The sequence below is a fragment of the Propioniciclava sp. LT294 genome, from assembly GCF_059516005.1.
In genome coordinates this window covers 1-104,847 of record NZ_JCAKNG010000009.1, presented here as the reverse complement: position 1 = coordinate 104,847, position 104,847 = coordinate 1, and the positions used below count along the sequence as shown (strand labels likewise).

Sequence of the window (104,847 nt, the reverse complement as noted above, 5' to 3'; positions counted from 1 at the left end):
GTGGGAACGGCTCGGGTTCGACACCATCGACGATGAGGCGTTCTTCCAACTCGTGCTCGCCCGCTTGGTGGAACCCACCTCGAAGCTGGACAGCGTCCGGGTGATCGAGGAGCTCGGGCTGGTTGCCGCGCACCGCAACACGTTCACCAAGGCGCTGCGACGATGCGCTGACAAGGACTACCGCGACCAGATCGCGCAGGCGTGCTTCCAACACGTGTGGGCCGAGCGGGGTGGTGACGTGTCGCTGCTGTTGTACGACGTGACGACGTTGTACTTCGAGACCGACACCGAGGACGACCTCCGCAAGGTCGGATTCAGCAAGGAACGTCGGGTCGACCCCCAGATTGTGGTCGGCCTGCTCGTGGACCGGTCGGGCCACCCGTTGGAGATCGCCTGCTTCGAAGGGAACAAGCCCGAGACCCACACGCTCATCCCGGTCATCAAAGCCTTCCAACAGCGCCACCAGGTGGCGGACATGGTGGTGGTCGCTGATGCGGGCATGTTGTCGGCGAGCAACCTGAAGACGATCGACGAGGCTGGCCTGCGGTTCATCGTCGGCTCCAGGATGACCAAGGCTCCCCATGATCTGGCCAAGCACTTCCGCTGGCACGGCACCGCGTTCACCGATGGCCAGGTCATCGACACGATCACGATGCGGTCCACCGCCCCCGACCCCGACCGGGTGAAGACGCGCGCCGAACCCGTGTGGGATCCCGTGGCGCATCCCACGGCGTGGCGGGCCGTGTGGCAGTACTCAGCCAAGCGGGCAGCCCGGGACACCCGCACCCTGACCCTGCAACGCGACCGTGCCCAAGCGGTCGTCGACGGTGACAAGCCGGCCAAGAAGGTCCGGTTCGTGAAAACCACCGGCCAGCAGGCGAGCCTCGATGAGTCGTCCCTCGCCCGCGCCCAAGCGCTGGTCGGCTTGAAGGGCTACGTCACCAACATCACCAGCAGCGTCATGCCCGCCACCGAAATCATTGCCAGCTACCACGACCTGTGGCACGTCGAGCAGTCGTTCCGGATGTCCAAGAGCGACCTGGCCGCGCGTCCCATCTACCACTACTTGAAGGATTCGATCGAGGCCCACCTCACCATCGTGTTCACCGCACTCGCGATCGCCCGCGACCTGCAAGCCCGCAGCGGCTGGTCGCTGAAGAAGATCGTCCGCGGACTACGCCCGTTGCAGCAGGTCACCATCCAACTCGGAGGTCAACAACTCCAAGCCGAACCCCGAATCCCCGACGACATCGCCCAAGTGCTCGCCCGTTTGGGTCACTAAACGTGTGCAAGTCAGGCGATTTGGGCGTTACCGCCACCGTGACGTAGAGTAGGTCAACGAAGCCGAAGACCGCTGGTTTCTGCCCTCGGGCAGTGCAAATCCCGCGCAGGTGACACGATCGAATCGCTGGTCTCCAGCGTGCCCCGTGCGCTTGCGCCCGGGGTTTTTCCATGTCTTGGGCCTGACTACAAGAAGTGGGAAGGAGACCCATGGCGAGGCCGGACAAGGCAGCCGCGGTCGCTGAGCTGAAGGATGCCTTCAGCAGCGCGAACGCCGCTGTGCTGACCGAGTACCGCGGGCTCACCGTGAAGAGCATCAAGGCCCTGCGCCGCGCTCTCGGTGGGAACGCCACGTACGCCGTCGCGAAGAACACTCTGACCCAGATCGCCGCCAAGGAAGCCGGAATCGAGGGGCTCGACGAGCAGCTCTCCGGTCCGACGGCGATCGCTTTCATCAACGGTGACGTTGCCACCGTTGCGAAGGGTCTGCGCGACTTCGCGAAGGAAAACCCGCTTCTGGTCATCAAGGGTGGCGTCATGGACGGTCGTGTCCTCGACGCCGATGCGGTGAAGAAGCTCGCCGACCTCGAGTCGCGTGAGGTTCTGCTCGCCAAGCTGGCTGGTGCCATGCAGGCGAACCTCAGCAAGGCTGTCTACCTCATCGCCGCTCCGCTGTCGCAGGCCGCTCGTGCCTTCGGCGCGCTGGAGGCTGCGGCGGGGGAGAACCCGTCCCTCATCGGTGGCGCCGGCCAGGCTGCCCCCGAGACCGACCAGAAGCCCGACACCGCCGAGGCTGCCTCGGCACCCGAGGCAGCGCCCGCTGCCGAGGCAGACGACACCGCGGCCGAGTCCGCGGAGTAATTGAAAGGAAGCCACATCATGGCGAAGCTCACCAACGACGAGCTCCTTGACGCCTTCAAGGAGATGACCCTGATCGAGCTCTCCGAGTTCGTCAAGCTCTTCGAGGACGCCTTCGGCGTCACCGCGGCCGCCCCGGTCGCCGTGGCCGCCGCCGGCGCTGCCCCCGCCGCCGAGGTCGAGGAGGAGGAGGTCTCCAACGAGGTCGACGTCATCCTCGAGTCCGCCGGCGACAAGAAGATCCAGGTCATCAAGGAGGTGCGCGCCCTCACGTCCCTCGGCCTCAAGGAGGCCAAGGACCTCGTCGAGGCCGCCCCGAAGGCCATCCTGGAGAAGGTTGCCCGCGACGCGGCTGCCAAGGCCAAGGAGCAGCTCGAGGCCGCCGGCGCCACCGTCACCGTCAAGTGACCCTGTCGCCTGCGCTCTGACGCAGCACTGCAAGGGCCCGTGGGATTCGTCCCGCGGGCCCTTCGCGGTTCCGGCCCCCGGCCACGCTGGGGCGGATTGGTGCTTTCTGCGCCCACCGCCTGTAAGCTGCTCGCGTCCGAATCCGGAGCAGCGTGGCTCAGGGACCCGGAGCCCGGGGCGCAGCACGACTTGCGCGCTCCCCCTTGGCGAGCTAGTATCAGGCTTTGCCCCAATTGACGACCCGTGACGATTTGACGCGGGGCGTTTCGCATGCAAAGAACCTCCCAGCCCGGGTTCTATTGGAAGGACCATAGTCTTGGCCGTCTCGCGCACTGCGTCGAAGAACACCAACGTCGTTTCCAGTGTTGGCCGGATCTCGTTCGCGAAGATCCATGAGCCCATGGAAGTTCCGAACCTCCTTGATCTGCAGGTCGACTCGTTCGACTGGCTCGTCGGCAACGACGTGTGGCGCCGGCGCGTCGCGGATGCCCTGGAGGCCGGACGTACCGACATCAACACCAAGTCCGGTCTCGAGGAGATCTTCGAGGAGATCTCCCCGATCGAGGACCTCTCGGAGACCATGTCGCTGAGTTTCCGCGACCATCGGTTTGAAGACCCGAAGTACACGGTCGAGGAGTGCAAGGATCGCGACGTCACCTACGCCGCGCCCCTCTTCGTCACCGCCGAGTTCGTGAACAACGAGACCGGTGAGATCAAGTCCCAGACCGTCTTCATGGGCGACTTCCCGCTCATGACCGACAAGGGCACCTTCGTCATCAACGGCACTGAGCGCGTCGTCGTGTCGCAGTTGGTCCGCAGCCCCGGTGTCTACTTCGAGCAGACCCCGGACAAGACGTCGGACAAGGACATCTTCAGCTGCAAGATCATCCCCTCCCGCGGTGCATGGCTCGAGTTCGAGGTCGACAAGCGCGACATGGTCGGCGTCCGCCTCGACCGCAAGCGCAAGCAGAACGTCACCGTCCTGCTGAAGGCCCTGGGCTGGACGAACGAGCAGATCCTCGAGGAGTTCGGCGAGTACGAGTCCATCCGGCTCACCCTGGAGAAGGACAACACGGCCAACACGGACGAGGCGCTCCTGGACCTCTACCGCAAGCTGCGCCCGGGCGAGCCGCCGACGCGCGAGGCCGCGCAGGCGATGCTCGACAACTACTACTTCAACCCGAAGCGGTACGACACCGCCAAGGTCGGTCGCTACAAGATCAACAAGAAGCTCGGCCTCTCGCAGCCGTTCGACCAGCAGGTGTTGACGATGGAGGACATCGTCGCGTCCATCCGCTACGTCGTCGCCCTGCACGAGGGCAAGGAGATGCTGGACGACGTCCCCGTCGAGACGGACGACATCGACCACTTCGGCAACCGTCGGCTGCGCACGGTCGGTGAGCTGATCCAGAACCAGCTCCGCATCGGCCTGGGTCGTCTCGAGCGCACCGTCCGCGACCGCATGACGACGCAGGACATCGAGGCGATCACGCCGCAGACGCTGATCAACATCCGTCCCGTCGTGGCGGCGCTGAAGGAGTTCTTCGGCACCTCGCAGCTGTCGCAGTTCATGGACCAGAACAACCCCCTGGCCGGCCTCACGCACAAGCGCCGCCTCTCGGCGCTGGGCCCGGGTGGTCTGTCCCGTGACCGTGCCGGCATGGAGGTCCGTGACGTCCACCCGTCGCACTACGGCCGCATGTGCCCGATCGAGACCCCTGAAGGCCCGAACATCGGTCTGATCGGCTCGCTGGCGTCCTTCGCCCGGGTGAACGCGTTCGGCTTCATCGAGACGCCCTACCGCAAGGTCGTCGACGGCCACGTCACCGACCAGATCGACTACCTGACCGCCGACGAGGAGGACCGCTACATCGTCGCGCAGGCCAACGCGCAGCTCGACGACCAGGGTCGGTTCACCGAGGAGCGGGTGCTCGTCCGTGTCAAGGACGGCGACGCCGCTGAGGTCCCGGCCGATGAGGTCCACTACATGGACGTCTCGCCGCGCCAGATGGTGTCCGTCGCGACGGCGCTGATCCCGTTCCTCGAGCACGACGACGCGTCGCGTGCCCTGATGGGCGCCAACATGCAGCGTCAGGCCGTCCCGCTGCTCCGCAACGAGGCCCCCTACGTGGGCACCGGCATGGAGTACCGCGGCGCGGTCGACGCCGGCGAGGTCACCGTGGCGAACAAGGCGGGCGTGGTCACCTCCGTGTCCGGCGACATCATCGACGTGATGAACGACGACGGTACGCAGACGAGCTACCGGATGGCGAAGTTCGTCCGGTCCAACCAGACCACCTGCATCAACCAGCGCCCGCTCGTCTCCGACGGTGACCGCGTCGAGGTGGGCACCCCGCTCGCCGACGGCGCCTGCACCGACAACGGCGAGATGGCCCTGGGCCGGAACCTCCTCGTGGCGTTCATGCCGTGGGAGGGCCACAACTACGAGGACGCCATCATCCTCAGCCAGCGCCTGGTCCAGGACGACATCCTCACCTCGATCCACATCGAGGAGCACGAGATCGACGCCCGCGACACCAAGCTGGGCCCCGAGGAGATCACCCGCGACATCCCGAACGTCGGCGACGACATGCTCGCCGACCTCGACGAGCGCGGCATCGTCCGCATCGGCGCCGAGGTGGGTACGGGCGACATCCTGGTCGGCAAGGTCACCCCGAAGGGCGAGACCGAGCTGACCCCCGAGGAGCGCCTCCTGCGCGCCATCTTCGGTGAGAAGGCGCGCGAGGTCCGCGACACCTCGATGAAGGTGCCGCACGGCGAGACCGGTACGGTCATCGGCGTCCGTGTCTTCGACCGCGACGAGGGCGACGAGCTCCCCCCGGGTGTCAACCAACTGGTCCGCGTCTACGTGGCCCAGAAGCGCAAGATCTCCGACGGTGACAAGCTCGCCGGCCGCCACGGCAACAAGGGCGTCATCTCCAAGATCCTCCCGGTCGAGGACATGCCGTTCCTCGAGGACGGCACCCCGGTCGACATCGTCCTCAACCCGCTCGGCGTGCCGAGCCGCATGAACGTCGGCCAGGTGCTGGAGACGCATCTCGGCTGGATCGCGCACAGCGGATGGGACATCGAGGGTGTCGACGAGCCGTGGGCCAACCGCCTCAAGGACGTCGGCCTCGGCCGCGTCGAGCCCAAGTCCAACCTCGCCACGCCCGTCTTCGACGGCGCGAACGAGCGGGAGATCGCGGGCCTGCTCGAGAACGGGCTGCCGCAGCGCGACGGCCTCAAGATGGTGGACGCCGGTGGCAAGGCGCAGCTCTTCGACGGCCGCTCCGGCGAGCCGTACCCGGAGCGTGTGGGCGTCGGCTACATCTACATGCTGAAGCTGCACCACCTGGTGGACGACAAGATCCACGCGCGTTCCACCGGCCCGTACTCGATGATCACGCAGCAGCCGCTGGGTGGTAAGGCGCAGTTCGGCGGCCAGCGCTTCGGTGAGATGGAGGTGTGGGCGATGGAGGCCTACGGTGCCGCTTGGGCGCTGCAGGAACTCCTCACGATCAAGTCCGACGACGTCCCCGGTCGCGTCAAGGTGTACGAGGCCATCGTCAAGGGCGAGAACATCCCCGAGCCCGGCATCCCCGAGTCGTTCAAGGTTCTCGTCAAGGAGATGAAGTCGCTCTGCCTGAACGTCGAGGTCCTGTCCTCCGACGGCACGGTGGTCGAACTGAAGGACTCCGAGGACGACTTCCACCGCGCTGACGAGTTCGGGATCGACCTGAGCCGTCGTCCCGGTGCCGACTCGTTCGCAGGTATCGACGAGGTCTGAGCAAGCCAAGCGGACGCCGAGGCGCACCCTCGGCGTCCGCCCACCCCGCAGGAACCTGAACCCTGCAACCCCCGCGCGAGGCGCCTCGCACGGGCCGTCCGGACCAGCGGCCACTGGTCTGAACAAAAATCCCCCGGCAGGGGAGAGAAGGAAGAAACGTGCTGGACGTCAACTTCTACGACGAGCTGCGCATCGGGCTGGCCACGGCGGACCAGATCCGCGAGTGGAGCCACGGCGAGGTCAAGAAGCCTGAGACGATCAACTACCGCACGCTCAAGCCCGAGCGTGACGGTCTGTTCTGCGAGAAGATCTTCGGCCCCACGCGGGACTGGGAGTGCTACTGCGGCAAGTACAAGCGTGTCCGCTTCAAGGGCATCATCTGCGAGCGCTGTGGCGTCGAGGTCACCCGTTCCAACGTGCGCCGTGAGCGCATGGGCCACATCGAGCTGGCCGCGCCGGTCACCCACATCTGGTACTTCAAGGGTGTCCCGAGCCGCCTGGGCTACCTGCTCGACATCGCGCCGAAGGACCTGGAGAAGGTCATCTACTTCGCGGCGTACATGATCACCTCTGTCGACGAGGATGCACGCCACCGCGACCTGAGCTCCCTGGAGGGCAAGGTCGAGGTCGAGCGCAAGCAGATCACGAACCGCATGAACGCGGACATCGAGACCCGCATGCAGAAGATCGAGGAGGACCTGGCAGAGCTCGAGGCCGAGGGGGCCAAGGCCGACCAGAAGAAGCGCGTCCGTGACCTGGGGGAGCGCGAGGTCAAGCTGACCCGCGATCGCGCCCAGCGTGAGCTGGACCGCCTCGACGCCGTCTGGGCCCGCTTCAAGAGCCTGAAGGTCCAGGACCTCGAGGGCGACGAGATCCTCTACCGCGAGATGAAGAGCCGCTTCGGCAAGTACTTCGAGGGCTTCATGGGCGCCGAGGCGATCAAGCGCCGCCTCACGGACTTCGACCTCGCGGCCGAGTCCGAGCGCCTCCGCGAGACCATCGCGACCGGCAAGGGCCAGCGCAAGACCCGTGCGCTCAAGCGTCTCAAGGTCGTGTCGGCGTTCCTCACGACGACCAACAGCCCCGTGGGCATGGTGCTGGATGCCGTCCCGGTCATCCCGCCGGACCTGCGCCCGATGGTGCAGCTGGACGGTGGCCGCTTCGCGACCTCCGACCTCAACGACCTGTACCGCCGTGTCATCAACCGCAACAACCGCCTCAAGCGCCTCCTCGACCTCGGTGCGCCCGAGATCATCGTGAACAACGAGAAGCGCATGCTGCAGGAGGCCGTCGACTCGCTGTTCGACAACGGACGCCGTGGGCGTCCGGTCACCGGTCCCGGCAACCGTCCCCTCAAGTCCATCTCGGACATGCTCAAGGGCAAGCAGGGCCGGTTCCGCCAGAACCTGCTGGGCAAGCGCGTGGACTACTCGGGCCGTTCGGTCATCGTCGTCGGCCCGCAGCTCAAGCTGCACCAGTGCGGCCTGCCGAAGAACATGGCGCTGGAGTTGTTCAAGCCGTTCGTCATGAAGCGGCTGGACGACCTCAACCTGGCCCAGAACATCAAGTCGGCCAAGCGCATGGTCGAGCGCCAGCGCCCCGTGGTGTGGGACGTCCTCGAAGAGGTCATCCAGGAGCACCCGGTGCTGCTGAACCGTGCACCCACGCTGCACCGCCTCGGCATCCAGGCGTTCGAGCCGCAGCTGATCGAGGGCAAGGCCATCCAGCTGCACCCGCTCGTCTGCACCGCCTTCAACGCCGACTTCGACGGCGACCAGATGGCCGTGCACCTCCCGCTGTCGGCGGAGGCCCAGGCGGAGGCGCGCATCCTGATGCTGTCGACGAACAACATCCTGAAGCCTGCTGACGGACGTCCGGTCACCCTGCCGACGCAGGACATGATCATCGGCCACTACTTCCTCACCACCGCCCGCGACGGGCAGCCCGGTGAGGGGCGCGTGTTCGCCAGCAAGGACGAGGCCTACATGGCCTTCGACCGCAACGAGATCAAGGTGAACTCCAAGATCAAGATCCGCATCTCCGGGCTCGAGCCGCCGGTCGGCGTCCAGGCCCGCGAGGACGGCTCCTTCATGCTGGAGACGACCCTGGGTCGCGCCCTGTTCAACGAGGCGCTCCCGGCCGACTACCCCTACGTGAACGACAGCGTGGGCAAGAAGCAGCTGGGCCAGATCGTCAACGACCTCGCCGAGCGCTACCACAAGGTCGACGTCGCCCGGACGCTGGACCGCCTCAAGGACATCGGCTTCCGCTGGGCGACCCGGTCCGGCGTCACCGTGTCGATCTCGGACATCCAGACCCCGGCCTCCAAGCCGGAGATCCTGGCGTCCTACGACGCGCGCGCCACGAAGATCACCCGCCAGTTCGAGCGCGGCAAGGTCACCGAGGAGGAGCGCCAGCAGGAGCTCGTCCAGTTGTGGACCGACGCCACCGCCGAGCTGACCGCGGCCATGGAGGCGAACTTCACCACCGAGAACCCGATCTTCATGATGGTGAACTCGGGTGCGCGTGGAAACATGACGCAGATGCGCCAGATCGCCGCCATGCGAGGCCTCGTGGCCAACCCGAAGGGCGAGATCATCGCCCGGCCGATCAAGTCGAACTTCCGCGAGGGCCTGTCCGTCCTGGAGTACTTCATCTCCACCCACGGTGGCCGCAAGGGCCAGGCCGACACCGCTCTGCGCACCGCCGACTCGGGTTACCTGACCCGTCGTCTGGTGGACGTGTCGCAGGACGTCATCATCCGCGAGGAGGACTGTGGCACGGAGCGGGGCCTGACCAAGGTGATCGTGGCCACCGGCCGCGACGGCAAGGTCGGCCCGGCGTTCAACGTCGAGACCTCGGTCTACGCCCGTACGCTGGCGTCCGACGTCACCGATGCCAAGGGCGACGTGCTGGTCGCCGCCGGCACCGACCTGGGTGACCTGGAGATCGGCGCGCTGATCGCCGCCGGCATCACCGAGGTCAAGGTCCGCTCGGTCCTGACCTGCGAGTCGAAGGTGGGCACCTGCGCCGCCTGCTACGGCCGCTCGCTGGCCTCCGGCAAGCTCGTCGACGTCGGCGAGGCGGTCGGTATCGTCGCCGCGCAGTCGATCGGCGAGCCGGGTACCCAGCTGACCATGCGTACCTTCCACACCGGTGGTGTGGCCGGTGATGACATCACGCAGGGTCTGCCGCGTGTCGGTGAGCTTTTCGAGGCCCGGACGCCCAAGGGCAAGGCCCCGATCGCCGAGGCCGCCGGCCGCCTCCGCATGGAGGAGGGGGAGCGCACCCGCAAGCTCGTCCTCGTCCGGGACGACGGCGAGGAGGACCTGGAGTACCCGCTGCCGCGGCGCGTGCGCCTGGAGTGGGAGGACGCCAACATGGTCCGCCACTCGATCGGCGACGGCGACCGTGTCGAGGCCGGCCAGCAGCTGTGGGCGGGCACGCTCGACCCGCAGGACATCCTGCGCGTCAACGGTCTCCGCAAGGTCCAGGAGCACCTGGTCGACGAGGTGCAGGCCGTGTACCGGACGCAGGGCGCCCCGATCCACGACAAGCACATCGAGATCATCATCCGCCAGATGCTGCGTCGCGTGACCGTCATCGAGTCGGGCGACACCACCATCCTCCCGGGCGACCTGGTCGATCGTGCGCACTTCGAGGCGCAGAACCGCAAGGCCATCACCGAGGGCCGGACGCCCGCGCAGGGTCGCCCCGTCCTCATGGGCATCACCAAGGCGTCGCTGGCCACCGAGAGCTGGCTGTCGGCGGCGTCCTTCCAGGAGACCACCAAGGTGCTCACCGACGCGGCCATCCAGGCCAAGTCGGACTCCCTGGTCGGCCTCAAGGAGAACGTGATCCTGGGCAAGCTCATCCCGGCTGGTACCGGTCTCGACCGCTACCGCAACATCCGGGTGGAGCCGACCGCCGAGGCCCGTGCCGCGGCGTACGACCTCAGCTACGACCCGTACGACTACGACATCGCCGGCACCGCGCCGGTCATGCCGAGCGACGAGTTCGACCTGGGCGACTTCAGCTGACCCGTCGGCTGAGCCCAAGGGCCCCGGAACCCCCGTGGTTCCGGGGCCCTTCCCGTCCCGGGCGAGGGAACCTCGGCAACCCGAGTTGGGGACGGGGCGTCGCGGGAGGTAGACTGAGCGCAACGTTCTTCGGCTAGTCATGGCCCGGGGCATCCACGGTCTTCCTTTTGACCGCCTCAGGGTCTAACCACTAGTCTTTGTCGTTGTGTTCGGGTAACCGAACGCCTCCGTGCCAGCCGCGGCTCCCCCGGGTGGGTGTGACCGGCCGGTTCGACCCCCACGACGGTTGAGGTCCGTTGAGCCCTGCGAGCTCTCGACACCGGCCGGCGTGCACCAGTGCTTGGCGCCCGGGAGGGAGCCAACAAACTCGAACGAAGGATTACCAGCCGGTGCCCACAATCCAGCAGTTGGTCCGCAAGGGCCGCAGTGACAAGAAGACGTCCAGCAACACCCCCGCGCTGAAGGGTTCGCCCCAGCGTCGCGGCGTGTGCACGCGCGTTTACACCACGACCCCCAAGAAGCCGAACTCGGCTCTGCGCAAGGTCGCTCGTGTTCGCCTGTCCTCGGGTATCGAGGTGACTGCGTACATCCCCGGCGTCGGCCACAACCTGCAGGAGCACTCCATGGTGCTCGTGCGCGGCGGCCGCGTGAAGGACCTCCCGGGTGTCCGGTACAAGATCATCCGCGGCTCGCTCGACACCCAGGGTGTCAAGAACCGCAAGCAGGCCCGCAGCCGCTACGGCGCGAAGAAGGAGAAGTAATGCCTCGCAAGGGACCGGCCCCGAAGCGGCCGATCGTCGTCGACCCCGTCTACGGCTCGCCGCTGGTCTCCCAGCTCGTGAGCAAGATCCTGCTCGACGGCAAGAAGACCACCGCGCAGAACATCGTCTACGGCGCGCTCGAGGGCACCCGGGCCAAGTCCGGCATCGACCCGGTGCAGACGCTGAAGAAGGCGCTCGACAACATCCGTCCGGCGGTCGAGGTCAAGTCCCGCCGCGTCGGTGGTGCCACCTACCAGGTCCCCGTCGAGGTGAAGCCCGCCCGCTCGACGACCCTCGCGATGCGCTGGCTGGTGAGCTACTCCCGCCAGCGTCGCGAGAAGACGATGACCGAGCGCCTCATGAACGAGCTCCTGGATGCCTCGAACGGTCTGGGCGCCAGCGTCAAGAAGCGTGAGGACACGCACAAGATGGCCGAGGCGAACCGCGCCTTCGCGCACTACCGCTGGTGAACTCCTTGAAGCTCTCCCCCGCCGCGAGGCGGGGGGGAGCTTCACGGCTGTCCCGAGTCGAAACGAACAACACGTAACTAGAGGGGAAACAACCCGTGGCCATTGACATCAAGACCGACCTGGCCAAGGTCCGCAACATCGGCATCATGGCCCACATCGACGCGGGCAAGACCACGACCACCGAGCGCATCCTGTTCTACACCGGCATCAACTACAAGATCGGTGAGACCCACGAGGGTTCGGCCACGATGGACTGGATGGAGCAGGAGCAGGAGCGCGGCATCACGATCACGTCCGCCGCGACGACCTGTTTCTGGCGCGAGAACCAGATCAACATCATCGACACCCCCGGTCACGTGGACTTCACGGTCGAGGTGGAGCGCTCGCTCCGCGTCCTGGACGGTGCCGTCACCGTGTTCGACGGAGTCGCCGGCGTCGAGCCCCAGTCGATGACCGTGTGGCGTCAGGCCAACAAGTACGGCGTCCCGCGCATCTGCTACGTCAACAAGCTCGACCGCACCGGTGCGTCTTTCGACTTCGTCGTGAAGACCATCCGTGAGCGCCTCAACGCGGTCGCCGCCGTCCTCCAGCTGCCGATCGGCGCCGAGGCTGACTTCATCGGCGTGGTCGACCTCGTCCAGATGCGTGCGCTCACGTGGCGCGGCGAGACCAAGATCGGCGAGGACTACACGATCGAGGAGATCCCGGCCGACATGGTCGATCGCGCCGCCGAGGCCCGCGAGGAGCTCATCCAGACCCTCGCCGACCACGACGACGAGTTCGCCGAGGCGTGGCTGCTGGCCGAGGACTCGGGCGACGAGATCGACGTGCCGACCATCAAGGCTGCCATCCGCCGCGGCGTCCTGGCCTCGAAGTTCACCGCCGTCGTCTGTGGCACCTCGTTCAAGAACAAGGGTGTCCAGCCGATGCTGGACGCGGTCATCGACTACCTGCCCTCCCCGCTGGACATCCCCGCCATCGACGGCTTCAAGCCCGGCGACGAGTCGGTGAAGCTCGAGCGTCACCCCTCGAACGACGAGCCGCTCTCGGTCCTGGCGTTCAAGATCGCCGCGGACCCGCACCTGGGTCGCCTCACCTACGTCCGCGTCTACTCCGGCGTGCTGAAGTCGGGCATGCAGGTGCTGAACGCGACCAAGGGCAAGAAGGAGCGGGTCGGCAAGATCTACCAGATGCACGCCAACAAGCGTGAGGAGATCGAAGAGATCGGCGCCGGCATGATCTGCGCGGTCATGGGCCTGAAGGACACCACCACCGGTGAGACCCTCTGCGACCCGGCCAACGCGATCATCCTCGAGTCGATGGAGTTCCCGAACCCCGTCATCGAGCAGGCCATCGAGCCGAAGACCAAGTCCGACCAGGAGAAGCTCGGCACGGCCATCCAGCGCCTCGCCGAGGAGGATCCGACCTTCCGCGTCCACACCGACGAGGAGACCGGCCAGACCATCATCGCCGGCATGGGCGAGCTGCACCTCGAGGTGCTGATCGACCGCATGCGCCGCGAGTTCAAGGTCGAGGCCAACATCGGCAAGCCGCAGGTCGCCTACCGTGAGACGCTCCGCCGCGCGGTGGAGAAGATCGAGTACACCCACAAGAAGCAGTCGGGTGGTTCCGGCCAGTACGGCAAGGTGCTCATCGCCCTGGAGCCGCAGGAGGCGGGCGCGGGCTACGAGTTCGTGAACGGCGTCACCGGTGGCCGCATCCCCAAGGAGTACATCCCCGCGGTCGACCAGGGCATCCAGGAGGCCATGGCCTTCGGTCCGCTGGCCGGCTACCCGGTGGAGGACATCAAGGTGACGCTGCTCGATGGCGCCTACCACGACGTCGACTCCTCCGAGCTCGCGTTCAAGATCGCCGGTTCGATGGTCTTCAAGGAGGCCGCACGCAAGGCCGACCCGGCCCTGCTCGAGCCGCTGATGGCCGTCGAGGTCACCACGCCCGACGACTACCTCGGCACCGTGATCGGTGACATCAACTCCCGCCGTGGCTCCGTCCAGGGCATGGAGGAGGCCCACGGCAACCAGGTCGTCCGCGCCCTGGTCCCGCTGTCGGAGATGTTCGGTTACGTCGGTGACCTGCGCTCGAAGACCTCCGGCCAGGCTTCCTACTCCATGGAGTTCCACTCCTATGGCGAGGTGCCGAAGTCGGTGGCCGACGAGATCATCGCGAAGGGCCGTGGCGGCAGCAACGAGTGACGCCCGTCCGCTGTGACCTCCGCGGGCCCCGCAACCGTTCCGGTTGCGGGGCCCGCGGCGTCCGGGGGAGTGGGCATCGACGCCGTGGGCCGCGGCGGGCGGCAAGTCGGATCGGGTTTTGACTGCGCGCCGTCGAGCGATAGGATTGGCGAGGTTGTCGCGTGGGCGTTTGCCCGGGCGGCGCACCCTAGAACTTGCTTCGCAACCTGCGGGGCGAAAAGCACGCCCCGCGAACGCGTGGCGGAAGATCCCAGGAGGAGCCACAAGTGGCAAAGGCCAAGTTTGAGCGGACCAAGCCGCACTGCAACATCGGCACCATCGGGCACGTCGACCACGGCAAGACCACGCTCACGGCGGCGATCACGAAGGTGCTCCACGACAAGTACCCCGACCTGAACGCCGTGTCGGCCTTCGACCAGATCGACAAGGCCCCGGAGGAGCGCCAGCGCGGTATCACCATCTCCATCGCGCACGTCGAGTACCAGACGGAGAAGCGCCACTACGCGCACGTCGACTGCCCGGGTCACGCCGACTACGTCAAGAACATGATCACCGGTGCTGCCCAGATGGACGGCGCGATCCTCGTGGTCGCCGCCACCGACGGCCCCATGGCGCAGACCCGCGAGCACATCCTGCTCGCCCGCCAGGTCGGCGTGCCGGCGATCGTCGTCGCGCTGAACAAGTGCGACATGGTCGACGACGAGGAGCTCATCGAGCTCGTCGAGATGGAGCTGCGCGAGCTGCTCTCGGCTCAGGAGTTCGACGGCGACAACCTTCCGATCGTGCAGGTCGCTGCCTTCCCGGCGCTGAACGGCGACGAGAAGTGGGGCAAGTCGATCCTCGAGCTCATGGACGCCGTGGACGAGTACATCCCGCAGCCCGAGCGTGACACCGAGAAGCCCTTCCTGATGCCCGTTGAGGACGTCTTCACGATCACCGGTCGTGGCACCGTCATCACCGGCCGCATCGAGCGCGGCATCGTCCGCACCGGCGAGACCGTCGACATCATCGGCATCCGCGAGCAGAAGCAGACCTCGACCGTCACCGGCGTCGAGATGTTCCGCAAGATCCTCGACGAGGGTCGCGCGGGCGAGAACGTCGGCCTGCTGCTCCGCGGCACCAAGAAGGACGATGTCGAGCGCGGCATGGTCGTCTGCAAGCCGGGTTCGGTCACCCCGCACACCGACTTCGAGGCTCAGGTCTACATCCTGAACAAGGAGGAGGGTGGCCGTCACAAGCCGTTCTTCTCCAACTACAGCCCCCAGTTCTACTTCCGTACCACGGACGTGACGGGCGTCGTCCAGCTGCCCGAGGGCACCGAGATGGTCATGCCCGGTGACAACACCGGTATGACCGTTCACCTCAACAAGCCGATTGCCATGGAGGAGGCGCTGAAGTTCGCCATCCGCGAGGGTGGCCGCACCGTCGGCGCCGGCAACGTGACCAAGATCCTCAAGTGATCTAGGCTCACGCCAGGCTCAACGGGCCCGTATCCCCTGGGGATGCGGGCCCGTTACCGTTTCGACACAGAACCCTGGGGGGGTATGGATTGGCGTGCTACGCGATGTAGTAGTAAAGTTTTCAGTGGTCCGAGGCTCAAGGATGAGCCACCAAAGTAAGTGCTCGAAGGGAGCAACCTCTCATGAACCTGAAGCCCCTGAAGACCGCCGGTCTCGTCTCGCTCGTCATGGGCATCCTGTTCGCCCTCACCGGCGCCATCACCTGGGGTGTCATCACCGCGCAGCTCTCTGACGAGCGCATCACGACGCCTGGTGACTCCTTCATGCCAGGCGTTGCGGTCAACAACCCGATCGCCGCTCTCGCGCAGGCCGACATCATCAACAAGCACGCCCTCAAGGCCAGCAACGGCATGACCTACGCCCAGCTCGGTGCGGAGGCCAACAAGGCCAAGGCCGCCGGCGACACCGCCAAGGCCGAGGAGCTCACCAAGCAGCGCACCACCGTCATGAACGGTTCCTTCCTCCGCGCGTCGCTGTTCACCTCCGTCCTGGCCTACGGCGTCTCGCTGTTCGCTCTCGGCGTCGGCGCCGTCCTGATCGTCCTGGGTTGGGCCCTGACCAAGGTCGGTGGCCAGACCGTCGCCGCCCGCGCCGGCGAAGGCGCAGCCCGCGTCTGACCCACGTCTGATTCCCTCGATACGCACAGGGGGGGGCACCGGTTCGCCGGTGCCCCCCTTTTGCTGTGCTCGCAGGCGTGCCGCCAGCCGGCGGTGGGCGGCTAGGGTGAGGCGGGTGACCATCCACTCCGAGCACCCGTTCGTGACGCCCCCGGAACAGCGGGATGCCGTGCGACGCTTCCGTGGACGTTTCCCCGCCGCGGTCACGCTCTGGCTCACCGGGTCGGGACGCCGGCGCGCCGGCCTCACCATCTCCTCGATGCTCGTCGCCCTGGGTGAGCCCGCCCGCGTGATCGGGCTCGTCGATCCCGACTCCGACCTCGCCCACGCGTTGGAGGAGTGCTTCACCGTCGTCCTCCTGGAGCCCGGGGAGCACGGTCTCGCCGACGCGTTCGCCGGGCTCGCCCCTGCCCCCGGGGGGCTCTTCCGGGAGGGCTTCGACGACTCCGGGTGGGGGCCGTTCAAGCCCGGCCACTCGTGGGCCGGTGTCCGCCTCGAATCGACCCGCGAACTCGGCTGGTCACGCGAGGTCGTCGGCGTGATCGAACACGTGCACCTGGGGACAGGCGCACCGCTGGTCCACGAGCGGGGCCGTTACCGCCAGCCCTGAGGCACGCCCGCGAGCTCGCAGAGCCCGGCCCACCACGCGGCCCGGACAGCGGCGTCCCGGGCCGCGCGGGGGAGTGGAGCGGGGGCGGGGACGCCGGCGAGGCCACGGCGGGGCCCCGTGTAGCCGGTACCGCGGTCGAACGTCGTGCCGAGGGCCGCGGCCACCAGGGGCTGCGAACCGTCGGCCGCATCCTGTCCGATGCGCAGTGCGCGGCCGAGGGGGGCGAGCACAGGCAGGGGGCCGGCCGGGTCGAAGAACGGGGTCGTCGCCCATCCGGGGTGGGCGGGGGTGGCGGCGATGCCGGCGCGTGCGGGCAGTTCCAGCGCGAGGATGATGCAGGCCAGCTTGCTGCGGGCATAAGCCTGCCCACGGCTCCAGCGCCGCTCGAGCTGCAGGTCGTGGGACGAGGCGTCGGCAGCGAGGGCCGCGACCGACCCCACCGTCACCACCCGTCCGGACGCCGCACGCAGGGCCGCCCGCAGCCCGTGCGCCAGGCGTACGTGGCCCACGGTGTTGGTGGCCAGCGTCAGTTCGTGGCCGTCGGCGCTGTCGAGCCGGCGCGGCGGCGCGGCGATGCCCGCGTTGAGGATCAGGAAGTCGAGCGGACGGGTGCCCCAGCGCTCGACGAGTCCGTCCACCGACACGAAGGACGACGTGTCCAGGACCTCCGGCCGGCCGCCGGTGTCGGAGGCGGCGTCCCTCGCGCGCTCACGGGTGCGGGAGGTGAGGACGACCGTGGCCCCGGCTGCGGCCAGCGAACGGGCCGCCGCCCGGCCGATGCCGCTCGAGCCGCCGGTGACGAGCGCGGTGCGCCCCGTGAGGTCGGGCACGGGGTATGGCGCGAGTCGGGAGGTCACGGCCGAAACGATAGTCTGGTCGGCACCATGACTGATGCCGCTCTCCAGCCCGCGCGCCTGCGCGTGGCACCGTCCCCGACCGGTGACCCGCACGTCGGGACGGCCTACATGTCCCTGTTCAACCTTGCCTGGGCACGGAGGACCGGCGGGCAGTTCGTCCTCCGCATCGAGGACACCGACCGTGCCCGCTACGTCGCCGAATCCGAGCAGCAGATCTTCGACACGCTGCGCTGGCTCGACCTGGTCTGGGACGAGGGCCCCGACGTCGGTGGCCCGTACGCGCCGTACCGGCAGTCCGAGCGGCTGGACACCTACCGTCCCTACGTCGACCAGCTCCTCGAGTCGGGCCACGCGTACCACTGCTGGTGCAGCGCCGAGCGCCTGGCCGAGATGCGTGCGCAGCAGCAGGCCTCCAAGCAGTCCGTCACCGGCTACGACCGCCTCTGCCACGGGAAGACCCGTGAGGAGCGGGCCGCGCTGCCCGGCTTCACCGAGACCCCGGTCGTCCGCATGCGCATCCCCGACGATGTCGAGACCACCTTCTCCGACCTCATCCGCGGACCGGTGGCGGCGCCGGTGCCCGACGACCAGGTGATCCTGAAGACCGACGGCTTCCCGACCTACCACCTCGCCGTCGTGGTCGACGACCACCTCATGGGCATCACGCACGTCGTCCGTGGCGAGGAGTGGATCAGCTCCACGCCCAAGCACGTGCTGCTGTACCAGTGGCTCGGGTGGGACGTCCCCGAGTTCGCGCACATGCCGCTGCTGCGCAACACCGACAAGAGCAAGATCTCCAAGCGCAAGAACCCGGCGGCGCGGCTGATGTGGTTCCGCGAGCAGGGGTACCTGCCCGAGGCGCTGGTGAACTTCCTGCAGCTGCTCGGGTACGCCGGCGACGAGGAGGGCGAGGTCCAGTCGTTCGAGGACTTCGTGGCCGCCTTCGACTGGGCCAAGGTCAACACCGTGGGCCCGGTCTTCGACCTCGACAAGCTCAACTGGCTGAACGGGCACTACATCCGCTCCCTGTCCTCGGACGACCTGGCCGATCGCATCGTCGAGCACCTGCGCTTCACCGGCGCCGAGGTCTCGGACACCGACGCCGCGACACTGCGCGCGGCCACGCCGCTGATCCAGGAGCGCCTCGTGCTGCTGGGCGAGGCCCGGGAGAAGGTCCAGTTCCTGCTGACCCCGGACGCCGAACTCGAGCTCGACGCCGACTCCGTGGACAAGCTGCCCGACAACGCCGCCCACATCCTCGACGCCTCCCTGGCCGTCCTGGAGGGCCTCCCTACGTGGGACGCGGAGTCCATCCAGGCCGCCCTCCGGGCCCGCCTGGTCGACGACTTGGGCATCAAGGCGAAGTTCGCGTTCGGGCCGGCGCGCGTCGGCGTGACCGGCTCGCGGGTGTCGCCCCCGCTGTTCGAATCCATGGAGATCCTGGGCCGCGAGTCCTCGTTGACCCGTCTCCGGGCCCTGCGCGCCGTCCTGTGACCGAGGTCGTCGCCATCTTCGGTGGCCGCTCCGAGATCGGGGAGGCCATCGCGGAGCGGCTCGCGCCCAGCGCGTCCGTCGTCGTGCTGGCCGTCCGCCCGGGCTCGGACGCCGCGGGTGCGGCGGAGCAGGTGCGCGGCGCAGGGGCCCCACGGGTCGAGGTCGTGGACTTCGACGCGGACGACACCAGCCGGCACCGCGCGGTCGTCGCCGACATCGAGGAGCGGTTCGGCGCGATCGGCACGGCGGTGCTGGCCTTCGGGATCCTGGGTGACCAGGACAGAGCAGAGCGCGACGAGGCCGAGGTGGCCCGCGTCCTGCACACCGACTTCGTCGCGCAGGCGACGCTGCTGACCGTGCTCGCGGACGTGATGGGCCGGCGACGTCGCGGGCGCATCGTCGCGTTCAGCTCCGTCGCCGGGGTGCGCGTCCGCCGGGCCAACTACGTCTACGGCTCGGCGAAGGCCGGTCTGGACGGCTTCGCGTCCGGGCTGGCGGATTCGTTGCACGGCAGTGGCGTCGACCTCGTGGTCGCACGTCCCGGCTTCGTCATCGGACGGATGACCACCGGCATGGACCCGGCTCCCTTCAGCAGCACCCCGGGCCAGGTCGCGGATGCCGTGGTCGAGCGCTTGGCCAAGGGCGGGGCGCCGGTGTTGTGGATACCTTGGCAGCTGCGCGCGATGTTCGCGGTCGCGCCGTTCGTCCCGCGCCCGGTGTGGCGGCGGATGCCGCGCTGAGTGCCGCGCGCGGGCCCTGGTGGTTCCGCCGCAGCACCACGGAGCGGGCCACCGAGTAGGTTGGGGCCATGGACCAGCCGACGAGGGACCCCAAGTCCGCCTGCTCCACGCTCTGGGGCGCGCTGCCCGCGTGGGGCAGCGCCACCCGGGCGAACTTCTGGGTGGCCGTCGAGCAAGCGGGTCCGTGGGGCCGGGACGCGCTGACGCAGTCCCACCTCGACCCGCAGGTGGGGGCCCGCCTGGCCGCGGCCGCGGCCGGCGCCGGTGGCCGGGTCCTCCTCATCCGGGCCCCGGGCGCCCACAGCGATCGCAGCCGCAGCGCGTCCCGGCAGGTGTTCGTCGCCGGGGCCCTGAGCGGACGCCCATGGCTCCTCTCCGGAAGGATCGACGACCCGGCCGAACTCGAGGCGCTGCCCTGGCACGAGCTGTCCGCCGGAGGCGTGGACGTCGCGCGCGAGGCCTGCTCGTGGCTCCGGCGCGCCGAGGCCCCCGTGCTGCTGGTCTGTGCGAACTCCAAGCGCGACGTCTGCTGCGCGCTCAAGGGGCGTCCGGTGGCCCATGGGGTGGCCGACCAGCGCCCCGGCCAGGTGTGGGAGTGTTCCCACACCGGTGGTCATCGCTTCGCGCCGACGGGCATCGTCCTGCCGTTGGGTCAGATGCTGGCCCGGCTGACCCCCGAGCTGGGCGTGCAGGTGCTGGACGCCGCGGCGTCCGGTCGGCTGGCCGTCGGCACCCTGGACGAGCACCACGATCGCGGCGTCAGCCACCTGGCGCCGCGGGCCCAGGCCGCCGTGTCCTGGGTGCGCGCGACCGAGGGGGAGACCGACCCCGCCGCCCTCACGGTCCTGGACGGGGCGGACAGTGTCACCGTCCACCACATCGACGGCCGGACGTGGGAACTCGTCCCCGAGCAGTCGCTGGGGGAAGACCTCCCCGAGTCCTGCGGCAAGGCGCCCAAGCCGGCGGTGACGTGGACCGTCGGGCCTCTCGCGCCGAGGGCCTAGAGCTGCCAGCCGGATTCGGCGAGGTCGTGGGTGAAGGCGGACAGGATCTCCTGGCTGGCCTCCAGCGCCGAGAGTTCACCGGCACCCACGCGCTGTTCCAGGGCCTTCCGGACCTTCTTGACCGACGAACTGCGCAACAGGGCGGTGGAGAGTTCGTCGCGGACCAGCGACCACATCCAGTCCTGCTGCTGTGCGGCACGCCGTTCGTCGAGGTGTCCCCCCGACGCCAGGCGCGCCCGGTGGTCGAGCACCGCCTGCCAGACCTCGTCCAAGCCGTCACCGGTGTAGGAGGAGGAGGTGAGGACGGGTGTCCGGCGCTCGCCCTCGGGCTTGATGAGGCGCATCGCGATCGTCAGCTCGCGCGCCGCCACGCGGGCCTCCATCAGGCCGTCGCCATCGGCCTTGTTGACGGCGATGACATCGGCCATCTCGAGGATGCCGCGCTTGATGCCCTGCAGTTGGTCCCCCGTGCGGGCGATCATCAACAGCAGGAACGTATCCACCATGCCGGCCACCGCCACCTCGGACTGCCCGACGCCCACGGTCTCCACGATGATCGTGTCGTAGCCGGCGGCCTCCATGACGAGCATGCCCTCGCGCGTCGCCCGCGCGACGCCGCCGAGGTGGTTGCCGCTGGGGGAGGGCCGGATGAAGGCGTTGTCGGTCATGGCCAGGTCGGCCATGCGCGTCCGGTCTCCGAGCACCGAGCCGCCTGAACGGGACGACGACGGGTCGACGGCCAACACGGCCACCCGGTGCCCCCGCTCGATGAGGCGGGTTCCCATGGCGTTGATGAAGGTCGACTTGCCGGCCCCGGGCACGCCCGAGATGCCGACGCGGACGGCCTCGCCCGTGTGGGGCCGCAACAGGCTCAGGAGCTCACGGGCTCGGGTGCGGTGGTCGGGCTTGTTCGACTCGACCAGCGTCAGCGCACGGGCCACATGGGCACGAGACCCGGCGACAACCTGGTCAGCCAGGGTCGCCGGGTCCAGTGCTTGCCGCATTACTGGGTCTCTCCCAGGCGCTCGATGAGGATCTCGAGCAGCTCCTGCGCCGATTCCGGGATCTTCGTGCCGGGCGGGTAGATCGCGTCCGCGCCGTGGTCACGGAGCTCGTCGAAGTCCTGGCTCGGGATCACGCCGCCGACGACGATCATCAGGTCGTCACGGCCGAGCTTGTCCAGCTCTTCGCGCAGCGCCGGGACGAGGGTGAGGTGGCCGGCCGCCAGCGAGCTCACGCCCACCACGTGCACGTCCGCCTCGACCGCCTGGCGGGCGACCTCGGCCGGCGTCTGGAACAGCGGGCCCACGTCCACGTCGAAGCCGAGGTCGGCGTAGGCGGTCGAGATCACCTTCTGTCCCCGGTCGTGCCCGTCCTGACCCATCTTGGCGACCAGGATGCGGGGACGGCGTCCCTCGAGCTCCTCGAACTTCTCCACGAGGGCCTTGGTGGCCTCGGTGGCCTCGGTCGTGCCCGACTCCTTGTTGTACACGCCGCTGATCGTACGGATCTGCGCGGTGTAGCGTCCGAACTCCGACTCCAGGGCGTCCGAGATCTCGCCCAGCGAGGCCATCGCGCGCGCGGCGTCGATGGCGAGCCTGAGCAGGTTGCGGTCCGGGTCCGTCGAGTCGGGATTGGCCGCGGCCCAGGTCAGCTTCCGCAGCGCCTCCTGCGTGGCCTCCTCGTCGCGGATCTCGCGGAGCTTCGCGAGCTTGGCGACCTGCTCGGCACGCACCTGGGCGTTGTCGACCTTGAGGACCTCGATGCCCTCCTCCTCATCGAGCGTGTACTTGTTCACGCCGATGACGGGCTGGCGGCCGGAGTCGATCCGGGCCTGGGTGCGGGCGGCCGCCTCCTCGATGCGCATCTTCGGGATGCCGGCCTCGATGGCCTTGGCCATGCCGCCGGCCTGCTCGACCTCCTGGATCAGCGCCCACGCCTTGGCGGCCAGGTCGGCCGTCAGCCGCTCGACGTAGGCCGAGCCGCCCCACGGGTCGATCGGACGGACCGTGCCCGACTCCTGCTGGATGAACAGCTGGGTGTTGCGGGCGATGCGGGCGGAGAAGTCGGTCGGCAGGGCGATGGCCTCGTCCAACGCGTTCGTGTGCAGCGACTGCGTGTGGCCCTGCGTGGCGGCCATGGCCTCCAGCGCGGTGCGGGTCACGTTGTTGAACACGTCCTGCGCGGTGAGCGACCAGCCCGACGTCTGGCTGTGCGTGCGCAGGGACATCGACTTGGGGTTCGTGGCCCCGGCGTCCTTCACCAGGCGCGCCCAGAGCATGCGCGCGGCGCGCATCTTGGCGACCTCGGTGAAGAAGTTCATCCCGATGGCCCAGAAGAAGGACAGGCGCGGGGCGAACTTGTCGACCTCCAGGCCCACCTTCTGGCCCGCACGGATGTACTCGATGCCATCGGCCAGCGTGTACGCCATCTCGATGTCGGCCGTCGCGCCCGCCTCCTGCATGTGGTAGCCGGAGATCGAGATCGAGTTGAACTTCGGCATGTGCGTGCTGGTGAACGCGAAGATGTCGGAGATGATCCGCATCGAGGGCTCGGGCGGGTAGATGTAGGTGTTGCGGACCATGAACTCCTTGAGGATGTCGTTCTGGATGGTCCCGGCCAGCTGCTCAGCGCTGACGCCCTGCTCCTCGGCCGCGACCACGTAGAACGCCAGGATCGGCAGCACCGCGCCGTTCATGGTCATGGACACCGACATCTGGTCCAGCGGGATGCCCTCGAACAGCTGGCGCATGTCGAGGATCGAGTCCACGGCCACGCCCGCCATGCCCACGTCGCCGGCCACCCGCGGGTGGTCGGAGTCGTACCCGCGGTGGGTCGCCAGGTCGAACGCGATCGAGAGGCCCTTCTGGCCGGCCGCCAGGTTGCGGCGGTAGAAGGCGTTGGACTCGGCGGCGGTGGAGAAGCCCGCGTACTGGCGGATCGTCCACGGCCGGTTCACGTACATCGTCGAGTACGGGCCGCGCAGGAACGGCGGGATGCCGGGGCGCGTGTCGAGGAAGTCCAGGCCCTCGAGGTCGGCCTCGCCCAGCAGCGGCTTGATGCCGATCTGTTCGGGGGTCTCCCAGAGTGCGTCGGACGCACCGGCCGCGGCCAGCGCGTCGGCGTACGCCTGCGCGGCGGCGGCGGACGGAAGCCCGTCACCGAGGTCGACGGAATCGAAGCGGGGGATCATCGGGCCACTCCCAGGGTCTCGAAGACGGATTCAAGGAACTTCACGACGTCCATGCCCAGGGCGAGGGTGCCGTCGAGGAGGCCCTCGGGGACCTCCCCGGCCTCCTTCAGCTGCCCGGCGAGGTAGACCTTCTCCACGCCGGCCGCCTTGAGGGCCTGCGCGACGGGAACGGCCTGCTCGGCGTAGACCTTCGCGGAGCTGGCGAGCACGGCCACCTTCTGGCCCTGCTCGGACGCCTTGGCGGCGATCTCCTCGGGCGTGCCGCCGTGGCTCTGGGTGGCGTTGATGCCGCCCACCAGCAGGACGTTGGAGGAGAACCCCTGGCGTCCGCCGAAGTCGCGCTGGGCACCCAGGCAGGCGAGCAGCACGTCCGGCGGCGAACCCGTGGATGCCTCGTGCGCCCACGCACGGTCGCGCAGGCCCTCGAAGATCTCCGCGTCGCGGATCTGCTTCAGCCCCCCGTACACAGGGGCCGCGGGACGCGCCTTGGCCTCGTACGGCTTCTCCCCGGCCAGCGGGAACATGCTCACGCCGGTCAACTCGATCGTGCGGTGGGCCAACTGGGTGGCGCGCTCGGCGTTGACGGCGTCGATGCGCCGGGCGACCTCACCGGACGCCAGCGCCGCGGCCATGCCACCGGCGGCCTCGATCTCCTGGACCTGCGCCCAGGCGGCCTTGGCGAGGTCATCGGTCAGTGCCTCGACGTACCACGAGCCACCGGCCGGATCCTGCACGCGGCCCAGGTGGCTCTCCTCGGCCGCGATCACCTGGATGTTGCGGGCGATCCGGCGCGAGAACGGCGTGGGGAGCCCGGCGGCGTGGTCGAAGGGGTACACGGTGATGGCGTCCGCCCCGCCCGCGGCGGCGCCGAACGTGGCGATCGTCGTGCGGAGCAGGTTCACGTGGGGGTCGACCTTCGCCATCATCCGCGGGCTGGTGACCGCGTGGATGTGGGCGCCGCGCCGGGATTCGGGGACGCCGCACTCCTCGGTGACGCGCGCCCACAGGCGACGCATCGCGCGCAGCTTGGCGATCGTCGCGAACTGGTCGGCGGTGGCCGCCATGCGGAACTCCAGCTGGGCCACGGCCTGGGTCGCGGGAACGCCCGCGGCGTCCAGGGCCCGGAGGTACTCGATGCCGGTCGCGACGGCGAAGGCCAGCTCCTGGACGTCGGTGGCGCCGGCGTTGTGGTGGACCATGACCGACACGTTGAGCGCCTGCACCAGCGGCAGCTTGTGCTGTGTCTCGGCCACCCACCGGGCGAGCTCGGACAGGTCCGGCTCCTCCCCGGTCAGCGCGGTGTGCGCGAGCGGGTCGATGCCGAGGTTGCCCTTGACGCGGGTGAGGTCCTTGCCGGAGCCCCGGATGACGTCGAGGAGGGCCTGGGCCGCACGGGCCTGGTCGGTGCGGCTGAACACGCGGACGGCGGCGAGGTCGACCTCGACGTCGGCGAGCACGGTGGCCAGGGAGTTGAAGCCCACGGCGTCCGGGTCGACGCGGATCCACACGGAGGTGGCGCCGCGCTCGAGGTCGTCCAGGATCGCGTGACGGGTGACGGCGACGTCGGGATCCTCGTGGTACTGGCGGACGCCCCACGCGACGGCCTCTCCGGTGCGGACCACCGAGCCGCGGGTGAACGGCATCGCGCCCGGGTAGCCGAGCGGCTCGTCCTGCCCGGACGCGGTGTAGAGCGGCCCGACGTCGATGCCGTCCAGTGTCGTCGAGGTCAGGCGCTTCAGCCCCTGCCCGACGGTGAGCAGCTTGTCCTCGGGACGTCCCCGGTTGAGGACCTTCAGCACTTCTCGCTCCCACTGTTCATCGGTGGCGGGATCGAAGCCACCGGCCAGCGTGAGCTGTTCGGAGTCAGCCGACATGCGGACCTACCTCTTCGTGTCGTGTCCGTCGGCACCCGGACTGGTGCCGGACAGGGTCCACACTATTGCCTGAGGACCTCCGATGCGCGTCCCGCGGGACGTTGCCGTCGGTTGCTCCTACATGTGGTAGTAGGGCCTCAGCCGTGCGTCCGCTCGAACTCCGCCATGAACTCGACCAGCGCACGGACGCCCTCGATCGGCATGGCGTTGTACAGCGAGGCGCGCATGCCGCCGACCGAGCGGTGCCCGGCGAGGTTGGTCAGGCCGGCCGCTTCCGCCTCGGCGACGAAGGGCTTCTCCAGGGCGGCATCGGCGACGAGGAAGGGGATGTTCATCCAGGACCGGGCGTTGTGGGCCACCGGGTTGCTGAAGAAGTCGGAGCCGTCGATCGCGGAGTAGAGCAGCTCGGCCTTCGCGCGGTTGCGCTCGGCCATGCCGGCCAGGCCGCCGTTGGCCTTGATCCACTCCAGCACCAGGCCGAGCAGGTACCAGCCGAAGACCGGGGGAGTGTTGACCATGGAGTCGGCCTTCGCCTGGGCGGTGAAGTCCCAGACGGTGGGGGTCTCCCTGCGGGGGCGTCCGAGCAGGTCGCGACGGACGATCACCGTCGTGAGCCCCGACGGGCCCATGTTCTTCTGGGCCCCGGCGAAGATGGCGCCGAAGCGCGACACGTCGACGGGGCGGGACAGGATCGTCGAGCTCATGTCGGCCACCAGCGGGACGTCGCCGGACTCGGGGACGTGATCGAACTCCACGCCCCGGATGGTCTCGTTCGGCGTGTAGTGCAGGTAGGCGGCCTCGGGGCTGACCGTGTAGGAGCCGGGCGCCGGGACGCGGGTGTAGCCGCTGCCGGCTTCGTCGGCCAGCACGCGGACATCGGCGTACTTGCCCGCTTCCTGGATGGCCTTGGTGCTCCAGTCGCCCGTGTTCAGGAACTCGATCGGCCGGCCCGGGGCGCTCAGGTTCAGGGGCAGGGCGGCGAACTGACCCATGGCCCCGCCCTGCAGGAACAGGCAGGCGTGGTCGTCCCCGATCCCCATGACCTCGCGCAGGGACGCCTCGGCCGCGGCGGCGGCGTCCACGAACGCCTTGCCGCGGTGCGATACCTCCAGGACCGACATCCCGGACCCCTGCCAGTCGAGCAGTTCCGACTGTGCCTGCTCGAGCACCTCGAGCGGCAGGGTCGCGGGGCCGGCGGAGAAGTTGAACACGCGCATGAGGTCCATCCTCCCACTGGTGGCGACCCCGGAACGATGGGGACGAGGGTGCGGGCGCCCCTCCGATCCCCGCCGGCCTGCGGTTGCCCGAGATTTGCCGCGGGACGGGCGCACGTCGTAGCATTGCAGGGTTGCTTTGACGCCGGTGGCGGCAAGGCTGCCCTTCGAGCGCGCTCGGTGGGTCAGCTCCGCCGGTAAAGCCAACCCGAGCAAGTCTGGTGGTCTGCGCCAGGCCCGACCAAGTCAATCAGATTGATCGATTTGTGCGGCCTGAAAGGTGCGACACGCCCGACCGCGGGGGTCGGAGTGACAAGGGGTTTCTCACCCGAGGAGCCCCAAGCGAGGCAGGGGAGTGATGCCCCCGAGCCACGACCAACGAAGGAAACCCATGGCGGGACAGAAGATCCGGATCCGACTCCGGGCCTATGACCACGAGGTCATCGACACATCGGCGAAGAAGATCGTCGACACGGTCACCCGTACCGGCGCTCAGGTTGCCGGCCCGGTGCCCCTCCCGACCGAGAAGAACGTGTACTGCGTCATTCGGTCGCCCCACAAGTACAAGGACAGCCGCGAGCACTTCGAGATGCGCACCCACAAGCGGCTCATCGACATCCTCGACCCCACGCCGAAGACGGTTGACTCGCTGATGCGTCTCGACCTTCCGGCCGGTGTGGACATCGAGATCAAGCTTCCGTGAGGTCCGCTGCCATGAACAACAACCGCACTGTCAAGGGCATCTTGGGCTCCAAGCTCGGCATGACCCAGCTCTGGGACGAGAACAACAAGGTCGTCCCGGTCACCGTGATCCAGGCCGGCCCCTGTGTCGTCACCCAGGTCCGCACCCCGGAGAAGGATGGCTACAACGCTGTCCAGCTGGCCTTCGGCGCCGTGAAGCCGAAGAACGTCAACAAGCCGGAGACCGGGCACTTCGAGTCCGCCGGCGTGACCCCGCGCAAGCACCTCGTGGAGCTGCGCACCGCCGACGCGTCCGAGTACACCCTCGGCCAGGAGGTCACCGCTGAGGTGTTCGAGGCCGGCCAGGTCATCGACGTCACCGGCGTCTCCAAGGGCAAGGGCACCGCGGGCGTCATGAAGCGCCACGGCTTCCACGGCCTGCGCGCCAGCCACGGTGTGCACCGCAAGCACCGCTCGCCGGGTTCCATCGGCCAGTCCGCCACCCCGGGTCGCGTCTTCCCCGGCATGAAGATGGCCGGCCGCATGGGCGTCGAGAAGGTGACCGTCCAGAACCTCACGATCCACTCGGTGGACGCCGAGCGTGGGCTCATCCTGGTCAAGGGCTCCGTGCCCGGCCCCAAGGGCGCCCTCGTCGTCGTGCGCACCGCCGCCAAGAAGGGAGCCTGAGCATGAGCGAGTCCCTGAGTGTCGCCATCATCGGCACGAAGAAGAAGGCCGACCTGCCCGCTGAGGTGTTCGGCGTCCAGACCAACGTCCCGCTGATCCACCAGGTCGTGGTGGCCCAGCTCGCCGCTGCTCGCCAGGGCACGCACGACACCAAGACCCGCGGCGAGGTCCGCGGTGGTGGTGCGAAGCCGTGGCGCCAGAAGGGCACCGGCCGCGCCCGTCAGGGTTCGCGTCGCGCCCCGCAGTGGACCGGCGGTGGCGTCGTCCACGGCCCGACCCCGCGCGGGTACGCCCAGCGCACCCCCAAGAAGATGGTGGCCGCCGCCCTGCGTGGCGCCCTGTCCGACCGCGCCCGTGACGGCCGCGTGCACGTGATCGACACCCTGGTGACGGGCGAGAAGCCCTCCACCAAGGCCGCGCTGCAGGCCCTGGAGACGGTGGCGGGCAAGCGCGTGCTGGTCGTCGTGTCCCGCGACGAGGAGATCGCGTGGCTGAGCCTCCGCAACGTGGCCAGCGTGCACGTGATCGCCCCCGACCAGCTGAACGCCTACGACGTGGTCGTGGCCGACGACGTGGTGTTCACCACTGCGGCGCTCGACACGTTCGTCGCCGGGCCCGCCACGGGCAAGTCGGTCAAGGCCGTCGCCACCGAGTCCGAGGTTGCCGAGGAGACCGAGAAGTGAACGTCCTGAAGATCAAGGACCACCGCGACATCCTGCTCGCGCCCGTGGTCAGCGAGAAGAGCTACGGCCTGCTCGACGAGAACAAGTACACGTTCCTCGTCGATCCCAGCGCCAACAAGACCGAGATCAAGATCGCCGTGGAGAAGGTCTTCGGCGTCAAGGTCACCGCGGTCAACACCATCAACCGCCAGGGCAAGAGCCGCCGCCTGCGCTACGGCACGGGCAAGCGTCCCGACACCAAGCGTGCGATCGTCACCGTGGCCGAGGGCCAGCGGATCGACATCTTCGGCCAGGGCAACTGAGGCAGAAGGACAGACTGAACAATGGCTATTCGCAAGTACAAGCCCACGACCCCGGGCCGTCGCGGCTCGTCGGTCTCGGACTTCGCTGAGCTCACCCGCTCCACGCCCGAGAAGTCGCTGACCGTTCCGATCAAGAAGACCGGTGGTCGCAACAGCCAAGGCCGCATCACCACCCGCCACATCGGCGGTGGGCACAAGCAGGCGTACCGCATCATCGACTTCAAGCGTTACGACAAGGACGGTGTCCCGGCCAAGGTCGCTCACATCGAGTACGACCCGAACCGCACCGCCCGCATCGCACTGCTGCACTACGTCGATGGCGCCAAGCGCTACATCATCGCCCCCGAGGGCCTGAAGCAGGGCGCCATGGTCGAGGCCGGCGAGGGTGCTGACATCAAGCCCGGCAACAACCTGCCGCTGCGCAACATCCCCGTCGGCACCACGGTGCACGCGGTGGAGCTCCGCCCCGGTGGCGGTGCCAAGATGGCGCGTTCGGCCGGCGCGGGCGTCCAGCTGGTCGCCCGTGAGGGTCGGTTCGCCACCCTGCGCCTCCCCTCCGGCGAGATGCGCATGGTCGACGTCCGCTGCCGCGCGACCGTCGGCGAGGTCGGCAACGCCGAGCAGTCGAACATCAACTGGGGCAAGGCGGGCCGCAACCGCTGGAAGGGCATCCGCCCGACCGTCCGCGGTGTCGTCATGAACCCGATCGACCACCCGCACGGTGGTGGCGAGGGTCGCACGTCCGGTGGCCGTCACCCGGTCAGCCCCTGGGGCAAGCCCGAGGGTCGCACCCGCGACAAGAACAAGGCGAGCTCCAAGCTCATCATCCGTCGCCGCAAGTCCGGCAAGAAGCGCTGATCGGGGAGTAGGAAGAAATGCCACGCAGCCTGAAGAAGGGTCCCTTCATCGACGAGCACCTGGCCAAGAAGGTCGATGCTCAGAACGAGAAGGGCACCAAGAACGTGATCAAGACCTGGTCGCGCCGTTCGATGATCAGCCCCGACATGATCGGGCACACCATCGCTGTGCACGACGGTCGCAAGCACATCCCGGTCTTCGTCTCCGAGGCCATGGTGGGTCACAAGCTGGGCGAGTTCGCCCCGACTCGTACCTACCGCGGTCACGTCAAGGACGACAAGAAGTCGCGTCGGCGCTGATTGCCGCGAGAACAGGAAAAGGATTCATGAGCAACAACGAGAGCCGGCCCAGCCGCCGCGCTGCGCTGCTCGGGGACCGTCCCGGCTCGTACGCCATCGCGCGTCACGTCCGGATGTCTCCGACCAAGGTCCGTCGTGTCGTGGACGTCGTCCGCGGCCTGGATGTCAACGAGGCCCTGGCTGTCCTGCGGTTCGCCCCGCAGGCCGCCGCTGAGCCCGTCTACAAGGTGGTCGCCTCCGCGGCCGCCAACGCCGAGAACGCCGAGAGCCTGCGAGTGGACGACCTGTTCATCTCCCAGGCCTTCGTGGACGAGGGTGTCACGCTGCGTCGCATCCGCCCGCGGGCCAAGGGCTCCGCGAGCCGGATCAACAAGCGCGGATCGCACATCACCGTCGTCGTCGAGCCCAAGGGCACGAAGGGAGCCTGAGCATGGGACAGAAGATCAATCCCCATGGCTTCCGCCTGGGCATCACCACTGACCACAAGACGCGTTGGTACGCCGACAAGAACTACGCCGAACTGGTCGCCGAGGACGTCAAGATCCGTGAGTGGCTGACGAAGAACCTCGAGCGGGCCGGCATCAGCAGCATCGAGATCGAGCGCCGCTCCGAGCGCGTCACGATCTTCCTGCAGGCCGCCCGTCCGGGCATCGTCATCGGCCGCAACGGCGCCGAGGCGGAGCGCGTCCGTGCGCAGCTGGAGAAGCTGACCGGCAAGCAGGTGCAGCTGAACATCATCGAGGTCAAGAACCCCGAGATCGATGCGCAGCTCGTCGCCCAGGGCATCGCCGAGCAGCTCGGCGCCCGCGTGGCCTTCCGCCGCGCGATGCGCAAGGCGCAGCAGACCGCCATGCGGTCGGGCGCCCAGGGCATCCGGATCCAGTGCTCCGGCCGTCTCGGCGGCGCCGAGATGAGCCGCTCGGAGTTCTACCGTGAGGGTCGCGTCCCGCTGCACACGCTGCGCGCGGACATCGACTACGGCTTCTACGAGGCCCGCACGACCTTCGGCCGCATCGGCGTCAAGGTCTGGATCTACAAGGGTGACGTCTCCGGGACGCGCGCCGAGCGCGCCGCCCAGAAGGCAGCCCGCGCCGCCGCCGGTGGCGGTCAGCGTCGTCCGGGCCGTGGCCCGCGTCGCGACGACCGTGGCCCCCGCGGCGATCGTCCCGAGCGTGGCGGACGCCGCCGCGCCGAAGCCGCCGCCGAGGCCCCGGCCGAGGCGACGAACACCGAAGGAGCGTGACCATGCTGATTCCGCGTCGCGTCAAGCACCGCAAGCAGCACCACCCCAAGCGTGACGGCATGGCCAAGGGTGGCACCAAGCTCGCGTTCGGCGAGTACGGCATCCAGGCGCTGGAGTCCTCGTACCTGACCAACCGTCAGATCGAGTCGGCCCGTATCGCCATGACCCGCCACATCAAGCGTGGTGGCAAGGTGTGGATCAACGTCTACCCCGATCGCCCCATGACCAAGCACCCCGCCGAGTCCCGCATGGGTTCCGGCAAGGGCTCGCCGGAGTGGTGGATCGCCAACATCAAGCCGGGCCGGGTTCTCTTCGAGCTCGCCGGCGTGCCGGAGGACGTGGCCCGCGAGGCCATGCGTCTGGCCATCCACAAGCTGCCGTTCAAGGCACGCTTCATCAAGCGGGAAGCAGGTGAGATCTGATGGCGAACGCACTTGTCGCCGCAGACCTGCGCGGCCTCAGCCGCGAGGAGCTGAACAAGAAGGTCCTGGAGCTGAAGGAGGAGCTGTTCACGCTCCGTTTCCAGGGTGCGACCGGCCAGCTCGAGTCGCACGGACGCCTTCGTGAGGTCCGCAAGGACATCGCCCGCGTCTACACCGTGCTCCAGGAGCGCAACCTGGGCATCGTCCCCGACCCGGACCTCGAGAAGTAAGGCACCTGACCCATGAGTGAGACTGTTGAGCGCAATGCGCGCAAGGTGCGTGAGGGCATCGTCGTGAGCGACAAGATGGACAAGACCATCACCGTCGCGATCGAGCAGCGCGTCAAGCACGCCCTGTACGGCAAGGTCATGACCCGCACGAGCAAGCTGAAGGCCCACGACGAGGACAACGCCGCCGGTGTCGGCGACCGCGTCCGCGTGATGGAGACCCGCCCGCTCTCGGCAACGAAGCGGTGGCGTCTGCTCGAAATTGTGGAGAAGGCCAAGTAATCCCGTATCCTTGGTGAGGTTTGCTTCCGCAAACCCCACGAACGACGGAGAGGGGGCCCACCAGGCCCCCTCTCCTGAACCCGTTCGGAGCCGACGACGAGCTGACACCGGCCTGGAAACCCGACCAGCGAAGACCGCCGGCACGCCACGTGCGCGTGGCATCCGACACCGTTCCGCAAGGCCCCCAGGGGAACCGGCGAACTCCAGGAGAAGAAATGATCCAGCAGGAATCGCGGCTCAAGGTCGCCGACAACACGGGAGCGAAGGAAATCCTTTGCATCCGTGTCCTCGGTGGCTCCGGCCGACGCTATGCAGGCCTGGGCGACAAGATCGTCGCCACGGTCAAGGACGCCATCCCCGGTGGCAACGTCAAGAAGGGCGACGTCGTCAAGGCGGTCATCGTCCGCACCACCAAGGAGACCCGTCGCCCCGACGGCTCCTACATCAAGTTCGACGAGAACGCCGCCGTCATCCTCAAGAACGACGGCGAGCCCCGTGGAACCCGCATCTTCGGCCCCGTCGGCCGCGAGCTGCGCGACAAGAAGTACATGCGCATCATCTCGCTGGCCCCGGAGGTGATCTGACATGGCGAACTCGCTCCACGTGAAGAAGGGTGACACCGTCAAGGTGATCTCCGGCGACGACAAGGGCACCATCGGCGAGATCATCGCGGTGTTCCCCCAGGAGAACCGTGTCGTCGTCGAGGGCGTCAACCTCGTCAAGAAGCACACCCCGGCCAACCCGCAGGCGGGTCGCAACTCCGGCGGCATCATCGAGACCGAGGCCCCGATCCACGTCAGCAACGTGCAGCTCGTGGTGGGTTCCGGCAAGAACGCGAAGCTCACCCGCGTCGGCTACAAGCGCGTCGAGGTCACCAAGCGTCGCCCCGACGGCACCGAGTACACCACCGAGCGCTCCGTCCGCATCGCCCGCGCCACCGGAGAGGAGATCTGAGATGGCTGAGACCGCTGTCAAGGAACTGCCCCGCCTCAAGCAGAAGTACCGCGACGAGATCAGGGACGCCCTGAACTCGGAGTTCTCCTACGAGAACGTCATGCAGATCCCCGGCCTGGTCAAGGTCGTGGTGAACATGGGTGTCGGCGAGGCCGCCCGTGACTCGAAGGTGATCGACGGCGCCGTCCGCGACATCACCGCGATCACCGGCCAGAAGCCGCAGGTGACCAAGGCCCGCAAGTCCATCGCGCAGTTCAAGCTGCGTGAGGGCATGCCGATCGGCTGCCACGTCACCCTCCGTGGTGACCGCATGTGGGAGTTCACCGACCGCCTGCTGACGCTGGCCCTGCCCCGCATCCGCGACTTCCGTGGCCTCTCGGCCCGCCAGTTCGACGGCCAGGGCAACTACACGTTCGGCCTGAACGAGCAGGTCATGTTCCACGAGATCGACCAGGACAAGATCGATCGCGTGCGCGGCATGGACATCACGTTCGTCACCTCCGCCACCACCGACGAGGAGGGTCGTGCGCTCCTGCGTGCGCTGGGCTTCCCGTTCAAGGCCCCGGAGAACGATCCCAAGAAGGCTGTGGCCCGCCGTCGCGCCTTCACTGGCTCCAAGAGCCAGATCAAGAAGCAGATGAGCAGAAGGTGACCCACTGATGGCTAAGACTGGTCTGAAGGTCAAGCAGAGCCGCACGCCGAAGTTCGAGGTGCGCGCCTACACCCGTTGCAACCGCTGCGGGCGTCCCAAGTCGGTGTACCGCAAGTTCGGCCTGTGCCGCATCTGCCTCCGCGAGATGGCGCACAAGGGCGAGCTGCCCGGTGTCGTCAAGTCCTCCTGGTGAGCGACGTCCAACCCACGATTCACGAACGGCGTAGGTCCACCGGGGGAGAGTCCCCGGTGGAAACCGCGGCGAGAAAGAGGCTCATCAAGCCATGACAATGACGGATCCGATCGCAGACATGCTCACGCGTCTGCGCAACGCCAATCAGGCGTACCACGATTCGACGTCGATGCCCCACAGCAAGATCAAGGCGGGCATCGCCGAGATCCTGAAGCAGCAGGGTTACATCACGTCCTACGAGGTCGTCGAGCCCGGTGAGGGCGAGGTCGGCAAGACCCTGAAGCTCACCCTCAAGTACGGCAACGGCCGCGAGCGTTCGATCGCCGGCCTGCGCCGCATCAGCAAGCCCGGTCTCCGGGTCTACGCGAAGAGCACCGCCCTGCCCAAGGTCCTCGGTGGCCTCGGCATCGCGATCATCTCCACTTCGCAGGGCCTGCTGACCGACAAGGAAGCGTCCCTCAAGAGCGTCGGCGGCGAAGTCCTCGCCTACGTCTGGTGACGGGAGGTAGCTGAACATGTCCCGTATTGGAAAGCTCCCCATCGCGATCCCGGCCGGCGTCGAGGTCACCCTCGACGGCCAGGACGTCCAGGTCACGGGCCCGAAGGGCTCCCTGTCCCTGACCGTCCGCGAGCCGATCCAGATCGCGCGCAACGACGAGGGCCAGCTGGAGGTCAGCCGTCCGGACGACGAGCGCGAGTCGCGTTCGCTGCACGGCCTGACCCGCACGCTGGTCAACAACATGGTCATCGGTGTCACCGAGGGCTATGAGAAGAAGCTTGAGATCGTCGGTGTTGGTTACCGCGTGATCGCCAAGGGCCCGCAGCAGCTCGAGTTCCAGCTCGGCTTCAGCCACCCGGTGGTCATCAACGCGCCCGAGGGCGTGACCTTCACCGTGGAGAAGCCGACCGCCTTCTCGGTCCAGGGCATCGACAAGCAGGTTGTCGGTGAGGTCGCGGCCAACATCCGCAAGCTCCGCAAGCCGGAGCCCTACAAGGGCAAGGGCGTTCGCTACTCCGGTGAACGCGTTCGCCGCAAGGTCGGAAAGGCTGGTAAGTGACGATGGCTACCCCCGTGAAGAACAAGGGAATGGCTGCGCGGACGAAGTCCCGCATCCGTCGTCAGGAGCGTGGCCGCAAGAAGATCTTCGGCACCACCGAGCGTCCGCGCCTGGTGGTCACCCGGTCTGCGCGCCACATCCTGGCTCAGGTGATCGACGACACCGCCGGCCACACGCTGGCGTCCGCCTCCACGATGGAGGCCGACGTCCGCGGTGCGGAGGGCGACAAGAGCGCGAAGGCCAAGCAGGTCGGTGCGCTCGTGGCCGAGCGGGCGAAGAAGGCGGGCGTCGAGTCCGTCGTGTTCGACCGCGCCGGCAACCAGTACCACGGTCGGATCGCCGCGCTGGCTGACGCCGCGCGCGAGGCCGGTCTCGGATTCTGATCGAAGCGGAAAGGAAAACAATGGCGAACGAAAACGCGTCTGCCCGTGGCCGTGGTGGCCAGGGCGGTGGCGAGCGTCGCGGCCGCGACGATCGTCGAGGCGGCCGGGACAACGCCGCCCGTGAGGAGAAGAGCCAGTACCTGGAGAAGGTCGTCGCGATCAACCGCGTCGCCAAGGTCGTCCAGGGTGGCCGTCGTTTCAGCTTCACCGCGCTCGTCGTGGTGGGCGACGGTGACGGCACCGTGGGTGTCGGGTACGGCAAGGCCAAGGAGGTGCCCGCGGCGATCGCCAAGGGTGTCGAGGAGGCGAAGAAGAACTTCTTCCGCGTCCCCCGCATCCTGGGCACCATCCCGCACCCCGTGCAGGGTGAGAAGGCTGCCGGCGTGGTCATGCTGCGCCCGGCGTCGCCCGGTACCGGCGTGATCGCCGGTGGTTCCGCGCGCGCCGTGCTCGAGTGCGCCGGCATCACCGACGTCCTGGCCAAGTCGCTGGGCAGCGCCAACGCCATCAACGTGGTCCACGCCACGGTCGAGGCGCTGCAGCTGCTCGAGGAGCCGGAGCAGGTCGCGCGTCGTCGCGGCCTCCCGGTGGAGGACGTCGCGCCGGCAGCGCTGCTGCGGGCTCGGAAGGAGGGTGCAGCCTGATGGCCACGCTCCGCGTCACCCAGGTGAAGAGCGCCAACGGCGCGAAGAAGAACCAGGCCGAGACCCTCAAGACCCTCGGCCTGCGGAAGATCGGCGACGTCGTGGAGCGGGAGGACCTCCCGCACTACCGCGGCATGGTCAACACCGTGATCCACCTCGTCTCCGTCGAGGAGGTTGACTGACATGGCGCTGAAGGCACACCACCTGCGTCCGGCCCCCGGGGCCAAGACCGACAAGCACCGCGTAGGCCGTGGTGAAGGCGGCAAGGGCGGCAAGACCGCCGGCCGTGGCACTAAGGGCACCGGCGCGCGCAAGAACGTTCCCATCGGGTTCGAGGGCGGCCAGATGCCGCTGCACATGCGCCTGCCGAAGCTCCGTGGCTTCCAGAACCCGTTCCGGGTGGAGTACCAGGTCGTGAACATCGCGCGGCTGGTCGAGCTCTTCCCCGAGGGCGGCAAGGTCACCGTCGCCGACCTGGTCGAGAAGGGTGCGGTCCGCAAGGACCGTCTCGTCAAGATCCTCGGCACCGGCGAGACCGCGGTGAAGTTCGACATCGACGCCCACGCGTACACCGCGTCGGCCAAGAGCAAGATCGAGGCCGCCGGCGGCAGCGCCAACGAGCTCTGATCTGAACGAGTCCACGAAGGGCGTCCCCGGTTGGGGGCGCCCTTCGTCGTCCCTCCGGGCAGCCGCGGCGCCCTCGCCGTAGGGTGATGGGCATGTGCGGCCGGTTCGCGGCCTCGGCCAGCACCGAGGACATCATCGAGACGTTCCAGGTCGAACTCGTCGTCGACGAGGTCGAGCCCACGTACAACGCGGCGCCCACGGACCCCGTCCCGGCGGTCCTCGAGCGGATCGACAAGGAGTCGGGCAGGGCCGTGCGCAAGCTGGTGACACCGCGCTGGGGTCTCGTCCCGTCGTGGTCCCGGGATCCCCGGGGTGGGGCCCGCATGATCAACGCCCGGGCCGAGACCGTGGCGTCCAAGCCGGCGTACGCGAAGGCGTTCGCGAGTCGCCGGTGCCTGATCCCTGCCGACGGCTTCTACGAGTGGACGCCCGCGCCCGGCCCGGGCGGGAAGCCGGCCAAGCAGCCGTGGTTCATCCGGCCCTCGGGCGGGGGGTTGTTCGTCATGGCCGGGCTGTACGAGTTCTGGAAGGACCCATCGCCCCGCGGCGGAGCCGCGTGGCTGACCACCTGCACGATCATCACCACCCGGGCCACGGACGCGCTGGGCCACATCCACGACCGGATGCCCATGGCGGTGCTTCCCGAGAACTGGGCGGACTGGCTCGACCCGCACCTCACCGACCCGCAGCAGGCGCTCCCGCTCCTGCACGCGAGCGAGGGGGCGGAGATGGAAACCTTCGCGGTGTCACCGCTGGTGAACAGCGTCCGCAACGACGGACCCGACCTGCTGCGACCGCTGGGGTGAGGCCGGTCCAGCCCGCCGGTCGGATGCGCGCCTTGAGGCCTGCGCTTGCTAGAGTCTGATTGGTTGGGTCTCGGCCCGCCTCCCTTGTGCTGTCTGCAAACTGATTGGACCCGGATGCTCTCCGCCTTCGCCCACGCGCTCAGGACTCCTGACCTGCGTCGGAAGATCCTCTTCACCCTCGCGGTGCTGGCGGTCTTCCGCCTGGGTTCAGTCATCCCCACCCCGAACGTGAACATGCAGAACGTGCAACAGTGCACGCTCGACGCCTCCACCGGTGCATCCGCCGGCCTGTACTCGATGATCAACCTGTTCTCGGGTGGAGCCCTGCTCCAGTTGGCGATCTTCGCGCTGGGCATCATGCCCTACATCACGTCCTCCATCATCCTGCAGCTGCTGACGGTGGTGATCCCGCGGCTCGAGACCCTCAAGAAGGAGGGCGGCGCCGGCCAGCAGAAGATCACCCAGTACACCCGTTACCTGACGATCGTCCTGGCGGTCATGCAGTCCTCGGCGTTCGTGACCATGGCGATCAGTGGACAGCTCTTCCCGGGCTGTGGGCTGCCGCTCGTCTACGACACCACCATCTTCCCGATCATCGTCATGATCCTCACGATGACCGCGGGCACGGGCATCGTCATGTGGCTTGGCGAGCTCATCACCGAGCGCGGGGTCGGCAACGGCATGTCCGTCATGATCTTCACCCAGATCGCCGCCGCCTTCCCCGCCCAGCTCTGGGGCATCGCGCTCTCCCGTGGCACCGTCGAGTGGAACGGGCTGAACCTGCCCAACTCGTCCGGCTGGCTCGCCTTCATCGCCGTGGTGGCGGTGGGCATGCTGGTCATGCTGGGCGTGGTGTTCGTGGAGCAGGCGCAGCGCCGGATCCCCGTGCAGTACGCCAAGCGCATGGTCGGACGCCGCCTCGTGGGTGGGTCGACGACCTACATCCCGATCAAGGTGAACCAGGCGGGCGTCATCCCGGTCATCTTCGCCAGCTCGCTGCTGTACCTGCCCTTGATGTTCGCCCAGTTCGCGCCGGAGAACCCCGCCTCGTCCTGGATCGCTGCGAACTTCAACGGCACCGGCTTCTGGCACTCGGCGTTGATGTTCGTCCTGATCGTCGCGTTCGCGTACTTCTACGTGGCGATCACCTTCAACCCCGAAGAGGTCGCCGACAACATGAAGAAGTACGGCGGCTTCATCCCGGGCATCCGTGCCGGCAAGCCGACCGAGAAGTACCTCGCCCATGTCCTCAGCCGTCTCACCGCGCCCGGGTCGCTCTACCTGGCCGTGATCGCGCTGTTGCCGTCGATCGCGTTCATCTTCATGGGCACCGCGCAGCAGATCCCCTTCGGTGGCACGTCGTTGCTGATCGTCGTGGGTGTCGGCCTCGACACGGTCAAGCAGATCCAGAGCCAACTCCAGCAGCGCAACTACGAAGGATTCCTGAGGTGAGGTTGCTCATCATGGGCCCGCCGGGGGCGGGCAAGGGCACCCAGGCCGGCTCGATCGCCGACCACTACGGCATCGTCACGATCTCAACGGGGCAACTGTTCCGTGACAACATCCAGTTGGGGACCGCGCTGGGCAAGCAGATCGAGGCGCTCATCGCCGCGGGCAACCTCGTCCCCGACGAGGTCACCAACCAGATGGTGTTCCAGCGGCTGGCCAGCCCCGACGTGCAGAAGCGAGGCGGTTTCCTGCTGGACGGCTACCCGCGCACCCTGGAGCAGGTCGCTGCGCTCGATGGCGAGCTGTTGCGCAGCCGCCGTCGCATGAACGCCGTCGTCGCGCTCATGGCCGACCCGGAGCAACTCGTCGAGCGCCTGCTCAAGCGCGCCGAGATCGAGGGGCGCGCCGACGACAACGCCGAGTCGATCCGACACCGCATCGACGTGTACCACGCCGAGACCGCGCCGCTGCTCGATGTGTACCGCGAGCGCGGGCAGCTCGTCGAGGTCGACGCGATGGGCGACGTCGAGGAGGTCCGCCAGCGGATCACCAGCGCCCTGGACTCAACACTCGGACGCGCCTCGTGACCCGAGGCGTCGAGCTCAAGACCCCGGAGCAGCTGCGCCTCATGCGGCGCGCCAGTCTCGTGGTCGCGGAGGTGCACCGGGCCGTGCGCGAGGCGGCGGCACCCGGCGTCACCACCGGTGAACTGGATGCGATCGGCCGCGAGATCCTCGCCCGTCGCGGCGCCGGTTCCTCCTTCCTGAACTACGGCGCCGCGTGGGGCTATCCCCCCTACCCGGGGGTGGCCTGCATCTCGGTCAACGAGGAGGTCGTGCACGGCATCCCCGGCGAGCGCGTGCTCGTCGAGGGCGACCTCGTCTCCTACGACTTCGGCGCCATCGTCGACGGTTGGCACGGTGACGCCGCGATCACGCTCGGGATCGGCCAGCTCTCCGCCGACGACGAGCGCCTCTCCGACGTCACCCGCGAGTCCTTGTGGGCGGGCATCGCGTCGGCGCAGCTCGGCGGGCGTGTCACCGACATCTCGCACGCCATCGAGAAGAGCATCAGGAAGCGCCCCGAGCGCTACGGCATCCTCAAGGACTACACCGGCCACGGGATCGGCTCGGAGATGCACCAGGCGCCCGACGTCCCCAACTACGGGCGGCCCGGGCGGGGTCCCCGCATCGAGCAGGGCCTCGTGCTCGCCGTCGAACCGATGGTGACCCTCGGCTCGGCCATCGGCGTCACCCTGGACGACGAGTGGACCGTCGTCACCAAGGACGGCTCCAGGGCCGCGCACTGGGAGCACACGATCACGGTCACCGAGAACGGCCTGTGGGTCCTGACCGCCGAGGACGGCGGCGAGGCCGAACTCACCGCGCGTGGGTTGCCGTTCGGGCCGTTGGCCGACTGACCCGTCCCGGGGCCTCAGGGGCCGCGTGGCAAGGGGCGTCCGGGGCCATCCTCACGCAACTCTTCACTCCGGCCCCGCGCCGGCCCGCGGCGTCCGGGCTTGGGGTGTTGAATATGAGGCGTGCCTTCTGACCTTGAGATCGCCCAGGCCGCACAGCTGCGGCCCATGTCCGACATCGGCGCCGTCCTCGACCTGACGCCCGAGGATCTGGAGCCGTACGGCCGCCATGTCGCCAAGGTCGAACGGGACGCCGTGGAGGCCCGGCCCGCGACCGGTAAGTACGTCGTCATGACCGCCATCACGCCGACGCCGCTGGGGGAGGGGAAGACCACCACGGTGGTGGGCCTCGTCCAGGGCCTGGGCAAGCTCGGCAAGCGCGCGGCCGCAGTGCTGCGCCAGCCGTCGCTGGGGCCCGTGTTCGGCATCAAGGGTGGTGCCGCGGGTGCGGGGTGGTCACAGATCGTGCCGATGGAGACGATGAACCTCCACCTGACCGGCGACTTCCACGCCGTGACCGCCGCCAACAACCTGCTGGCCGCCATGGTCGACAACCACCTCCAGCACGGCAACCCGCTGGGGATCGCCCCGCACTCGATCACGTGGGGCCGCGTGATGGACATGAACGACCGCGCTCTGCGCAACATCATCGTCGGCCTGGGTGGCCGGCTGGACGGCGTCCCACGCCAGGCACGCTTCGACATCACCGCGGCGTCCGAGGTCATGACCATCCTCGCCCTGTCGACGTCCGCCGCCGACCTGCGTGAGCGGCTGGGCCGCATCGTGGTGGGCTACACGGACGAGGGCGCGCCCGTCACCGCCGAGGACCTGAAGGCGGCGGGAGCGATGGCCGCCCTGCTCAAGGACGCGGTCCGCCCCAACCTGCTCCAGACGCTGGAGGGCCAGCCCGCTCTCATCCACTGCGGACCGTTCGGCAACATCGCGACCGGCAACTCGTCGATCATCGCGGACAGGGTGGGGCTGTCGCGGGCCGACTTCGTCGTGACCGAGGCCGGCTTCGGTGCCGATCTGGGCTACGAGCGCTTCGTCAACGTCAAGTGCCGGACGTCCGGCTTCGTCCCGGACGCCGCCGTGGTGGTGGTGACGATCCGCGCGCTCAAGGTGCACTCGGGTCGCTTCAAGGTCGTCGCGGGCAAGCCGCTCCCGCCCGAGCTGTTGCGGGAGAACCCGGACGACGTGGCGGCCGGGTTGTCGAACCTCGCCCACCACCTCGACATCGTGGCCGCGACAGGGGTTCCGGCCGTCGTGGCCATCAACGCGTTTCCGGACGACCACCCCTCCGAGCACGCGGTCGTCCAGCGCTTCGCCCAGCAGCGTGGCGTGAAGTGCGCGGTGTCGACCCACGTGGCGGACGGGGGAGCGGGCGCCACGGGTCTGGCACGGGCCGTGCTGGAGGCCGCCGAGTCCGGCACCCAGCTGCGCTACACCTACGAGCTGGACGCCTCACTGACCGACAAGCTGCACGCGATCGCCACGAAGGTCTACGGAGCCGACGGTGTCGACTACGCCCCGGCGGCGGCCACCGAACTTCGCCGGCTCACCGACCTCGGGTTCGGAGGCCTGCCGGTGCTGGTCGCGAAGACGCACCTGTCCACCACGGCCACGCCGACCGACCGGGGCGCTCCCAAGGGCTGGATGCTGCCGATCCGAGAAGTCCGGTTGGCGGCCGGCGCAGGCTACGTGTATGTCCTGTCGGGCCAGATGCAGACCATGCCGGGTCTTGGTTCCCACCCGGCGGCCGAGCGGATGGACTTGGCCCCCGATGGCCGCATCGTGGGCTTGTTCTGACCCTGTGCTGCATTTTGTGTCGGCGAAGTACCGGGATGATGACCAGTTCTGCCGACACAAAATGCAGCACGCCCAGGGTGGTGCAGGCCACCACGGAGCCTGGATCAGGCCAGCAACGTGCGGTCCGAGACGGCCTTGAGCTTCTCGAACTCGTGCAGCAGATCCTCGGGTGTGGCCTTCCGCTTGGCCTCGCCGGACAGCTCGTAGATGATCCGGCCCTCGTGCATCATGATGAGCCGGTTGCCCATCTCGAGCGCCTGGTGCATGTTGTGGGTCACCATCAGCGTCGTCAGGCCGTGACGGGCGACGGATTCGTCCGTCAGGCGGATGACGAGCGCCGCGCGGGCGGGGTCGAGCGCCGCGGTGTGCTCGTCCAGCAACAGGACCTTCGGCCCGCTGAACGTGGCCATCAGCAGCGAGAGCGCTTGGCGCTGGCCACCGGACAGCAGGCCTACGTCGGTGCGCAGGCGGTTCTCGAGGCCGAGCTCGAGGCGGGCGAGTTCCTCGCGGAAGATCTCCCGCTTGGCGTGCGTGACGCCCGTCCGGAGCCCGCGGGTCCTGCCGCGCGCGAACGCCATGGCCAGGTTCTGCTCGATGGTCCCGTGCGGGGTGGTGCCGGCCATCGGATCCTGGAAGACGCGCCCGACCCAGCGCGCCACCTTGTGGACGGGCAGCCTGGTCACGTCCACCCCGTCGATGAGGATGGTGCCCGCCTCGGGGCGGAACTCGCCTGCGATGACGTTCAGCAGCGTCGACTTGCCGGCGCCGTTGGAGCCGATGACGGTGACGAAGTCACCCTCCTCCAGCTTGAGGTCCACCCCGTCGAGCGCGACCTTCTCGTTGGCGGTGTCGGGGAAGAAGACCTTGCGAAGGTCGCGGACCTCAAGCACGGGCCTCTCCCGTCTGTGCGGCGGCCACCAGGCGCCTGCGGCGTTGCGCGCGGAACCGGCGGAACATGTCCAATCGGGGGAGGAGCAGCGCGGCGATCACCAGCAGGGCCGAGACCAGCTTCATGTCGTTGGGGTTGGCGCCGGCCTGGAGCGCCAACTGGATGACGATGCGGTAGACGATCGAGCCCACCACCACCGCCAACGTGGCGAAGATGAACCGGCGGCTGGGGATGATCGTCTGCCCGATGATGACCGACGCGAGGCCGGCGACGATGAGGCCGATGCCCATGCCGATGTCGGCGAACCCCTGGTACTGGGCGATGAGCCCCCCGGCCAGCGCGACGAGCGCGTTCGAGAGCGCCAGCCCGAGGATCTTGGTGTTGTCGGTGGAGACGCCCTGGGCGCGGATCATCCGCTCGTTGTCACCCGTGGCCTGGAGCGCGAGGCCCAGGTCGGTGTTCAGGAACCAGTCCAGCACGAGGACGAAGGCCAGGACGACCAGGGAGAACACGGTGATGGAGGTCCATGTGCCGAGCACGCGGTCGTCCCGCATGCCCGACAGCAGGGTGTCGGTGCGCAGCAGCGGCAGGTTGGCCCGCCCCATGATGCGCAGGTTGATCGAGTAGAGCGCGATCTGGGTCAGGATGCCCGCCAGCAGCGGGTTGATCCTGCCCTTCGTGTGCAGCAGGCCCGTGACCGTGCCGGCGAGGAAGCCGGCCACCGCGCCAGTCGCCGTGGCGAGCCACGGCGACTGGCCGGAGATGATGAGCGAAGCCGTGACGGCAGCCCCGGTGGTGAAGCTGCCGTCGACGGTGAGGTCGGGGAAGTCCAGCACGCGGAACGTGAGGTACACCCCCAGCGCCATCAGGCCGTAGATGAGGCCCAGGTCAAGAGCGGACAGCATGGGTCAGCCGACGACCTCGGCGCCGTCGAGCAGGTCGGCCGGGATGGTGACGCCCATGCGCTCGGCGGCGGCCTTGTTGACGTAGACCTGCAGGTCCTTCAGGGTCTCGACGGGCATCGACTCGGGCTGGGCCTCACCCTTCAGCACCTTCACGGCCATCTCGCCGGTCTGGCGGCCCAGCTTGGCGTAGTCGAGGCCGTAGGTGATGACGCCGCCCTTCCTGACGGAGTCGCCCTCGCCCACCACCATGGGGATCTTGTGCGTCTCGGCGTACTGGACGACGGACTCGATCGCGGAGACGACCTTGTTGTCGGTCGGCACGTAGATGGCGTCGACGGCACCCAGGCTGGTGACGGCCTGCTGGACCTCGGAGGTCTCGGTGATGGTCTTCTCGACGACCGTCAGGCCCTCGGCGGCGGCGGCCTCCTTGGCGGCCTTGACCTGCACTTCGGAGTTCACCTCGCCGGAGCTGTAGACGATGCCGACGGTCTTGGCCTCGGGCTTGAGCTTCTTCACCAGGGCGATCTGCTCGGCGACCGGGTTCATGTCGGACGTGCCGGTCACGTTGGCGCCCGGGGCGTCCGCGGACGCCACCAGCTTGGCGGCCACCGGGTCGGTGACGGCGGTGAAGAGGATCGGCTTGTCGGTGATCGCCTGGGCCGCGGCCTGCGCGCTGGGGGTCGCGATGGCCAGGACGAGGTCGACGTCGGAGGTCGCGAAGGTGGTGGCGATGGTGGTGTTCGTCGCGGCGTCCGCCTGCGCGTTCTTCTCGTCGTAGGTGACGTTCAGGCCGGCATCCGTGAGGGCCTGGCGGAAGCCCTCGCGCGCGGCGTCGAGCGACGGGTGGGTCACGTACTGGGAGATGCCGACCTTGTAGGTCTTGGCAGCTGCCGGGGTGGACGCCGTGCCGGACGTCGGGGTCGACGTCGGGGCCGACGAGCCGGACGCACAGCCGGCCAGGACCAGGGTCAGGGCGGCGGCCAGGCCCGCGACGACGATGACGGGGTTGCGCTTCACGATGGTTCTTCCTCACTCAGGGGCGCCGCTCGCTCGACGGCTCGGCGCGGGACCCGGACACGATATCCAGCGGCGGGGGCGCCCCCGGGGCGATCTCAGCGGGTGGCTTGCGGGATGGCCGCTAGGCTGGGGCCATGGCCGAGCTGCCGCGTTCCTCGAAGTACCGGGCCACGCCCGACGCCCCCCTGTCCGACGACGAGCGGAACCGCCTCGTCGAACGGCTGAACGCGGCGTTCGAGCAGGGCGAGGTCGCGCCCGATGACTACCCCCGGTTGCTGGACGCCGTCTTCGGTGCCACGACCCTGGGCCAGGTGGTGCCGGTCGTCGAGGCGGTGCCCGGCGTCGCGACGCACGACGTCCCCGCCATCATCGAGCAGGGCACCGGACGCCCCGGGGAGTTGTCGGAGGCGCGCCAGCCCAGCGGGGCCCTGGTGGCCAAGATGGCGGCCGGCGGCGTCGTCGCTGCCGTGCTCCTGCTCGTGATCATCCTCGCGCTGGTGCTGTAGCGGCCTCCTGGCGTCGGTGTTGTACCCTGCCTCCCCGATTTGGGAGAGGCTGCGGCCGTGGAGTAGCATGGGACGTCGGTCACCTGTGTCCTCAGGTGGCGAAGCGTTCCCTTAGGAGATCATGGCCAAGAAGGAAGGCGCCCTCGAGATGGAGGGCTCCGTCGTCGAAGCTCTGCCCAACGCGATGTTCCGCGTTGAGCTGACGAATGGGCACCGTGTCCTGGCGACCATCAGTGGCAAGATGCGGCAGCACTACATCCGTATCCTCCCCAGTGACCGGGTCGTCGTGGAGTTGTCCCCGTATGACCTCACGCGTGGGCGCATCGTCTACCGCCACAAGTGACCGAAGTTCTCGAAGTTTCCATCCAGTCAGGCCCAGGGGCTTCCCTGTGCCCGGCGCAAGTGAAGAAAGTAGCTCGATGAAGGTTCAGCCGAGCGTCAAGAAGATCTGCGACAAGTGCAAGGTGATCCGCCGGCACGGTCGCGTGATGGTGATCTGCGAGAACCCGCGCCACAAGCAGCGCCAGGGCTGACAAGCCCGCTGCGAGCGGCCGGAGGGACACGATCACCGTTGGAGCCCCTCCAACACAACTGAAGAACGTGACGGCAAACCCGTCGGGGCGCGGACACCATGCACGGTCCGCGAGCCAAGCCCCGGCGAGTGCACCCTCGGACGAAGGCCGAGGCCCGAGCTCAGGCGCCCGGGACGCCGCACGCCACACACCTTCGCGACCCACCGGGTCAGACATTTGGAAAGGAACGCCTGATGGCACGTCTCATCGGTGTCGATCTGCCGCGCGAGAAGCGCTTGGAGATCGGCCTCACCTACATCTTTGGCATCGGCCGCACCCGCGCCAAGGAGATCCTGGCCGCCACCGGCATCAGCGGTGACGTCCGCGTGAAGGACCTGAACGACGAGCAGCTCGTCGCGATGCGTGACTTCATCGAGGCGAACTACGAGACCGAGGGTGACCTCCGTCGTACCGTCGCCGCGGACATCCGTCGCAAGATCGAGATCGGCTCCTACCAGGGCCGCCGCCACCGCATGGGCCTTCCGGTCCATGGTCAGCGCACGAAGACCAACGCTCGTACGCGCAAGGGCAAGAAGAAGGCTGTCGCCGGCAAGAAGAAGGCCCGCTGACGCGGCGCCTGAGGAAGACCAGGAGAATCTGACACATGGCACAAGCAGGCCGTACCAAGGCACAGGCCGCCGCCGCGGCGAAGGGCAAGGTCCGCCGCAAGGAGAAGAAGAACATCGTCTCCGGGCAGGCCCACATCAAGAGCACGTTCAACAACACCATCATCTCGATCACGGACCCGACCGGTGCCGTGATCTCGTGGGCGTCCGCCGGCACCGTCGGCTTCAAGGGTTCCCGCAAGTCGACTCCGTTCGCCGCGCAGATGGCCGCCGAGGCCGCGGGTCGCCGCGCCATGGACCATGGCATGAAGCGCGTGGACGTCTTCGTCAAGGGCCCCGGCTCCGGCCGCGAGACCGCCATTCGTTCGCTCGGTGCGCTCGGTCTGGAGATCGGCCCGATCTCCGACGTGACCCCCGTGCCGCACAACGGCTGCCGTCCGCCCAAGCGCCGTCGCGTCTGAGCCCGAGCCGAAGAAAGAGAGACTGAAGAACCATGGCCCGTTACACCGGACCCATCACCCGCAAGTCGCGTCGACTCGGCACTGACCTGGTCGGCGGCGACAAGGCGTTCGAGCGCCGCTCGTACCCGCCCGGCATGCACGGCCGCGGCCGCATCAAGGAGTCGGAGTACCTGCTCCAGCTCCGCGAGAAGCAGAAGGCCCGCTTCGCCTACGGCGTTCTGGAGAAGCAGTTCCGTCGTTACTACGAGGAGGCGCAGCGCAAGTCCGGCAAGACCGGCGAGATCCTGCTGCAGATCCTCGAGTCGCGCCTGGACAACGTGATCTACCGCGCCGGCTTCGCCTCCACGCGTCGCCAGGCCCGCCAGCTGGTCGTCCACGGCCACTTCCTGGTCAACGGCAAGAAGGTCAACGTCCCCAGCTTCCGCGTGACGCCGTACGACATCATCGACGTCAAGCCGAAGTCGCTGAACCTCGACGTGTTCGTCATCGCCCGCGAGACGCACCACGAGCGCGTCGTCCCGGCGTGGCTGACGGTCCGCCCGAACCGCATGCGCATCCTGGTCCACCAGCTGCCCACGCGCGAGCAGATCGTCATCGACGTCACCGAGCAGCTGATCGTCGAGCTCTACTCGAAGTGACCCCGTCGAGGCGTCCGTGAGGTGATCCCACCCCACGGACGCCTTGCGCGGTCCCCACATCCATCGGGTCCGGCACGGTGCCGGATCCGCTTGACACCGTCAAATAGTGGGCGGTGGGAAGGAACAACATGCTCATCGCACAGCGTCCGACGCTGACCGAGGACGTCGTCAACGACACCCGGTCGCGCTTCGTCATCGAGCCCCTCGAGCCGGGCTTCGGCTACACCCTGGGCAACTCGATCCGCCGCACGCTGCTGTCGTCCATCCCGGGCGCGGCGGTCACCAGCATCAAGATCGAGGGCAACCAGCACGAGTTCACCACCCTCCCGGGCGTGGTCGAGGACGTCACCGAGATCATCCTGAACGTGAAGCAGCTCGTGCTCTCCTCCGAGGAGGACGAGCCCGTCGTCATGTACCTGCGCAAGGCCGGCGCCGGCGCCGTCACGGCGGCCGACATCGCCCCGCCCGCGGGCGTGGAGATCCACAACCCCGAGCTGCACATCGCCACGCTCAACGCGTCCGGCAAGATCGACATGGAGCTCGTCGTCGAGCGCGGTCGCGGCTACGTGTCCGCCGCCCAGAACAAGAGCGCCGACTCCGAGATCGGCCGCATCCCGGTCGACTCGATCTACAGCCCCGTGCTGAAGGTCACCTACAAGGTGGAGGCCACCCGCGTCGAGCAGCGCACCGACTTCGACCGCCTCATCGTCGACGTCGAGACCAAGCCGGCCATCAGCCCGCGCGACGCCATGGCGTCCGCCGGCAAGACGCTCGTGGAGCTGTTCGGGCTGGCCCGTGAGCTCAACGTCGAGGCCGAGGGCATCGAGATCGGCCCGTCGCCGGTCGACGAGCAGTACGCCGCGGACCTGGCCCTGCCGGTCGAGGAGCTCAAGCTCACGATGCGCAGCTACAACTGCCTCAAGCGCGAGGGCATCCACACGGTGTCCGAGCTGGTCTCCCGCTCCGAGCAGGACCTCCTCGACATCCGCAACTTCGGCTCGAAGTCCATCGAGGAGGTCAAGCTCCGTCTCCACGAGATGGGCCTGTCCCTGAAGGACAGCGCGCCCGGCTTCGACCCGCTGGCTGCCCTCGGCAGCTACGACGAGGAAGCCGAATTCGACGACGACGACAACCAGTTCTGACAACCAGGAGATTCACGACATGCCCAAGCCCACGAAGGGTCCCCGTATCGGCGGCAGCCCGACCCACGAGCGGATGATCCTGGCCAACCTCGCCAGCCAGCTCTTCGAGCACGGCCGGATCACCACGACCGAGACCAAGGCCAAGCGCGTCCGGCCGCTCGCCGAGAAGATGATCACCAAGGCCAAGCGCGGCGACCTGCACAGCCGTCGCATCGTGCTGAAGACGATCACGGACAAGGGCGTCGTGCACGTCCTCTTCACCGAGATCGCCCCGAAGCTGGCCGACCGTGAGGGTGGCTACACCCGCATCACCAAGATCGGCAACCGCTCCGGGGACAACGCCCCCATGGCCGTCATCGAGATCGTCGGTGAGACGGTCGAGGAGTCCCGCAAGGCCAAGGCCAAGGCGTCCGGCACCAAGGCTGCGCCCAAGGCGTCCACCAAGCCCGCCGCCAAGGCCGCCAAGCCGGCCAAGGAGGAGGTCGTCGACCCCGAGGTCGTCGCCGCCGAGGACGTCGAGGTGACCGACGAGGGCACCCCCGTTGCCGCCGAGGCCGAGGCCGAGGTCGCCGAGGTTGAGGTTGCCGACGAGCCCAAGGCCGACGAGGAGAAGTCCGAGGCCTGATCCTCGCGCTTGCGATCATTCGAGCGCCCGGCCCCTTGGGGCCGGGCGCTCGTGCGTGTGGGGGCGGCGAGGTCGGTACGGGCACGCCCGGCGTGCCGGCGCCGGACGACGAACGGCCCCGTGAGCCGAAGCTCACGGGGCCGTTCGTCAGGGGGCAGCGGGTGCGGCTCAGGCCGCGTGGCGGCAGCCCCAGGGCTGCAGGCCGCGCTGGGCGTAGAGCCGGTTCGCGACCGTGATCTGCTCGGCGCGCGAGGCCTGGTGCGGGTAGGCGGCGAAGTCGGGGCCACCGACGGAGCGCCACGTGGCGAGGTTGAACTGCAGGCCGCCGTAGTACCCGTTGCCCGTGTTGATCGACCAGTTCCCACCGGATTCGCACTGGGCGATGCGGTCCCACATGTCGGCGCGGGCGAGGTTGATGGCGCCGCCCGGTGCGGGGGTGGTCGGCGCGGGCGCCGGCTTCGTCTCGGTCTTCGGGGCGGGGGTGCGCTCGGCCGAACGCGAGATGATCTTCGGGGCGACCTTGGTGCCCACGCGGACAACCTGGTTCACCGGCTCCTTCGTGACGGTCTTCGACACGGTCCTGGTGCTCTCGACGGCCCCGTTTACGGTGACGGTCTCGATGACGTCCTCGCGGATCCCGTTGACGCCCTTGGTCTTGACCCTGCGCTCGCCCTTGGCGAGGGTCTCGTCCTTGACCTCGGTCGTGACGAACGCGAGGGTCGCAGTCCTGGTCTCCTGCGTGACGGTGACCCTGCTCACCATGACGGTGTCGCCGAAGGTGAGGGCCCTGTCCAGGGTGGGGGAGACCCGATCGTGCTCGCCCAGGGTCACGCCGGCGGCCTCGAGGGCGGCGGCGACGGTGGGGTGGGTGAGGGAGACGAGCGTGGTGGCGTTGTCCGCCCACACCCGGACCTCGGTCTCGGTCACGACGGGCGCGATCGCGGCCGCTGCGATGGGGGCGGGCTGGCTCTGGGTGGCGCCGATGGCGGCGCCGGCCCCGGTCATCAGCACGGCAGCGCTGGCGGCTACGGCGACGAGCTTGGTCGAGATGGGCAAGGGGATCTCCTGACTTGCGGATGTGTTACCACCTCAAGTCTGTGCTCATTCTGAGAATTGCACAAGCCGGCTCTCAGGATTTCATCAGGTTGCCGCCCGCGCCGGCCACCGGACGGCCGCTGGGCGGCGTCCGCGATGGACGCCGCCCAGCAGGTCTGGAGGTGGTGGGGTGCGCTCAGTAGGCGATCTCGGCGGCGCGGGCCGCGGCGAGGCGCTCGGAGACGTTCTCCCAGTTGACGACGTTCCACCAGGCGTTGACGTAGTCGCCCTTCACGTTCTTGTACTGGAGGTAGAAGGCGTGCTCCCACATGTCGAGCTGCAGGATCGGCAGCTGCCCCACCGGCAGGTTGCCCTGCTGGTCGAAGAGCTGGTTGATGTTGAGCCGCTTGCCCAGGGTGTCCCAGACCAGCATCGACCAGCCGGAGCCCTGGATGCCGTTGGCGACCTCGTTGAACTGCTTCTTGAAGCCGTCGAAGGAGCCGAAGAACTCATCGATCGCCGCGGCGACCTCGCCCTCGGGCGCGCCCCCGCCGTCCGGGGACATGTTCTTCCAGAACACCGAGTGGTTCACGTGCCCGCCGACGTGGAAGGCCAGGTCCTTCTCCAGCTTGTTGATCGCGCCGAAGTTGCCGGACTCGCGGGCCTCGGCCAGCTTCTCCAGGGCGGTGTTGGCGCCGGTCACGTAGGCGTTGTGGTGCTTGCTGTGGTGCAGCTCCATGATCTGGGCCGAGATGTGCGGTTCAAGGGCGCTGTAGTCGTAATCCAGCTCCGGAAGGGAGTACGTCATCGATTCTTCCTTTCACAAACGGGTCTGTGGGTTTCAACTGCGAACACGACCACCCTATTCCCTGCCGCGGCCCGGGCAAGCGGGGGCCGGACGCCGTGGCCTCAGCGGGGCGCGAACGCGGCCCGCCGGGCGGCCCGCCTCAACACCTGCAGCAGGCCGGGGGCGATGAGGGCGACCAGGACGACGCTGGTGAGCGCCCGCCCGAGGTTCCAGCCCATCGACGTCACGAGGTTGTACAGCGCGAACACCCGCAGGTTCTCCAGCGGTCCGGCGGTCGGGTCGAAGGACAGCTGGGTGGTGTTGCCGATGCCGAAGGGCCAGAAGGCGAAGTCCATCAGCCAGCCGTAGGCGAAGGCGGACACCAACCCCCAGGCGCCCAGGAGGGCGATCTCCCTCCACCCGCGTGCGCGGGGGAGCAATCCCGCACCCAGCCCCACGAATCCGGCGGCCACCATCTGGTACGGCAGCCAGGGCCCCACGCCGGCCGTGAGCAGCGCGGAGGCGAACAGCGTGATGGCCCCCTGGGCGAACCCGAAGCCGGGCCCGAACACGCGTCCGCCGATGATGAGCAGGAAGAAGATCGGCTCGAGCCCGGCCGTCCCGGCCCCCAGGGGCCGCAGGATCGCCCCCACCGCGCCGAGGACGCCCAGCAGCGCCAGACCCTTCACGTCCATGCCCTGGCCCGTCAGCTCCGACACCACCACCGCCAGCACCAGCGGAAGCACGGCCGCGAACAGCAGGGGGGCCTGGAGTGGGTTCACCGCCGAGTCGGGGCGCAGGAACAGCGGCCACGCGAAGGCCGCCAGCCCGGCTGTGCAGGCGACGACCAGCATGATCACGACGCGCGGGGACAGGCGCACGGCGTCCGAGGGGGCGGTCTCGATGGGCCGCTCCCGCGGCCCGCCCCCGACGGGGGTCACCGCGTCACCTCGGCCGGCACCAGCACCCGGACGGGGGCGAACACCTTGGCCGTCTGGGGTGCGAAGGTGGGGGAGCTGGTGAGCACCTCCCGGGTGGGTCCGTCAGCGATGACCTCGCCCTCGGCCATGACGATCGTCCGCCGGGTGAAGGCGGCCGCGAACTCGACGTCGTGGGTGCTGACCACGACCGCGCGACCCTCGCCGGCCAGGTCGGCCAGGATGGCGCCCAGGTGGTCCTTCATGGCGTAGTCGAGGCCGCGGGTGGTTTCGTCCAGCAGCAGGACGCCCGGGCCGGCCGCCAACTGGAGCGCCAGCACCAGCGACAGCCGCTGGCCCTCTGACAGGTCGCGGGGGTCGGCGTGCAGCGGGAGGTCGGCGGCCAGGCGCGCCAGCATCGCCGCGGCGGTGCCGGGCGGTGAACCGGTCTCGCGGTCGGCCTGGGCCAGTTCCTCCTCGACGCTCGGCAGGTACAGCAGGTCGGCGGCGGTCTGCGGGACGAGGCTGACGAGCGTGCGGGCCTCGGGGGCCTTCAGTGGGCGCGGGTCGCGCCCGTCCACCAGCACGTCGCCGGTGCTGCGCGTGCCGCCCTGGATGGCCCACAGCAGCGACGACTTCCCGGCGCCGTTGCGGCCCATCAGGCAGGTGACCTCGCCCCCGTGCAGGTCGAGGGTGATGCCGTCGACCGCCACGGTGTCGCCGTACGCGACGCGCAGGCCACTGACCGAGGCGCGGACGGCGACCGCCGGCGGGGGATCGGCCGGGGCCGTGACGGCGATGGCCTCCCGTTGCGCGCGGCGGCGGGCATCCCGGACCGAGCTCGGCACGGTGGCCCAGCCGAGCGCCGCGGCGAGCTGGGCCAGCGGCGGGCGGACGTCGCAGTCGACGAGCACGTCCGCGGGCGGGCCCACGACGACGTCTCCGCGACCGCGGGGCAGCCAGACCAGCGTGTCGGCCTGGTGCAGGACGCGTTCGAGGCGGTGCTCGGCCAGCACGACGGTGAGCCCGACCTCGTGCACGAGGGTCGTGATCGCCGACAGGACGTCCTGGGCCGCGGTCGGGTCGAGCGCGGACGTCGGCTCGTCCAGCACGAGGACGCGAGGCTGGGCCGCCAGCACGGACGCGATCGCCACACGCTGCTGTTGCCCGCCGGACAGGTCCGCCAGCGCCCGGCGGCGCAGGTCGGCGATCCCCATGAGGTCGAGCGTCTCCTCGACGCGCTTGCGCATCGCCGGGGGAGCCATGCCGAGCTGCTCCATGCCGTAGGCCACCTCCTCCTCGACGGTGTCGGTGACGAAGCCGGCGAGGGGGTCCTGGCCGACCCAGCCGACGACGTCGGCCAGGTCGCGGGGACGCGAGGAGCGGGTCGAGCGCCCCGCCACGGTGACCTCACCGGCCAACGTCCCGCCCGTGAAGTGGGGGACGAGCCCGTTGATCGCACTGAGCAGGGTGGACTTGCCCGTGCCCGTGCGCCCGACGACGACCGCCAGGTCGCCCTCGGGGATGTGCAGGTTCACGCCCCGCAGCGTCGGCGTGGACGCCCCGGCGTAGGTGACGGTGACGTCGTCGAAGGTGATCATGCGGTCCTCCCGAGGGTGGTTGCCGGTGCCGGCGACCAGAACAGCGGCGCCACGGCGAGGCCGACGATGCCGAGCATGACGAGGTGCAGGTCCGGCCATGCCAACGGGTCGATGGACGGGTGCATGGCGTCGAAGGCGCCCGGGACCGCACCCGAGTTGGCCAGGACGGCCACGATGAGGGCGCCGGTCCCACTGAGCGCGACCGCGGTGTCCCGCGGCGTCCAGGGCTGCGGGCGGTGACGGGTGACCGAGAGCCGGCGCCCGCTGAGGCGCAGGCCCGCGACGGTACCGGTCACGCCCACCGCGAGCAGGGCCCCGCCGGCCCAGCCGGTCCCGGGCGCGCCCAGGACGAGGAAGGCCCCCACCGTCGCTGCCAGCATCGCGGTGATGAGGCCCGCCACGAGCACGGGGGACGGTGCGGACTCGTCACGGGTCCGTCCGAAGCCCCGGGCCTCCATGCTGGCGGCCAGCGCCAGGGATCGGTCGATCGCGTCCGCCAGGACGGGGATGACCACCGCCCTGACGGCCTGCCAGCCGGTCGAGGCCCCGCCGCGCAGACGTCGCGCCCGGCGGACCCGCTGGACGGACTGCACGAGCTGCGGGGCCACCGACAGGGCGATGACGATCGCGACGGACGCCTCGTACAGCGCCGCCGGAACGCTCCGGAGCGCACGCCGGGGGTTGGCCAGGGCGTTGGCGGCCCCCAGGCAGAGCAGCATCGTGCCCAGCCGCAGGGCCTCGTAGGTCGCGTACACCAACCCCTCCGCCACGACCGGCCCTCCCAGCCGGATGCCCGCCGCCCAGTCGGGCAGCACGAGCTCCGGCAGGGTGAACAGGACGGTCGAACCCAGGCCTGCGCCCACGAGCACCTGGAAGAACAGGCGGATCAGGATGATGATGCCGGCCAGGGCGAAGTAGGCGCCGATGGAGCGGGCCCACGGGGAGTCCGTCCGCTTCAGCAGGACGACCGCGGTGACGGCCAGGGCGACCAGGGCGAGCAGGAGGGGGCTCGTGGTCAGCGAGACCGCCGCCGCCACGCCGAGGGCCCACGCCCACCACGCCCAAGGGTGCATCAGGGGCGTCAGAACCCGCGCCGTCGGAGCAGGTACCAGCCGAGCGCGCCACCGCCGACGGTGACGAAGCCCGCCGTGGCGATCAGCCCGACCGGTGTTCCGCCCGTCCCGCCCCCGACCGGCGTGGCGGACGCCGCGGGTGCGGGCTCCGCCGTGGGGGCGGCCGTGGCCCCCTCGGGCGTCGGCGCGCCGGCAGGGAGCGGGGTCGGGGTCACGTCGTTCTCGGCGACCTGGGCGGGTGCGGCCGGGGAGGACGAGCCGGCGGGAGCTCCGGGGGTCGGCGCGGGGGCCGGTGCCTTCGCGGCCGTGGTCGAGCTCGTGGCCCGGGGCTGCTGGGGCTGGGCCGCCCTGGTCGTCGGCGCCGGGGCCCGGGTCGACGGGGCCGGAGCGGGTGCTGTCGGCTCGGGGGCCTTCGTCGTCGGTGCCGGCGCGGGTGGCTGGGAGGGGGGAGCGGCCGGAGGGGCCGGCGGGCGGGGGCCGTCCAGGCCGGCGCCGAAGGCCCAGCCCTCGGCGTCGCCCTTCTTGGGGGATGTCGAGGTGTACCCCAGGTTCGAGTAGCGCCACGGACCCCACGACCCGTCCGCATTGCGGCTGGCCTGCCAGTACGACCAGTGGGCATCGTTCGTGACCGTGCAGGTCGAGGGGTGACCGTTGATCTGGCACAGGAAGCCGGGGCTCTTGTCCCGGACGGAGAAACCGGCGCTCTGGAGCGCGACCTTGCCCGTGCTGTGGCTGGTGGCGCAGCCCGTCCCCTGGCCGCCCACGACGACCCAGACGCCGTCGCAGGAACCCGCGGCCGCGGCAGGGGCCACCGCCCCCGGGGCCACGAGGGTCCCGGCGGCGGCGACCAGACCGATCAGGAGCGTGGCGAGGCCACGAGCCAGGCGGTTCATCGCGTCACGCGACGACGGGCGACCAGCAGGCCCGCACCCACCAGCGCCAGCAGCGAGGCGGCCGCGACGAACCACGGCTCGGTCGCGGTGCCCGTCTGCGGCAGGCGGTCAGCCGCCTGGGCCGGCGTGGTGGCCGCCGGGACCTGAGTCGCCGACGTGGTCGGCTCGACGGACGCGCTGGGCTCCGGGGACGCGGTCGGCTCCGGGGACGCGGTCGGCTCCGGCGTCGTCGAGACGCTGGGGGTCGCCGAGGCGGACGGGGAGGCGGTGGCGGACGGGGTGGCGGTGGCGGAGGCGGACGGGGTGGCGGAGGCGGAGGGCGTCGCCGACGGAGCGGGCTGCGAGGTCAGGTCCCAGGTGACGTCGAGGTAGGAGGCGCCGGCCAGCAGCAGGGTGGCCTGCGTGGTGAGGATCCAGTTCGGGGTGCCCGACACGAGGAGCGCGCCGGAGGGATCCTGGGAGGCCAGCACGAAGGCGAGGGCCTCGTCGACGGGCTCGCCGGCCGTCGCCAGGGAGGCGCCGAGGATCGCGGTCGAGTTGGCGGGGACCCAGCCGTTCCAGGAGCCGTCCGCGGCCTGCGAAGCGTGGGCCCACGCGATGGCGTCGGCGGCCAGGTCGGTCCGGTCGGCCGCGAGGAGGGCCAGGAGGGCCAGCGCGGTGCTGTCGGCGTCCGACGGGGCGCCGGGCTGCCAGCCGAAGCCGCCGTCCTCGTTGCGGTGCGTGAGCAGGTAGGCGATCAGGTTCGCGGGGACCTCCTCGCCCGAGCGGGCGAGCGCCACGGCCGCCAGGCCGCTGGGGAACGGGCCGGGCCACGCGCCGATGCTGCCGTTCTCCGCGATGCCGTTCCGGACGACGTCCACGAGATCGATGCCCGGGAGGAAGGTGCGCGGGTCCTGACCCACGGCGTCCAGCGCGATCACCAGCTTGGCCGCCCCGTCGGGAGCGCCCTGGGCGTAGTCCACGCCGGTGGTCCTCAGTGCCTCCAGCAGGGTGGCGACCTCGTCCTCGGTGGTCGGGTCCTGGCCGGCGGCGAAGGCGATGAGGGCATCAGCGGTGGAGGACGCGTAGCTGGCGACGTCGTCGGTTTCGAGGACGGTGGCGACCCAGCGGGCGGCCGCGCGAGCTGCGTCCGTGGTCGCGTGGGCGGGGAGGGCGGCGGTGGTGAGCGCCAGCACCGTGGCGAGCCCGATCGCGAGCAACTTCCAGAGGCGAGACATCGTGGTCCTCACTGGGCACGAAGGGTGCGGCGGACCCGAGCGGGACCGGTCCCCACCCGGGTGCCTCGACGGGTTGAATGGTTTCCATGGGCCCCGGTGGGCATTCCGACTCCGTCACCGGGGCGACGTCACGGCTGCGGGTCAGTCCCGGTCTTGCACCGGAGTTCCCCCAAGCGGGTCCGGCGTCACTATAACCGTGCGCGACGAGCGGGGACGAATCGCTGTGCCGACAGGCAACCGGGGCGCGGGAACCTGGTTCCCGCACCCCGGTTGGGTCGTCGTGGTGGACGAGGGCTGCTACTTGAAGGCGTCCTTGACGCCGTCGGCGACGTTGCGGCCGGCTTCCTTGACGTTCTCGCCCGCCTGCTTGGCCTTGGCGCCGACCTGGTCGGCCTTGCCCTCGGCTTCGAGGCGTTCATTGTCGGTCAACTCACCGGCGGTCTCCTTGACCTTGCCGCCCAGCTCCTCGGCCTTGTTCGAGATTCTGTCTCCGATACCCATGAGCACTCCTCTCCAGCCCCGGTGTTCCCGGTTGCTTGTAGGAGATCGAGGCTAGGCGGAGGGGCTTTCAGATGCAAGGGGTGCCACCTCGAACACCCGGAATCCCTTCGCGGACGCCGTCCTGTCGCAGCGGTAGCCCTGCTCGCCCAGCCAGCGCTGCAGTGAATCGGCGCCCAGGTTCCGGCCGACCACCAGCCGGGCGACGCCGCCCGGGGCCAAGCGTGCCAGCCAGCGGAGCAGCAGCGCGTGGAGGGCCTCCTTGCCGATGCGGATCGGCGGGTTCGACCAGATCTCGTCGTAGCGGGCGTCCGGGTCGGCGTCGTCGGGGAGTGACGCGTGGACACGGTCGCCCACGCCGTTCGCGGCGGCGTTGAGTCGGGTGAGGGCGACCGCCCGCTCGTTGGTGTCGACGGCGTCCACCCGTGCGCTCGGCGCCGCCGACGCCGCGGCCACGGCCAGCACGCCGTACCCACAGCCCAGGTCGAGGATGCGCTGGGCGCCGGCGTCCGGGGTGTGCGTGCGCAGCAGGACCGCCGTGCCCTGGTCGAGGCCGTCCCCGGAGAACACGCCGGCCGCCGTCGTGAACGTCCAGTCGGTGTCCCAGAAGCGGACGCCGATGCTGCGGCGCCGCTCATCGGAGGTGGGGGTCTCGAAGTAGTGGGTCATGGCTGCCTCTCGTCGCGGCGGGCACGGGACTCGGCCTGGCGGGCCGACAGGTGGTCGTCGGCGGGGTAGCCGACCTCCTCCAGGACCAGGCCGTGTGGGGGGAGGACGGTGACGTCCCCGGCGCGCGTGGGCTGGTCGACGAGGCCCGCGAGCCAGGCGGCGTCCCGCTGGCCGGTGCCGACGGCGACCAGGGCGCCCACCACCGAGCGGACCATCGAGTGGCAGAACGCGTCGGCGCGCAGGGTGACCTCGACCAGGCCGGTGGCGGGGGAACGCTCGGCGTGGCACGCGAGCATCTCGCGGATCGTGGTCGCGCCCTCGCGGCGCTTGCAGAAGGCCCCGAAGTCGTGGAGCCCGACCAGCGATCGGGCGCCGGCGTCGACGGCGGCGACGTCGAGCGGACCGCGGACGCGGACGGCGGTGTGGCGCTGGAGCGGGTCCGGGGCCGCGTCGGCCAGGCGGAACGTGTACCGGCGCCAGATCGCGGCGAACCGGGCGTCGAAGCCGTCCGGGGCGATCGTGACGCGGTGGACCACGAGGTCCTCGGGCAGGACGCGGTCCAGCCGTCGGAGGAGTTCGGCCGCGACATCGGGGTCGGGGAGGTCGACGTGGGCGACCTGCCCCCGGGCGTGGACGCCGGCGTCCGTGCGCCCGGCCACGGTGAGGCGTGCGGGGTCGGCCAGCCGCAAGACGGTGGAGATCCAGTGCTCGAGCGTGCCCTGCACCGTGCGCAGGCCCTCCTGGGCGGCCCAGCCGTGGAAGTCCCGGCCGTCGTAGGCGAGGTCGAGCCGGTACCGGGTGGTCACAACGGGAGCTCTCCACGCGGCGAGGCGAGCGGCTCCCGGTGCACCAGGTCACCCACCGTGCCCACCCCGTCGGAACCCTCGGCGCGCGCGTAGGTCAGGTCCAGGACCGCACGCCCGGCGTCCAACCCCCGCTGCTCGTACTTGGTGAACGGACGCTCGGCCCACCGGGGTGCCCAGCCGCCGTGGACGTTGACCAGGCCGGGTGCGACGTCGAGGACCTCGCGCATGGCGTCCGCGTAGTCCTGCCAGTCGGTGGCCAGGCGCCACAGGCCGTCGGGGGTGAGTCGGGAGGCGACCAGCGCGGCGAACTCGGGGCTGACGAGGCGGCGCTTGTGGTGGCGGGGCTTGTGCCACGGATCGGGGAAGAACGTCCACAGCTGGGTGATCGTGGCCGGCGCGAAGAGGTGCTCCAGGCCCTCGACCCCGTTGGCCAGCACGACACGCACGTTGGTGAGCCCGTGGCGGTTGATGCGGCTCAGCGTGGACGCCACCGCGGGCTGGAAGACCTCGAAGGCGACGACGTCCGCCTCGGGGTGCCGCTCGGCCAGCGCGACGAGCGCCTCGCCGCGTCCGGACCCGATCTCGACGAACAGGGGGGCGCGGCGTCCGAACTCGACCTCCCAGTCGACGTGGGCGTCGGGGTGGACGGACGTGGACAGTTCGCGGGCGGGCACGTCCACGACGAACTTTTCCGCCAGCGTCGTCCATGCCTTCTCCTGCGACGCGTTCATGCGCGCGGAACGGCGGACATAGGACACCACCTCGCGGTGGATGCGGGGACGGTCGGGACGCGGCACCCAGCGAGGATACCGGCCCGGTACCGTGGAGGAGGAACGGAAAGGACACCCCATGCGTTTCCTCTTGAACATCATCTGGCTTCTCTTCGGTGGCATCTGGCTCGCCCTCGGCTACTTCCTCTTCGGGCTGCTGGCCTGCCTGCTCGTCATCACCATCCCGGTGGGGGTGGCGTCCTTCCGCATGGGCGCCTACGCGTTGTGGCCCTTCGGCAAGACCGTGGTGTCCAAGCCCCGGTCCGGCGCGGGCTCGGCGATCATGAACGCGATCTGGTTCGTGTTCGGTGGCCTCTGGCTGGCACTGGGGCACGTCACCACGGCGGCCGCGCAGGCCGTGACCATCGTGGGTATTCCCCTGGCCATCGCCAACATCAAGATGATCCCGGTCACGTGTTTCCCGTTCGGCAAGGAGATCGTGGATTCCGACAGCATTCCCGCCGGAATGGAGCCGATCTTCCGGATCTGACGGCTCATCGCCGCAAGATGTAGCGTGGTGACGTGTTCGACGCGTTCCTGTTCTCCTCCACGCTGCTGACGCTCTTCGTCATCCTCGACCCGCCCGGGCTACTGCCGGTCTTCCTCGGGCTCACGCGCGGGATGACACCCAGGCAGCAGCACCGCGCTGCGCTGGGGGCGTCCATGGTCGCGTTCGGGGTGATCGGCATGTTCGCGATCTTCGGGCGGCTCATCCTCGACCACCTGCACATCACCATCGAGGCACTCCAGGTCTCGGGAGGGCTCCTCCTGCTCCTGGTGGCCCTGCAGTTGTTGACCGGGGTGGGGGAGGGTGAGGTGCCCGAGCCGGGTACCAATGTCGCCATCGTCCCGCTCGGCATCCCCCTGCTGGCCGGCCCCGGATCGATCGTGGCGATGATGCTGGCCGTCCAACAGGCCCGTCCGGCCGGTCCGTGGGGCTACGTCACGGTCGGCCTGGGCCTGGTGGCGGCCCTCGTGCTGGTGTGGGTGTTCCTGCGCTTCGCGGGTGCGATCCAGCGCGTCCTGCGCACCTCCGGCACCGTGCTCCTCACGCGCGTCGCCGGCATGTTGCTGGCCGCCATCGCGGTCCAGATGTTCGCCGACGGGGCCCTGGAGTTCCTGCGCCAGGTCTGAGTCCCGGCACATGGTGGCAACCGTGGTGCGGCACTTGCATCGGGGCCTATTCTTCCTGCATGCGGGACGAGGATGGCAACGGCGCGGCGGCGCGATGGTTCGCCGACGTCACCACCCGGATCCGGGAGGCGCTGCCGCGCGCCGTCCAGCGGGTCCTGCCGATCACCTTCATCGGCTACGCGATGATCAACGGCAGTGCGTTCCTGTTGGACATGGGCTTCCTGGCGGTCATCACCCAGTGGTGGGAGCTGCCCTACAGCCTCGCCTTCTCCATCGGCTACGCGTTGGCCTCGATCTATGCCTTCTTCCTCAACCGCTGGCTGAACTTCCGTGAGCACGGCGACCTGGGCAAGCAGTCGGGCAAGTACGTCTTCGTCATCGTCAGCAACTACGTGATCTGGATCGTCGGCTTCGCCTCCCTGCTCGACGTGCTGGGGGTCCACGTGATGGTGGCGCGCGTGATGGCCGCCTGCCTGGAGGGGCTCTACATCTACCTGCTGCTGCGTCTGTGGGTGTTCCCGCGCCGGCGCGGTTCGGCTGGGATCGTCCGGGGTGAGGGCGTGACCCCGCAGCCCGCCCCCGACATCGCAGCCTGACGCCACCCGGAACTGCGTGGCGGGACGCACGAGCCCGCCCCCTGTGGGGAGCGGGCTCGCGTGGCGTGGCGGTCAGTCCTTCTTCTTGGTGTACTTCTCCACGAGGTTGGCCGGCAGCAGCTCGTACCCGCGGAAGGTCCGGGTGAACGTGCCCCCGCCCTGGGCCAGGCCGCGCAGGTCGATCGCGTAACGGGACATCTCCAACTGCGGGATGACCGCGGTGATGGTGACCTTCCGGCCGTCGGAGTCGGTGCCCTGCACCTGCCCGCGGCGTCCGGAGATGTCGGTCATCACGGACCCCATGTGCTCCTCACCGACGGTCACCGTGACGAGGTCGACGGGCTCGAGCAGTGCCACGTTCCTGCCGACCACCGCGGCCTCCTTCAGTGCGGCCGCAGCCGCCATCTGGAACGCCATGTCGGAGGAGTCCACCGAGTGGGCCTTGCCGTCGAACAGGGTCACGCGGACGTCCACCATCGGGAAGCCGGCGATGACGCCCTTCTCCAGTTGGGCCTTGGCGCCCTTCTCCACGGAGGGGATGAAGTTGCGCGGCACCGCGCCGCCCACCACCTTGTCGACGAACTCGAAGCCGGCGCCGCGCTCCAGCGGCTCGACGTCGATGTTCACCACGGCGTACTGGCCGTGCCCGCCGGACTGCTTGACGTGGCGTCCGACCGCCGTCGCCTTCGCGGTGAAGGTCTCCCGCAGGGCGATCTTCACCTCCTCCTGCTCGACGTTGACGCCGTAGCGCTCCTTCAGCCGGTTCAGCAGCAGGTCGGCGTGGGCCTGGCCCGTCGTCCACAGCACGAGCTGGTCGGACGCCCCGCGCGCGAGCCGCACCGTGGCGTCCTCGACGGCCAGGCGCTGCAGGGCGGTGGACAGCTTGTCCTCGTCGTTGCGCGTGGCGGCCCGGATGGCCAGCGGGAGCAGGGCCTTGGGCATCTTCCAGTTCGGGACGACCACGGCGTTGTCCGGGGCGGAGAGCGTGTCCCCCGTCTCGGCGGTGGTCAGCTTCGGCAGCATCACGATCTCGCCCGCGATGGCGGACGTCTGGGGCTTGAGCTCGGTGCCCACCGCCCGTTGGATGATGCCGACCTTCTCGTCGTCGTCGTGGTCGCGCTCCTTGTCGTCGTCCTGGACCTCGTCGAAGAACGAGCGGTGCCCGGAGATGTGCACGACGTCGTCGGTGCGCAGGGTGCCGGAGAAGATCCGGACCATCGAGAGGCGGCCCGCGAACGGGTCGGTCGTGGTGCGGATCACCTGGGCGACCAGCGGTGCGCCGGGGTCCGACGGGGCGGGCGGCTCCTGCTCGCCGGTCAGCTTCACGGGGCTGGGGTTCGGGTGGAGGCTCGGGGTCGGGAAGCCGTGCTCGATGAGGCTCAGCAGTTCCTCGGTGCCCAGGCCGCTGGACTGCACGACCGGCACGACGGGGAACAGGTTCGCGCCCGCGGTGGCCTTCATCAGGTCGTCGAGCAGCTTGTCGCGACCGGGGTCGTCGCCTTCGAGGTAGGTGTCCATGAGTTCCGCGTCGTCGGCCTCCTCGATGAGGCCCTCGATGAGTGGGCCGCGGTGGGGCTCGATCAGGTCGTCGTGCGCCTCGTCGCCCTCGTGGAGAACGGGCTCGCCCCCGGTGTAGTCACGGAAGCGGCGTGAATGGACGCCGACGGTCCCGGTGATGTTCGCGCCCGTCCCGACGGGCACGTGCGTCGGCAGGACGCCGTCGCCGAACTTCGCCTTCAGCTCCGCCACGACCGTGTTGAAGTCGGAGTGGGCGGCGTCCAGCTTGGTGAGGGCGATGACCCGGGGGAGCCCCGCCTCCGCGCACTCCTCCCACAGGGCCTGGGCGGCGCCGTCGATGCCGTCGGCGGCGCTGACCACGAAGATCGCGGCGTCCGCGGCGCGCAGGCCGGCGCGCAACTCGCCCACGAAGTCGGGGTGGCCGGGGGCGTCGAGGAGGTTCACGAAGACGTCACCCGTCACGAGCGACGCGAGGTAGAGCTGGGAAAGACGCTCGGCGTCCTGCTTCTCGCCCCTGTAGCCGGCGACGCGCGCCCGCAGCAACTGCTCGAACAGCGACGTCTTGCCCGACCCCGCATTGCCGACCAGTACCACGTTGCGTACATCGTCCGGATTGTTCACCTGGACCTGTCCGTTGTTCACCTTTGAACTCATGGGTTCACCTTGCCACTGGTCAGGGTGACTTGCGAGGGTTTGACGAATGTGTCCTACACCCTGTCGTTGATGCGGTGGCGAGGGCTTGCGCGGTGCCCGCGGCGTTTTGACCGGCTGCCGGGGGCCGGGGTAATCTGGACCGCTGTTGCGCTGTGACGTGTCCGGGGAGGCGTCCAGCGATATCCCTGCAGCTCCCCGATGACAGATGGGTTACCCGCCGTGTCCACGTACACTCCCAAGCCTGGTGACGTCACCAGGAACTGGCATGTGATCGACGCCTCCGACGTCGTCCTCGGCCGTCTGGCCGTCACTGCCGCCACCCTCCTCCGCGGCAAGCACAAGCCGAGCTTCGCGCCCCACGTCGACGGTGGCGACTTCGTCATCGTCGTCAACGCCTCCAAGATCGCCCTGACCGGCAACAAGGCCACCACCAAGATGGCCTGGCGCCACTCCGGCAACCCGGGTGGCCTGACCGGCGTCCCCTACGGCGAACTGCTGGCCACCGACCCGCGCAAGGCCGTCGAGCGCGCGGTCTGGGGCATGCTCCCGAAGAACAAGCTGAGCCGCCAGATCATCAAGAAGCTCAAGGTCTACGCGGGCCCCGAGCATCCCCACGCCGCGCAGAAGCCGCAGCAGTACGAGATCACCCAGATCGCCCAGTGAGCCAAGGAACCAACGTGACCGACACCACCACTGAAGACGTCCTCGACGACGAGATCATCCCGTTCACCGACGAGGCCGACCGCGAGATCGCGTACCGCGCCGAGGGCACTCCCTCGTCCGCGACCCCGGGCTCCCGTCCCGCCGTCGTCGCCCCGGGTGCTGCCACCGGCCGCCGCAAGGAGGCCATCGCCCGCGCCCGCCTCGTCCCCGGCACCGGCCAGTTCAAGATCAACGGCCGCACGCTGGAGGAGTACTTCCCCAACAAGCTGCACCAGCAGACCATCAACGAGCCGTTCGTGACGGCCGCGGTCGAGGGCTCCTACGACGTCATCGCCAAGATCGTCGGCGGCGGCGTGACCGGGCAGGCCGGTGCGCTGCGTCTGGCCATCGCCCGTGCGCTGAACGCCATCGACGTCGAGGCCTCGCGCCCGGCGCTGAAGAAGGCCGGGCTGCTCTCGCGTGACGCCCGCGTCAAGGAGCGCAAGAAGGCCGGTCTCAAGAAGGCCCGCAAGGCGCCGCAGTACAGCAAGCGCTGACCGCCGTGCCCAGGCTCTTCGGTACCGATGGTGTCCGGGGCAAGGCGAATGTCGACCTCACCGCAGAGCTCGCTCTCGAGCTCTCGGTGGCGGCCGCGCACGTCCTCGGCGAGTCCGGGGCTTTCGAGGGTCACCGTCCGGTGGCCCTCGTTGCGCGTGACCCCCGTGCCTCTGGCGAATTCCTCGAGTCCGCCGTCGTGGCCGGGCTCGCCTCGGCAGGCGTCGACGTCATCCGCGTCGGCGTCGTGCCGACCCCGGGGGCGGCCTTCCTGGTCAGCCACCTGGACGCCGACCTCGGCGTCATGCTCTCGGCCTCGCACAACCCCATGCCCGACAACGGCATCAAGTTCTTCGCCCGTGGTGGCGTGAAGCTCGATGACTACCTGGAGGACATGATCGAGGCCCGTCTGGGCCAGGAGTGGGAGCGCCCGACCGGCGAGCGTGTGGGCCGTGTCTCGGACCGTCCCGAACTCGTCGAGGCCTATGTCGCCCACCTGGTCTCCTCACTGGGGACCGAGGGCAGCCTGCACGGCCTCAAGGTGGTGCTCGACTGCGCCAACGGCGCGGCGTTCATGACCGGTCCGGCCGCGTTCGAGGCCCAAGGGGCGGACGTGACCACGATCCATGCCGAGCCCACCGGCCTCAACATTAACGAGAACGCCGGCTCGACCCACATGGGCGCACTCCAGGCGGCCGTCAAGCACCACGGCGCCGACCTCGGCTTCGCGTTCGACGGGGACGCCGACCGCTGCCTGGCGGTGGACGCCGAGGGCAACCTCATCGACGGCGACCAGATCCTGGCGATCCTGGCGCTCGCGTTGAAGGAGTCGGGATCCCTGCACTCCGACACGGTCGTGGCCACCGTCATGAGCAACCTGGGCTTCTTCCAGGCCATGGCCGCGCACGGTGTCCGGGTCGACCAGACCAAGGTGGGCGACCGCTACGTGCTGGAGTCGATGAACGCCAACGGGTTCACGCTCGGCGGCGAGCAGTCCGGCCACGTGATCATGAGCGAGTTCGCGACCACCGGTGACGGCGTCCTGACGGCCCTGCACGTGGCCGCCCAGGTCGTGTCGTCGGGGCGTACGCTGGCCGACCTCGGTTCGGTCATGACCCGCCTCCCGCAGGTCATGATCAACGTCAAGGGCGTCAACAAGGCCCGCGCCGGCATCGACCCCGAGGTCAACTCGGCGGTCACCGCGGAGGGCCGGGCGCTGGGCTCCGCCGGCCGCGTGCTGCTGCGTCCTTCGGGCACCGAGCCGGTCGTCCGGGTCATGGTCGAGGCGGAGACGACCGAGCGGGCCACCGAGGTGGCCGAGCGTCTGGCGTCCGTCGTGCGGGAGCGTCTGGCCCTCTGATCGTCAGCGTGGGGGTGGTCGCCTGGCCTCAGGTGACCACCCCTTCTTGACCTCCCGAGTTGGCGCCGGGGCAGGAGTTCGGGCGGTCAACGATGTCGGACAGCTGTTCGAGGGGCCCCGGACGTGTGGAGATCCACGCCGATCCTGTGGACGACGCCTTTGCGATGACCCACGCCGCGCACCATCGCCCATCGTCCGCCGTATGACACCGACACCCCGCGCTGTCCGGGCCCGCGCAGCCCAACGCGAACGACAACGCCGGCTGCGCATCGGAGCCGACCTCGCCGCTCCGCATGACGGCGTCACCACGCTCGCGGCGCTGCTGGACGCCGGCCTGACCCGCGGGCAGGTCCAGACCCACGTCGAGCACGGCGCCTGGCACAGGGTCGGCCACCACACCGTGAGCGTGCTGGGACCCGACGTCGACGGACGCGCCGCCTGGTGGCGGGCCCTGTGGGAGTCCGGGAGCGGCGCGGTCCTCGACGGTGCCGTGGCCCTCGTCGCGGCCGGTCTCAAGGGCTGGGAGCCGCGCTCCATCGATGTCACCGTCCCCAACCGGGCGAAGGTGCGGGCCATCGCGGGCGTCCGCCACCATCGCCTGCGCGAGCGTGCCCCGACGGCCGGTGGGGCCCTGCGGCGCACCCGCCCTGAAGTGGCGGCCATCCGGGCGGCACAGTGGGCGGTCTCCGACACCGAAGCGGCGACGATCCTGGCGATGACGGTGCAGCAGCGCCTGTGCACCGCGGCGGCGATGCTGGCGCGCTGGCAGACGGTGGGCAGGTCCAACCGGCGGGCGCTCCTGGACGCGGTCGTCCAGGACCTCTGCAACGGTGCCCACTCACTGGGAGAGCTGGACTTCGCCCGGCTCTGCCGTGAACGCGGCCTCCCTGAACCCTCGCGGCAGGTGCTGCGGACGGGACCCAAGGGCTCGGTGTACCTCGACGTCCACTGGGAGGCCGAAGGTGTCCGGGTCGAGATCCAGGGGGCGCACCACGAGGACGGGCTGGCGCCGGTTCGGGACGCCCTGCGCGCCAACGACCTCGCCATCGCCGGGGTGGCCGGCATCGCGCTGGAGATCCCGGTGCTGGGGTTGCGGGTGGATCCGGAGGGGTTCATGCGTCAGGTCGAGCGCGCCTTGGCCGAGGGGAGGCGGCGCCTCCGGTCGGAGCGCCCGGGGCGGTGACGCCAGAGCCGACCGGCACTCCTCGACCGCCCCAACTCGCGCCCCGGCGCGACGAAGGGTGGTCGAAGAGGGGTGGTCGAGGGGTGGTCGAACGGTCGGCACTGCCTGCTCACAGACCCCGGGGCCTACTCTGTGCTGCGACACCACGAGAAAGGGGCATGAATGTCGGCGTCCGCGCTCCGTCCGACGATGCCGCGCGGGGTGTCGGACGTCCACGCCTGGCTGGCCGGGGCGCCCCTCAGTGTCACCCTGGCGCTCCTCCTCGTCGTCATCCGGTTGGTCGCCGTCGCCTGGCCCGGGGTGGGAGCTGTGCTGGCAGTCTCCCCCTCGGACCCGACGAGGCTCTGGACCTTGGTCACCGCCCTCACCTGGACCGGTTCGTGGCCCATCCTCCTCGGCGCGCTCGTCCTCGTCCTGACGGCGGGGGTCTGGAGCGAGCGAACGATGGGCAGTGCGCGCTTCCTGGTCGCGGGTGCCGCGAGTGCGGCCGGGGGAGTGCTGGTGCTGCAAGCCCTGTACCCGGCCCTGGCGTCTGTGGACGCACGGTGGGCCTCCCACCTGTCCTCGACCGTCGTCGGCAGCGGAGGCGCCTTCGTCGTCGGTGCCCTCGCGGCCGGGAGCGCGCGCCTCGACCCGCTGTGGCGGCGCCGCGTCCGCACATCGGTGCTGGTGTCCCTGGCCACCATCGTGGGGTTCGGTGGGGGTGCCGGCGACGTGGTCGGGCTGGCGGCGGCGCTGGTCGGGCTGCTGCTGGGGGTGCTCGCCTGGCGCCGGGGTGCCCCCCACCGGTCGCTCGTCGGCACGCCGCACGACGCCCGCGCCCTGGTCTCACTCGTGGTGGTCGCGGTGACGGTCGGCACGCTGCTGTCGGCGTTCTCGACGTTCCCGGTGGGCCCGCTGGCCCCGGCACGGTACGGGGTCGAACCCCAGCTGCTGGATCCGCAGACCATCTCCTCCCTGTGCGCGGACCCGGGCACGGTGCGGCAGTGCGCGCAGGCCACCTACGCCGCGCGCACGCGGGGGCTGGGCCCGACGGTGCTCGCGATCATGCCGCTGCTCCTGCAACTGGTGCTGGCCGACGGGCTCCGCCGCGGGCGCCGGGTGGCCGCGGTCGGGACGGTCTCGCTCCAGCTGCTCGGGGCGCTGCTCGCCGGCCTCCACATGGCGGCCGTGTGGTGGGTCGTCCGGTCCTCGGCCCAATCCGCCGGCCCCCTCGGCCTGGGTGCCCACGGCGTCCCCGCGGCGCGCCTCGTGGTGCCGGTCCTGGTCCCGCTCGGCCTGGCGCTGTTCGTCCTGTTCCACGGCCGCGCGTTCCGCGTCGCCACGCGGCCCGAGGCGCTGCGCCGGTGGGCCACGGTGGTGGCCCTCGCCCTCTCCACGACGTTCGCCCTCATGCTCGCCTTCGGGGCCACCGTCGATGAGCAGTTCGTGCCCGAGGCGTCCGTGGCGGCTCTGGCCGCCGACTTCGGGGTGCGTCTGCTCCCGTCCGGGGCGTTGGCGCTCCTCACCCCCACGCTGGAGCCCACCACCCCGTTGGCCGTCACCATCGCCGAGTGGTCGCCCATCCTCGTGTGGGCGGTGGGCGCGGCGTCGCTCCACCGCACCCTGGCCGGCACCCCCCTCACCCGCGGCGGTGATGCCTCCACCCTGGTCGACCTGGTCCGGTCCCGTGGCGCGGGCACGCTCGGCTGGATGCTGACCTGGCCGGGCCGCGACGTGTGGCTGGACGAGGAGGACGAGGCCGGGGTGGGGTACCGGGCCGGCAACGGCGTGGCCCTCACCGTGACCGATCCGGCATGCGCGGCCGACGCCGTGGAGAGCGCGGTCGTCGGCTTCGCCACCTTCGCCGCCCAGCACTCCCTGACGCCGGCGCTGTACTCCGTCCACGAGCCGGTGGCGGCCGCCGCGCGACGCCTGGGCTGGACGACCGTGCAGGTGGCCGAGGAGGCGGTGCTGGACCTGGGCCGCCTCAGCTTCACCGGTAAGGCGTTCCAGGACGTCCGAACCGCGCTGAACCGGGCGGGCAAGGACGGCATCCGGGCCGAGTGGACGACCTGGGCCTCGGCCCCGGCCGGTCGACGTGACCAGATCAGGGCCATCGGTGCGGCCCGTGCCACGGGCAGGTCCCTGCCCGAGATGGGGTTCACCCTGGGTGGGCTCGAGGAACTCCAGGACGACGAGACGCGGTTGCTCCTGGCCGTGGACGCCGACGGCACCGTCCACGGGGTCACCTCCTGGCTGCCCGTGCACCGAGCCGGCCTCGTGGTCGGACGGACACTGGACGTCATGTGGCGACGCGAGGGCGGGTTCCGCCCCGTCATGGAGTTCCTCATCGCGCGGGCGGCCCTCGACGCCCAGGCCGAGGGCCTGGAGGTCCTGTCCCTGTCCGGAGCGCCCCTGGCGCGCAGTGGGCCGGCCCCCGACGGTGTGGTGTCCCGCCTGGACCCCGTGCTGGACCTGCTGGGCGCCATCCTCGAGCCGGCGTACGGGTTCCGGTCCCTGCTCGCGTTCAAGAAGAAGTTCGGGCCCCGGTTCGAGCCGCTCCACCTGGCCGTGCCCGACATCATGGACGCCCCGGCCGTCGGCCTGGCGGTCGCCCGGGCCTACCTGCCCGACCTGAGCGCTGCGGACGCCGCGCGGTTCGCCCAGAGGCTGGTGTCCCGTGATTGAGGCGCTGGGGTCCCTCCCGCTCCTGGGGTGGTGGGCCGCGCCGCTGGCGTACGCGGTGGCCGCGGTCGTCGTGGCGGTCTCGTGGTGGCGTCACACCCGGTACCTCCCCGCAGGCGGTCGGGCGGCCGTGGTGGCCGGGGCCCTCGCGGTCGGCCTCCTCGGCTGGGTCGCGGTGGACGTCTGGTGGCGGCCCGTCGCCGACGGGGTGGGCGGCTACGTCTTCGCCTGGCTCGGGGTGCTCACCCTCGTCGTCCTGCAGCAGGTGGCCGGGGGATCGGCTCCGGCGCGGCGGGCGCACCGCGAGCGACGCACCCCCGGGTGGGTGGTCGCACGAGTGGCCGCCGGCCTGCTGGCGGTGACGGTGGCGGTCGGTGCCGCCGCGCTGGCGACCAACGCCCACCTCTCGGCCTACCGCACGGTGGGGGCTGCGTTCGGGCTCAGGCTCCGGGTCGTCCCGCTGGCGGGCCTCGCCGGGGTGGGGTCGCTGAGCACCGCGCCCCGTCCGCAGGGCCCGCTGGAGGCGCACTGGCGGCCACCGGCCGGGCTGCCCACCCGCGGCCAGGTGGCATCGGCGGACATCCCCAGCAGTGACCCCCGCTTCACGCCGCGCAAGGCCCTCGTCTACCTCCCGCCGGCGTACCTGGTCGACGGGCGTCCGGAGCTGCCGGTGCTGGTGCTGCTGGCCGGCCAGCCCGGCGAGCCGCGCGACTGGCTCACCGCCGGGCGCCTCACCGACACGATGGACGACTACGCCGCCCGGCACGGGGGACTGGCCCCCGTGGTGGTCATCCCCGATCCGCTGGGCGCCACCACCGCGAACCCGCTGTGCAGTGACGCCCGGCTGGGCAGGGTCGCCACCTATCTCCAGTCGGACGTCCCGGCGTGGATCACCCGCACCCTCCAGGTCGACGAGGACCCGGCGCACTGGGCCATCGCGGGCCTGTCCAACGGCGGCACGTGCGCGCTGCAGGTGGTCACCAGGGATCCCGCGCCCTACCGGACGTTCCTCTCCCTGTCCGGGGAACTGCACCCCAGCCTCGGCACCCCGGCCCAGACGATCGCGCAGGGCTTCGGCGGGGACGCCGCCGCCTACGCGGCCAACGACCCCCTGACCCTGCTGGGCCGTGGCCGCTACGACGGGGTGGCCGGGATCTTCTCCGCGGGCCGGGACGACCACGACTTCCTGGCGGCGGCCGAGCGGCTCCAGGCCGCGGCCCGGGCGTCCGGCATGGCGACCGAGTTGCGCACCTACCCGGGGGGCCACGCGTGGACGGTGTGGTCGATGGCCCTGGCCGACCAGGCGGGCTGGTTGGGCTCCAGGCTCGGCATCACCGCCTGACTCACACCCGGCGGATGCGGATCCACTCGATGTCGTGGGAGCTGTCCTTGCGCAGGATCGCGGTGGCCCGGCCGCGCGTGGGCAGGATGTTCTGCAGGTGGTTGGGGCCGTTGATGGTGTCCCAGATCCCCTCGGCGTAGGCACGGGCCTCGTGGATGCCCATCTCGGCGAACCGCGCGAAGTACGAGCGCGGGTCGCGGAAGGCGCTCTCCCGCAGGGCCAGGAAGCGCTCCAGGTACCAGGCGCGGAGGTCGGCCTCGTCGGCGTCCACGTAGACCGTGAAGTCGAAGAAGTCGCTCACCGCGAGCGAGGACGATCCGGACTGGCGCCGGCGGGCCGGCTGGAGGACGTTGAGCCCCTCGACGATGAGGATGTCGGGTTGGTTCACGGTGATGAACTCACCGGGCACGATGTCGTAGACCAGGTGGCTGTACACCGGGGCGTGCACCTGGGGCACGCCCGACTTCACGTCCATGACGAAGCGCAGCAGGGCGGAGCGGTCGTAGCTCTCGGGGAAGCCCTTGCGTTCCATCATCCCGCGGCTCCGCAACTCGGCGTTGGGCAGGAGGAACCCGTCCGTGGTCACCAGGTCGACGCGGGGGCGACCGGGCAGTTGGGCGAGCAGTTCGACCAGGAGGCGCGACGTGGTCGACTTGCCCACGGCCACCGAGCCGGCCACACCGATCACGAACGGGGTCTTGCCCTCCGACAGGCCGAGGTAGGAGTGCGTGTTGCGGTACAACAGGCCGGTCTGGGCGACGTACAGGTTGACGAGTTCGGTCAGGGGGACGTAGACGTCACGCACCTGCGCCAGGTCGATGGTGTCCAGCCGGGACCGGATGCGCTGCAGCGTCTCCTCCGTGAGGTGCACCGGCATCTGTTCGGCCAACTCCGCCCACTTCCGCCGGTCGGCCAGGATGTAGGGCCCGAACTCGTCGACCCCGGACGAAGCGGGTTCGGACGGTGGCGGGGTGGGCGGTACGCTGAATCCCATGTGCGGAATTATCGGCTATGTCGGGCCCCAGGGTGCCCAGAAGGTCCTCGTGGACGCTTTGAGGCGCATGGAGTACCGCGGTTATGACTCGGCCGGGATCGCCTTGGTGGGGTCCGACGGCCTCGCGTCGGCGAAGAAGGCGGGCAAGCTCGTCAACCTCGAGAACGAGCTCGAGGCCTCGCCCATCCCGGACGCCAACATCGGCATCGGCCACACCCGCTGGGCGACCCACGGCGCCCCGTCGGACGCCAACGCCCACCCGCACATCTCCGCCAACGGCCGCGTCGCGCTGATCCACAACGGCATCATCGAGAACTTCGCCGCCCTGAAGGCCGAACTGGCCGCCGACGGCGTCGAGTTCGCCTCCGAGACCGACAGCGAGGTCGCCGCCCAGCTGCTCGGTCGCGAGGTGGAGGCCGGCCACGGTCTGGCGGACGCGCTGCGTGCCGTCTCCCGCCGGCTGGAGGGCGCCTTCACCCTGGTCGCGGTGGACACCGCCGAGCCCGGCACCCTGGTCGCCTCCCGCCGCAACAGCCCGCTGGTCGTGGGCGTCGGGGAGAACGAGATGTTCGTCGCCTCCGACGTCGCCGCCTTCATCGAGCACACCCGCGAGGCCGTGGAGATGGGGCAGGACGAGGTCGTCGAGGTCACCGCCGACGGCTACCGGGTCACGGACTTCGACGGCAACGAGACCCAGGGCAAGCCGTACCACATCGACTGGGACCTGTCGGCCGCCGAGAAGGGTGGCTTCGACTGGTTCATGCGCAAGGAGATCCACGAGCAGCCCGAGGCCGTGGCCGCCACGCTGCTGGGCCGCTTCGACGCCGACCGCCGCCTGACCCTCGACGAGGTCCGCATCAGCGAGGCCGAGCTCCGCACCATCGACAAGATCGTCGTGGTCGCCTGTGGCACCGCGTTCTACGCCGGCCTGGTCGCCAAGTACGCCATCGAGCACTGGACGCGCATCCCCTGCGAGGTCGAGATCGCCTCCGAGTTCCGCTACCGCGACCCGATCATCACCGGCCGCACGCTCGTGGTGACCATCTCCCAGTCGGGCGAGACCGCGGACACCCTCATGGCCGTCCGCCACGCCCGCGAGCAGGGCGCGAAGGTCATCGCGATCTGCAACACCAACGGCTCCACGATCCCGCGCGAGTCGGACGCCGTGCTCTACACCCACGCCGGCCCCGAGATCGGTGTGGCCTCCACCAAGGGCTTCCTGACCCAGGTCGCCGCCTGCTACCTGCTCGGCCTCTACCTGGCCCAGGTGCGCGGCACCAAGTTCGGCGACGAGATCGCCGGGATCATGCGCGAGTTGGAGTCGATGCCGGCCAAGATCCAGCAGGTGCTGGACGCCCAGCAGCAGGTCCTCGACCTGGCCGCGGAGCTCAAGGACGCCAAGACGGTCCTGTTCCTCGGTCGCCACGTCGGCTACCCGGTGGCGCTCGAGGGCGCGCTGAAGCTGAAGGAGATCGCCTACCTGCACGCCGAGGGCTTCCCGGCGGGCGAGCTGAAGCACGGCCCGATCGCCCTCGTCGAGGAGAACCTGCCGGTCTTCGTGATCGTGCCGCCGCAGGGCCGCGACCAGCTGCACGACAAGGTCATCTCCAACATCCAGGAAGTGCGTGCGCGCGGCGCCCGCACGATCGTCCTGGTGGAGGAGGGCGACCACGAGGTCGAGCCCTACGCGGACACGCTGATCAGGCTGCCGCGGGCGTCCACGATCCTCCAGCCCCTGCTGGCCACCGTGCCGCTGCAGTTGTTCGCCTGCGAGCTCGCGACCCTGCTCGGCCACGACGCGGACCAGCCGCGCAACCTGGCCAAGTCCGTCACCGTCGAGTGACGCGGTGATCATCGGGATCGGTGTCGACGTCTGCTCGGTCCAGCGCATCGCGGACGCGTGCGCACGGCCGGGCTTCACCGACCGCGTGTTCACCCTCGCCGAGCAGAAGGGCTCCGACCAGACGATGGCGGGGCGCTTCGCCGCCAAGGAGGCCCTCGCCAAGGCGCTGGGCGCGCCGGGCGGCCTGCGCTGGGACGACTGTGAGGTGCTCTCGGACGAGACCGGACGCCCTTCGCTGGTCGTCGCCGGGAGCGTCGCCGAGCGCGTCGAGGAACTCGGGATCTCGCGCCTGCACGTGTCGATCAGCCACGACGCCGGCGTGGCCGTCGCGATGGTGGTCTGCGAGGGCTGACTACACGCGCAGTCTGCGTCCGGTCCGCCGCGTGTGGTCCAGTTGGCGGGCCGTGTGGAGCTGCTCGCGCTTGAGGGCGATCGCCTCCTCGTAGTGGCCCACCAGCTGGGTGCAGATGCCCGTCCACGTGCGCGGTGCCGTCGCCTCGCGTGCGGCCCGGCCCATCGCGGTGCGCTTGCCGTCGTCCCCGACCAGGTCGCGGACGTGGTCGCGCAGGCCCAGCAGGTCGCCCGGCTCGTACAACCAGCCCGTACGGGAGGGGTCGACGAGGTCGAGGGGGCCACCGGCCGCCGGCGCCACCACCGGCACCCCGGACGCCATGGCCTCCTGGATGGTCTGCCCGAAGGTCTCCAGCTCGCCGGGGGTCACGAAGACGTCGAAGCCGGCCACCGCGCGGGCGAGTTCCTCACCCTTGAGGGTGCCGGTGAACACGGCGTCGGGCAGGCGCTGCTGCAGGGGCTCGCGCGAGGGGCCGTCGCCGACGATGACGACGCGGGTGCCCGGGAGCCCGGCGAGCACGTGCAGGTCCTCGACCTGCTTCTCGGGGGCGAGGCGTCCCAGGTAACCCACGATCCGCTGGCCGTCCGGCGCCCAGGTGGCGCGCAGCGCGTCCGACCGCTTGGCGGGGTGGAACAGGGTCGCGTCGACGCCGCGGCCCCAGATCCGCAGGTCGGAGACCCCGAGGGAATCGAGTTGGGCCCGGCTGACCGAGCTCGGCACGAGGTTCAGGGTGGCGGCCTGGTGGGTCCAACGGACGCGCTGCCACAGGTAGGCCTCGAGCGCCGGGATGCCGTACCGGCGGGCGTACTGGGGGACGTCGGTCTGGAACACGGCCACACTGGGGATGCCGAGTTCGCGAGCGGCCAGTGCGGCGCGGTACCCGACGTTGATCGGCGAGGCCAGGTGGACGACGTCCGGCTTGAAGTCGGCCAGCGTCCACTCCAGCGAGATCTGGGGAGTGGTGCACACGCGCACCTGCATGAAGCCGGGGAACGCCACCGAGGCCATCTGCATGACGGGGGCGCCGCGGTAGGAGGTGGGGGCCCCCGGGGCCTCGGGGGCCAGCAGCAGCACGTCGTGCCCGTGGTCGATCAGGTGGTCCAGCACCTTGAGCACTGAGTTGACCACGCCGTTGACCTCGGGCAGGAACGATTCGGTGATGATCGCCACTCGCACACCTGTAGAACACCGTGCCAACGTGCACGGATGCGCGACATTGCATGACGTGTCGGTGAACGCTCGGTGACCGGCAGGACCGCCTGCGCTCGCGGGGGCCTCTGGGGTAACATGGGTCGGGTTTTTCCACCCGCGCTCTCACCACGAAGGTTCTCATGTCCGACGACGCTGCCCTCGAGCTCGCCACGGCCGTCCTGCCCGACGGACGCGCGTTGACCGTGCGCCTGGCCGAGGTGGCGGACGCCGAGGTGGCCCTCGACCTCATGCACGCCGCCTTCCGCGCGCGTCCCGTGGTGGGGGAGGCACCCGAGGCGCTCACCGATGACGTCGCCTCGGTCCGCGCCCGCATCTCCCACGGGACGGGTTACCTCGCCTTCCTCGACGGGACCCCGGTGGGCCTGGTGATGGCGGCCCGACAGCACGGGGCGATGCGCCTGGGGCGGGTCGGGGTCCTGCCCGACCACCGCCAGCAGGGCGTCGCCGCCTTCCTCGTCCAGGTCGTGCTGGAGCACCTCGCGGCCACGGGTGAGGAGCACGTGCACCTGCTGGCGCGCAAGGAGTTCCCGCAGATCCAGGCGTGGTGGGCCAAGCTGGGTTTCGTGCCCGACGACGAGGAGGGCAACTGCGTCGTCATGACGCGGCCGCTCCCGGTCGCGGTCGAGGTGCCGGACGCCGACGCCATGCGGGCGTTGGGGGAGCGGCTGGCCCCCGTCCTGCGCGCCGGTGACCTCATCATCGCCTCCGGTGACCTCGGCGCCGGCAAGACCACCCTCGCCCAGGGCATCGGTGCGGGGCTCGGGGTCGCGGGGCCCGTCATCTCGCCGACTTTCGTGCTCTCGCGTGTCCACCGCTCGCTGGGGGACGGCCCGGCGCTGGTGCACGTGGACGCCTACCGCCTCGGCTCGTTCGCCGAACTGGAGGACATCGACCTCGAGGAGTCGCTGGACACCGCCGTGACGCTCGTCGAGTGGGGCTCCGGCATCGCCGAGGGGCTGGCCCCGAACCGCCTGGAGGTCGACATCCGCCGGGGCATGGACCCCGAGGACGACACCCGCTGGGTGTTCCTCACCCCCATCGGGCCTCGTTGGAGCCGGACCCGGCTCGCGAAGGCCGCCTCTGGAGCAAGGGAGACCGCATGATCACCACGCTCGCCGTGGACACCTCGACCGTCGTCGCCGCCGGGGTGGCCGTGTCAGGCCGGATCGTGGCGTCGGCCCGCGTGGACGACACCCGCGCGCATGCCGAGGAGCTGATGCCGCTCGTCCAGCGTGTGGTCGCCGAGGCGGGCATCACGCTCGCCGACGTCCAGCGCATCGTCGCCGGGGTCGGTCCCGGGCCCTTCACCGGCCTGCGCGTCGGCGTCGTCACCGCGCTGACCCTCGGTGAGGCGCTGGAGGTCCCCGTCTCCGGCGCCTGCTCGCTGGACGCCGTGGCCGCGGCCTGGGCGTCAGCGGGGGCGCCCGAGGAGTTCCTCGTCGTCTCCGACGCCCGCCGCAAGGAAGTGTTCTGGGCCCGCTACGACGGGGGCGGTCACCGTCTGTCCGGCCCTGCGGTCTCCGCGCCGGACACGCTGCCCCCCCTGCCGCTGGCCGGGCCGGGCGCGCACCTGGTCGGTGAGGTCGTCGGGCCCGTCGACCTGGACGCCGGCTGGCTCGCCGCCGGCGACTTGCCCGACGCCGGGCTGGAGCCGCTGTACCTGCGGCGTCCGGACGCCGAGGTGCCGACCAGGGTGAAGTCGGCCCTGCCCCAGCCGAGACTGGCCCTGCGGCGGACCAAGTGACGATCACCTCGGCCGCGCAGGGCGATCTGGCGCAGATCGTGGCGCTGGAGGAGCAGTTCACCGAGGCGCGGTGGAGCGAACGGTCGTGGGCCGACGAGCTGGGCTCCGACCGGGCCCTCACCCTCGTCGCCAAGGACCGCTGGGGGCGGCTGCAGGGCGTGGCCACCTTCAACTGCGTCGAGGACGTCGCCGACCTGAACCGGGTCGTCGTCTCCCCCGAACACCGCCGCAACGGCATCGCCCGCCGCCTGCTCGCCGCCGGGTTCGAGTGGGCCGAACAGGTCGGGGCCGGGCGGGTGCTGCTCGAGGTCGAGGCCGGCAACGCGCCGGCGGTGACCCTGTACGAGTCGTTGGGCTTCGCGGTGCTGGCGCGCCGCGCGAACTACTACGGCCCCGGGCTGGACGCGCTGGTCCTGGAGCTGCCCCTGGAGAGTGAGTCATGAGCGAACCCCTGGTGATCGGCATCGAGTCGAGCTGCGACGAGACCGGCGTCGCGATCGTCCGCGGCCACGAACTGCTGGCCAACGAGGTCGCGAGCTCGGTGGAGCAGCACGTCCGCTTCGGCGGCGTGGTGCCCGAGGTGGCCTCCCGCGCCCACCTGCAGGCCATGGTCCCGACGCTGCGCCGGGCCATGGCGGCGGCCGACATCGACCTGTCCGAGGTGGACGGTGTCTGCGTGACCGCGGGCCCCGGCCTCATGGGGGCGCTGGTCGTCGGCCTGTCCGCGGCCAAGGCGCTCGCGGTCGCGCTCGACAAGCCGCTGTACGGCCTGAACCACCTCGTCGGTCACGTGGCCGTCGACATGCTCGACCACGGGCCGCTGCCCGAGCGCTTCGGTGCGCTGCTCGTCTCCGGGGGCCACACGTCGCTGCTGGTGGTCGACGACATCACCAGCTCGATCACCGAGGTCGGGTCGACCATCGACGATGCCGCGGGCGAGGCCTACGACAAGGTCGCGCGCCTGCTGGGGATGGGCTACCCCGGCGGTCCGGTGATCGATCGGGTCGCGGCGGACGGCGACCCGAGGGCGATCGCGTTCCCGCGCGGGCTGACGGCCCGGCACGACCTCGAGAAGCACCGCTTCGACTTCTCCTTCTCCGGCCTCAAGACCGCCGTGTCCCGCTGGGTGGAGACCGAGCGGCGCGCGGGGCGTCCGTTCGCGGACGCCGACGTGGCGGCCTCGTTCCAGGAGGCGGTCGCGGACGTCCTCACCGCCAAGGCGATGGACATGTGCGACCACTTCGGCCTGGACACGATCGTGCTCGGGGGCGGCGTCGCCGCGAACTCGCGCCTGCGCGGGTTGCTGGCCGAACGGGCGCAGGAGCGCGGGGTGACCGTGCGGCGTCCGCGTCCCGGCCTGTGCACCGACAACGGTGCGATGATGGCCGCCCTCGGCGCGGAGGTGGTCCGCCGTGGCCACCGGCCCTCGTCGCTGTCCATCGGTGCCGACTCCGGGCTGCCCATCTCGACCGTGCTGGTCTGAGCCCCGTCGTGTCGAACCAGAGCCGCGCCCACCTGCTGCTGGTGGTCTGCTCGGCCATCTGGGGTTTCGCCTTCGTCGCCCAGCGGCTCGGCGCCGAGCACCTGGGCGCCTACTCGTTCAACGCGTCCCGCGGCGTTCTCGGGGCGGCGGCCCTGCTGCCGCTGGTCTGGTTCCTGGACCGGCGCGCACGCCTGAGCCCCACCGAGTCGGGGCAGGCGTGGTTGAGGGTGGTCAAGCCCGGGGTGTTCATCGGCCTGATGTTCTTCGGTGGCCAGACGCTGCAGCAGCTCGGGGTGGAGCGGACCACCGCCGGCAATGCGGCGTTCGTGACCGGCCTCTACATGGTCCTGGTGCCGATCGCCGGGCGGTTCTTCGGGCAGCACACCACGGCGTTCACCTGGGTGGGCATCCTGCTGGCGGTGCCCGGGTTGTTCCTGCTGACCTGGACGGGGACCGGTATCGGCCCGGGCGACCTGCTCGTGCTCGTCGGGACCCTGTTCTGGACGTTCCACATCCTCGGCGTCGGCCGCGTCGCGCCGCACGTGGATCCCATCCGCCTGTCGGTGGCCCAGTTCGTCGTCATGGCTGGGCTCTCGGCGCTCGTCGCGCCGTTCGCCGAGGATGCCCCCTTCGCCGGGCTGGTGCCGGCGCTGGGTGCCGTCCTGTTCGCGGGCCTGCTGTCGACGGGCGTCGGGTTCACCCTGCAGGTCGTCAGCCAGCGCCACGCCCGGGCGTCCATCGCGGCCATGATCATGTCGCTGGAGGCGATGTGGGGGGCCCTCGGTGGGGCGTTGTTCCTGGGGGAGCGGCTCACGCTGCAGGGATACCTGGGTGCGGCGCTCATGATGGCGGGCATCATGCTGGCGCAGCTGCCCAGCCGTGCCGACCGGGCCCGGGAGGCCGCGCTGGCGGCGTCCGGGCGGGCCGGATGAGGTTCACCCCGGTCATCGGCACGCTGGCGTACGTGCTGCGTGGCGACGACGTGCTGCTGGTGCACCGGACCTTCCGCGGCGGCGACGCACACCTCGGCAAGTACAACGGGCTGGGCGGCAAGCTCGAGCCCGGCGAGGACGTCGTCTCCTGCATCCGCCGGGAGTTGCGCGAGGAGGCCGGCATCGAGGCCACGTCGCTCCGGCTGCGCGGCACGATCAGCTGGCCCGGGTTCGGGGCGGACGGGGAGGACTGGTTCGGCTTCGTCTTCCTCGTGGACGCCTTCACCGGCGAGCCGCCGTCGGAGAACCTTGAGGGCACGCTGCACTGGGTGCCCCGCGCGCGGCTGCTGTCGGGGGAACTGCCCCTGTGGGAGGGGGACCACACCTGGCTGCCGCTCGTGTTCGACGAGGGCGTCGGCCAGTTCCACGGCGTGATGCCCTACCGGGACGGCCGGCCGGTGGATTGGCTGGTGACCACCATCGACGAACCGGGCCGCGGGGGCAGGTCGCCTCGCTAGGGTTGGGCGCATGGCTGAACGCGCTTACGAGGTCCTCCCGGGCAACCACGGCTCCCGCATCAAGGTGAACGCCCGCGGTGTGGACGTCCTGCGCATCCCCCGCCTCAACCGTGGCACCTCCTTCACGGCCGAGGAGCGCGAGAAGCTGGGCCTGGTCGGGTTGCTCCCGAACCGCGTCACGCCGCTGGAGGGACAGCTGCACCGCACCTACCAGCGCTTCCTGGCGGCCGGGACGCCGCTGCAGCAGTTCGCCTACCTGCGTGGGCTGCGCGATCGCAACACCGTGCTCTTCTACCGGCTGGTGAGCGAGCACCTGGAGGAGATGATGCCGATCATCTACACGCCCACCATCGGCGACGCCATCCAGGAGTTCAGCCTGTGGTTCCAGCAGTTGCACGGCGTGTTCCTGTCGATCGACGCCCCCGACCGGATCGAGGAGTCGCTGCGCCGCACCGGCCGGAACGCCGAGGACGTCGACATCGTGATCGTCACCGACTCGGAGGGGATCCTCGGCATCGGCGACCAGGGCGTGGGCGGCATCGAGATCTGCCTGGGCAAGAAGAGCCTCTACACCGCCGCCGCGGGCGTCGACCCCGGCCGCATGGTCCCCGTCGTCCTCGACGTGGGCACCGACAACCTGCGCCTGCTGAACGACGACCTCTACTTGGGCCTGCGCGAGGCCCGCGTGCGGGGCGAGCGCTACGACGCCTTCATCGAGACCTTCGTCGCGGCCGTGCAGGAGGTGTTCCCGCACGCCATGGTCCACTGGGAGGACTTCGGGGCGGACAACGCCCACCGCATCCTGTCCACCTACCGCGACCGCATCTGCACCTTCAACGACGACGTCCAGGGCACCGCGGCCGTCGTCGCCGGTGCGGCGCTCTCGGCGGTCCGCAGCAAGGGCGAGAAGCTGTCCGACCAGCGCGTGGTCATCCACGGCGCCGGCACCGCGGGCATCGGCGTGGCCGACCTGCTGTGCGACCTGATGGTGGCCGAGGGCCTCACGCGCGACCAGGCCCGCGAGCGGTTCTGGGCCATCTCGAGCCGCGGCCTCGTCACGGACGCCCCGGGTGCCCGGTTCCGCGACTTCCAGCGGCCCTACGCGCGTCCGTACGCCGAGGTCGAGCACTGGACGGTGGACGAGCGGGGCCACGTCGGGCTGCCCGACGTCGTGCGCAACGTGCACCCGACGATCCTCATCGGCACCTCGGCCCAGCCGGGTTCGTTCACCGAGGACCTCGTCTCCGACATGGCCGCCCACACCGAGCGGCCGATCATCATGCCGCTGTCCAACCCCACCGCGCTCGTCGAGGCCACCCCGTCCGACCTGCTGGAGTGGACGCACGGGCGCGCCCTGATCGCCACCGGTTCCCCCTTCGCGCCGGTGGTCCACGACGGGGTCGAGCACACCATCGCCCAGGCCAACAACGCGTTCATCTTCCCCGGCCTCGGGCTGGGTGTGTCGGCGTGCCGGGCCTCCCGGGTCACCGACGGCATGATCGGCGCGGCCGCCCGGGCCCTGGCGTCCCTGGTCCGTATCACGCGCCCGGGTCAGTCCCTGCTGCCGGCGCTGAACGACCTGCGACGCGTGTCCGCCACCGTCGCCATCGCGGTCGCGAAGGCCGCCGAGGCCGAGGGGGTGGCCGAGAACCCGCTGGATGACCCGGTCCGCCAGGTGTTCGACGCCATGTGGCAGCCGGTCTATCCGGAGTTGATCATCGACTGACCCGCCCGGAGCAGGCGTCCGCGAGCACCGCCAGCCCTCCGGCGAGTTGGGCGTCGGTGGCGGCCCCGAAGCCCAGCACGATGCCCGAGGCGTCCGGCTCGGCGCCCGCCCAGTAGGAGGACAGGCCGGTCACCAGCACCCCCGACGCCGCGGCGTCCGCCAGCACCTCGGCCTCGGGCCGATCGGTCTGCACCACGGCGTGCAGGCCGCCGTGCATGGGGGCGACCCGGACGCCCGGCAGGCCGGACAGGGCCTCGGCGACCCAGCGCCGCCGGCGCCGGTAGAGCGCGCGCATGCGCTGGGTGTGCCGGCGGAGTTCTCCTGAGGCGAGGTGGCCCGCGATCGCCCGCTGGGTCACCGCCGAGACGGGTTGTCCGAGGTCGGCGCGCGCCGCCTCCAGCTGGGGCAGCAGGGGCTCCGGCGCCACGAGGAAGCCCACGCCCACGCCGGGGGCCAGCGTCGTGGCGAAGGTCCCCAGGGTCACGACCCGGCCGTCGTGCGGGTCGTCGAGGGCTGCCAGGGCGGGCAGCGGTTCGGACGTGTAGCGCAACTCCGAGTCGTAGTCGTCCTCGACGACCCACACCCCGTGGGTGCGTGCCCAGGCCAGCAGGGCGCGGCGGCGCCCCACCGGGAGCGAGCCGCCCAGCGGGTGCTGGTGGCTGGGCGTGACCAGCACGACCGACGGCACCTCCGTGGTGGGCAGGGCGTCGGTGACCAGGCCGAGGCCGTCCACGCGCAGCCCGACCACCTCGGCGCCCAGGCGTTCGGGGACCCGCCGCAGCGAGGGGTAACCGGGCACCTCGACCCCCACCCGCCGGGGGAGGTGGAGCGCGGTGAGCAGGAGCGCCAGTCCTTCGCGGGCGCCGGCCGTGACCACGATGTGCTCGGGGGACCGGACCATGCCGCGCATCTGGCGCAGGTGGTCGGCCAGCTGTTCGCGCAGTTCGGGCAGGCCCAGGCCCTGGGCGCCGGCCGCGTCCGGGTGGGCGGCGGCGTCCCGCCATGCGCGCCGCCAGCCCGGGCCGGCCAGCGCTCCCAGCCAGGGGCGTCCCGGCCGCAGGTCGGCCAACGCCTCGGGCACGGCCGGGGTGGGGGCCCGGCCCGCGGGGGCTGCGAGCGGCCCGTGGAGGATCCCCGCGCCGGGATCGACGCGCGTCGCACCCCCGGTGGTGGCACGCAGGTACCCCTCGGCCGTGAGCTGTTCGTAGGCCGCGACGACGGTGCCCCGGGCCACGCCCAGGTGGGCGGCCAGCGCACGGGTGGAGGGCAGGGCGTCGCCGGGCACCAGGACGCCGTCGGCCACGAGCGCCCGGAGGCCGTCGGCGACCTGGCGGGGGAGGGGACGATCCTCGTGCCGGTCGAGCGTCAGGGGCAGGGTCACGTCCGCGGTGGTGCGCACGGCGTCCAGCATGCCACGGCCACAGCAAAGTGGTCCACCGAAATGGCTTACAAGTGGATCTGGTACAGGACCAGTTTGCCCAGCACACTGGCCGCATGACCGACACCATCGCGCCCCGAACGGGCACCCACCTCGTCAAGACCGGACTCGCCGACATGCTCAAGGGCGGCGTCATCATGGACGTCGTGACGCCCGAGCAGGCGCGCATCGCCGAGGACGCCGGCGCCATCGCCGTCATGGCGCTGGAGCGGGTGCCCGCCGACATCCGCGCCCAGGGCGGCGTGGCGCGCATGAGCGATCCGGACCTCGTCACCGCGATCATGGAGACCGTCTCGATCCCGGTCATGGCCAAGGCGCGCATCGGGCACTTCGTGGAGGCGCAGGTGCTCCAGCACCTCGGCGTGGACTACATCGACGAGTCGGAGGTGTTGTCGCCGGCCGACTACGCCCACCACATCGAGAAGCACCGCTTCACCGTCCCGTTCGTGTGTGGCGCCACCAACCTGGGCGAGGCGCTGCGGCGCATCAGCGAGGGTGCCGCGATGATCCGCTCGAAGGGCGAGGCCGGCACGGGCGACGTGTCCGAGGCCACGCGTCACCTGCGCACGATCCGCAAGGAGATCGCCGTGCTCAAGGCGACGCTGGAGGCGAACCCGGAGGAACTCCACGTCGCCGCCAAGGAGTTGCAGGCCCCCTATGAGCTGGTGCTGGATGTCGCGCAGCGCGGGGCGCTGCCCGTGGTGCTGTTCGTGGCGGGCGGGGTCGCGACCCCCGCGGACGCCGCGATGATGATGCAACTCGGCGCCGACGGCGTGTTCGTGGGCTCGGGCATCTTCAAGTCCGGCGACCCGGCCAGGCGTGCGGCCGCCATCGTCAGGGCCACCGCGATGTACTCCGACCCGGCCGTCATCGCGGACGTGTCCCGTGGGCTCGGGGAGGCGATGGTCGGCATCAACGTGGCCGACCTCGCCGCTCCGCACCGCCTCGCCGAGCGCGGCTGGTGACCGCTCCCCGCGTCGGTGTCGTCGCGCTGCAGGGCGGTGTCCGCGAGCACGAGCGGCTGCTGGACGCGCTGGGCGCGACCACGGTGCCGCTGCGCCGTCCGGACGACCTCGTCGGGCCGGACGGCCTGCGCGTGGACGCGGTGGTCCTGCCGGGGGGTGAGTCGTCGGCCATCGACCGGCTGCTGAGGGACTTCGGGCTGGGGGAGCCGCTGCGCGCGGCGATCGTGGACGGGCTGCCCGCGTTGGGGACCTGCGCCGGCCTGATCCTGCTCGCGACCGAGGTGCTGGATCCGGCCCCCGGGCAGGGGTCGCTCGGCGTGCTCGACGTGGCCGTGCGCCGGAACGCGTTCGGCCGGCAACTCGACTCCGCGGAGGTGCACCTCGACACCGCCTGGGGGCCCGCCGACGTCGCCTTCGTGCGTGCGCCCGCGGTGGAGCGCGTCGGGCCCGGCGTGGAGGTCATCGCCCGGCGCGACGACCGCGTGGTGGGCGTCCGGCAGGGGCTCGTCACGGGGTTGTCGTTCCACCCCGAGCTCACCGGCGAGCCGCTGTTCCACCGGCGGTTGTTGGTGGACGCCGGAAGCCGCTCCGCCTGAGCGTGCGGCGTCAGGCCTCGGCGTAGCCGTTCGGGTTGGCCGACTGCCAGCGGTAGGTGTCCTCACAGGCACGCTCGACGGACAGCTCGGCGCGCCAGCCCAGCTCCGCCCGGGCCTTGGCCGGGTCCGCGAAGGAGGACGCCACGTCGCCGGGCCGACGGTCGACGATCTCGTAGGGGATCTCGACCCCGGACGCCTTCTGGAAGGCCGCGACGATCTCCAGCACGGAGGTGGGGTCGCCGGTGCCCAGGTTCCACACGTGGTAGCCCGCCTTGTCGCCGAGGAAGTCCAGGGCCGCGAGGTGGCCGGCGGCGAGGTCGACGACGTGGATGTAGTCGCGCTCGCCCGTGCCGTCGGTGGTGTCGTAGTCGTCGCCGAAGACCATCAGCTTCTCGCGGCGTCCGGACGCCACCTGCGCCACGAAGGGGAGCAGGTTGTTCGGGATTCCCTTCGGATCCTCGCCGATGCGACCCGACTCGTGCGCACCGATCGGGTTGAAGTAGCGCAGGACGCCGACGGCCAGCGCCGGGTCGGCGGCGGCGACGTCGGCGAGGATCTCCTCGATCATCAACTTCGTGCGACCGTAGGGGTTGGTGGCGCCGGTGGGGGCGTCCTCGACGAACGGGGGCTCGGACTCCTCGCCGTACACGGTCGCGGACGACGAGAACACGATGCGGTGGCAGCCGTGCTGGGCCATCGTCTCGAGCAGGGTGAACGTCGATCCCAGGTTCTCGCGGTAGTACGTCAACGGGATCTGCGTCGACTCACCGACCGCCTTCCAGCCGGCGAAGTGGATGACCGCCTCGGGGGAGAAGGACGCGAACGCGGCATCGAGGGCCTCGGCGTCGCGCACGTTCGCCTCCACGAACCGTGCCTCGCGCCCGGCCAGCTCCGCCACCCGGCGCAGCGACTCCTCCGAACTGTTCGACAGGTCGTCGACGACCAGCACGTCATGGCCGGCCTCCAGCAGGGCCAGCGTGGTGTGGGAGCCGATGTAGCCGGCACCGCCGGTCACGAGAACGCGCATGGGGGTCCTTTCCGAGGGTCGCCTCCACGTTAGCCGGTGCGCGCCCCGGGGGCGGGGGAGTGCCACGCGACGCTACGCTGCTTCACATGAAGTTCCTCAAATGGGTGCTGGGACTGCTCGGCGTCGCCGCGGCGGTCGCCGCAGGGGTGTGGCTCTTCCGGTTCGGCTGGGACATGCAGGAACTGATCGGGGCCGCGCAGCGCTACGACAGTGCGCGCGTCATCCCCAACCCCGTCACCACGACCACGATGATCGCCGGAGTGGCGCTCGCCGCCGGCCTGCTGGTCGGCCTGGCGCTGGGCCTGCCCGCGCGCACCGCCGGCCAGATCCGCAAGGGCGCCCTGGACGAGGTCAACGCCGGGCGCACCGCCGCTGTCGCGGACGAGCGCACCGACTAGGTCGTGGACCTCGCCACCGCGCACTGGCTCACCTCCCCCGAGGCCGCCGGCGCCCTGGCCGCGGCCTCTGCGGAGGCCGACCCCGGCTCGCTCGGCGCCGCCACGCGCCTGCGCGCCCTCGTGGAGCCCGACCGGGCGGCCGCCGTGCTGAACCAGGTCGCCCTCCGCCGCAGGGCCGTCGGCAAGTTCGGCCCCCGCGCGGCCGGGCTCTTCCTCACCGCCGACACCCTCGAGCAGGCGACCCGCTCCGGCGTCGCCGCCCGCCGTGCGGCCCGCCTCGCCCGCGTCGCGGACACCGTCGTGGACCTCGGCTGTGGCATCGGCGCGGACGCGCTGGCTCTCCAGGACGCGGGCCTGCGGGTCGTGGCCGTGGAGCGGGATCCCGTCACCGCCGCGCTCGCCTTGGCGAACCTCGGGCGTCCGGTGCTGGTCGGGGACGCCGAGGACCACTGGCCGGCCCTGGCATCCGACGGCGTGGCCGTGTTCGCGGACCCCGCCCGGCGCACGGCGTCCGGCCGGACGTGGCGGGTGGAGGACCTCTCCCCGTCCTGGGAGTTCGTGTCCGCCCTGCTGGCGGGGGACCGCCCCGCGTGCGTGAAGCTCGGCCCGGGCGTTCCTCACGCGATCATCCCCGATGACGTCGAGGCCGAGTGGGTCTCGGACGCCGGCACCGTCGTGGAGTGCGCGCTGTGGGCCGGACCGGGTGCCACCCCCGGACGCCGCAGCGCGGTCGTGGACGGCGCCGAACTGACCGGCACCCGCCGCGAGGAGGCTGCCGTGGGTGGCATCGCCGCCTACCTGTACGAGCCCGACGGCGCCGTCGTCCGGGCCGGGCTGGTCGACCGCTTGGCCGGGCTCGTCCGGGCCCACCGGATCGCCGAGGGCATCGCCTACCTGAGCGCGCCGTGGCACATGCCCACCCCGTTCGCGACGGCCTTCGCCGTGCGCGAGGTGCTGCCGTACGACGAGAAGGTGTTGCGGGCGTGGGTGCGCGAGCGGGGGATCGGCACCCTCGAGATCAAGAAGCGGGGCCTCGACGTCGACCCGGCCGAACTGCGACGGCGCTTGAAGCCGCGGGGGAAGGCGGCGGCCACCCTCGTGCTGACCCCCACCCCCGGCGGTGCCGTGGCGATCGTGTGTGAACGGATGCCCTGACACGTCAGGCCACCAAGCCCGGCGGCGGCCGGTTGGCGGGCAGGGGAGTTCGTTGCCGATCCTGGCGTCGGGGCGGGAGGAACTCGGGGGCCCCGGCGGCATCGAGCCGAACCTCCCATCGATCGGGGGAATGCCCGCTCCAGAAGCGGGGAGGCTCCACCAGCCCGTGGTGGAAGGGGCAGAGCAGCACCAGATTCGCCAACGACGTCGCACCACCCGCCCACCAGGGCGTGAGGTGGTGTGCGTCGCACCGGCTGTCGGGCGCCGAGCAGTTCGGGAAGGCGCACCCGCCGTCGCGCACGCTCAGCGCCCGCCGGATCGCCGGCGTCACCAGCCGTTCGGTGCGTCCGACGTCCAGCACCTCGGACTCCGTGCCGAGCACGACGGGCATGAGGTCGGCGTCGCAGCACAGCCGGCGCAGGTCGCCGGCGCTGACCTGCTGCCCCGTGGCGAGGAGGCCCGCCTGCTCGGCCCGCGCGCGCAGGTCGGCCTCGCGCATGGTCACCACCACGCGGGGGCGGTCGCCGGCCACCCGCGGCACCGACCCCGCGTTCTCCGCCAGCCGCACCAGCCCCAGCAGCGCGTCGGCGCGGCGCTGGTCGGGCGTCCGCCTCTCGGCGAGCGGATCCCGACGGTCCGTTGCACGCTCACGCCCGGCCCGGCGATCCGACTCCACGAGCGCCTCGATCATGCGTACGAACCCGGCGGCGTCCGCGTCGGGAAGACTCCCTCGGAAGGTCACCGCTCCATCGCCGTCCGGGTGGAACGCCAGCGACCGCCGCGCCCGCGCCCGCCTCGCCTGCGCCTCGAGCCGGCTCTGGTCGGCCTCGGGTGTGGGCGCGGCCTCGGGGGCGACCTCGGCGAGCACCCCCTTCACCAGCGACGGCACCCGGTTCGCCGGCTCGCGCGCGGCACGCTCGACCAGCAGGTGTTGAGCCTGCTCGCGCTGGTCCTCACTGAGGGTGGCCGGCAATGCGTCCACGCCCCGGGCCACCGCCCGCGCCTGCCGGACGCCGAGGCGTCCGGACAGCGCGGCGTCCGCCACGATGGCATGCCGCTGGACGTCGTTCGCCGCGAAGAGTTCGCCCGCGGCCTCGCGACCGGTGCTGGAGCCGCTCAGCGCCAGCCAGCTCGTCGTGGGCGTGCCGCTCGCGGTGAGGGTTGCCCCGGCCGCGTCCGCCTCGGCGAGCAGGACCGCGGCCAGGGCGTCCATGCGGCCGGCGAGCACGCGCGCCCGCCTCACCAGCGCCACCCGCTCCGCCGGCGCCACGCCTGACCGCGTGACGCCTGCAAGCGCGTCGAGCGCCCGTTCGACCGCGGCCAGCACCGCCCCGGTCGGGCAGGCCTCAACGCGGACGCCGCGGTTGGCGGGGGCGTCCGCGGTCAGATCGGGGGTGCGGTCTGCCATGACTCCAACGTAGAGACCGCCTCCGACACTTTCTGCGGCCGGCGGCTGGCGCCCGCAGGGAAGGCGCGCCTACGTTGAACCATGACGATCGACGCCACGACGCTCGACTGGTTGCTCGACACCGACCCCGCGCTGCGCTGGCAGGTGCAGCGCGACCTGGCTCACGAGCCGGAACACGTCTGGCAGCGGACCAGGGCCCGGACGAGGACCGAGGGCATGGCCGACCGGCTGCTCGCGCTGCAGGACGGCGACGGCCAGTGGGCGGGGGGAGCGTACTTCCCGACACGGGTGGACCCCCGGGCGGTGAACCACCCCGACGACGACGAGGGGCAGCCCTACACCGCCACCACGTGGAGTCTCAACGCACTCCGAGAGTGGGGGCTGGACGCCTCCGGACTGGGGGACACCGGCGACAGGCTCGCCCGCAACAGCCGCTGGGAGTACGACGACCTGCCCTACTGGGACGGCGAGGTCGACTGCTGCATCAACGCGTTCACGCTGGCGAACGGCGTGTGGCTGGGCCGGGACATGAGCCGCCTCGCCGACTGGTTCGTCGAGCACCAACGCGACGAGGGCGGCTGGAACTGTGAGTGGGTGGAGGGGTCGGTGCGCTCGTCGTTCCACTCCACGCTCAACGCGCTGCGGGGGATCCTCTTCTACGAGCGCGCCGTCGGCGGCCACGACGCCCTCCGCGCCGCCCGCCACCGGGGTGAGGAGTACCTGCTGCAGCGACGCCTGCTGTACCGGCTCGGCACGGGTGAACGGGTGGGGCCCTGGGTCGACCACCTCGCCTATCCGTTCCGCTGGGTCTACACCGGGTTGCGTGCGCTGGATCACCTGCGTGAGGCGGCGGCCCACGATGGGGTGGCCCCCGACGAACGGGCAGCCGAGGCGATCGAACGGGTCCGGAAGGCCCGCGGCGAGGACGGCCGCTGGCTGCAGAGCACCCGCTTCAAGGGCCAGGTGTGGTTCGAGGCGGACGTGCCGCCCGGCGAGCCGTCCCCCTGGGTCACGTTCCACGCCGCCCGCGTGCTCGATTGGTGGGACACCGCCCGGAATTAGCACTCGGGTTGAACGAGTGCCAACCCGTGGATAGAGTCGTGGTTGGCACTCGACCATCGAGTCTGCCAGCCCAAGGCGGCACCGCGACGACGTCCTGGGCGGGCATCGAAGGATTCCATCAAGGGCCCTCGCGTGAGGGCCCGTACGTACGAAGAAAGGGCACCATCGTGGCCGTCACGATCAAGCCGCTCGAGGACCGCGTCCTCGTCCAGCCCCTGGAGGCAGAGACCACCACCGCCTCGGGCCTGGTCATTCCCGACACCGCCAAGGAGAAGCCGCAGGAGGGCAAGGTCGTGGCGACCGGCCCCGGCCGCATCGACGACAAGGGCAACCGCGTCCCGCTGGACGTCGCCGAGGGCGACGTCGTCATCTTCTCCAAGTACGGCGGCACCGAGGTGAAGTACGACGGGAACGAGTACCTGCTGCTCAACGCCCGCGACATCCTCGCCGTCGTCTCCAAGTAAGGACTCCAACACATGGCAAAGATCCTTCAGTTTGACGAGGAGGCGCGTCGCTCGCTCGAGCGTGGCGTGGATGCCCTCGCCAACGCCGTGAAGGTGACGCTCGGCCCCAAGGGCCGTTACGTGGTGCTCGACAAGAAGTGGGGCGCCCCGACGATCACCAACGACGGCGTGACCGTCGCCAAGGAGGTCGAGCTCACCGACCCCTACGAGAACCTCGGCGCGCAGCTCGCGAAGGAGGTCGCCACCAAGACGAACGACGTCGCCGGTGACGGCACCACGACCGCGACCGTGCTGGCCCAGGCGCTCGTCCACGAGGGCCTCCGCGCCGTCGCCGCCGGTACGAACCCGGTCGGCCTCAAGCGGGGCATCGAGGCGGCCGTCGAAGCCGTCAACAACGAGCTCATCGCCAACGCCAAGCAGGTCGACACGACCGACGACATGGCCAGCGTGGCCACGATCTCGAGCCGTGACGAGGAGATCGGCGCGCTCATCGCCGAGGCCTTCGACAAGGTGGGCAAGGACGGCGTCATCACCGTCGACGAGTCCAACACCCTGGGCACCGAGCTCGAGTTCACCGAGGGCATGCAGTTCGACAAGGGTTACCTGTCGCCCTACATGGTCACCGATGCCGAGCGCATGGAGGCCATCCTCGACAACCCCTACATCCTCATCCACTCGGGCAAGATCAGCTCGATGAACGACCTGCTCCCGCTGCTGGAGAAGGTCATCGGCGCCAACGGCACCCTGTTCATCGTGGCCGAGGACGTGGACGGCGAGGCCCTGTCGACCCTCGTGGTCAACAAGATCCGTGGCACCTTCACCTCGGTGGCCGTCAAGGCCCCCGCCTTCGGTGACCGCCGCAAGGCCATGCTCGAGGACATCGCGATCCTGACCGGCGGCCAGGTCGTCGCTGCCGAGGTCGGCCTCAAGCTCGACCAGGTCGGCCTCGACGTGCTGGGCCGCGCCCGCCGCGTCGTCGTCACCAAGGACAACACGACCATCGTCGACGGCGCCGGTGAGGCCGACGCCGTGGCCGGTCGTGTCGAGCAGCTGCGTGCCGAGATCGCCCGCACGGATTCGGACTGGGATCGCGAGAAGCTCTCCGAGCGCGTCGCGAAGCTCGCCGGTGGCGTGTGCGTGATCAAGGTCGGTGCTGCGACCGAGGTCGAGATGAAGGAGAAGAAGCACCGCATCGAGGACGCCGTGAGCGCCACCCGTGCGGCCATCGAGGAGGGCATCGTCGCCGGTGGCGGCTCCGCGCTCATCCACGCTGCTTCCGTCCTGGCCGGCGGCCTGGGCAAGACCGGTGACGAGCTCGCCGGCGTCCGGATCGTCGAGAAGGCCGTCGTCCAGCCCCTGCGCTGGATCGCCGAGAACGCCGGCGAGCCCGGCTACGTCGTCGTGTCGAAGGTCCAGGAGCTGGGCTTCGGCAACGGCTGGAACGGCGCCACCGGCGTGTACGGCGACCTCATCGCCGCCGGTGTCATCGACCCGGTCAAGGTGACCCGCTCGGCGCTGTCCAACGCGGCGTCCATCGCGGCTCTGCTGCTCACCACCGAGACGCTGGTGGTCGAGAAGCCGGAGGAGTCCGGCGACAGCCACGGGCACCAGCACTGACCGTTGGATCGGTCTCCACGGACGGGGCCCCGCACGAGAGTGCGGGGCCCCGTCCTGTCGGCTGAGAGTGACACCGACGCTGCTCCACCGACCGGTCCCGACAACGCGACGCCACCCACGAACCTCGCCGCCGCCGGGCCCGGCTCACCCAGCAGCGCTGCCGTCTCCACCACCGTCACAAGGCCTGCAGCCAGGCGCAGCTGGAGAGTCGTGGGCCATTCTCTCCGAGACGCACGAACTCAGAAGGGGGCGGCGGCGACCGGAGCGTGGGCGAGGCGGGCGGCCGCCTGGACGCACACATCGGCGACGTCCGGACCTGTTTCGGGGCCCCCGCGCGTTCGACGGGGGCCCCGATCTGTGGCCGGGTGGCCGACCCGCGTGATGGTGGCGCGGGAGGTGGCCGGCGGCGTCCGGCCCCTCGTGAGGGCCTCGCACCTTCTGGACACTATTCCAGCGTGAGTCCGTCGCACTGCACAATCGCGTACCTCAAGGCTGGTCAATCTGATCAGAGTGTGATGGGCTTGGTCGGTCAACGTGATCAGAACGGCAGGGGAGCCAGCATGTACCAGCTCGACGACATCGACCGGCGCCTGATCCTGGAGCTGGATTCAGACCCGCGCCTGACCGTCCTGGCCCTCAGTGAGCGCACGGGGCTGGCCCGCGGCACCATCCAGGCGCGCCTGGAGCGCTACCGCACCGAAGGGCTGTTCCGGCTGTTCTCGGCGCTCGTGCCGCCCGCAGCCTTGGGCCGCGGGCTCCACGCCACCGTGGCCGCCGAGCTTGACCAGCACCAGCTCGACGAGGCGGTCGACGCCCTGCGGCGGATCCCCGAGGTGCTGGAGTGCCACGCACCCGCCGGCGACATCGACCTGCTCTGCCACGTCGTGGCCCGCGACCCCGACGACCTCTACCGGGTGGCCGAGGAGATCCGGCTGTGCCCGGGCATCACCCGCACCTCGACCAGCGTCTACCTGCGCGAGGTCATCGGTTACCGCGTCCGGCCGCTGCTGCGGGGGCGTGCCGAGGGGGAGCGTCCGCGTCGAGTCCCTACGCGTCCGGGCCCTGGCCCTGCCCGACCGCGCGCCTGATGAGCTGTGCCACCTGCTGCTCCACCTGGTCGTTCCACTCCGTGACGGCGAACGCGGTCGGCCACAGGACGCCGTCGTCGAGCTGCGCGACGTCCTGGAACCCGATGTGGCCGTAGCGCGTCTTGAACTTGCCGGCGTACTGGAAGAAGAACACCACGGCGCCGTCCTTGCAGTAGGCGGGGAACCCGTACCAGGTCTTGCTGGTCAGCGCGGGCAGTTCACGCGCGACGAGCGCGTGCAGCCCCTCGGCGATCGCCCGGTCGGACGGCTCCATGGACGCGATCGCCGCCAGGACGGCCGCCTCGTCGTTCTTGCCCGCCTTCGACCGGCGGCGTTCGGCGGCCACCTGCTTGACGGCTGCCTTCTCGTCCGCGGAAAGTCCGTCGTCTCTGCTTGCCATGGCCTCATCGTGACATGCGGCGCGGGTGCGTGGACAGGGGGGTGGGGGCGGCCCGAGGTGGTTCCGCCGGCCCGCGTTGCGGCCGAGCGCACTAGGATCAGCGTCGCCGAAGACCGACCACCTGGAGGCAGCCTTGAGTGACGTGAGAGCCGACGTGCGGCGTTCGACGGTGTCGTGGGGGGTCGCGGCAGGGGCGGGCATGGTCGCGAGCGCGCTGATCGCCTGGGGATCGGCCCACCCCGAGTTCTCGTTCAACCCCGACGGCTGGCTCGACCCGACCGTCATGGCGATCGGCACGGCCCTGCCGATGCCGTGGAACCGCGCGGCCATCGTGCTGGGCTGCCTCGTGCTGAGCGTGCTGTGGTGGTTCCTGCGCCCACACCCCGGGCGCGCCGCCATCGCCCGGCCCGGCCTGCTGCTGGCGCTGTGGTCGCTGCCGCTGCTGCTGACGCCGCCCGTCCTGTCGGGCGACGCCGTGCTGTACGCCGACTCCGGGTGGATCGAGAACCACGGCGGCTCCGTCTATGCCGACGGCCTCGGCAGCGCGGGCGGCCCCTTCGCTCCCTCGGTCGACGAGCTGTGGCGGGGGAGCGGCGTCGCCTACCCGCCCCTGACGCTGCTGGTGAACCAGGCCGTCGTGGCGCTCACGGGCAACGACGACTACTGGTCGTTCGTGGCCATGCGGCTGCCGGCCATCCTCGGCGTGGCCCTCATCGCCTTCACCGTCCCGCGGATCGCGGAGCACCTGCGTCCGCTCGGCCTGTTCCGCGGGCGCCGGGGCGCCGAGCGTCAGGCCGCGCACGAGGTGGAACCCGAGGGGCTCGCCGCCGACCGCGCGATCTGGTGGGGCCTGCTGAACCCGCTGCTGCTGGTCCACTTCATCGGCGGCGCCCACAACGACGCACTCATGGCGGGCGCGTCGGTGCTGGCCATCTGGGTGACCGTCCTCGGCGTCCGCTCCGAGGGAACCCGGCGGATCGTGCTGCTGTGGGTCGTCGCCCCCGCCCTCGTGGGCGTGGCGATGGCGCTGAAGCAACAGGGCGGGCTCACCGTCCTCGCCGTGGCGGGGCTGCCCGTCATCGCGCAGTTGCGCGCGCTCCCGCCGGGCCGGCGCCTGTGGGCGTACGGCGTCCGGACGGCCGGTGTGACGGTCCTCGCGGTGGCCGCGTTCGTCCTGCTCAGCCTGGCCACGGGCAAGGGCTTCGGGTGGACGGCCTGGCTCACCCTCATGGGCACGGCCGGGACGCCGGCGCCCTTCGCGCTGCTGGGCCAGTACGGTGGCGACGTCGTGGCCTGGCTGGGCCACGACCCGTCCCTCTTCCGCCTCGTCGTCGGGATGGCCTCGAACGTCACGCTGCTCGCCGTCCTGGCCTGGGTGGTGATCCACTTCAGTGACCGCCCGGTGAGCGCCATCGGTTGGGGATCGCTGGCCGTGGCGACCCTGGGCCAGTCGATGCACCCGTGGTACTTCCCGTGGAGCCTCGCCCTGCTGGGCCTGGTGCCGGTGACGGCGCGCCAGCGACGGTGGGTGACGGGTTTCGTCCTGGCCTTCCTGGTGTGGAACTCCATCCAGACCGTGCTGTGGCACGGGGACTACTAGACTCCCCCCATGCGTGTCGCGGTCACATCCGGGCGGCTCGGAGAGGCCTTGGCCGCCGGGCTGGCCGCTGCGGGCCACGACGTCCTGAAACTTGTCGAGCGCGCGCCGCGGGGCCCCGACGAGCGCCGCTGGGAACCCGCAGCCGCCTTGATCGACGGGCCCGGCCTGTCGGACGTGGACGCCGTGGCCAACGTGTTCGAGGCGGACCTCTGGCGCCGGTGGACGCCCCAGGTGAAGGAGACCGTCCGCAGCAGCCAGATCACCGGGACGTTGTCCATCGTCAGCCACCTCGATCCGGACGGTCGCTGCCAACGCTTCGCGAACCTCTCCAGCACCACCTTCTTCGGCGACCGCGAGGACGACCTGCTGAGCGCCGACTCGCCGGCCGGCAAGGGCTGGGTGGCACGGTCGACCGCCGAGTGGGAGGCGGCCGCGCGCCACGCGCCGGTGTCGACCGTCCTGATGCGGACCCCGATGGTCCTGGGTGTCCCCGGCGGGGCATGGGAACGCCGCCGGAAGGGCTGGCTGTCGGGGCGCTTCGGCCACGGCCGGCAGTGGCGCTGCTGGATCCACGTCGACGACTGGGCGGCGGCCGCGGTGACGCTGCTCGAGGGGACGGTGGAGGGCCCGGTGGTGATGGCGGCCCCTGAGCCGGTGCGGGAGTCCGCGTTCGCCGCGGCCCTGGCGTCCGTCTCGGGACGCTGGTTCCACCCGCCCGTTCCCGAGGCGCTCCTGAAGCTGGAGTTCGGGGCGGAGATGACGGCGCAGGTCCACATGGCCTCGCAGCGGGTGGTGCCGCGGATCCTGACCGAGGAGATGGGGTTCCGCCACCGCCATCCCGACCTCGCGGCCGCGCTGGCGGACGTGACATGAGGGCACGGACGGCAATGGGCTGCCACCGGGAATGTCCGGGAGCCGAAGTATGCTCCTGTGGACGCCAGTTGGGCAGATGACGGGGGAGATTTCGATGACACATGATGACCTGACAGCAGCCGGCGTCCCGGCTCCGTTCGCGCCGCTCGGCCTCACGTTCGACGACGTGCTGCTGCAGCCGAACGAGAGCGACGTCATCCCGTCCGAGGTCGACACCACGACCCAGGTGAGCCGGAACATCACGCTCAGGGTGCCCCTGCTCAGCTCGGCGATGGACACGGTGACCGAGGCGCGCATGGCCATCGCGATGGCCCGCCAGGGCGGCCTCGGCATCCTGCACCGCAACATGGACGCCGACGAGCAGGCCAACCAGGTGGATCGCGTGAAGCGTTCCGAGGCCGGCATGGTCGACCAGCCGATCACCACGACGGTCGACGCGACCATCGCCGAGGTCGACCAGATGTGCGGCCAGTACCGCATCTCGGGCCTCCCCGTGATCGACGAGGGCGGACGCCTGGTCGGCATCATCACCAACCGCGACATGCGCTTCGAGGATGACCCGAGCCGCCGCGTCGGCGAGGTCATGACGCGGATGCCGCTGGTCACCGGCCACCCCGGCATCTCGCCCCAGGAGGCGCTCAAGCTCCTCGGCAAGCACAAGATCGAGAAGCTGCCCCTGGTGGATTCCGACGGCAGGCTGACCGGCCTCATCACGCTGAAGGACTACGTGAAGTCCGGCCAGTACCCCCTCGCGACGAAGGATCCCCACGGCCGCCTGCGCGTCGGCGCGGCCATCGGCACGTTCGGCGACGCGTGGGAGCGCGCCATGCTGCTGGTCGAGGCCGGGGTGGACGCCCTGGTCACCGACACCGCGCACGGCCACAGCCGCTCCGAGATGGATCTCATCCGCCGCCTCAAGGCAGAGCCCCTGGCCCGCCACGTCGACGTCATCGGCGGCAACGTCGGCACGTACGAAGGCGCCAAGGCCGTCGTCGAGGCGGGCGGCGACGCCGTCAAGGTCGGCATCGGCCCGGGTTCCATCTGCACCACCCGCGTGGTCGCCGGCGTCGGCGTCCCGCAGGTGACCGCCATCTACGACGCGGCGCGCGCCGCGCGTCCGGCCGGCGTGCCGGTCATCGGCGACGGTGGCCTCCAGTACTCCGGCGACATCGCCAAGGCCCTCGTCGCCGGCGCCAACACCGTGATGCTCGGGTCGCTGCTGGCCGGCTGTGACGAGAGCCCCGGCGAGCTGGTGTTCATCAACGGCAAGCAGTTCAAGAGCTACCGCGGCATGGGATCGCTGGGCGCCATGAAGGCCCGCGGCAAGCAGGGCTCGTTCGCGTCCGACCGGTACTTCCAGGCCTCCGCCACCACCGACGACAAGTTCATCCCCGAGGGCATCGAGGGGCAGGTCGCCTACCGCGGGCCGCTGGCCGCCGTCGCCTACCAGCTCATCGGCGGCCTGCGCCAGTCGATGTTCTACTCGGGTGCGCGCACGATCCCCGAGCTCCAGGAGCGCGGCCGGTTCGTCCGCATCACGTCCGCGGGCCTGCGCGAGTCGCACCCGCACGACATCCAGATGACCGTCGAGGCCCCCAACTACTCCAACAAGAAGTGAGTTCCATGATCGAGATCGGCCGCGCGAAGCGCGCCCAGCAGGTATTCTCCTTCGACGACATCGCGATCGTCCCGACGCGCCGCACCCGCAGCCCGCAGGACGTCCGCCTGAACTGGACCATCGACGCGCTGACGTTCGAGTTCCCGATCGTGGCGGCGCCGATGGATTCGGTGATGTCCCCGGCGACGGCGATCGCGTTCGGCCGGATGGGTGGGCTGGGCGTCCTCAACCTCGAGGGCCTGTGGACGCGCTACGAGGATCCGCAGCCCATCCTCGACGAGCTCGCCGACATCAGCGACGCGGTCACCGCGACGGCCCGCATGCAGGAGGTGTACGCCGAGCCGGTCAAGGCCGAGCTGATCACCGCCCGCATGAAGGAGATCCGTGACGCCGGCGTCCCCGTCGCCGGAGCGCTCTCGCCCCAGCTCGCGCAGGAGTTCGCCTCGGTCGTCGAGAAGGCGGGCGTGGACTTCTTCGTGATCCGCGGCACCACCGTGTCGGCCGAGCACGTCTCCTCGACCGAGGAGCCGCTCAACCTCAAGGAGTTCATCCGCAAGCTGGACGTGCCCGTCATCGTGGGTGGCTGCGCCACCTACCAGGCGGCGCTGCACCTGATGCGGACGGGGGCGGCCGGCGTGCTGGTCGGCTTCGGCGGTGCGGCCACGGGCCGGACGCGCCACGTCCTGGGTGTCGAGGTGCCGATGGCCTCGGCGGTGGCCGACGTCGCAGCCGCCCGCCGCGACTACATGGACGAGTCCGGGGGCCGCTACGTGCACGTGATCGCCGACGGCGCACTGGGGCGCTCGGGCGACATCGCCAAGGCCATCGCCTGCGGTGCGGACGCCTGCATGGTGTCGACCCCGCTCGCCCGGGCCGAGGAGGCGCCGGGCCGCGGCTGGCACTGGGGCCCCGAGGCCTGGCACAGCAGCCTGCCGCGTGGCGAGCGCGTCCGCATGGGCCGCGTCGGCACGCTGGAAGAGATCGTCCTGGGTCCGTCCCACACCCCTGACGGAACCATGAACCTCGTCGGCGCCCTCCGCAAGGCGATGGGCACCACCGGCTACACCGAGGTGAAGGAGTTCCAGCGGGTGGAGATCGTGGTCCACGCCTGACATGCGCAGACCCACCGCCCTCGTCCTGGTCATCACGCTCCTGCTCGGGGCCGCCGGCCTCGCCGGCGGGGTGTGGTGGTTCGGCGTCCGGCCCGCCCAGCAGTTGGAGGCCTCCCTCGCGCGGATCACGGCCGGGCTCTCGTCCGGCGAGCTGTCCGACGACGATTTCCTCGTGCCGGGGGGCCAGCCGCCCGCGTCCGAACAGGTCGCGAAGGTCTATGCCGGCATGGGGTCGCTCCGCCCCACCGTCACCCTGGTGAGCGAGCCGCAGAGCCAACGCCCGGGCGAGATGCGGGCGGAACTGGCGTGGTCGTGGGTCGTCCACGAGGGCAAGGCGGCCTGGGAGTACACCACGCCGCTGGATCTCACCCGCGAGGGTGACACGTGGCGGGCGCGCTACCACCCGGGGCTGGTCGTGCCCGGGCTGGCGGACGGTGAGGCCCTGCGGGCGAACCGGCTGTCCACGAAGCGAGGGTCGGTGCTCGGTGAGGGCGGCGAACCCATCGCCACGAACACCGCCGCCTGGCGGCTGGGGATCGACAAGACGACCACGAACGTGACGACCGCGGTGGCCTCGGCGCGCAAGCTCGCCGAACTGCTCGGGCAGGATCCGGACGCCCTGGCCGCCCGGGTGGAGAAGGCCGGGCCGCGCGCGTTCATCGAGGCCCGCCTGCTGCGGCAGCACGACCCCGCCGACCAGGAACTCGCCCGGAAGGCCCAGGCCTGGATCGGGGTGCGGGCCGTCCCGACGACCTTCCCCCTCGGGCGCACCTCGTCCTTCCTGCGGCCCATCCTCGGGGTCGTCGGCGACGCCACGGCCGAGCAGGTGGAGAAGTCGGGCGGCACGATCCGGCCCGGTGACCTCGTGGGCCGTGGTGGCCTCCAGGAGGCGCGCAACCACGTCCTCGCAGGGACGACCGGCTTCGTGGTGTCCGTCGTGGAGCCCGGCGGCGACACCCGCGAGCAGTTCCGCGTCGCGGCCCTCGACGGCAGCGACGTGTGGACGACCATCAACGTGCCGCTGCAGGAGAAGGCCGAGGCGTTGCTGGCGCCCATCGGGTCGGCGAGTGCCCTCGTGGTGCTGCGCCCCTCCGACGGCGCGGTGGTGGCCGCGGCGTCCGGCCCGGGATCGCAGGGGCTGTCGACCGCCACGCTCGGGCAGTACGCCCCGGGTTCGACGATGAAGCTCGTCACCGCCCTCGCCATGATCCGGGCGGGTGCGACCGCCGACACGATGGTCGAGTGCTCGGACGGCTACGTCGTCGACGGCTACCGCTTCGACAACTGGGCGGGGTATCCCGCCGGCATGCTGGGGCAGGTGCGGCTGCGCGATGCGTTCGCGTGGTCGTGCAACGCGGCGTTCCTCGCCCAGGCGGACGCGCTGGGCGTCGACGAGCTGGCCGATGCCGCCGCCTCGCTCGGTCTCACCGGCGAGCCGAACCTCGTCGCGGGTGGGTTCCTGGGCCGGGTGCCGACGGACGGCACGCCCGCGGAGAAGGCCGGGGCGATGATCGGCCAGGGCCGTGTCCTGGCCTCACCCCTGGGCATGGCGACCGTCGCCGCTTCCATCGCCGCAGGCCACACGGTCTCGCCGATGCTGGTGGACGAGCCGGGGCGCCAGGTCACCCCGCCGCCCACACCCCTGACCGAGGCCGAGGCGTCCGTGTTGCGTGAGCTGATGCGCGCGGTCGTGACGGACGGGACGGCCAAGCCGCTCGGCGTCCTCGGTGACGTCGGCGCGAAGACCGGAACCGCCAGCTGGGGGCCGGCCCCGGTGAAGTACCACGGGTGGGTCGTCGTCACCCGGGGTGACCTCGCCGTCGCCGCGTTCATCGAGGACGCCGCGGGTTCCGGTGACGCCGTGGCCCTGGCGTCCGCGCTGCTGGGGTCGTGAGGGCTCAGACCCCTTCACCAGCACCAGGTGGTCGGAGTATCGACCACCTCGTGCTCCCGAGCTGACGCTCACGCATCCAGGCCGGCCCAGCGACGCGTCGAGCCAGGGCCCGGGCAGCGGGGACAGGGCACGGGCAGGGGATGCCCCCGCCGGAACAACGCGCCCCCGACCTGCCAGGCCACGCGGCACGGACGTCCGCGGAGGTCGACCGAGCCGTAACGGACGGTGGCCTCGTCGCGCAGCGCATGGTCGTTGTCCCGCTCGAGGTCGCGGAAGACGCGCTTCAGGTGCAGCCGGCCGTCGATCTCGACGATGAACGGGCGGGCGTCCGTGCGCAGGGGTGGGTACCGGACGTCGCACTTCCAATGACCAGCCGTGCGCACTTGTCGCTGTCCCTCAGGGAGGCCGTGGGCGCGCTCCACGTCGCGTCGGTACACCCACTCCAACGTGCTCTCGATCCCCTGGAGGTCCAGGGCCACCTCGCGCAGCATGCGCCGTTGCGGGAGCCGGTACCGGCCCTCGAGCCGCCGCACCACCTCCGGCACCGCCACCTTGCCGACGCGGGTCGCCTCCGCGAGCAGCGTCACCCATTCCTCGACGTCGCAGCCGGAGCCGACGTCGATCAGGGCCTCCTCGAGCCGGATCCTCGGGAGGGACCCCAGTGTCTGCGCGAGTCGTCCGCACCCGTCCTGACGAAAGGTCCAGCCGGGGCGGTCCTTGATCCTGCGTCCGGGCGGCACCCAGACGTCGATGTCGTCCGGGGCCCTCTCGAGCCCGGCCAGGTGGAGGGCGGCGCGTCCGCCCAGGGCGACCCCGTCGCCGCCCAGGAGAATCCCGGCCCGGCCTCGCTGTTCGACGGTGGGCGTGTTCGTGGCCAGGAGGTAGATCCCGGGGGTGATCCGCGTCACCTCGCCGCGTGAGAGCATGCGGCGCAGGGGCGTCCGGCCCAGGTGCTCCAAGACCTGGTCATGGCGCAGGACGCCGTCCTGCTGGTCGGCGATCGCCAACAGCGCGGGCGGCGGGTCGATACGGGGAAACATGCCCGAGGCACTAGGCGGAGCCTGTCACCGGGCGTGAACGACCATTCACCAGCAGCAAGCGGTCGGAGTATCAACCACGCTGTGCTGGTGAACACGTGCGGACGTCGCACCCTCGCACATCAGTCGTCGACCGTGGCGGCGTCCCGGTCGATGAGGGCCTTGATGGCGGCGTGCTGCTCGTCGGAATCCCAGGCGATGCTGCCCAGCGCCGCGTACGACTCGGCCACGACCCGCTGGTGGCCCGCCGGGGTGATCAGGCCGCGGTCGAGCATGAGACGCGCAGCGCCGGCGTAGGTGTCGACGAGGTGGATGCGGGCAGCCGCCAGGCGCGCGCGTTCCTCCGCGGGGGTACCGACCACGTCGTGGATGACGACGATGTCGACGATGTCCTCGAACTGCTCCCACAGCAGCTCACCGACGCGGATGTCCCCCTGGCCCGAGTCGCCGATGAACAAGGTCCGGTACTCGGGGTAGAGCTGCCGGTAGTGGTCGATGTTGGCGATCTTCTGCCCGGCCATCAGGTCATGCGTGGCCAGGGCCGCCACGGTGCCGGTCAGCACCGAGTGGGTGGCGATGCCGGCGCGGCGCAGGGTCGCGCGGGTGCGGTTCTCGATGAGGCCGAGCGCGTCGCCGGGGCGCGCGGTGACGAACGTGAGGTCGCCGGTGGAGAAGGGCTCGTCGTCGGGCCCACGGTCCAGGGCCTCCAGCAGGGCGAGGATGCCGGGGTAGATCGTGCCCCTCGGATAGCGCCGGTCGTGCAGGGCGCACACGACGGTGTCGTCGATGTCGCACAGGACCTTCGACTCGCCGGTTTCGACCCCGACGGCCTCCTGGGCGATGTGGGTCAGGATCCGGTGGCGGATGTCCTCGTCGTCGACGTCGGAGAACACCAGCCCCTCGAGGTCGTGGCTGTCCAAGCGGCTGTTGATCCGGTTCTTGAGGTGGGTCAGCTCGACACCGCGGCGCGAGAGGAGGATCGCGGCGATGGCCTCCTCGTCCGCACGATCGGTGAGGCCGGCCTGCAGGCCGTGGATCAGGTTGGCCTGCGCCTCGATCGAGAGTTCGCCGACCCGTTCGACCAGGAGCTCCCGCAGGGCCGCACGGTGGCGGGGGCCGAACAGGTGGTCGTCGACACCTCGGAACAGACGCGCCACGTCGACCTCGCGCAGGACCTCGTCCAGGGTGGGGCCGGACGCCCGCCGGAGCAGGTCGAGGATCCGGGCCTCCTCCGCGCGGTCCGTGTGGCCTCTCAGCAACGCCACGATGAGATCGTGTTCGACGGGCACGGGGGCAGCCTAGTTGTAGTTGCTCATGACGTTGGTGACGCCCGTCCGGAGGCGTGAGGCTGGGGGTTGGTCACCGGTAGCGCTGTGGGGCCGATGGTAGTTGTAGTGCAGGTTCCAGGTCGCGATCGCTTGGCGTCGGTGTTCTTCGCTGGCCCAGGGGCGGGCGTAGAGCAGTTCGTTGGCCAGGATTCGCTGGTAGCGCTCGACCTTGCCGGTGTGGCGGGGTGTGTAGGGCTTGGTTCGCTGGTGGCGTGCGGCGAAGGAGCAGACGGCGCGGGTGAAGTCGTTGGCGCGGTAGCAGGAGCCGTTGTCGGTGACGATCCGGGTGAACCGGGTGATGCCGTGGGCGGCGAACCAGACGTGGGCGCGGTGGAGGAACCCGATCGCGGTCTTGGCGGTCTCGTCGGGGAGGGCCTCGGTGTAGGCGAGCCGGGAGAACCCATCGACCGCGGAGTGGAGGTAGACGTAGCCGGGTCGAGCGCCACGTGCTTTGGCCTTGGCGGTGGCGCGGGCTGCGGCGCGGGCCTGGTCTGAGTTGATGCCGTGGATGCGCCAGCCGCCGCCGTCGGGGATGCGGCCGACCTTCTTCACATCGAGGTGGATCATGTGTCCGGGCCAGTGCGCGGTGATCGTGCCGGGCTTGCGGAGTGGTTCGCCGTCGACGTCGAGGTGGTCGAGTCGGTGCAGGCCGAGTTTGTGGAGCCAGCGGGTGACGGTCGCGACCGAGATGGTGATGTCGGTGGCTGCGAGTTCGCGCGCGATCCGGCGTGCTGACCACTTGTTCTTCCGCATCAGCGCGATCTGCTCGACCACAGCCGTGGGGGTCTGGGTCGGGCGATGTCGGGGTGCGCTCGAGTGATCGTGGAGGCCGGCTTCGCCGTGTTCGCGGTAGCGGGCCACCCACTTGCCCAGGCACTGGCGTGAGACGCCTGCTTCGGCGGCGATATGGGCGATCGGGCGGTGGCGGCAGCGCAGCACCAGCCGCAGACGGCCCTCGGAGGTCAACGGAGCATTACGGTGGGTCACAGGGCAGGTCCTTCGGATCGGCGACGGTTGTCTTGGTCGACTTCCATCCTTGCCGCCGGGGACCTGCCCGTCCCTCACCGCCTACCGCCGGGTGACACCAACCTCATGAGCCGCAACA

Annotated in this window: 108 protein-coding genes and 1 riboswitch; of the genes, 79 read left to right on the top strand and 29 right to left on the bottom strand. The window is 70.4% G+C overall.

The genetic code is table 11. The features are described from left to right. The 11 genes from AC5YDA_RS12195 to AC5YDA_RS12145 all read left to right on the top strand — a co-directional run. A partial coding sequence (locus AC5YDA_RS12195; protein WP_496192738.1) for an IS1634 family transposase occupies positions 1-1,282 on the top strand: 1,282 nt, incomplete at its 5' end. A 209-nt stretch (positions 1,283-1,491) separates the two neighbouring features. Then, positions 1,492-2,142 (top strand): 50S ribosomal protein L10, encoded by a 651-nt coding sequence (gene rplJ / locus AC5YDA_RS12190; RefSeq protein WP_496189867.1) that lies wholly within the window; start codon positions 1,492-1,494, stop codon positions 2,140-2,142. Positions 2,143-2,160: 18 nt separating this feature from the next. Further along, positions 2,161-2,547, top strand: coding sequence for a 50S ribosomal protein L7/L12 (rplL, locus tag AC5YDA_RS12185; RefSeq protein WP_496189868.1), 387 nt, complete (start codon positions 2,161-2,163; stop codon positions 2,545-2,547). 316 nt (positions 2,548-2,863) lie between these two features. Then, positions 2,864-6,337 carry a DNA-directed RNA polymerase subunit beta gene (gene rpoB / locus AC5YDA_RS12180; RefSeq protein WP_496189869.1) on the top strand — a complete coding sequence of 1,158 codons (3,474 nt, stop codon included), beginning with the start codon at positions 2,864-2,866 and terminating at the stop codon, positions 6,335-6,337. 158 nt (positions 6,338-6,495) lie between these two features. Further along, positions 6,496-10,377 (top strand): DNA-directed RNA polymerase subunit beta', encoded by a 3,882-nt coding sequence (locus AC5YDA_RS12175; RefSeq protein WP_496189870.1) that lies wholly within the window; start codon positions 6,496-6,498, stop codon positions 10,375-10,377. Between the two features lie 389 nt (positions 10,378-10,766). Next, complete coding sequence (gene rpsL, locus AC5YDA_RS12170; RefSeq protein WP_496189871.1) at positions 10,767-11,138, top strand: 30S ribosomal protein S12; 372 nt, start codon at positions 10,767-10,769, stop codon at positions 11,136-11,138. Further along, positions 11,138-11,608, top strand: a complete 471-nt coding sequence (rpsG, locus tag AC5YDA_RS12165; RefSeq protein WP_496189872.1) for a 30S ribosomal protein S7 — start codon at positions 11,138-11,140, stop codon at positions 11,606-11,608. The genes rpsL and rpsG overlap by 1 nt, the downstream gene beginning before the upstream one ends. Positions 11,609-11,703: 95 nt before the next feature. After that, the gene (fusA, locus tag AC5YDA_RS12160; protein WP_496189873.1) at positions 11,704-13,821 is read left to right on the top strand and encodes an elongation factor G; all 2,118 of its coding nucleotides are present in this window, start codon (positions 11,704-11,706) and stop codon (positions 13,819-13,821) included. A gap of 266 nt (positions 13,822-14,087) precedes the next feature. Beyond that, positions 14,088-15,281, top strand: coding sequence for an elongation factor Tu (gene tuf / locus AC5YDA_RS12155; protein ID WP_496189874.1), 1,194 nt, complete (start codon positions 14,088-14,090; stop codon positions 15,279-15,281). 182 nt (positions 15,282-15,463) lie between these two features. Further along, positions 15,464-15,958, top strand: a complete 495-nt coding sequence (locus AC5YDA_RS12150; protein ID WP_496189875.1) for an aromatic ring-opening dioxygenase LigA — start codon at positions 15,464-15,466, stop codon at positions 15,956-15,958. A gap of 115 nt (positions 15,959-16,073) precedes the next feature. Next, positions 16,074-16,568 (top strand): flavin reductase, encoded by a 495-nt coding sequence (locus AC5YDA_RS12145; RefSeq protein WP_496189876.1) that lies wholly within the window; start codon positions 16,074-16,076, stop codon positions 16,566-16,568. On the opposite strand, the gene AC5YDA_RS12140 is transcribed toward AC5YDA_RS12145, so the two are convergent. Continuing rightward, positions 16,553-17,425 carry an SDR family NAD(P)-dependent oxidoreductase gene (locus AC5YDA_RS12140; protein ID WP_496189877.1) on the bottom strand — a complete coding sequence of 291 codons (873 nt, stop codon included), beginning with the start codon at positions 17,423-17,425 and terminating at the stop codon, positions 16,553-16,555. The two genes, AC5YDA_RS12145 and AC5YDA_RS12140, sit on opposite strands and share 16 nt — an antisense overlap. Positions 17,426-17,452: 27 nt before the next feature. Here AC5YDA_RS12140 and gltX point away from each other — a divergent pair, with 27 nt between their 5' ends. The 3 genes from gltX to AC5YDA_RS12125 all read left to right on the top strand — a co-directional run bounded on the left by gltX (position 17,453) and on the right by AC5YDA_RS12125 (position 20,663). After that, positions 17,453-18,919, top strand: coding sequence for a glutamate--tRNA ligase (gltX, locus tag AC5YDA_RS12135; RefSeq protein WP_496189878.1), 1,467 nt, complete (start codon positions 17,453-17,455; stop codon positions 18,917-18,919). After that, positions 18,916-19,659: an SDR family NAD(P)-dependent oxidoreductase gene (locus AC5YDA_RS12130; protein ID WP_496189879.1), complete on the top strand. Its 744-nt coding sequence runs from the start codon at positions 18,916-18,918 to the stop codon at positions 19,657-19,659. Before gltX ends, AC5YDA_RS12130 begins: the two co-directional genes overlap by 4 nt. A gap of 68 nt (positions 19,660-19,727) precedes the next feature. Next, positions 19,728-20,663: a ferredoxin family protein gene (locus AC5YDA_RS12125; RefSeq protein ID WP_496193035.1), complete on the top strand. Its 936-nt coding sequence runs from the start codon at positions 19,728-19,730 to the stop codon at positions 20,661-20,663. Here the strand turns inward: AC5YDA_RS12125 and meaB are convergent. The 4 genes from meaB to serC form a co-directional block, all read right to left on the bottom strand. Continuing rightward, positions 20,660-21,667 (bottom strand): methylmalonyl Co-A mutase-associated GTPase MeaB, encoded by a 1,008-nt coding sequence (gene meaB / locus AC5YDA_RS12120; protein WP_496189881.1) that lies wholly within the window; start codon positions 21,665-21,667, stop codon positions 20,660-20,662. The genes AC5YDA_RS12125 and meaB overlap by 4 nt on opposite strands. Then, positions 21,667-23,856, bottom strand: coding sequence for a methylmalonyl-CoA mutase (gene scpA, locus AC5YDA_RS12115; RefSeq protein ID WP_496189882.1), 2,190 nt, complete (start codon positions 23,854-23,856; stop codon positions 21,667-21,669). Before scpA ends, meaB begins: the two co-directional genes overlap by 1 nt. Then, positions 23,853-25,730 carry a methylmalonyl-CoA mutase small subunit gene (gene mutA / locus AC5YDA_RS12110; RefSeq protein ID WP_496189883.1) on the bottom strand — a complete coding sequence of 626 codons (1,878 nt, stop codon included), beginning with the start codon at positions 25,728-25,730 and terminating at the stop codon, positions 23,853-23,855. Before mutA ends, scpA begins: the two co-directional genes overlap by 4 nt. A 137-nt stretch (positions 25,731-25,867) precedes the next feature. Further along, the gene (gene serC, locus AC5YDA_RS12105; protein WP_496189884.1) at positions 25,868-26,947 is read right to left on the bottom strand and encodes a 3-phosphoserine/phosphohydroxythreonine transaminase; all 1,080 of its coding nucleotides are present in this window, start codon (positions 26,945-26,947) and stop codon (positions 25,868-25,870) included. A 388-nt stretch (positions 26,948-27,335) separates the two neighbouring features. Here serC and rpsJ point away from each other — a divergent pair, with 388 nt between their 5' ends. The 26 genes from rpsJ (at position 27,336) to AC5YDA_RS11975 (ending at position 42,620) form a co-directional block, all read left to right on the top strand. Then, positions 27,336-27,647: a 30S ribosomal protein S10 gene (rpsJ, locus tag AC5YDA_RS12100; RefSeq protein WP_129459144.1), complete on the top strand. Its 312-nt coding sequence runs from the start codon at positions 27,336-27,338 to the stop codon at positions 27,645-27,647. Positions 27,648-27,658: 11 nt separating this feature from the next. Next, entirely contained in the window at positions 27,659-28,312 is a 654-nt protein-coding gene (gene rplC / locus AC5YDA_RS12095) for a 50S ribosomal protein L3 (protein WP_496189885.1), read from the top strand. A 2-nt stretch (positions 28,313-28,314) separates the two neighbouring features. Continuing rightward, positions 28,315-28,995: a 50S ribosomal protein L4 gene (gene rplD, locus AC5YDA_RS12090; protein WP_496189886.1), complete on the top strand. Its 681-nt coding sequence runs from the start codon at positions 28,315-28,317 to the stop codon at positions 28,993-28,995. Then, a complete protein-coding gene (rplW, locus tag AC5YDA_RS12085) occupies positions 28,992-29,297 on the top strand; it encodes a 50S ribosomal protein L23 (RefSeq protein WP_496183673.1) in 306 nt (101 codons plus the stop codon). Before rplD ends, rplW begins: the two co-directional genes overlap by 4 nt. A 21-nt stretch (positions 29,298-29,318) precedes the next feature. Beyond that, the gene (gene rplB / locus AC5YDA_RS12080) at positions 29,319-30,155 is read left to right on the top strand and encodes a 50S ribosomal protein L2 (RefSeq protein ID WP_496189887.1); all 837 of its coding nucleotides are present in this window, start codon (positions 29,319-29,321) and stop codon (positions 30,153-30,155) included. A gap of 17 nt (positions 30,156-30,172) precedes the next feature. Then, positions 30,173-30,454: a 30S ribosomal protein S19 gene (rpsS, locus tag AC5YDA_RS12075; RefSeq protein ID WP_496189888.1), complete on the top strand. Its 282-nt coding sequence runs from the start codon at positions 30,173-30,175 to the stop codon at positions 30,452-30,454. Between the two features lie 26 nt (positions 30,455-30,480). Beyond that, on the top strand, positions 30,481-30,882 hold the full coding sequence (gene rplV, locus AC5YDA_RS12070; RefSeq protein ID WP_496189889.1) for a 50S ribosomal protein L22: 402 nt from the start codon (positions 30,481-30,483) through the stop codon (positions 30,880-30,882). Between the two features lie 2 nt (positions 30,883-30,884). Further along, positions 30,885-31,697, top strand: coding sequence for a 30S ribosomal protein S3 (gene rpsC, locus AC5YDA_RS12065; RefSeq protein WP_496189890.1), 813 nt, complete (start codon positions 30,885-30,887; stop codon positions 31,695-31,697). A gap of 2 nt (positions 31,698-31,699) precedes the next feature. Beyond that, positions 31,700-32,119, top strand: a complete 420-nt coding sequence (gene rplP, locus AC5YDA_RS12060; protein WP_496189891.1) for a 50S ribosomal protein L16 — start codon at positions 31,700-31,702, stop codon at positions 32,117-32,119. Further along, positions 32,119-32,349, top strand: a complete 231-nt coding sequence (gene rpmC / locus AC5YDA_RS12055) for a 50S ribosomal protein L29 (RefSeq protein WP_496189892.1) — start codon at positions 32,119-32,121, stop codon at positions 32,347-32,349. The genes rplP and rpmC overlap by 1 nt, the downstream gene beginning before the upstream one ends. A 12-nt stretch (positions 32,350-32,361) precedes the next feature. Continuing rightward, the gene (rpsQ, locus tag AC5YDA_RS12050; RefSeq protein ID WP_496189893.1) at positions 32,362-32,628 is read left to right on the top strand and encodes a 30S ribosomal protein S17; all 267 of its coding nucleotides are present in this window, start codon (positions 32,362-32,364) and stop codon (positions 32,626-32,628) included. Positions 32,629-32,843: 215 nt separating this feature from the next. Then, positions 32,844-33,212, top strand: coding sequence for a 50S ribosomal protein L14 (rplN, locus tag AC5YDA_RS12045; protein WP_496189894.1), 369 nt, complete (start codon positions 32,844-32,846; stop codon positions 33,210-33,212). A 1-nt stretch (position 33,213) separates the two neighbouring features. Beyond that, positions 33,214-33,582, top strand: a complete 369-nt coding sequence (gene rplX, locus AC5YDA_RS12040; protein ID WP_496189895.1) for a 50S ribosomal protein L24 — start codon at positions 33,214-33,216, stop codon at positions 33,580-33,582. Between the two features lies 1 nt (position 33,583). Then, positions 33,584-34,234, top strand: coding sequence for a 50S ribosomal protein L5 (rplE, locus tag AC5YDA_RS12035; RefSeq protein ID WP_496189896.1), 651 nt, complete (start codon positions 33,584-33,586; stop codon positions 34,232-34,234). A 7-nt stretch (positions 34,235-34,241) separates the two neighbouring features. Then, positions 34,242-34,427 carry a type Z 30S ribosomal protein S14 gene (locus tag AC5YDA_RS12030; protein WP_496189897.1) on the top strand — a complete coding sequence of 62 codons (186 nt, stop codon included), beginning with the start codon at positions 34,242-34,244 and terminating at the stop codon, positions 34,425-34,427. Between the two features lie 91 nt (positions 34,428-34,518). Continuing rightward, positions 34,519-34,926: a 30S ribosomal protein S8 gene (rpsH, locus tag AC5YDA_RS12025; RefSeq protein WP_496189898.1), complete on the top strand. Its 408-nt coding sequence runs from the start codon at positions 34,519-34,521 to the stop codon at positions 34,924-34,926. Positions 34,927-34,942: 16 nt separating this feature from the next. Further along, complete coding sequence (gene rplF, locus AC5YDA_RS12020) at positions 34,943-35,485, top strand: 50S ribosomal protein L6 (protein ID WP_496189899.1); 543 nt, start codon at positions 34,943-34,945, stop codon at positions 35,483-35,485. A gap of 2 nt (positions 35,486-35,487) precedes the next feature. Further along, on the top strand, positions 35,488-35,868 hold the full coding sequence (gene rplR, locus AC5YDA_RS12015) for a 50S ribosomal protein L18 (protein ID WP_496189955.1): 381 nt from the start codon (positions 35,488-35,490) through the stop codon (positions 35,866-35,868). A gap of 20 nt (positions 35,869-35,888) precedes the next feature. Then, entirely contained in the window at positions 35,889-36,512 is a 624-nt protein-coding gene (gene rpsE / locus AC5YDA_RS12010; protein WP_496189900.1) for a 30S ribosomal protein S5, read from the top strand. Then, positions 36,512-36,694: a 50S ribosomal protein L30 gene (rpmD, locus tag AC5YDA_RS12005; protein WP_496189901.1), complete on the top strand. Its 183-nt coding sequence runs from the start codon at positions 36,512-36,514 to the stop codon at positions 36,692-36,694. Before rpsE ends, rpmD begins: the two co-directional genes overlap by 1 nt. A 1-nt stretch (position 36,695) precedes the next feature. Further along, a complete protein-coding gene (gene rplO, locus AC5YDA_RS12000; RefSeq protein ID WP_496189902.1) occupies positions 36,696-37,139 on the top strand; it encodes a 50S ribosomal protein L15 in 444 nt (147 codons plus the stop codon). A gap of 92 nt (positions 37,140-37,231) precedes the next feature. Next, on the top strand, positions 37,232-37,945 hold the full coding sequence (locus AC5YDA_RS11995) for an SOS response-associated peptidase (RefSeq protein ID WP_496189903.1): 714 nt from the start codon (positions 37,232-37,234) through the stop codon (positions 37,943-37,945). Positions 37,946-38,059: 114 nt separating this feature from the next. Next, positions 38,060-39,397 carry a preprotein translocase subunit SecY gene (gene secY, locus AC5YDA_RS11990; protein WP_496189904.1) on the top strand — a complete coding sequence of 446 codons (1,338 nt, stop codon included), beginning with the start codon at positions 38,060-38,062 and terminating at the stop codon, positions 39,395-39,397. After that, positions 39,394-39,981, top strand: coding sequence for an adenylate kinase (locus AC5YDA_RS11985; protein WP_496189905.1), 588 nt, complete (start codon positions 39,394-39,396; stop codon positions 39,979-39,981). The genes secY and AC5YDA_RS11985 overlap by 4 nt, the downstream gene beginning before the upstream one ends. Next, positions 39,978-40,814: a type I methionyl aminopeptidase gene (map, locus tag AC5YDA_RS11980; protein WP_496189906.1), complete on the top strand. Its 837-nt coding sequence runs from the start codon at positions 39,978-39,980 to the stop codon at positions 40,812-40,814. Before AC5YDA_RS11985 ends, map begins: the two co-directional genes overlap by 4 nt. 120 nt (positions 40,815-40,934) lie before the next feature. After that, positions 40,935-42,620, top strand: coding sequence for a formate--tetrahydrofolate ligase (locus tag AC5YDA_RS11975; protein ID WP_496189907.1), 1,686 nt, complete (start codon positions 40,935-40,937; stop codon positions 42,618-42,620). Positions 42,621-42,724: 104 nt separating this feature from the next. Here AC5YDA_RS11975 and AC5YDA_RS11970 read toward each other — a convergent pair whose 3' ends face one another. The 3 genes from AC5YDA_RS11970 to AC5YDA_RS11960 are packed head-to-tail and all read right to left on the bottom strand — an operon-like array spanning position 42,725 to position 45,431. After that, complete coding sequence (locus AC5YDA_RS11970) at positions 42,725-43,510, bottom strand: ABC transporter ATP-binding protein (protein WP_496189908.1); 786 nt, start codon at positions 43,508-43,510, stop codon at positions 42,725-42,727. Then, positions 43,503-44,414 carry an ABC transporter permease gene (locus AC5YDA_RS11965; RefSeq protein ID WP_496189909.1) on the bottom strand — a complete coding sequence of 304 codons (912 nt, stop codon included), beginning with the start codon at positions 44,412-44,414 and terminating at the stop codon, positions 43,503-43,505. The genes AC5YDA_RS11970 and AC5YDA_RS11965 overlap by 8 nt, the downstream gene beginning before the upstream one ends. Before the next feature lie 3 nt (positions 44,415-44,417). Further along, positions 44,418-45,431: an ABC transporter substrate-binding protein gene (locus AC5YDA_RS11960; RefSeq protein ID WP_496189910.1), complete on the bottom strand. Its 1,014-nt coding sequence runs from the start codon at positions 45,429-45,431 to the stop codon at positions 44,418-44,420. Between the two features lie 134 nt (positions 45,432-45,565). Between AC5YDA_RS11960 and AC5YDA_RS11955 the strand changes: the two genes are divergently transcribed. The 8 genes from AC5YDA_RS11955 (at position 45,566) to rplQ (ending at position 49,941) form a co-directional block, all read left to right on the top strand. Further along, the gene (locus AC5YDA_RS11955; RefSeq protein ID WP_496189911.1) at positions 45,566-45,937 is read left to right on the top strand and encodes a DUF1707 SHOCT-like domain-containing protein; all 372 of its coding nucleotides are present in this window, start codon (positions 45,566-45,568) and stop codon (positions 45,935-45,937) included. A gap of 121 nt (positions 45,938-46,058) precedes the next feature. Continuing rightward, the gene (gene infA / locus AC5YDA_RS11950) at positions 46,059-46,280 is read left to right on the top strand and encodes a translation initiation factor IF-1 (protein ID WP_131167419.1); all 222 of its coding nucleotides are present in this window, start codon (positions 46,059-46,061) and stop codon (positions 46,278-46,280) included. Between the two features lie 76 nt (positions 46,281-46,356). Further along, positions 46,357-46,470, top strand: coding sequence for a 50S ribosomal protein L36 (rpmJ, locus tag AC5YDA_RS11945; RefSeq protein WP_020575560.1), 114 nt, complete (start codon positions 46,357-46,359; stop codon positions 46,468-46,470). Positions 46,471-46,703: 233 nt separating this feature from the next. Further along, positions 46,704-47,078: a 30S ribosomal protein S13 gene (gene rpsM, locus AC5YDA_RS11940; protein WP_496189912.1), complete on the top strand. Its 375-nt coding sequence runs from the start codon at positions 46,704-46,706 to the stop codon at positions 47,076-47,078. A 35-nt stretch (positions 47,079-47,113) separates the two neighbouring features. Continuing rightward, a complete protein-coding gene (rpsK, locus tag AC5YDA_RS11935) occupies positions 47,114-47,536 on the top strand; it encodes a 30S ribosomal protein S11 (RefSeq protein WP_131167417.1) in 423 nt (140 codons plus the stop codon). A gap of 32 nt (positions 47,537-47,568) precedes the next feature. Continuing rightward, complete coding sequence (gene rpsD, locus AC5YDA_RS11930) at positions 47,569-48,174, top strand: 30S ribosomal protein S4 (RefSeq protein ID WP_496189913.1); 606 nt, start codon at positions 47,569-47,571, stop codon at positions 48,172-48,174. Between the two features lie 128 nt (positions 48,175-48,302). After that, positions 48,303-49,316 carry a DNA-directed RNA polymerase subunit alpha gene (locus tag AC5YDA_RS11925; RefSeq protein ID WP_496189914.1) on the top strand — a complete coding sequence of 338 codons (1,014 nt, stop codon included), beginning with the start codon at positions 48,303-48,305 and terminating at the stop codon, positions 49,314-49,316. Between the two features lie 19 nt (positions 49,317-49,335). Further along, positions 49,336-49,941: a 50S ribosomal protein L17 gene (rplQ, locus tag AC5YDA_RS11920; RefSeq protein ID WP_496189915.1), complete on the top strand. Its 606-nt coding sequence runs from the start codon at positions 49,336-49,338 to the stop codon at positions 49,939-49,941. Positions 49,942-50,109: 168 nt separating this feature from the next. Here rplQ and AC5YDA_RS11915 read toward each other — a convergent pair whose 3' ends face one another. The 11 genes from AC5YDA_RS11915 to trmB form a co-directional block, all read right to left on the bottom strand. Next, on the bottom strand, positions 50,110-50,997 hold the full coding sequence (locus AC5YDA_RS11915; RefSeq protein WP_496189916.1) for a resuscitation-promoting factor: 888 nt from the start codon (positions 50,995-50,997) through the stop codon (positions 50,110-50,112). Between the two features lie 175 nt (positions 50,998-51,172). Then, positions 51,173-51,784, bottom strand: a complete 612-nt coding sequence (locus AC5YDA_RS11910; protein ID WP_496189917.1) for a superoxide dismutase — start codon at positions 51,782-51,784, stop codon at positions 51,173-51,175. Positions 51,785-51,885: 101 nt separating this feature from the next. Further along, the gene (locus AC5YDA_RS11905) at positions 51,886-52,617 is read right to left on the bottom strand and encodes an ECF transporter S component (RefSeq protein ID WP_496189956.1); all 732 of its coding nucleotides are present in this window, start codon (positions 52,615-52,617) and stop codon (positions 51,886-51,888) included. 83 nt (positions 52,618-52,700) lie between these two features. Continuing rightward, the gene (locus AC5YDA_RS11900; protein WP_496189918.1) at positions 52,701-54,281 is read right to left on the bottom strand and encodes an ABC transporter ATP-binding protein; all 1,581 of its coding nucleotides are present in this window, start codon (positions 54,279-54,281) and stop codon (positions 52,701-52,703) included. Then, positions 54,278-55,354 (bottom strand): CbiQ family ECF transporter T component, encoded by a 1,077-nt coding sequence (locus AC5YDA_RS11895; RefSeq protein ID WP_496189919.1) that lies wholly within the window; start codon positions 55,352-55,354, stop codon positions 54,278-54,280. Before AC5YDA_RS11895 ends, AC5YDA_RS11900 begins: the two co-directional genes overlap by 4 nt. A gap of 8 nt (positions 55,355-55,362) precedes the next feature. Further along, on the bottom strand, positions 55,363-56,247 hold the full coding sequence (locus tag AC5YDA_RS11890) for a hypothetical protein (RefSeq protein WP_496189920.1): 885 nt from the start codon (positions 56,245-56,247) through the stop codon (positions 55,363-55,365). Further along, on the bottom strand, positions 56,244-57,464 hold the full coding sequence (locus tag AC5YDA_RS11885) for an LPXTG cell wall anchor domain-containing protein (RefSeq protein WP_496189921.1): 1,221 nt from the start codon (positions 57,462-57,464) through the stop codon (positions 56,244-56,246). Before AC5YDA_RS11885 ends, AC5YDA_RS11890 begins: the two co-directional genes overlap by 4 nt. Before the next feature lie 78 nt (positions 57,465-57,542). After that, a riboswitch (cobalamin riboswitch) is annotated at positions 57,543-57,657 on the bottom strand. Between the two features lie 104 nt (positions 57,658-57,761). Then, complete coding sequence (locus tag AC5YDA_RS11880; protein ID WP_496189922.1) at positions 57,762-57,965, bottom strand: CsbD family protein; 204 nt, start codon at positions 57,963-57,965, stop codon at positions 57,762-57,764. 51 nt (positions 57,966-58,016) lie between these two features. Further along, positions 58,017-58,631, bottom strand: a complete 615-nt coding sequence (locus AC5YDA_RS11875; protein WP_496189923.1) for a class I SAM-dependent methyltransferase — start codon at positions 58,629-58,631, stop codon at positions 58,017-58,019. Continuing rightward, the gene (truA, locus tag AC5YDA_RS11870; RefSeq protein ID WP_496189924.1) at positions 58,628-59,437 is read right to left on the bottom strand and encodes a tRNA pseudouridine(38-40) synthase TruA; all 810 of its coding nucleotides are present in this window, start codon (positions 59,435-59,437) and stop codon (positions 58,628-58,630) included. Before truA ends, AC5YDA_RS11875 begins: the two co-directional genes overlap by 4 nt. After that, a complete protein-coding gene (gene trmB, locus AC5YDA_RS11865; RefSeq protein WP_496193034.1) occupies positions 59,434-60,234 on the bottom strand; it encodes a tRNA (guanosine(46)-N7)-methyltransferase TrmB in 801 nt (266 codons plus the stop codon). The genes truA and trmB overlap by 4 nt, the downstream gene beginning before the upstream one ends. Positions 60,235-60,286: 52 nt before the next feature. Between trmB and AC5YDA_RS11860 the strand changes: the two genes are divergently transcribed. From AC5YDA_RS11860 to AC5YDA_RS11850, 3 genes are all read left to right on the top strand, one after another. Beyond that, positions 60,287-60,697 carry a YccF domain-containing protein gene (locus AC5YDA_RS11860; RefSeq protein WP_496189926.1) on the top strand — a complete coding sequence of 137 codons (411 nt, stop codon included), beginning with the start codon at positions 60,287-60,289 and terminating at the stop codon, positions 60,695-60,697. Positions 60,698-60,729: 32 nt separating this feature from the next. After that, the gene (locus tag AC5YDA_RS11855) at positions 60,730-61,341 is read left to right on the top strand and encodes a MarC family protein (protein ID WP_496189927.1); all 612 of its coding nucleotides are present in this window, start codon (positions 60,730-60,732) and stop codon (positions 61,339-61,341) included. A 182-nt stretch (positions 61,342-61,523) separates the two neighbouring features. Next, positions 61,524-61,937 (top strand): GtrA family protein, encoded by a 414-nt coding sequence (locus AC5YDA_RS11850; RefSeq protein WP_496189957.1) that lies wholly within the window; start codon positions 61,524-61,526, stop codon positions 61,935-61,937. 72 nt (positions 61,938-62,009) lie between these two features. Here the strand turns inward: AC5YDA_RS11850 and AC5YDA_RS11845 are convergent, their stop codons facing one another. Beyond that, complete coding sequence (locus AC5YDA_RS11845; protein ID WP_496189928.1) at positions 62,010-64,109, bottom strand: elongation factor G-like protein EF-G2; 2,100 nt, start codon at positions 64,107-64,109, stop codon at positions 62,010-62,012. Between the two features lie 219 nt (positions 64,110-64,328). Here AC5YDA_RS11845 and rplM point away from each other — a divergent pair, with 219 nt between their 5' ends. The 6 genes from rplM (at position 64,329) to AC5YDA_RS11815 (ending at position 71,858) form a co-directional block, all read left to right on the top strand. Continuing rightward, on the top strand, positions 64,329-64,772 hold the full coding sequence (rplM, locus tag AC5YDA_RS11840; protein WP_496189929.1) for a 50S ribosomal protein L13: 444 nt from the start codon (positions 64,329-64,331) through the stop codon (positions 64,770-64,772). Between the two features lie 14 nt (positions 64,773-64,786). Next, entirely contained in the window at positions 64,787-65,308 is a 522-nt protein-coding gene (gene rpsI, locus AC5YDA_RS11835; RefSeq protein ID WP_496189930.1) for a 30S ribosomal protein S9, read from the top strand. Between the two features lie 5 nt (positions 65,309-65,313). Then, positions 65,314-66,666, top strand: a complete 1,353-nt coding sequence (glmM, locus tag AC5YDA_RS11830) for a phosphoglucosamine mutase (protein WP_496189931.1) — start codon at positions 65,314-65,316, stop codon at positions 66,664-66,666. A 202-nt stretch (positions 66,667-66,868) separates the two neighbouring features. After that, positions 66,869-67,849: a hypothetical protein gene (locus AC5YDA_RS11825; protein WP_496189932.1), complete on the top strand. Its 981-nt coding sequence runs from the start codon at positions 66,869-66,871 to the stop codon at positions 67,847-67,849. A gap of 162 nt (positions 67,850-68,011) precedes the next feature. Then, positions 68,012-70,519, top strand: a complete 2,508-nt coding sequence (locus tag AC5YDA_RS11820) for a bifunctional lysylphosphatidylglycerol flippase/synthetase MprF (RefSeq protein WP_496189933.1) — start codon at positions 68,012-68,014, stop codon at positions 70,517-70,519. Next, positions 70,512-71,858 (top strand): alpha/beta hydrolase, encoded by a 1,347-nt coding sequence (locus AC5YDA_RS11815; protein ID WP_496189934.1) that lies wholly within the window; start codon positions 70,512-70,514, stop codon positions 71,856-71,858. The genes AC5YDA_RS11820 and AC5YDA_RS11815 overlap by 8 nt, the downstream gene beginning before the upstream one ends. Before the next feature lies 1 nt (position 71,859). Here AC5YDA_RS11815 and coaA read toward each other — a convergent pair whose 3' ends face one another. Next, positions 71,860-72,852, bottom strand: a complete 993-nt coding sequence (gene coaA, locus AC5YDA_RS11810; RefSeq protein ID WP_496189935.1) for a type I pantothenate kinase — start codon at positions 72,850-72,852, stop codon at positions 71,860-71,862. Between coaA and glmS the strand changes: the two genes are divergently transcribed. Further along, positions 72,851-74,695 carry a glutamine--fructose-6-phosphate transaminase (isomerizing) gene (gene glmS / locus AC5YDA_RS11805; protein ID WP_496189936.1) on the top strand — a complete coding sequence of 615 codons (1,845 nt, stop codon included), beginning with the start codon at positions 72,851-72,853 and terminating at the stop codon, positions 74,693-74,695. The two genes, coaA and glmS, sit on opposite strands and share 2 nt — an antisense overlap. A 4-nt stretch (positions 74,696-74,699) precedes the next feature. Next, a complete protein-coding gene (locus tag AC5YDA_RS11800) occupies positions 74,700-75,047 on the top strand; it encodes a holo-ACP synthase (protein ID WP_496189937.1) in 348 nt (115 codons plus the stop codon). On the opposite strand, the gene AC5YDA_RS11795 is transcribed toward AC5YDA_RS11800, so the two are convergent. Continuing rightward, the gene (locus tag AC5YDA_RS11795; RefSeq protein WP_496189938.1) at positions 75,048-76,223 is read right to left on the bottom strand and encodes a glycosyltransferase family 4 protein; all 1,176 of its coding nucleotides are present in this window, start codon (positions 76,221-76,223) and stop codon (positions 75,048-75,050) included. 155 nt (positions 76,224-76,378) lie between these two features. Between AC5YDA_RS11795 and tsaE the strand changes: the two genes are divergently transcribed. The 7 genes from tsaE to AC5YDA_RS11760 are packed head-to-tail and all read left to right on the top strand — an operon-like array spanning position 76,379 to position 82,662. Next, positions 76,379-77,362, top strand: a complete 984-nt coding sequence (gene tsaE / locus AC5YDA_RS11790; protein WP_496189939.1) for a tRNA (adenosine(37)-N6)-threonylcarbamoyltransferase complex ATPase subunit type 1 TsaE — start codon at positions 76,379-76,381, stop codon at positions 77,360-77,362. Next, on the top strand, positions 77,359-78,003 hold the full coding sequence (gene tsaB, locus AC5YDA_RS11785; protein WP_496189940.1) for a tRNA (adenosine(37)-N6)-threonylcarbamoyltransferase complex dimerization subunit type 1 TsaB: 645 nt from the start codon (positions 77,359-77,361) through the stop codon (positions 78,001-78,003). Before tsaE ends, tsaB begins: the two co-directional genes overlap by 4 nt. Continuing rightward, positions 78,000-78,446 (top strand): GNAT family N-acetyltransferase, encoded by a 447-nt coding sequence (locus tag AC5YDA_RS11780; protein WP_496189941.1) that lies wholly within the window; start codon positions 78,000-78,002, stop codon positions 78,444-78,446. Before tsaB ends, AC5YDA_RS11780 begins: the two co-directional genes overlap by 4 nt. Next, a complete protein-coding gene (gene tsaD, locus AC5YDA_RS11775; protein WP_496189942.1) occupies positions 78,443-79,486 on the top strand; it encodes a tRNA (adenosine(37)-N6)-threonylcarbamoyltransferase complex transferase subunit TsaD in 1,044 nt (347 codons plus the stop codon). The genes AC5YDA_RS11780 and tsaD overlap by 4 nt, the downstream gene beginning before the upstream one ends. A gap of 8 nt (positions 79,487-79,494) precedes the next feature. Then, positions 79,495-80,418: a DMT family transporter gene (locus AC5YDA_RS11770; protein ID WP_496189943.1), complete on the top strand. Its 924-nt coding sequence runs from the start codon at positions 79,495-79,497 to the stop codon at positions 80,416-80,418. After that, positions 80,415-80,936, top strand: a complete 522-nt coding sequence (locus tag AC5YDA_RS11765; protein ID WP_496189944.1) for an NUDIX hydrolase — start codon at positions 80,415-80,417, stop codon at positions 80,934-80,936. Before AC5YDA_RS11770 ends, AC5YDA_RS11765 begins: the two co-directional genes overlap by 4 nt. Before the next feature lie 10 nt (positions 80,937-80,946). Next, positions 80,947-82,662, top strand: a complete 1,716-nt coding sequence (locus AC5YDA_RS11760) for an NAD-dependent malic enzyme (protein ID WP_496189945.1) — start codon at positions 80,947-80,949, stop codon at positions 82,660-82,662. On the opposite strand, the gene pdxR is transcribed toward AC5YDA_RS11760, so the two are convergent. Then, positions 82,652-84,061, bottom strand: a complete 1,410-nt coding sequence (pdxR, locus tag AC5YDA_RS11755; protein WP_496189946.1) for a MocR-like pyridoxine biosynthesis transcription factor PdxR — start codon at positions 84,059-84,061, stop codon at positions 82,652-82,654. The genes AC5YDA_RS11760 and pdxR overlap by 11 nt on opposite strands. 95 nt (positions 84,062-84,156) lie before the next feature. On the opposite strand from pdxR, the gene pdxS reads away from it, so the two are divergent. Both pdxS and pdxT read left to right on the top strand, forming a co-directional pair. Further along, complete coding sequence (gene pdxS, locus AC5YDA_RS11750) at positions 84,157-85,065, top strand: pyridoxal 5'-phosphate synthase lyase subunit PdxS (protein ID WP_496189947.1); 909 nt, start codon at positions 84,157-84,159, stop codon at positions 85,063-85,065. Next, positions 85,062-85,661, top strand: coding sequence for a pyridoxal 5'-phosphate synthase glutaminase subunit PdxT (gene pdxT / locus AC5YDA_RS11745; RefSeq protein WP_496189948.1), 600 nt, complete (start codon positions 85,062-85,064; stop codon positions 85,659-85,661). Before pdxS ends, pdxT begins: the two co-directional genes overlap by 4 nt. A gap of 10 nt (positions 85,662-85,671) precedes the next feature. Here pdxT and galE read toward each other — a convergent pair whose 3' ends face one another. Continuing rightward, entirely contained in the window at positions 85,672-86,688 is a 1,017-nt protein-coding gene (gene galE, locus AC5YDA_RS11740) for a UDP-glucose 4-epimerase GalE (protein WP_496189949.1), read from the bottom strand. An 86-nt stretch (positions 86,689-86,774) separates the two neighbouring features. On the opposite strand from galE, the gene AC5YDA_RS11735 reads away from it, so the two are divergent. Both AC5YDA_RS11735 and AC5YDA_RS11730 read left to right on the top strand, forming a co-directional pair. Beyond that, the gene (locus tag AC5YDA_RS11735) at positions 86,775-87,086 is read left to right on the top strand and encodes a hypothetical protein (protein WP_496189950.1); all 312 of its coding nucleotides are present in this window, start codon (positions 86,775-86,777) and stop codon (positions 87,084-87,086) included. Positions 87,087-87,089: 3 nt separating this feature from the next. Further along, positions 87,090-88,241 carry a class I SAM-dependent methyltransferase gene (locus AC5YDA_RS11730; RefSeq protein ID WP_496193033.1) on the top strand — a complete coding sequence of 384 codons (1,152 nt, stop codon included), beginning with the start codon at positions 87,090-87,092 and terminating at the stop codon, positions 88,239-88,241. Between the two features lie 4 nt (positions 88,242-88,245). On the opposite strand, the gene AC5YDA_RS11725 is transcribed toward AC5YDA_RS11730, so the two are convergent. Next, positions 88,246-89,649 (bottom strand): HNH endonuclease signature motif containing protein, encoded by a 1,404-nt coding sequence (locus tag AC5YDA_RS11725; RefSeq protein WP_496189952.1) that lies wholly within the window; start codon positions 89,647-89,649, stop codon positions 88,246-88,248. Between the two features lie 81 nt (positions 89,650-89,730). On the opposite strand from AC5YDA_RS11725, the gene AC5YDA_RS11720 reads away from it, so the two are divergent. The 4 genes from AC5YDA_RS11720 to AC5YDA_RS11705 all read left to right on the top strand — a co-directional run bounded on the left by AC5YDA_RS11720 (position 89,731) and on the right by AC5YDA_RS11705 (position 93,880). Next, positions 89,731-90,711, top strand: coding sequence for a squalene cyclase (locus tag AC5YDA_RS11720; RefSeq protein WP_496189953.1), 981 nt, complete (start codon positions 89,731-89,733; stop codon positions 90,709-90,711). A gap of 167 nt (positions 90,712-90,878) precedes the next feature. Beyond that, positions 90,879-91,175 carry a co-chaperone GroES gene (gene groES / locus AC5YDA_RS11715; RefSeq protein WP_131167387.1) on the top strand — a complete coding sequence of 99 codons (297 nt, stop codon included), beginning with the start codon at positions 90,879-90,881 and terminating at the stop codon, positions 91,173-91,175. A 12-nt stretch (positions 91,176-91,187) separates the two neighbouring features. Continuing rightward, positions 91,188-92,792: a chaperonin GroEL gene (gene groL / locus AC5YDA_RS11710; protein WP_496189954.1), complete on the top strand. Its 1,605-nt coding sequence runs from the start codon at positions 91,188-91,190 to the stop codon at positions 92,790-92,792. A 560-nt stretch (positions 92,793-93,352) separates the two neighbouring features. Beyond that, positions 93,353-93,880: an Lrp/AsnC family transcriptional regulator gene (locus tag AC5YDA_RS11705; RefSeq protein WP_496189958.1), complete on the top strand. Its 528-nt coding sequence runs from the start codon at positions 93,353-93,355 to the stop codon at positions 93,878-93,880. Here AC5YDA_RS11705 and AC5YDA_RS11700 read toward each other — a convergent pair. Further along, positions 93,840-94,280, bottom strand: coding sequence for an iron chaperone (locus tag AC5YDA_RS11700; RefSeq protein ID WP_496189959.1), 441 nt, complete (start codon positions 94,278-94,280; stop codon positions 93,840-93,842). The two genes, AC5YDA_RS11705 and AC5YDA_RS11700, sit on opposite strands and share 41 nt — an antisense overlap. Before the next feature lie 142 nt (positions 94,281-94,422). On the opposite strand from AC5YDA_RS11700, the gene AC5YDA_RS11695 reads away from it, so the two are divergent. The 5 genes from AC5YDA_RS11695 (at position 94,423) to AC5YDA_RS11675 (ending at position 101,377) form a co-directional block, all read left to right on the top strand. Then, entirely contained in the window at positions 94,423-95,880 is a 1,458-nt protein-coding gene (locus AC5YDA_RS11695) for an MptA/MptB family glycosyltransferase (protein WP_496189966.1), read from the top strand. Between the two features lie 9 nt (positions 95,881-95,889). Next, a complete protein-coding gene (locus AC5YDA_RS11690; protein WP_496189960.1) occupies positions 95,890-96,753 on the top strand; it encodes a DUF1731 domain-containing protein in 864 nt (287 codons plus the stop codon). A 94-nt stretch (positions 96,754-96,847) separates the two neighbouring features. Beyond that, positions 96,848-98,371: an IMP dehydrogenase gene (gene guaB, locus AC5YDA_RS11685; RefSeq protein WP_496189961.1), complete on the top strand. Its 1,524-nt coding sequence runs from the start codon at positions 96,848-96,850 to the stop codon at positions 98,369-98,371. Positions 98,372-98,376: 5 nt separating this feature from the next. After that, positions 98,377-99,483 carry a GuaB3 family IMP dehydrogenase-related protein gene (locus AC5YDA_RS11680; protein ID WP_496189962.1) on the top strand — a complete coding sequence of 369 codons (1,107 nt, stop codon included), beginning with the start codon at positions 98,377-98,379 and terminating at the stop codon, positions 99,481-99,483. A gap of 1 nt (position 99,484) precedes the next feature. Further along, positions 99,485-101,377: a penicillin-binding transpeptidase domain-containing protein gene (locus tag AC5YDA_RS11675; protein WP_496189963.1), complete on the top strand. Its 1,893-nt coding sequence runs from the start codon at positions 99,485-99,487 to the stop codon at positions 101,375-101,377. A 68-nt stretch (positions 101,378-101,445) separates the two neighbouring features. On the opposite strand, the gene AC5YDA_RS11670 is transcribed toward AC5YDA_RS11675, so the two are convergent. The 3 genes from AC5YDA_RS11670 to AC5YDA_RS11660 form a co-directional block, all read right to left on the bottom strand. Further along, positions 101,446-102,417 carry a type IV toxin-antitoxin system AbiEi family antitoxin domain-containing protein gene (locus tag AC5YDA_RS11670; protein ID WP_496189964.1) on the bottom strand — a complete coding sequence of 324 codons (972 nt, stop codon included), beginning with the start codon at positions 102,415-102,417 and terminating at the stop codon, positions 101,446-101,448. 119 nt (positions 102,418-102,536) lie between these two features. Beyond that, entirely contained in the window at positions 102,537-103,679 is a 1,143-nt protein-coding gene (locus tag AC5YDA_RS11665) for a hypothetical protein (RefSeq protein ID WP_496189965.1), read from the bottom strand. Positions 103,680-103,712: 33 nt separating this feature from the next. Continuing rightward, positions 103,713-104,729 carry an IS481 family transposase gene (locus AC5YDA_RS11660; protein WP_496193032.1) on the bottom strand — a complete coding sequence of 339 codons (1,017 nt, stop codon included), beginning with the start codon at positions 104,727-104,729 and terminating at the stop codon, positions 103,713-103,715. Between the last annotated feature and the right edge of the window lie 118 nt (positions 104,730-104,847).

What these genes read in the sequence shown, in the direction of transcription:
- AC5YDA_RS11700 (WP_496189959.1), bottom strand. Translation starts at nt 94,280, where the DNA reads ATGGCAAGCAGAGACGACGGACTTTCCGCGGACGAGAAGGCAGCCGTC.
- AC5YDA_RS11995 (WP_496189903.1), top strand. Translation starts at nt 37,232, where the DNA reads ATGTGCGGCCGGTTCGCGGCCTCGGCCAGCACCGAGGACATCATCGAG.
- AC5YDA_RS11885 (WP_496189921.1), bottom strand. Translation starts at nt 57,464, where the DNA reads ATGTCTCGCCTCTGGAAGTTGCTCGCGATCGGGCTCGCCACGGTGCTG.
- rpsD (WP_496189913.1), top strand. Translation starts at nt 47,569, where the DNA reads ATGGCCCGTTACACCGGACCCATCACCCGCAAGTCGCGTCGACTCGGC.
- infA (WP_131167419.1), top strand. Translation starts at nt 46,059, where the DNA reads ATGGCCAAGAAGGAAGGCGCCCTCGAGATGGAGGGCTCCGTCGTCGAA.
- AC5YDA_RS11720 (WP_496189953.1), top strand. Translation starts at nt 89,731, where the DNA reads ATGACGATCGACGCCACGACGCTCGACTGGTTGCTCGACACCGACCCC.
- scpA (WP_496189882.1), bottom strand. Translation starts at nt 23,856, where the DNA reads ATGATCCCCCGCTTCGATTCCGTCGACCTCGGTGACGGGCTTCCGTCC.
- rpsE (WP_496189900.1), top strand. Translation starts at nt 35,889, where the DNA reads ATGGCGAACGAAAACGCGTCTGCCCGTGGCCGTGGTGGCCAGGGCGGT.
- AC5YDA_RS11760 (WP_496189945.1), top strand. Translation starts at nt 80,947, where the DNA reads ATGGCTGAACGCGCTTACGAGGTCCTCCCGGGCAACCACGGCTCCCGC.
- AC5YDA_RS11690 (WP_496189960.1), top strand. Translation starts at nt 95,890, where the DNA reads ATGCGTGTCGCGGTCACATCCGGGCGGCTCGGAGAGGCCTTGGCCGCC.
- pdxS (WP_496189947.1), top strand. Translation starts at nt 84,157, where the DNA reads ATGACCGACACCATCGCGCCCCGAACGGGCACCCACCTCGTCAAGACC.
- AC5YDA_RS11850 (WP_496189957.1), top strand. Translation starts at nt 61,524, where the DNA reads ATGATCAACGGCAGTGCGTTCCTGTTGGACATGGGCTTCCTGGCGGTC.
- secY (WP_496189904.1), top strand. Translation starts at nt 38,060, where the DNA reads ATGCTCTCCGCCTTCGCCCACGCGCTCAGGACTCCTGACCTGCGTCGG.
- tsaB (WP_496189940.1), top strand. Translation starts at nt 77,359, where the DNA reads ATGATCACCACGCTCGCCGTGGACACCTCGACCGTCGTCGCCGCCGGG.
- gltX (WP_496189878.1), top strand. Translation starts at nt 17,453, where the DNA reads ATGACTGATGCCGCTCTCCAGCCCGCGCGCCTGCGCGTGGCACCGTCC.
- AC5YDA_RS12030 (WP_496189897.1), top strand. Translation starts at nt 34,242, where the DNA reads ATGGCTAAGACTGGTCTGAAGGTCAAGCAGAGCCGCACGCCGAAGTTC.
- rpsQ (WP_496189893.1), top strand. Translation starts at nt 32,362, where the DNA reads ATGAGTGAGACTGTTGAGCGCAATGCGCGCAAGGTGCGTGAGGGCATC.
- rplL (WP_496189868.1), top strand. Translation starts at nt 2,161, where the DNA reads ATGGCGAAGCTCACCAACGACGAGCTCCTTGACGCCTTCAAGGAGATG.
- meaB (WP_496189881.1), bottom strand. Translation starts at nt 21,667, where the DNA reads ATGCGGCAAGCACTGGACCCGGCGACCCTGGCTGACCAGGTTGTCGCC.
- rpsS (WP_496189888.1), top strand. Translation starts at nt 30,173, where the DNA reads ATGCCACGCAGCCTGAAGAAGGGTCCCTTCATCGACGAGCACCTGGCC.
- rplD (WP_496189886.1), top strand. Translation starts at nt 28,315, where the DNA reads ATGAGCGAGTCCCTGAGTGTCGCCATCATCGGCACGAAGAAGAAGGCC.
- coaA (WP_496189935.1), bottom strand. Translation starts at nt 72,852, where the DNA reads ATGGGATTCAGCGTACCGCCCACCCCGCCACCGTCCGAACCCGCTTCG.
- rplF (WP_496189899.1), top strand. Translation starts at nt 34,943, where the DNA reads ATGTCCCGTATTGGAAAGCTCCCCATCGCGATCCCGGCCGGCGTCGAG.
- guaB (WP_496189961.1), top strand. Translation starts at nt 96,848, where the DNA reads ATGACACATGATGACCTGACAGCAGCCGGCGTCCCGGCTCCGTTCGCG.
- AC5YDA_RS11705 (WP_496189958.1), top strand. Translation starts at nt 93,353, where the DNA reads ATGTACCAGCTCGACGACATCGACCGGCGCCTGATCCTGGAGCTGGAT.
- glmS (WP_496189936.1), top strand. Translation starts at nt 72,851, where the DNA reads ATGTGCGGAATTATCGGCTATGTCGGGCCCCAGGGTGCCCAGAAGGTC.
- rpsC (WP_496189890.1), top strand. Translation starts at nt 30,885, where the DNA reads ATGGGACAGAAGATCAATCCCCATGGCTTCCGCCTGGGCATCACCACT.
- AC5YDA_RS11900 (WP_496189918.1), bottom strand. Translation starts at nt 54,281, where the DNA reads ATGATCACCTTCGACGACGTCACCGTCACCTACGCCGGGGCGTCCACG.
- AC5YDA_RS11965 (WP_496189909.1), bottom strand. Translation starts at nt 44,414, where the DNA reads ATGCTGTCCGCTCTTGACCTGGGCCTCATCTACGGCCTGATGGCGCTG.
- rpsJ (WP_129459144.1), top strand. Translation starts at nt 27,336, where the DNA reads ATGGCGGGACAGAAGATCCGGATCCGACTCCGGGCCTATGACCACGAG.
- AC5YDA_RS11890 (WP_496189920.1), bottom strand. Translation starts at nt 56,247, where the DNA reads ATGAACCGCCTGGCTCGTGGCCTCGCCACGCTCCTGATCGGTCTGGTC.
- serC (WP_496189884.1), bottom strand. Translation starts at nt 26,947, where the DNA reads ATGCGCGTGTTCAACTTCTCCGCCGGCCCCGCGACCCTGCCGCTCGAG.
- AC5YDA_RS11670 (WP_496189964.1), bottom strand. Translation starts at nt 102,417, where the DNA reads ATGTTTCCCCGTATCGACCCGCCGCCCGCGCTGTTGGCGATCGCCGAC.
- rplC (WP_496189885.1), top strand. Translation starts at nt 27,659, where the DNA reads ATGAACAACAACCGCACTGTCAAGGGCATCTTGGGCTCCAAGCTCGGC.
- rplN (WP_496189894.1), top strand. Translation starts at nt 32,844, where the DNA reads ATGATCCAGCAGGAATCGCGGCTCAAGGTCGCCGACAACACGGGAGCG.
- rpsH (WP_496189898.1), top strand. Translation starts at nt 34,519, where the DNA reads ATGACAATGACGGATCCGATCGCAGACATGCTCACGCGTCTGCGCAAC.
- rpsM (WP_496189912.1), top strand. Translation starts at nt 46,704, where the DNA reads ATGGCACGTCTCATCGGTGTCGATCTGCCGCGCGAGAAGCGCTTGGAG.
- AC5YDA_RS11845 (WP_496189928.1), bottom strand. Translation starts at nt 64,109, where the DNA reads ATGAGTTCAAAGGTGAACAACGGACAGGTCCAGGTGAACAATCCGGAC.
- AC5YDA_RS11895 (WP_496189919.1), bottom strand. Translation starts at nt 55,354, where the DNA reads ATGCACCCTTGGGCGTGGTGGGCGTGGGCCCTCGGCGTGGCGGCGGCG.
- AC5YDA_RS11880 (WP_496189922.1), bottom strand. Translation starts at nt 57,965, where the DNA reads ATGGGTATCGGAGACAGAATCTCGAACAAGGCCGAGGAGCTGGGCGGC.
- rpmD (WP_496189901.1), top strand. Translation starts at nt 36,512, where the DNA reads ATGGCCACGCTCCGCGTCACCCAGGTGAAGAGCGCCAACGGCGCGAAG.
- AC5YDA_RS11680 (WP_496189962.1), top strand. Translation starts at nt 98,377, where the DNA reads ATGATCGAGATCGGCCGCGCGAAGCGCGCCCAGCAGGTATTCTCCTTC.
- AC5YDA_RS11905 (WP_496189956.1), bottom strand. Translation starts at nt 52,617, where the DNA reads ATGCTGGTCGTCGCCTGCACAGCCGGGCTGGCGGCCTTCGCGTGGCCG.
- galE (WP_496189949.1), bottom strand. Translation starts at nt 86,688, where the DNA reads ATGCGCGTTCTCGTGACCGGCGGTGCCGGCTACATCGGCTCCCACACC.
- AC5YDA_RS11875 (WP_496189923.1), bottom strand. Translation starts at nt 58,631, where the DNA reads ATGACCCACTACTTCGAGACCCCCACCTCCGATGAGCGGCGCCGCAGC.
- rpmC (WP_496189892.1), top strand. Translation starts at nt 32,119, where the DNA reads ATGGCGAACGCACTTGTCGCCGCAGACCTGCGCGGCCTCAGCCGCGAG.
- AC5YDA_RS11735 (WP_496189950.1), top strand. Translation starts at nt 86,775, where the DNA reads ATGAAGTTCCTCAAATGGGTGCTGGGACTGCTCGGCGTCGCCGCGGCG.
- rplV (WP_496189889.1), top strand. Translation starts at nt 30,481, where the DNA reads ATGAGCAACAACGAGAGCCGGCCCAGCCGCCGCGCTGCGCTGCTCGGG.
- rpsK (WP_131167417.1), top strand. Translation starts at nt 47,114, where the DNA reads ATGGCACAAGCAGGCCGTACCAAGGCACAGGCCGCCGCCGCGGCGAAG.
- AC5YDA_RS11675 (WP_496189963.1), top strand. Translation starts at nt 99,485, where the DNA reads ATGCGCAGACCCACCGCCCTCGTCCTGGTCATCACGCTCCTGCTCGGG.
- rpsG (WP_496189872.1), top strand. Translation starts at nt 11,138, where the DNA reads ATGCCTCGCAAGGGACCGGCCCCGAAGCGGCCGATCGTCGTCGACCCC.
- rpmJ (WP_020575560.1), top strand. Translation starts at nt 46,357, where the DNA reads ATGAAGGTTCAGCCGAGCGTCAAGAAGATCTGCGACAAGTGCAAGGTG.
- AC5YDA_RS11725 (WP_496189952.1), bottom strand. Translation starts at nt 89,649, where the DNA reads ATGGCAGACCGCACCCCCGATCTGACCGCGGACGCCCCCGCCAACCGC.
- mutA (WP_496189883.1), bottom strand. Translation starts at nt 25,730, where the DNA reads ATGTCGGCTGACTCCGAACAGCTCACGCTGGCCGGTGGCTTCGATCCC.
- AC5YDA_RS12125 (WP_496193035.1), top strand. Translation starts at nt 19,728, where the DNA reads ATGGACCAGCCGACGAGGGACCCCAAGTCCGCCTGCTCCACGCTCTGG.
- AC5YDA_RS11955 (WP_496189911.1), top strand. Translation starts at nt 45,566, where the DNA reads ATGGCCGAGCTGCCGCGTTCCTCGAAGTACCGGGCCACGCCCGACGCC.
- rplJ (WP_496189867.1), top strand. Translation starts at nt 1,492, where the DNA reads ATGGCGAGGCCGGACAAGGCAGCCGCGGTCGCTGAGCTGAAGGATGCC.
- rplQ (WP_496189915.1), top strand. Translation starts at nt 49,336, where the DNA reads ATGCCCAAGCCCACGAAGGGTCCCCGTATCGGCGGCAGCCCGACCCAC.
- AC5YDA_RS11765 (WP_496189944.1), top strand. Translation starts at nt 80,415, where the DNA reads ATGAGGTTCACCCCGGTCATCGGCACGCTGGCGTACGTGCTGCGTGGC.
- AC5YDA_RS11925 (WP_496189914.1), top strand. Translation starts at nt 48,303, where the DNA reads ATGCTCATCGCACAGCGTCCGACGCTGACCGAGGACGTCGTCAACGAC.
- AC5YDA_RS11860 (WP_496189926.1), top strand. Translation starts at nt 60,287, where the DNA reads ATGCGTTTCCTCTTGAACATCATCTGGCTTCTCTTCGGTGGCATCTGG.
- rplO (WP_496189902.1), top strand. Translation starts at nt 36,696, where the DNA reads ATGGCGCTGAAGGCACACCACCTGCGTCCGGCCCCCGGGGCCAAGACC.
- rplB (WP_496189887.1), top strand. Translation starts at nt 29,319, where the DNA reads ATGGCTATTCGCAAGTACAAGCCCACGACCCCGGGCCGTCGCGGCTCG.
- AC5YDA_RS12150 (WP_496189875.1), top strand. Translation starts at nt 15,464, where the DNA reads ATGAACCTGAAGCCCCTGAAGACCGCCGGTCTCGTCTCGCTCGTCATG.
- tsaD (WP_496189942.1), top strand. Translation starts at nt 78,443, where the DNA reads ATGAGCGAACCCCTGGTGATCGGCATCGAGTCGAGCTGCGACGAGACC.
- rplP (WP_496189891.1), top strand. Translation starts at nt 31,700, where the DNA reads ATGCTGATTCCGCGTCGCGTCAAGCACCGCAAGCAGCACCACCCCAAG.
- rplR (WP_496189955.1), top strand. Translation starts at nt 35,488, where the DNA reads ATGGCTACCCCCGTGAAGAACAAGGGAATGGCTGCGCGGACGAAGTCC.
- groL (WP_496189954.1), top strand. Translation starts at nt 91,188, where the DNA reads ATGGCAAAGATCCTTCAGTTTGACGAGGAGGCGCGTCGCTCGCTCGAG.
- AC5YDA_RS11910 (WP_496189917.1), bottom strand. Translation starts at nt 51,784, where the DNA reads ATGACGTACTCCCTTCCGGAGCTGGATTACGACTACAGCGCCCTTGAA.
- AC5YDA_RS11820 (WP_496189933.1), top strand. Translation starts at nt 68,012, where the DNA reads ATGTCGGCGTCCGCGCTCCGTCCGACGATGCCGCGCGGGGTGTCGGAC.
- rplX (WP_496189895.1), top strand. Translation starts at nt 33,214, where the DNA reads ATGGCGAACTCGCTCCACGTGAAGAAGGGTGACACCGTCAAGGTGATC.
- AC5YDA_RS11825 (WP_496189932.1), top strand. Translation starts at nt 66,869, where the DNA reads ATGACACCGACACCCCGCGCTGTCCGGGCCCGCGCAGCCCAACGCGAA.
- rplE (WP_496189896.1), top strand. Translation starts at nt 33,584, where the DNA reads ATGGCTGAGACCGCTGTCAAGGAACTGCCCCGCCTCAAGCAGAAGTAC.
- tsaE (WP_496189939.1), top strand. Translation starts at nt 76,379, where the DNA reads ATGTCCGACGACGCTGCCCTCGAGCTCGCCACGGCCGTCCTGCCCGAC.